The following is a 114,600-nucleotide window of genomic DNA, read 5'->3' as shown; positions in this document are numbered from 1 at the left end:
ACTTCCAGCGCGCCGCGTCGAGCGCCGCTGTACTCGCCAGGAGCTTGGCTGCGTAGTCCGTCGGAGACAGACCATAGAAGGCTGAGAGGTTGGGGTCCTTCGTGCAGCCCACGAACGCCTTCCGGTCGTTCGGGTACCACCTGTAGAGGAAGCCGTGGAGGAGGAAGGGAGCGTCGACGCACTCGGGGCAGTCCGCACCGATGGTGTCTTGCAGGCCCCAGGCTGCGACGGCCTCGGGCCACGACGCGACCGGGTTGGGACCTGGGAGGAAGAGCCCGGAATCCACTGCGAGGTAGGCCTTGGCGTCCGGCCAGAAGAGGCGAACCGTGTCGTAGTTGACCGTCGCCCCGAACCCACCTGCCGAGTAGCCGGCAACCACGAGCCTGGAGGGGGTGGGCCAGGTGGCGGCGATGCGCTCCAGGAAGGCGACCAGGTTGGAGTGGCCCCGGTGGTGGATCGTGTGGGACCCAGTCGAGAAGGCGTAGTCCGCGTCCCTGGCCCCTCCGTGTAGGTCTGCGGTGCAGTACGAGACCCAGACGACAGTAGCCGCCGGAAGCGGGTTTCGGGCGTCCCGGAAGAAGGGCGTCAGCCCGGCCTCGATCACCTGGAACTGCGTGGCTCCGTCCCGGAGCCCGCCGGCCCCGAGCGAAAGTTCACAGCTGGCGGCGTCTGTGCAGTAGTCACCCCCGGCCAGGTAGATGTGGAGCTCGCTCGACGTACCAGGAAGGACGGCGAACCCCGCCTGTGTTCCGTCTCCGCAGGTCGCGCCCGGAACGTCGATCCAGGTCCACTGGTCCACCGTGAGCCCCGTCAGCGGCGCTCCGAGCGTCGGTGGTGTCCGGGAGCGTGGCGCCAGTGCCGAACAGACGCTGGGAACTCCGTGGCACTCGAAGCCAAGATCCACCAGGCTCTGCGGGGAGCATCCGTCACCAGCGGTGACGTTCCCGTCATCGCAGACCTCCGGACCAACGAGGACCCCGTCGCCCGAGATCGGCGTGCAGGCCGTCCTGCCGCCGGTCGGGGTCGTGCAGTTCCAGCCTGGCTCCACCTTGAGAGCCGACGAGCAGCCGTCGCCGGATCTGACGTTTCCGTCGTCGCAGACCGCAACGCCGCCGTCAGAGTCTCCGCCGCCGCCACAGCCTGCGCCGAGGAGTGAGAAGGCAACCGGGACCAAGGTGGTGAGCAGGAGCTTCGTGACGGTGGGTCTCATGGTCCCCTCCCCACGGGAAGCGCGCCCGTGTTGATACAGTACGGCCAACAGCGGGCGTGGAGGGCGCGCCGATCGTGCCGGCGCACTTGGCCTTCCCGATCGACGGCTCCCGCCGGACCAGCGGCCATGGAACTGCCTCCTGCGAATCAGGATCGGCTTCCTATGTGGATCCGGCAAGCGCCCCGCTGTCACGGCCCGGCGAGGTCGACCCAGCATGGTGAACCGGCGCGGGTGCGCCAGTTGGTCACCCTCGAGCGTCGAGACCGTTTACGCAGGACTGGATGCGCCCCCCAAAGGCTAAGAACGAGGTGCCGCCTCTGGCGCCTCGTCCAGCTTCATCTGGTAGCGCTTCCTCAACAAGTAGCGGTGATCGGCCGGCCTCGCGCCTTGCGCTTTCTCTTCGCCACCACGATGCCCGCGTGCTGGGCCAGGTCCGCGTCCAGGGTGTGGAGCTGCTTGAACACGCTGCTGATGGAGCAGTCGCCGCGCTGCGCCAGTTCTCGCAGCGAGTGGCCCGACAGGCGACCCGCCAGGAGTTCCCGGTTGGCGTTGGCGAGCCGCGTGAGCCACGCACCGAGGTCGATGGCCGAGTCGAGGTACGGGGCCGGATCGCGGCTGGTGCGGTGTGAGAGGGCCAGGTGGACGGCGCGGTCTTCCTCGTTGGCGAAGTCGCCGTCCTCGTCGAGCAGGCCGTCGAGATGGAGCACCTCCGCCTTGCCGTCCACGTAGTTGCTCCGGTGCATCACGTCCCGCCGCGCCTGGCCGCCACGCGGAAGCTGCCGCCGGAGATCCTGGGCCCGGAGCCGAACAGCGTATACGACGAGCGCGTCGTCGAGCCGGATGCCTGCCTCCGCCTTCCGCCGGGCGAGGGCCCAGACCATGCCCAGCGCCTCGGCGAGCCGGTCGTCGGCGTCGAGGGGTGACAGCCGCCGCTGGATCGCGTCGAACGCGCCGTTGGTCATCAACCTCGTGAACTGCTCCTTCAGCGTCTCCGCCATGAGGGAACTCCGCCTTGGCCTCGGGCGGACGGAGTCCACGCGGGAGGGCGCGGGCATCCGCGCCGACCTGGGCGTGATGGGGGTGACCTGGACTACCGGGCCGGAGGGACCACCCCTCGGGCTCGACAGCCAGAGAGCCTTGGCACTCCTGAAGTACCTGGGCCTACGTCCTTATCCCCAAGAATCCCGGGCATTTGCCTTGGCTGTCGGCGGCCTGGGTCCCCAGCGGCCCGGTTCCTGGTGGAGCCCCAGAACTTTGGAGGCGGGGGCCGACCCACCCCCCTCGGTCGCCGAGGGCCGCCCCCACCGGCCGAGCTGCCTGGCAAGCGGGAGAGCTGGCCGACCAGAAGCAGGACTGCCAGGGCCGCTGGACCCCCTCGTGCGAGGCCCCGGCACGCTCCACCCACTCCCCCTTCGGTTGGCTGGAATCGTTTTCGCGGTAAGCCTCGCGATTAGCGAGGCTCGGCCCGGCCGACGACTCGGAGCTCGACCTGCCAGGTGACGGACGAACCCGGGCCCGTGGCGTCCTGGCCTGCCGTCAGGTCGCGAACGAGCTTGAGAGCCCGGGCGTGCTGTTCCAGCTCCCGGCCGAGCCGGGCGCGGTGCCGGTCGAGCCGACGGGCCTCCTCGCCGTCGCCGAAGAGGACCACCTCGGTGAGCCGCTCCCGCTCTCGTTCGAGGTCGGCCTTCAGGACCACGAGTCGCTCGACGATGGCCGCCTCCACGTTGCGGGCGGCCACCGCCACGGCGGCGAAGCCGTCGGCGGTGACCTCGATGAAGGCGTCGAGCACCAGGCCCTCCAGCGCCTTGGTGAGCGAGATGGTGACGCCATGGGTAGGTCGAGCTTTCCCGCCCGCTCCGCCACCACCTCCATGGCAGGCATGAGCCGGCGCACCGCGTCGGCGTCCACGGTGGGCGGCACCGACTCTGCCAAGGCCACAAGCCCCTGGACGGCGGCGAGCACCTCGGTGGCGTTGGCGACCGCCACCTGCGCGGCCGAGCCCTTCACCTGATCCTCCACGGAGCTCGCCACCAACCGCTCCTCGGCGCGGGCGAGTCGCCCTTGCCTGAAGTCCGTGTCGGCGAGCCGGGCCACCAGCTTCGCCTCGCCGGCGGTGGCCGGGCGGAGCGACTCGAACCAGGTGGCCAGGTTGGCCTCGTACATCGCCGGCGTCTCGCCCACCATGAGCGCGCCGTGGGCGGCGAAGCCGTGGACGATGCCGTTGGCGGCGCTGGCCACCTTGCCGAGGGCGGTGACCGGGCCGGCGGAGCGAGCGCCGTTCAGGCGGCTGGCAGCAGCCTGGGCGGGGGTGCGGGGAGGCGGGGCCGAGGGGTCCATTCCTTGATGGTCCGCTTCGCCGAGACCTGTGGGAACATTAATGATGTCGGATGCTTGTCCTGCCGAAGCCCCTCGGCCAGCTCGGTATGAACGCACATGTCCCGTTCATATCGAGCATTCCTCGGCTGGCGGTGGCGCGGTCGGCGCGGCGTCCGGCCTGGGCTACAATGCCGCCATGTCCTCGAGGCTCCAGCTCGACCGGGAGGCGGTCGCCGCGTTCTGCCGGCGGCACCACGTCCGGCGGCTGGCGCTCTTCGGCTCCGTGCTGCGGGACGACTTCACGCCGCAGAGCGACGTGGACGTCCTCGTCGAGTTCGAGCCCGGCCACGTCCCTGGCCTCGCCTTCTTCTCGATGGAGGCAGAGCTGTCGGCGCTCGTCGGCCGGAGGGTGGACCTCAACACCCCGGGCTTCCTGAGCCGCTACTTCCGCGACCAGGTGCTGGCCGAGGCCGAGACCCAGTATGTCGCGGCATGACGACTCCGTCCGGCTGCGCCACATGCTCGACGCCGCCGTGAAGGCGGTGGCGCTGACGGCCGGGAAGTCGAAGACGCAGGTGGCGGCCGACGAGATCGGCCAGCTCGCCCTGGCCCGCCTGCTGGAGATCGTGGGCGAAGCGGCGGGGAAGGTCTCCCCGGAGTACCGCGCCGCCCACCCCGAGCTGCCCTGGGCCGAGATGAGCGGCCTACGGAACCGGCTGGCGCACGCCTACTTCGACATCGACCTCGATGTGCTGCTCGACATCGTGGCGAAGGACCTGCCGCCCCTCATCCGGCAGGTCGAGGGTCTGCTGGGCGAGAAGCCCGCGTAGCCGTTCACACGGCCCGCCGCGCCTTGTCTGCGTAGGGGCGGAGCTTCTTGGGCGAGCAGGGCGGCGGCAGGCGGCCGCAGTCGAGCCAGCTCTGGATGGCCAGGTCCACGGCGGTGGTCTTCTTCATCTTCGCCATGAGGCCCACGGGGACCTTCACCTCCCCGGCGGCGGCGTCGAGGTCGAAGTGGTGCTTCACGAGGAGCCGCACGACAGCCGCCTCGCCCGGCGTGCAGCCGCGCCGGATGCGGCCGAGGTCGAGGAGGCGGTCTCGGCGACACGGACGAGACGCGGGCGGCGGGATCTTCTCGCCGCTGTCCAGGTGGTCGAGCTCGGCACGGAGGCGCGGAAGAGCGGCGGCGAGCACCTTTTCGGCGGCGACGAGGTCGCGCACCGGCGGCGGCGTGGCCGGCCCTGGGTTCGGCGGGGACGAGGGCCCGCTCGTGGAGCGCGCCGCCTCGATCCACGCCCTCAGCTTCGCCGCGTCCTCCGCTCGCTGCGCCTCACGGGCGAGGAGCTGCTCCCGGTAGCGTAGCTCCTCGATGAAGCCGAGCTCCCTGACCTCGGCCTCGGCCTGCGGCCGGTAGAGACCGCCGAGGTGCCAACGCTTCCGGTACGTGAACTTCTGGCGCTTGGCCGCGTGGGCGAGGCCGTGGGCACGAGGCGTCCCGATGCCGAGGTTCGAGATGGTGGCGTTCAGCTTGTCGCAGTCGATGTGGTGGATGACCTCGCCGTCCTTCTTCGGGCGGAGGTTGCCCTTGAAGAAGTTCCAGGTCGCGACGTGGAGGGGTTCGATGGGCCCGTCTGCGTCGAAGAGCCAGGGGTAGTTCTCGTCGTAGGGGACCTCGTCGCCAAAGCCGACGGAGATCCCGCCCGAGTGGACGGCGGCCTCGAAGAGGCGCGGCTCGATCTTGATGCCGTTGACGTCCACGTACTTCAGCCTCTTCTTCATCTTCATCTCCTCGCGCAAGAGAGCGCGTCAGCGGGGCGCTTCGAGGGGGCTCCCCGGGTTGGTGCCGGAGAGGACGTGGGCCGCGAAGCGGCCGAGTCCCCTGGTTCCAGATGCACCCGTGGGGAGCCCCCTACCTGTTGGTGGGGGTGCTCACCTCGCTCCGGGGGTTAGGACCAGTCCTCGTCGAGTGCGGGCACACGGGCTGGGACCACTCCGACCGAAGGTCCTGACGCTCTCCAGTCCGGTCGAGCCGGGGGGTTCCCGAGAGCGCCGTGGCGTGAGCCACCGAGGACCATGTTGCGCCCGGGGGTGGCCGATCTATGGTGACGCCCCGGGGGTGGGGATGGACGACGGCCTGGAGATCGAGCGGGTCCTCAAGCGGCTGCGGAGGCTCCGGCGCTTCTCCGGCGTGGAGCTTGAGGCATACCCGGAGGGCGCGGAGGAGGCCCTCTTCACGGCGCAGCTTCCCCTTCCCCAGGCGGTGGCCATCCTGGAGCGGCTCCGGCGGCTGCCGGAGGCGGCGTCTCGTCGCCCGGCCGACGACGAGATCGAGCGGGTGTTCCGCGAGGTGCTGGCCCCCGGCCTGCCGGCCGACCTCGACATCACCATCGAGATGGACGCCCTCTTCGGATACGCGCCGGGGGAAGACGTGGCCCCCACGGCGGTTGAGCTCCGCGTCCAGCTCCCCAAGCCGCGCCCCGCCCGGAGGGATGCTCGGCCTCCTTCGCGGCGGGCGTCCACGCGCCCCTCGCCACGGAGCGAGGCGGAGGTCCGTGAGGCCGAGCGCAAGAGAAGGGTGCGCGCCCGCTCGCAGAAGAGACGCGCCAAGGCCCGCGCCGAGCGGGAGGCGAAGACGGGCCGGCCGGTGAGAACGGGCAAGGTGGGTTACGTCACCCTGGCGTTCGACCAAGCGACCGGCCTGGAGGTCTGGGTACCGTCCACGCCCAGGGCCCGCACCGTCCTCCGTGCCGCCGACCGCGTCTGGAAGCGCGGCGTCGAAACCGGCGGGGCCTTGGCCCGCTACCTCAACGGCCGTGACGTGAAGCCGCTGGAGGGCGAGACCTTCAACCGCACCATGATGCCCCGGGTGATCGACGCGCTCGTCCGCTACCGGCGGTCCAAGGTCGTCCTGCGTCACCATGAATCGGCCAGGTGATCTGAGAAGCTGATCGGGCGTGACGGTGCCGGGCTGCGCGGGGAGGTCCCGCCCGCCGTCAGGCCCACCGGAGGATCGGCCGATGGCTCAGCAACACCAGCACCCACCCGTGACACCGGAAGTCCGCCCCGCCCCTCGGCACAAGGACCTGGGCGGCTTCATCACCGTGTTCGACCGGCTCCGGCCGCTGTCGGTGGCGGTTCGGACCCCGTTCGAGCTGTGGCGGGCCTCCCGGCCGCCCTGCCCGTCCGTCCTGCATCGGCCTCGACTGGCGCTCCCTCGGCCGCTGCGCCGCCACCGCGCCGTTCGCCAGCGCCGGCATCGTCGCCCTTGTGGTACCGCCCGGCGCGTCGCCGGTGATGACGCCGGCGGCGACGACCCTGCCCCACCAGCCTCACCCCACGTCAGCGCGGGGGCGCGACCGTGAAGCCGCATCTCACAGTGGCGCAGGTGTCCGCCGCCCTCGGCGTCCACCCGAGCGTCGCCTACCGAGAGATCCACGCCCACATGAAGTTCGTCGTGCTGGGCGTCCACTCCATCCGCGTCCCGCAGGAGTCGCTCGACGCCTACCTCAAGAGCAGGACCAAGGAGCCCTCATGTCCAGGAAGCGCAGCCGCGAGCGGCTCTACCAGAAGAAGGCCGGCGGCACGTACTACTGCTGGTTCTTCGCCCCCGATGACGGCCGGCGGGTCGTCCGCTGCACCAAGACCCGCGACCGCGAGCTCGCCCGCCTCTTCCTCGCCAAGGCCGAGCGGGACGCCTTCGAGGCCCACGCTACGGGTCGTCCAGCCCCGCACTCGGGCGCGGACCACTCCGTCGCCGACGCCCTCCAGCAGTACGTGACGCTCGGCGGCTCCGACCTCTCCGACGCCACCTGGAAGATGGTGGGCGTGAAGTCCGGCCAGCTCCTGCGGCTCCTCGGCGACCACGATGTCACTGCCCTCACCATCGACCACCTCCAGGGCTACATCGAGACCAGGCTCGGCGAGGGTGCGGCCCGCGAGACAATCCGCAAGGAGCTCTCGGTGCTCCGCCAGGTGCTGAAGCTCGCCCACGAGCGCGGCAAGCTGCGCCACGACCCGCGCCTCCTCTTCCCGCGCTTCCGGGTCCGGTACGTCCCCAGGGAGCGCCACCTCACGCCGTGGGAGGCCGAGGCTCTCTTCCAGCACCTCCCGGAGGATCGGCGGCTCTGGGTCCTCCTGGCCGTCCTCCTAGGCCCCCGCCTCTCGGAGGTGGAGCGGGCCGACTGGCGCGACGTGGACCTCGTCGGCGGCTGGTTCCGCGTGCGCGGCACCAAGACGCTGCTGGCCCACCGGCGCGTCCCCATCCCGGCCCCGCTGCGGCCGCACCTCGAAGCGGCGCAGCGCCCCTCGGGCCCCATCGTCGGCCGGTGGCGGAACTCCTGGCGGGATCTCGCCCGGGCCTGCCGCCGCGCCGGCATCGAGCGGGTATCGGCCAACGACCTGCGCCGCACCTTCGCGAGCTGGATGAAGCAGGGCGGCGAGGACTCCGCCGTGGTGGCCCGCCTCCTCGGCCACAGCTCCACCCGCATGGTGGACCTCGTCTACGGCAAGCTGAACGCCGAGAACTTCAAGACGGCGGTGGCGCGGCTGCCGGCGCTGGCCCTGCCGTCGGCGGGTAGCACATCGGTAGCAGAACCGGCCCCAGCCGAGAGAACGGCGAGAGCCAGGAGAACGTCGGAGCCGCCCACCGACGCCACCTCCGTGGAGCCAGAAAACGTTGAGGCCCCAGGGACTTTGCGGTCCGTGGGGCCTCGGTGTTCGAGCGATGTTGGAGTGCCTGGACCCGGAATCGAACCAGGGACACGGGGATTTTCAGTCCCCTGCTCTACCAGCTGAGCTATCCAGGCGTGCGGCTCCCCCCGGCTGGCGCCGAGGGGGGCCTGTTTTACGATCCGGCGCCCGGGGATGCAAACCCCAAATCGCTAGTCGCCGCCCATGCCGGCGGAGGGAGCCTCGGGGGGCCGGCCGGCCTGGCCGGCGGGCTCGTCCAGCGGCGGGGCCGGGAGCAGGGCGGCCGCGGGCCGGCGGAGGAGTCCGGGGTCGAGCCCAGCCAGGGTGGCCAGGCGCGGCGCGCGCGCCTGCGCCCTCAGCGCCCGGGTCTCGGCCTCCAGGCGCGCCATGTCGTCGGCGTGCCAGGCGTTCCCGGCGCAGGCCAGCGCGGTCACCCCGGCGTGCCGCTGGCGCTGCTCCTCCCAGTGGCGCACCCGCGCCTGCCCCACCAGCAGCCGCGCCTGCAGGTCGTCGAGCGACCCGCGCAGCGCGGCCTGCTGCGCCTCGCCCGTGGCCCTGGCCTTCGCCCTGCCGTCGCGCGTCGCCGAGAGGTGCACCCCGGTGGCCACCAGCGCCACCAGCGCCGCCGCCGCCAGCCCGCCCGCCACGGCCGGGGCCGCGACGGACCGCAGCGTGCGTCCGGCCTCGCCGCCGCCCGCAGCCGCTCCCGGCTCCATCGTCCCGGTCCCCTGGCCCATCGCCACCTCCCGCCACCGCCGCTGGCGAGTCGAGACCTGCGGAGGGGCGTGGCGTGGCGCATCACCCGGGTGGAGGCACCGCCCCGAGAAGCACCCAGCGTGACTGGGACCGAACGTTTACTTGTCACCGGGGCGCGGCACGCGCCGGTCGAGGCGAGCACGCCCGCGGGCGCGCTCAGCCCTTGCGCGGCACCGCGGTGAGCTTGGCCTTGCCGTCCTTGATGACCACCTTGAACTCCACGGCGCTGGCGTCGTGCTGCCTCATGATCTCGGGGATCTGCTTGGTGACGCTGCGCGAGACGGCGTCGTAGGTGAGCCGCGAGGTGTCCTCGTTGCAGCGCTTCTTGGCAGAGATGTAGGCGTCGTAGAGCTCGCGCAGCTGGGCCTCGCCGAGGCGGCCGGCCGCGGCGGGCGAGGGGGCCTGCGCGGCGGGTCGCGCCGGCGGGGAGGCCGAGGCCGGGGCCGCGGGCTTCACCGGTGGTGACACCCCCGGCCCGGCCGGGCGCGGGGCGCGGCGGGCGTGGGGTGACCGCGCCGCCGGGCAGCGCAGCTGCGGGCGCCGGGGGGGGCGGCGACGTCGGCCCGGCCTGGAGCCCCGCTCCGCTGGCGGCCGCCGGCGCGTCGCCGAAGTCGGAGAGGTCCACGTCCTCGCCGGCGTGCTGCTCGAGCCCGGTCGCGCCGGCCTTCGCCCTGGGCGCGCCCCGCGCCGCCTCGGCACCGGCCCGCCCGCGGGCGTGCAGCCTGGCCTTGAAGAGGTCGCGCCGGTAGGTGCCCTCCTCGCGCTCGCGCGCGCTGCGCAGCCAGAGCCGCTCGTAGGAGATGAAGCGGGCGTGCAGCGACTGCACCCGGAAGCGCAGGCCGGTGTTGCGCGTGAACTGCTCCTTGAGGCGCAGCACCCGCTTGCGCACCTCCTCGCGCCACTTGGCCGGCTCCCGGAGCTCCACGCCCAGGAAGTACATCTCGTACTTGGCCTTCAGCTCCTCGACCTCGGCCTCCAGGGCCGTGCAGGCCTCGACCAGCTCGTCGCCCGCGCTGCGGGCGCGCCCGGACGAGTCCTGGGGGGCCTTGGGATCGAGCGGCGGTGCTCTGGGCGGGGGGGCGGCCACCGGGCGAGTCTATCGGCCGGTCAGGGCTGGAGCAACGCGCCGGCCGGGCCGCGCCGGCCGCTCAGGTGGCCTCGGCGGCCAGGCGCGCCTGGCGCTTGCGCCAGCCGGTCGCGAACACGGCGGCGCCGGCGGCGAAGATCACGATCGAGGTCCACTGCCCGACGCCCAGCCCGAGCACCACGCCGCGCTCCACGTCGCCGCGGAAGGCCTCCACCACGGTGCGCAGCACCGCGTAGGCCATCAGCCAGGTGGCCAGCACCTCGCCGTGGAAGCGCTTGCGCGGCCGCACCCAGAGCACCAGCAGGAGGAACAGCCCCAGCTCGCCGAACGACTCGTAGAGCTGCGTCGGGTGCAGCGGCAGGGTGTGCAGGCGGTCGGCCGCCAGGAAGGCGGCCGGATCGGGGCGGCCGGCGAAGGTCTGGAAGGCCAGCGACTCGGGCGGGAACTCGGCCAGCCACGGCAGGTGGGCGTGCGCCACGTCGCCCCAGCAGCAGCCGGCCCCGAAGCAGCCGAGCCGCCCGAAGAAGTGGCCGATGGCCACGCTGGGGATGAGGGTGTCGGCGTGCGCCAGGAAGTCCATCCGGTGCTTGCGCAGGTAGAGCCAGGCCGCCGCCGCCGCCCCCAGGAAGCCGCCGTAGAAGACCAGCCCGCCCTCCCAGATGGCCAGCACCCGCGGGATGCGCCCGAGGGGCGTCGCCACCAGGAAGGTGCCGGCCTCGAAGTAGTCGCGCCAGTTGACCAGGATGAAGTAGACGCGGCTGCCCACCAGCGCCGCCACCAGGATCCAGAAGGAGAGGTCGGCGATCCGCTCGGGGTCCTGGCCGCGCCGCCTGGCCTCGCGCTGCGCCAGGCCGATGCCCACGATGAAGCCGGTGGCGATCAGCAGGCCGTAGGTGTGCAGCGGCAGGCGCAGCTCACGGTCGAGCAGGCCACCCCGCCAGAGCCCGAGCCCCGCCGCCACCAGGGCCGCGATGACCCAGGCGTCGTCCTTGAGGGCCTGCAGGAAGGAGACCGGGTGGCCGTCGGCCTTGGCCCGGCGCAGGTAGGCCAGGGCGCGGCCCACCACCAGCACCAGCACGGCCAGGCCCACCGCCGGCTTGGCCAGCCAGGCCGGGATGACGATCGAGAAGAGGACGGGGAGCATCGTGATCCTTCGGGGGAGAGAAGGCGCGGGGGCCCGGGTTCATTCCCGGGCGGCCGGGGCCTCCGGCTTCGGGCCGGGGAAGAGCAGCAGCAGCGCCACCCCCACCACGATCAGCGAGTCGGCCACGTTGAAGGTGGGCCAGGCGAGGTCCGGCCGGCGCCACCAGTGCCAGTCCACGAAGTCCACCACGTAGCCGCGGGCCAGCCGGTCGACGTAGTTGCCCCAGGCCCCGGAGAGCACCAGGGAGAGCGCCGCCTGCTGCAGCCGCTGCCCCGCCGGCAGGCGCTTCACGTAGAGCAGGATGAAGGCCGTGGCCGCCAGCACCACCGCCCCGAAGAAGAGGGTGCGGGTGCGCAGGTCCATGTCGCGGAGGAAGCCCCAGGCGGCCCCGGGGTTCTCCACGTAGCGCATGCGCCACATGGGCGCCCAGACCACGTGCGGGTCGGTGGCGTACCGCTCCAGGTGCTGCAGCGCGTAGAAGCCCTTCACCCGGTCGGTCAGCCCGGCGCCGGTCCGATCGAGCGCGGTGGTGAGCCGGTCCACCGCCAGGAACTTGCTGGCCTGGTCGGCCAGCAGGCCGGTCACCAGGATCACCACCAGCAGCCGCCACCTCGACATGCCGCCTCCGCTCACGCCAGCGCCGCCAGGCACTTGCCGCAGATGGTGGGGTGCTCGGCGCTGGCCCCCACGTCCTCGGCCTGCACCCAGCAGCGGGCGCACTTCTGGCCGGGCGCCAGCGACACCACCACGCCGGGCGGGCCGTCGGCCAGCACCACCTTGGAGACGATGAGCAGCGCCGGCAGCTCGGCCCGGTTGGCCTCCAGCAGGGCCCGCTGCTCGCCGCTGCTGGTGAGGGTCAGGCAGGCCTCCAGGCTCTTGCCGATGAGCTTCTGCTCGCGGGCCCGCTCCAGCGCCGGCCCCGCCGCCGCCCGCAGCTCGAAGAGGGCGCCGTAGCGCGCCTCCAGGGCGTCGGCGTCGGCCGGCCGCTCGCGGCGCGGCAGGCCGGCCAGGAACACCGACTCCTCCTCGCGGCCGGGCAGGTGGCCCCAGGCCTCGCTGGCGGTGAAGGAGATGACCGGGGCCAGCAGCACCATCAGGTCGTGCGCCACCGCCCAGAGCACCGTCTGGGCGCTGCGCCGCGCCTTCCCGTCCTGCCGGGCGGTGTAGAGCCGGTCCTTGACGATGTCGAAGTAGAGGGCCGACAGCTCCACCGAGCAGAGCTGGATGGTGGCGTGGTAGGCCACGTGGAACTCGTACTCCTCGTAGGCCCGGGTGACCTTCTCGGCCCAGGCGGCCAGCCGCCCCATGGCCCAGCGATCCAGCGGCTCGAGCTCGGCCAGCGGCACGGCGTGGCGCGCCGGGTCGAAGCCGTCCACCGCGCCCAGGGCGTAGCGGATGGTGTTGCGGATCTTGCGGTAGCCCTCCGCCAGGCCGGAGAGGATCTCGTCGCTGACCCGCACGTCGTCGCGGTAGTCGGAGGCGGCCACCCACAGCCGCAGCACGTCGGCGCCGTACTTCTTGATGACCTCCTCGGGCGCCACCGTGTTGCCCAGGCTCTTCGACATGGCCTTGCCCTGGCCGTCGAGCACGAAGCCGTGGGTCAGCACCGCCCGGTAGGGCGCCTGGCCGCGGATGGCCACGCCGGTGAGCAGCGAGGAGTGGAACCAGCCGCGGTGCTGGTCGGAGCCCTCCAGGTAGAGGTCCACCGGCGCGCCCATGCCCGGGTCGCGCTCGGCCACCGCCGCCCAGGAGACGCCCGAGTCCCACCAGACGTCCAGGATGTCCTGCTCGCGCCGGAAGGCGGCGCCGCCGCAGCCGGCGCAGGTGGCGCCCTGGGTGAAGTCGCCCGGCGGCCGCCGGTACCAGGCCTCGATGCCCTCCTGCTCGAAGGTGTCGGCCACCCGGTTCATCACCGCCGGCGACACCAGCGGCTCGGCGCAGCCCTGGCAGTAGAAGACCGGGATGGGCACGCCCCAGGTGCGCTGGCGCGACAGGCACCAGTCGGGGCGGTTCTCGATCATGTTGTGGATGCGGTCTCGCCCCCAGTGCGGGATCCACTGGACCTTGTCGATCTCGGCCAGCGCCTGCGCGCGCATGTCGAGGTGGTCCAGCGAGAGGAACCACTGGTCGGTGGCGCGGAACACCACCGGGTGGTGGCAGCGCCAGCAGTGCGGGTAGCTGTGCTCCAGCTTGGCGCCGGGGTCGGAGAGCAGGTGGCCGGAGGCGAACAGGTCGGCCACGATCTCCTTGTTGGCGTCGAAGATCTTCTTGCCGGCGTAGCGGCCGGCCGCCTCGGTGAAGACGCCGGCGCCGTCCACCGGGTTCAGGACCTCCAGCTTGTACTTCAGGCCCACCTGGTAGTCCTCGGCGCCGTGCCCCGGCGCGGTGTGGACCAGGCCGGTGCCGGCCTCCAGGGTGACGTGGTCGCCCAGGATCACCGGCGACCGCCGCCCCATGAACGGGTGCTGGTAGGAGAGCCCCTCCAGCTGCCTCCCCTCGAAGTAGGCCAGCACCCGCTCCGGGTGGCGCAGCGCCGCCACCGCCAGCACGCCGCCGCCGCCGGTGGCCGCCCCGTGGGCCGCCGGCGAGTGGGGCGCCGGCACGTCCTGGGTGGTCAGCTCGCCGGGCGCGCAGTCGGCCAGGAAGCCGGCCAGCAGGTCCTTGGCCACCACCACCACCGTGCCGGAGAGGTCGTAGGCCACGTAGGTGAGGTCCGGGTGGGCCGCCACCGCCAGGTTGGCCGGCAGGGTCCAGGGGGTGGTGGTCCAGATGACCAGCCGGGCCGCCCGGCCCGCCAGCCCGGCGTCGGGCAGCGGCGCCGTGAGGTCGAAGGCCACGTAGATGGAGGGCGAGACGTGGTTCTCGTACTCCACCTCCGCCTCGGCCAGCGCGGTCCGGTCGGTGATGCACCAGTAGACCGGCTTCTTGCCGCGGAAGAGGAAGCCGCGCTCGGCGGCGCGCGCCAGCGCCCGCACCGTGTCGGCCTCGTAGCCCTTGTTCATGGTGGCGTAGGGCGCGTCCCAGCGGCCGAAGACGCCCAGCCGGCGGAAGGCGTCGCGCTGCCGCTCGATCCACTTCTGCGCGTAGCTGCGGCAGGCGCCGATGACGGCCGGCCGGTCCATCTCGCGCTTCTTCGGCCCCAGCTCCTTGTCGACCTTCAGCTCGATGGGCAGGCCGTGGCAGTCCCAGCCGGGGACGTAGTCCGCCACCTCGCCCTTCAGGTTGCGGTACTTGACGATCACGTCCTTGAGGATCTTGTTGAGGGCGTGGCCGATGTGGATGTCCCCGTTGGCGTAGGGCGGCCCGTCGTGCAGCACGAACCGCTTGGCCCCCGGGCGGGCCGCGTTGCGGGCCACCACCCTGGCGAAGAGGCCGGACGCCTCCCAGCCGCGCAGGGTCTCCGGCTCCCGCTGCGCCAGGTTGGCCTTCATCGGGAAGTCGGTCTTCGGCAGCTGGATCGTGTCCTTGTAGTCCACGCTTGTCCCTCGGAAAGACAGCGGTTCTAGCAGCGGCGGCCCATCCGATCAACGAAGCGGGCCGCCCGCGCGCGGCGCGCAACGCCGCGTTGCCACCCGCCGGGCGCGGGGCTACCCTCGCCTTCCCCATGGCGAGCGCCAAGTCCCGGGCCGTGAAGCCCCCCGCGCGCCGCCGCCGCGCCGCCCCCACCCGGCTGGGCGTGGTGATCCTCTCGCGCAACGCCAAGCTCCACTCCACCCGGCGGCTGGTGGCGGCGGCCCGCGCCCAGGGCCACGCCCCGCGGGTGCTCGACACCCTGCGCTGCGACATGGTGCTGGGGCGCGACCGGCCGCGCCTCTTCTACCGCGGCGAGGAGCTGGAGCCGCGCCGGGTGCACGTGGCCATCCCGCGCATCGGCGCCTCCATCACCGGCTACGGGCTGTCGGTGGTGAACCAGCTCGACCTCATGGGCGTGCCGGTGCTGGCCGCCGCCACCCCCATCGCCCGCTCGCGGGACAAGCTGCGCGCCCTGCAGCTCCTGTCGCGCTTCGGCATCGACATCCCTCGCACCGCCATGTGCCGCTACCGCGACGAGGTGCCGGCGGCGGTGGAGATGATCGGCGGGCTGCCCTGCATCGTGAAGCTCATCCAGGGCACCCAGGGCGTGGGGGTGATGATCGCCTCCACCATGGCCGAGGTGGAGGGGCTGCTCGACACCCTCTGGACCCTGGGCCAGGAGATCATCCTGCAGGAGCTGGTGGCCGAGTCGCGCGGCAAGGACGTGCGGGCGCTGGTCATCGGCGACCGGGTGGTGGCCGCCATGCGCCGCACCGCCCGCGCCGGCGAGTTCCGCTCCAACATCCACCGCGGCGGGGAGGCCACCGCCCTCGACCTGCCGCGCGACTACGCCGAGGTGGCGGTCAAGGCGGCGCGGGTCATGGGGCTGGAGGTGGCCGGGGTGGACATGCTGGAGGCGCGCACCGGCCCCAAGATCATGGAGGTGAACAGCTCCCCGGGGTTCGAGGGGCTGGAGGCCGCCACCGGCCTCGACATCGCCTCGCTCTACGTGGGCCACGCGGTGGAGTTCGCCTTCGCCCGCACCAGCGGCCCGGCCGGCGGGCACCTGCTCTAGGCGGGCGGGGCGGCGCCTCGGCCGGGGCGTCCCGGGGCGCTGCGGCCCCCTGACGCGCCGCGACAATCCCTTGCGCTCCCGCCCTGAATGGCAGAGCCTCCCGGAGCGTCCCCGCTGGCAGAGGGTCCCCCCCTCGCGGAGGAGTCCACCCCATGAAGCGCACCCTGCTCGCCCTCATCCCCGCCGTCCTGCTGGCTGGCTGCTACGTCGGCCACGGCCCCTACGACCCGGTGGCGGTCGGCGCGCCGCCGCCGGCCCCGCTGCCGCCGCGGCCGGTCCAGATCTCCTACTGGGACCAGCACTTCATCCCCGAGGCCTTCGGCGGCGGGTGGTGCTACCTGCAGGGGCCGCACACCCACGAGTACGGGCCGGACCGCGAGGACTGGTACGAGCGCGACAACGGCTACCTCTACTACCGCGGGCCGTTCGAGTTCCTCTACGACACCGGCCACCCGCTGCCCGGCGGCGGCTGGTGCCCCTTCAGCGGGCCGCACCGGCACGACTACTACCCGCCGCGCAGCGGCGACTGGCACTGGCAGAGCGGCCGGGGCTGGCGCTACCGCGGCGACTACAACCCTGGCCGCCCGCCGCCGCCCGCCTACTGGCCGCGCCCGCTCCCCCCGCCGCCCCGGGTGGCGCCTCCCATCGCCCGCCCGCCGGACCGCCCGGCGCCTCCTGGCTGGAGCCCGGTCGCGCCGCCTCGCCCCGGCCCGGGCCCGGTGCGCCCCGAGCCGCCCCGTCCCAACCCGTGGCCGCCGCGCGACAACGACCGGGACGACGATCGCGACCGGGACCGGGGCCGCGACGACGGCCGCGGCTCCCCGGGCCGCTCCGGCGAGGCCCCCGGCCACGGCGCCCTGCCCCCCGGCCACGGCGGCACGCCCCCGGGCCAGGTCACGCCACCCCCCGGCCGCCCCGAGCCACCCCGGTTCGATCCCCCCCGCGGTGGGCCGGTGACGCCGCCGCCCGGCTTCCGGCAGCCAGGGCAGCCTCCAGCCGCCCCCCCGGTCGTCGCCCCGCCGCCCCCCTCGGCCCCGCCCAGGACGCCGCCGCCCGTCTTCCGCACGCCGGTCGACCGGGGCCGCGAGAAGGGCAAGGTCCCGGACCTCGAGAAGCCCAAGGACAAGGACAAGGACAGGAAGGGCGACAAGGAGAAGGACGACCAGGCCCCGCCGCCCAGGTCCGACCGCCCACGGCCGCCCTCGCCGCGCTGACCCACCCATGAACCCACTGCTCACCGCGGCCCTGCTGCTCCTCGGCGGGGCCGCCTTCGCGGTCTCCGCCTTCGTCCGCCTCGCCCCGCTCCTCGCCCTTCGGCGGGTGGACCGGGTCTCCGATCCGGAGGCACGGCTCGGCTCGCTCTTCCGCTTCGGCTTCGGCCAGCGGCGGCTGCTGGACCCGGAGGAGTGGGTCCCCGGCCTGCTCCACGTGGCGCTCTTCGCGGCCTTCGTGGTGCTCGGCGCGCGCACCGTCACGCTCTTCGGCATGGGCTTCGCCGAGGACTTCCACCTGCCCGGCCTGGCGCCCGGCTCGGCGCTCGGCGAGGCCTATGCGCTGGTGAAGGACGTGGTGGTCTACGGCGCCATCGTCGGCGCCGTCGGCTTCCTCTGGCGGCGGCTGGTGACCAGGCCGGACCGCGTCACCGCCTCCACCGAGGGCACGATCATCCTCGGCTTCATCCTGGGCCTGATGCTCAGCGAGCTGGCCTTCGAGCGCGCCGAGGCGCTCGGCGCCCTGGGGCTCTCCCCCGGCGGCGTGGAGTTCTTCCGCCAGGGCGGCTTCTGGCTGCACCTGGTGCTGATCCTGGTCTTCCTCAACGTGCTGCCGCACGGCAAGCACTTCCACATCGTCACCGCCCTGCCCAACGTCTTCTTCCGCCGCTCGCCCCCGCTGGCGCGGCTGGAGAAGCTCGACCTGGAGTCGGAGGGGGCCCGCTTCGGCAGCGCCACCGTGAAGGACCTCTCCTGGAAGGAGGGCTGGGACGTCTACAGCTGCACCGAGTGCGGCCGCTGCCAGACCCACTGCCCCACCTACGTGACCGGCAAGCCGCTCAGCCACAAGGAGGTCAACCGCACCCTGCGGCGCCACCTCGGCGAGGTGGGGCCGGACCTGGTGGCGCTGGTGCGGGCCCGGGATCCCGCGGCCCGGGAGGCGCTGGCCGCCACGCTGCCCCCGCTCTCCGAGGTGATCCCGCCCGAGACCTTCTGGGCCTGCACCACCTGCGGCTGGTGCGAGACCGCCTGCCCGGTGCTCATCGAGAACGTGCCCCGCCTCATCGACCTGCGCCGCCAGGCGGTGCAGGTGGACTCGGTCTTCCCGGACGAGGCGGCCCGCATCTTCAAGGGCATCGAGACCCAGGGGAACCCCTGGGGCATCGGCTCCAACAAGCGCACCGAGTGGTGCGAGGATCTCGACCTGCCCCGCGCCTCCTCCGGCGCGCCGTTCGAGTACCTGTTCTTCGTCGGCTGCGCCGGCGCCTTCGACGACCGGCAGAAGAAGGTCTCGCGCGCCATCGTCACCATCCTGCGCGCGGCCGGGGTCTCCTTCGCCATCCTGGGCGAGGAGGAGACCTGCACCGGCGACGCCGCCCGGCGGCTGGGCAACGAGTACCTGTTCCAGCTGCAGGCCGCCGCGCTCACCGAGACGCTCAACGGCCACGGGGTGAAGAAGATCCTGGTGCAGTGCCCCCACTGCCTCAACACCATCAAGAACGAGCTGCCCGACTTCGGCGGCCGCTTCGAGGTGGTGCACCACGCCGAGCTGATCGCCCGGCTGGTGGCCGACCGGCGGCTCACGCCCGGCCAGGCTGAGGGGCTCTCCGGCACCGCCGTCACCTTCCACGACCCCTGCTACCTGGCCCGCTGGAACGGCGTGGTCGAGCCGCCGCGCGCGGCGCTCCGGTCGGCCGGCATCACCCCGCTGGAGATGGAGCGCAGCGGCCGACAGGGCTTCTGCTGCGGCGCCGGCGGCGGGCGCATGTGGCTGGAGGAGACGCTCGGCACCCGCATCAACCGGAACCGGGTGGACGAGGCGGTGGCCACGCTCGGGGAGCAGGGCGGCGTCATCGCCACCGGCTGCCCCTTCTGCCTCACCATGATGAAGGACGGCATCGCCGACGCCGGCAAGGAGGAGACGGTGCGGGCCATGGACGTGGCCGAGCTGGTGGCGCTGGGGCTGCCGAAGGTCGAGGCGCCGCGGGGCTGAGGCGGCCGCACCTGCTCCTGGGAGCCCCCTCACCCCTGCCCTCTCCCCCAGCCTGCTGGGGGAGAGGGAGCAGACTTGTTGAGCCTCCACCCGGTGGAGGCTTCCTCCGGTAGAGCCTCCCTGGTTGAGCCTCCCTGGTTGAGCCTCCCTGGTTGAGCCTCCCTGGTTGAGCCTCCCTGGTTGAGCCTCCCTGGTTGAGCCTCCCTGGTTGAGCCTCCCTGGTTGAGCCTCCCTGGTTGAGCCTCCCTGGTTGAGCCTCCCTGGTTGAGCCTCCCTGGTTGAGTTTGAGCCTCCCTGGTTGAGCCTCCCTGGTTGAGCCCCCCCTGGTTGAGCCTCCCAAGTTTGAGCCTCCCTCTCCCCCTCCGGGGGAGAGGGTCGGGGTGAGGGGGCGCCCAGATTGAGCCCGCGCTCCTCCTCAGTTTGAGCCTCCCTCTCCCCCCTGGGGAGAGGGCCGGGGTGAGGGGGCGTGGGGCGGGCCGCTTCACGTTTCGACACCGCGCCGCAGCCCGCCCTTCAGGCGGCGTCCCTATCTCTCGGGCGTGCCGTTCCCACCCACCCGGAGATGATCATGAGCCCCTTCCTCGCAGGCGCCCTCGGCGCCCTGGCCCTCGTCGTGACCCTGGGCGTCGCCCGCCGCCTCGTCTGGTTCCGCCGCATCCGCCGCTGGCGCGCCGGCGGTCCCCTCCCCGTCCGTCACCTGGCGGCGCGACTGAAGCTCCGCCCCGATCAGGAGGGCGTGCTGACCACCCAGCTCGAGGCCCTCTGGGGCGAGGCCTCGCAGCTCAAGGCCGACGGCCGCGCCCTCCGCGAGGACCTGGCCGCGCTGCTCTCGGCCGAGTCGCTCGACGCCGCCCAGATCTCGGCCACCCTCGACGCCCGACTCGGCCGGCTCGACGCGCTGCGCGCCCGGCTGGCCGAGGGGCTGGCGAGGGTCCACGCCACGCTCGACGCCGAGCAGCGGACCCGCGTGGCGGCGCTGGTGCGGAGCGGGCCGGGGCTCCGCCGTCACGGACACGGGCGTTGCTAGCGTCCTTCGCGCCCTACCAGGGCGCCGGCCGGTAGTCCTTGTAGAAGTGGCCGGCCTGGTGCCGCCCGGTCTGGAACCCCTCCACGATGGGGGCCACGATGCGGGCGGCGCCGTCGATGATGTCGAGCGGCGGGCTGAAGGCGTTCTCCTCGGCCTTGCGCGCGGCGATGTGGGCCGGGTCCTCGTCGGTGACCCAGCCGGTGTCGACGGCGTTCAGGTAGATGCCGTCCTTGCGCAGGTCGGGCGCGCTGGTGCGGACCAGCATGTTGAGCGCCGCCTTGGCCATGTTGGTGTGCGGGTGCCGGTCGGTCTTGAGCGACCGGTAGAACTGCCCCTCCATGGCCGAGACCAGCACCACGTGGCGGGCCGCGTCCCCGCTGGTGGCGCTGCCGGGCGGCGGGGTGGCCGAGCGGGCCATCAGCGGCCGGAGGCGGGCCGTCATCACGAAGGGGGCGGTGGCGTTGACCAGCAGCACCTCCAGCAGCTCCAGCGTCGGCACCTGGTCGAGGGCCAGCCGCCAGGAGTTGGTGGTGCGCAGGTCCACCTGCTGCAGGTCCTGGTCGAGCACGCCCTTGGGGAAGATCTCCAGGTGCGCCGGGCCGGCGCCCGCCAGCAGCAGGTCGGCGTCGCTGGCCGCCTGCGTCAGCTGCGCCGAGCGGGTCAGGCCGGCCGCGCTGTGGCGCCCGGCGTGCTCGGCCTTGATGGCCTCGTCGCTGCGCAGGAGGTCGCGCACCCCGGCCGGCAGCTCGGACACCGGGCGGTGCTCGTCGTCGAGCAGGTGGCCGTAGAAGCCGGGCGGCCGGCGCACCGTCTGGCAGGCGTTGTGGACCTGGAAGTCGAGGCGCGGCAGGGTCTGGTCCAGCCAGTGGCACAGGTGCTCGACGCTGGGGGTGTGGCGCAGGTCCACCCCGTGCACGATGAGCCGGTCGCGCCAGGCCTCGAAGTCCGGCTCGGCGGCGTAGCGGACCGCCGCGTCGCGCGGGAAGCGGGTGCAGGCCACCACCGTGCACCCGGCCCGCAGCAGCAGCAGGGCGCCCTGGAAGCCGATCTTCACCCGGGCGCCGGTGACCAGCGCCACTCGGCCCCTGAGGTCCACCGTGGCGGTGCGGCGGCGCTCGTTCTCGTCGCCGCAGGCGGGGCAGAGCTGGTCGTAGAAGTGGTGGAGGCGGCGGTACTCGAGCTTGCAGACGTAGCAGCTGCGCGGCGTGGCCAGCTCCGGGCCGGCGGCCGCGCCGGGCTCGGCGGCGGCGGACGGGTCCGGCTCGGCGCCGGCGGCCACCCGCAGGCCGGCCGCGGCCACCCGCTCGCGCTCCAGCTGCTCGGCCTCCACCGAGCCGTGCAGCACCGGCCACCACTCGGAGGCGTCGGTGCCGCGCGGCGGCAGCACCGGGAAGGGCGGCCGGAAGACCGGCTCCTCGCGGAGCTTGCGGATCCCGGCGCTGCGCCGCAGCGCCTCGTCCCCCTGCTTCTTGGCCTCCTGCTTCTTGCGCAGGATGGCGCGCAGCAGCCGCTTGCGCGACTTGAGGTCCGGCCCGGCCAGCTCCCCGCCGGCGCGCAGCAGGGCCTTGCGGGTCTCGTCGCCCACCGAGGCCAGCAGCGCCGGCTCGGCCACCAGGGCCGACAGCACCCGCACGGCCGCCTCGATCTCGGCGGGTGAGGGCGCAGGCGCCGCGACCGGGGAGGCAGGGCGCGGCGTGTCGGAGGGTGAAGCGGAGGGCTGCTCGGTCTCGTCGGGGCTGGACACGGGGGCTTCTTTACCCGGAGCGCGCCGCGGCGGAAAGGGCCGGGGGTGGGCCAGGCCGCGCCTGGGGCGGCGCCGCGCCGCGGCCGGCCCGCCACGGGCGGGAGCTCCTCCTCGGCCGCTCAGGCCGGGCGGCCGGCCCCGGCGTGGGCGCCCGACTGGGGGAACGCCGCCGCGCAGGCCTCCAGCCGGCGCCGCACCTCGCCCTCCAGCAGGTCGAGGTCGTTGCCGCTGCGCGGATCGGCCCCCACGCAGGTGAGGATGGTGTCGTGGGGCGAGGTCCGGCGCGCCAGCGCCTCGTAGTCGATGCGGCGCGGCACCGGCTCTCCGTCGCGCCCCGGCTTGAAGGCCCCGAAGAGCCCCTCCGAGCCCGGCTCCAGCTCCTCCTTGAGCGCCAGCAGGCCGGCCAGCGCCGCCCGGAAGGGCGCGTGCTCCAGGTGGCGCCGCTCCACGCCGGCCCCGGTGAGCGCCGCCACCGCGCCCAGGGCGGCCCTGAGGAAGGGCACGTCGGTCACCACCAGGCCGTAGAGGTGCCAGCCCCCGCAGGCCTGCTCGCACAGGGCCGCCTCGTCCTCGCCGAGCCAGGCGTGGCTGGGGCAGAGGAAGGCCTCGCAGGTGAGCACGTCGTAGGCGCCGGCGGCCCTGAGGTCCGGCCCGCCGGTGGCCAGGGGGTGGGCCAGGCAGCCGATGCGCCCGCCGGCCTCGTCGAGGAAGCCGAGCAAGGGGCAGAGGCGCACCGAGGGGAAGAGCGGGGTCGGGCCGTCGGCCGAGAGCCTGGCCGCCGCGGCGCGGAAGGCCGCCTCCTCCCGCGGCACCCGCGCCAGCGCCCGGGTGCGCCGCCACAGCTCGGCCTCCACCGCCGGGCGCGAGTGGTCCTCGGCGTTGTAGAGGCCGCAGCAGGCGCCGCAGCTGGCGGCGGCGCGCTGGCAGAGCTTCACCGGCACGCCCTAGTGCTCCAGGCCCAGGGCGTTGCGGCAGCCGTGGCACAGCGCCGGCTGCTTGCGGTCCACCTCCACCAGCTCGCGCGAGAGGAACATGGCGCAGCGCTGGTCCTGGCAGTGGCCCAGGCCGAGCAGGTGGCCGGCCTCGTGGATGGCCTCCACCCGGGCCCGCGCCAGCAGCAGCGGCAGGTCGCGGGTGGCCAGCCGGGCGGTGGAGACCAGCGCGGCGCCGGCGTCACGGTCGGCGTCGCCCAGCACGAAGCTGGCGTCGGGCAGGAAGAGGTCCACGTCGGCCAGCCCCAGCACCGGCACCGGCTCGGCGCCCGGGCGCATGGCCGAGAGCCGCCGCAGGATGGCGGCGGTGTGGTACTGGCCGCGCGCCTCGTTGTAGGCGTACTGGGGGCGCTGCAGGGCCGGCCCGGCGTCGGCGTCGAGGTGCAGCGCCTGGTGCAGCGCCAGGCGCACCCCGGAGAGCAGCCGGCCGCCCACGTCGCCGAGCGCCACCAGCACCAGCCGGCGCGGGCGGCGCTGCGGCCGGACCTCGGCCCTCAGGTTGGCGGGCTTGTTGGAGGTGGTTGAGGCGGAAGGATTCGAACCTTCATAGGCGGAGCCAAAGTCCGCAGTCCTGCCATTGGACGACGCCTCAGCGGATTCGCGTCTGTACGGCATGCCCACGGGGAGCCTCGTACGTGCCTGGCGCTCCCCCGGCGCCATGTCTGAGCCTGGCGGACCCCTCCGCCCGCCACCAAGAACGCGCTACCAGCGTACCAGGGCGCTGGCCCAGGTGAAACCAGCCCCGAAGGCGCACAGCGCCACCAGGTCACCGCGCGCCACGCCGCGCGCCTCGAGCCCCTCGGCCAGGCAGAGCGGGATGGAGGCGGCGGTGGTGTTGCCGTACTTCTGGATGTTGTTGAAGACCTGGTCGTCGCGCAGCTCGAGCGAGCGCTGCACCATCTCGGCGATGCGCAGGTTGGCCTGGTGCGGCACCAGCAGCTTGATGTCGGCGGTGGTCAGGCCCTGCGTGGCCAGCGCCTCGCGCACCACCTCGGGCATGCGCACGATGGCGTTCTTGAAGACCTTCTGCCCCTCCATGCGCGGGTAGACCAGCCCCTCCTCGATCTGCTTCACCGAGACGCGCGGGTGGTAGATGGCGCCCGGCGCCGCGCCGGAGAGCTCCTGGGTGTAGCGCCCGTCGGCGTGCAGCCGCACCGTCAGGACGCCGCGCCCGGGGTCGTCGGTGGCCTCCAGGCAGGCCGCCCCGGCGCCGTCGCCGAAGATCACGGCGATGTCGCGGCCGCGGGTGCTGAGGTCCAGGCCGGTGGACTGCACCTCGGCGCCCACCAGCAGGACGCGGCGGTACTGGCCCGACTGGATCCAGGCGCTGGCCACCGAGAGGCCGTAGAGGAAGCCGGAGCAGGCGTTGCGCAGGTCGAGGGCCGGCACGCCGGGGATGCCCAGCCGGGCCTGCAGGTAGCAGCCGTCGCCCGGGAAGACGTGGTCGCCCTGGATGGAGGCGAAGACGATGGCCTCCACGTCGGAGGGCTGCCAGCCGGCCTTCTCCAGCGCCTGCCGCGCCGCCCGCTCGGCCAGCTCGGCCACCCCCTCCCCCTCCTTCACCCAGCGCCGCTCCTTGATCCCGGTGCGCTGCTGGATCCACTCGTCGGTGGTGTCCATCAGCCCGACCAGGTCCGCGTTGGTGACGACGCGCTCGGGGACGGCGGTGCCGATGGAGACGAAGGCGGCGCGGGTCATGGGCGGCTCCTGTCGGGAGGGTGGCGGGGTGCGATCGGTCAGATGTCCAGGTTCTGCACGTCGAGGGCGTGGCGCTCGATGAACTCGCGGCGCGGCTCCACCGCGTCGCCCATCAGCACGCTGAAGACCTCGTTGGCCTCGATGGCGTCGTCCACGCGGACCTGCAGCATGGTGCGGCGGGTCGGGTCCATGGTGGTCTCCCAGAGCTGCTCGGGGTTCATCTCGCCCAGCCCCTTGTAGCGCTGGATCGACTGGCCGGCCTGCGCCAGGCGCTTCAGCGCCTCCACCGCGGCGAAGACGTCGGCCACCTCCTCGTCGCCGTCCGGAGAGAGCAGGCGGTAGGGGCCGGACCCGATCTCGGCCAGCGTGCCGTGCAGCACGGTGAGCTCGCTCCACTCCGGGCCGGCCAGGTAGACGTGGTCCAGGCGGGTGTCGCGGGGCGCCCCGGACATGGTGGTCTGGAAGACCAGCGCGTCGCAGTCGTGCTCCACGTCGCGCTCGATCCTGGCCAGCCGCACGTCCAGCTCCGGGTGGGCCGCCCGGGCGCGCTGGTAGATCCGCTCGACCTGCTCCTTCACCGCGTCGTGGTGCTTGAGCAGCCCCAGGTCGAGGTCGCCCAGCTTGACGGCCGCGTCCACGATGCGGGCGTCGCGCCGCCGGTCCACCCGGGTGAGCAGGCCGCGGTAGGTGATGGCGTCGCGCGCCAGCTTGCGCAGGTCGTCGCCGCGCAGCTCCAGGTCGCCCGCCACCAGGGTGGCCTTCTCGGTGCCCAGGCCCAGGAGGTACTCGTCCATGGCCTCCTGGTCCTTCAGGTAGCTCTCCTTCTTGCCCTTGGCGATCCGGTAGAGCGGCGGCTGGGCGATGTAGAGGTAGCCCCGCTCCAGCAGCTGCGGCATCTGCCGGAAGAAGAAGGTGAGCAGGAGCGTGCGGATGTGGCTGCCGTCCACGTCGGCGTCCGTCATGATGACGATCTTGTGGTAGCGGGCCTTGTCGACGTCGAACTCCTCCGACCCGATCCCGGTGCCCAGGGCGGTGATCAGCGTGACGATGGCGTCCGACGAGAGCATCTTGTCGAAGCGGGCCTTCTCCACGTTGAGGATCTTGCCGCGCAGCGGGAGGATGGCCTGGACCCGCCGGTCGCGCCCCTGCTTGGCGGAGCCGCCGGCGGAGTCCCCCTCGACGATGAAGAGCTCCGACTCCGAGGGGTCCTTGGACTGGCAGTCGGCCAGCTTGCCCGGCAGCGAGGCCCCGTCGAGCGCCCCCTTGCGCCGCACCGTCTCGCGGGCCTTCTTGGCCGCCAGGCGGGCCCGGGTGGCCTCGGCCACCTTGGCGCAGATGCGCTTGGCCACCGGCGGGTGCTCCTCCAGGAAGGCGCCGAGCTTCTCGTTGAGCATCGACTCGACGATGGTCTTGGCCTCGCTGTTGGAGAGCTTGGTCTTGGTCTGCCCCTCGAAGCTGGCGCCCGGCAGGCGCATGGAGATGACCGCCGCCAGCCCCTCGCGCATGTCGTCGCCGCTGGGCAGCTCGTCCTTCAGGTCCTTGAAGAGGGCGTTCTTCTGGCCGTAGGCGTTGATGCTGCGGGTCAGCGCCGCCTTGAAGCCGATCAGGTGGGTGCCGCCCTCGTGGTTGTGGATGTTGTTGGCGAAGGCGAAGACCTTCTCGTCGTAGCCGTCGTTCCACTGCAGCGCGATCTCGACCACCGCGGTGCCGCGCTCCACCGGCACCTCGCCGCGCAGCGAGATGGGCGGGTTGAGCACCTCGCGCGCCTTGTTGAGGTAGGCCACGAACTCCTTGATGCCCTCCTTGAAGAGGAACTCGTGCTTCTTCCCGGAGGCCCGCTCGTCCTCGATGGTGATGCGCAGCCCGGCGTTGAGGAAGGCCAGCTCGCGCAGGCGCCCCGAGAGCGTCTCGAAGCTGAACTCCTTGACCTCGAAGATGGTGGCGTCCGGCTTGAAGGTCACCTTGGTGCCGCGCCGGAGCGTCTCCCCGACCAGCGTGACCTGGCCGGTCGGGTTGCCGCACTCGTAGCGCTGGGCGTGCACCTTGCCGTCGCGGTAGACCTCGACCTTGAGCCACTCGGAGAGCGCGTTGACGCAGGTGATGCCCACGCCGTGCAGGCCGCCCGAGACCTGGTAGGCGTTCGACTCGAACTTGCCGCCAGCGTGCAGCTTGGTCATCACCACGTCGAGCGTGTCCATCCCCGTGACGGTCGGGTGCGGGCCGACCGGGATGCCCGAGCCGTTGTCGAGCACCGTGATGGAGTTGTCGGCGTGGATGGTGAGGTTGATCTCGTTGCAGCGGCCGGCCATGGCCTCGTCGACCGAGTTGTCGACCACCTCGTAGACCAGGTGGTGCAGGCCGCGCTCCCCCACGTCGCCGATGTACATGTGGGGCCGCTTGCGGACGGCCTCGAGCCCTTCGAGCACCTTGATGGCGTCGGTGCCGTACTCGCTGCCGTCGTTGCCGGCGGTCTCGGTGTTGTTCTCGGCTGGTTCCAGGGGCGACCTCGTACGGTTTCTCCGAGAGGTTCCCGGAGCTTAGGCAACGTGTGGATATAGCAGAGGCAGGGTGTCCCAGCAACGGGGAATCCGGGACGCAAGGGCCTGGAACGGCTCAGGAAAGGAGCGGCGCGATGGCGCCCGCCTCGACCCGGAAGAAGCGGGTCTCGGCGCCGGCCGCCGGCTCGATGAGCCGCCGGTCGGTGGCGGTCAGGAACGCCTGCGCCGGCAGGCTCGCCACGTAGGCCAGGAGGAAGCCGTTCTTGGCCGGGTCGAGCTCGGAGGAGACGTCGTCGAGCAGCAGCAGCGGCGGCCGCGCCAGCACCAGGCGCAGGTTCTCGATCTCGGCGATGCGCAGCGACAGGACGTAGGCGCGCTGCTGCCCCTGGCTGCCGTAGGTCCGCGCCGCCCGGCCGCCGATGGCCAGCAGGACGTCGTCCATGTGTGGGCCGCAGGTGGTGTACCCGCGCTCCAGGTCGCGCGGCAGGCGGACCGCCAGGGCCTCGGCCAGCCGCCCCTGCAGCGCCGCCTCGTCGCCCTCCAGCGAGACCCCGCCGCTCGGCCGGTAGGCGATCTCGGCCAGCGGGGCGCCCGGTCCGGAGATCTCGGCGAAGGCCGCCGCCAGCCTGGGCTCGAGCTCCGTGAGGACGTCGCGGCGCCGGCGCAGCAGCCTGGCCCCGGCCCGCACCAGCGGCTCGCGGAAGCTCTCCTCGACCGGCCCGGCCCCACCCCGCAGCGCCGCGTTGCGGGCCCTGAGCGCCCGCACGTAGTCGCGGGCCTCGCCCAGCACCGCCGGCCAGCGGTTGAAGGCGGCGCGGTCGAGGAAGCGGCGGCGGCCGTCCGGTCCGCCCTTCACCAGCAGCAGGTCGTCGGGAGAGAAGCAGACCGCCGCCAGCCCGTCCAGGTAGCTGTCGAGCCGCTCCACCGCCTTGCCGTCCAGCGTGGCGCTGCGGGCCCCCGGCACCACCTCCACCGCCAGGGTGCGCTCGCCGCCGGCCCCCAGCACCTGCCCGGAGACCACCGCCCGGCCCTGCCCGAACCGCACCAGCTCACCCAGGCGCGAGGCGCGCAGCGGGCGCAGCGTGGCCAGCAGGTAGACCGCCTCCAGCAGGTTGGTCTTGCCCTGCCCGTTCTCGCCCAGCAGCACCGTCAGCCGCGGGGACGGCGAGAGGCTCACCTCGGCGAGGTTGCGGAAGTCCTGGAGGTGGAGCGCGCGGAGCCGCACCGGTGCTTCGGCGCCGCCCGCTCAGATGCGCATGGGCATCACGACGGCGGTGTAGCCGGCGTCTTCCGGCCCGGCGCCGCGGACCACGCCGGGCGAGAGGTCGTCGGCCAGCTCCAGCCGGAGGTCGTCGCTCTTCAGCACGGCGGCCACGTCGGTCAGGTAGCGGGCGTTGAAGCCGATCTTGAGCGGCTCGCCGGCGTACTCCACCGGCACGTCCTCCCTGGCGTCGCCCAGGTCCGGGTTGCTGGAGCGGACCGTCAGCACCCCGGGGGCCAGCTCGAGCTTGACCGGGTGCGACTTGTCGGCCGAGAGCACCGAGACGCGCCGCAGGGTCTCCAGCAGGCGCTGCCGGCCCACCGTGACGATCTTCTCACCCTGCTTCGGGATGACCTGCTTGTAGTCCGGGAACATCCCCTCGATGAGGCGCATCACCAGCACCACGCCGGGCCGGCGGTAGATGGCGCTGTTCTCCGCGAAGCCGAGGCGGGTCTCCTGCTGCTCCTGCCCGGGCTCGGCGCCTTCGCCGAGCAGCTTCCTCAGCTCGTGCAGCCCCTTGCGCGGCAGGATGACGCCCTTCTTGAGCGCGTAGTCGCCGGCCAGCGGCTTCTCGGCCAGGGCCAGGCGGTGGCCGTCGGTGGCCACCATGCGCAGCACCGCGCCCTGCGGCTCGAAGAAGACGCCGTTCAGGTTGTAGCGGGTCTCGTCGGTGGAGGCGGCGAAGCTGGTGCGCTCGATCTGCTCCAGCAGCTCGGCCGGGTTGACGTCCACGAAGGTGACCTTGTCGAACTTGGGCAGGGCCGGGAAGTCCTCGGAGGGCAGGCCCACGATGCGGAACTCGGAGGGGCCGCTCTTCACCTCCAGGTAGTTGTTGCCGGCCTTCTTGAGCGTCACCTGCTGCTCCGGCAGCGAGCGCACGATCTCGAAGAGCTGCTTGGCCGGCACGGCCACCGCGCCCTCCTTGGAGACCTCGCAGGCGTGCTCGGAGGAGACCGAGAGGTCGAGGTCGGTGGCCGACACGCCCAGGACGTTGCCCTTGCGGGCCTCGAGGAGGACATGGGAGAGGATCGGCATGGTGGACTTCTTCTCCACGATGCCCTGGGACCGGCCCAGCGCCCTGGCCAGCTCCTGTGCGCCGATCTTCAGTTCCATCAGGATCCCTCCTTCTTCTTTCTGATCATCTCAGTAGCAGGGGCCGTGGAGATGTGGAGAAGCGGTCCGGGGTCCCGGATCGACTCCGCTTTCCGGTCGGCACAACCACCCGGACAACTCCGGGTCGAGCTTGTGTAGCGTGCGGTGAAACTGGGTGTCAACGACGGTCCACCGGCGATCCCCGGCCCGATCCCGGCGCCCTCCACCGGTGATCCACGGGCTGTCCCGGGGGGCCCTAGGGCGTGAGCTTCTGGGTCAGCGACGCCACCGCGGCCTGCACGGCGGGCTCGGTGGCCAGCAGCTCCTCGATCCGCTCCTTGGCCGAGATGACGGTGGAGTGGTCCTTCTTGTTGAACTTCTCGGCGATGAGCTGGAACGTCTCCTTGGCCAGCTCGCGGCACAGGTACATGGCCACCTGGCGCGGCAGGGCGATCTTCTGCTCGCGCGAGGCGCTGGTCAGCTTGGCCACGGTGAGGCCGTAGTGGGCCGCCACCAGCTCCTGGATGCGCTCGATGGAGGGCTTGTAGCCGGGCGGCGGGATGACGTCGGAGAGCACGTCGCGGGCCAGCCGGACGCTGATGGGCTCGGCCTTGAGGGAGGCGAAGGCCGCCACCCGCATGAGCGCGCCGTGCAGCTCGCGGACGTTGGAGCGGATGTGGGTGGCCAGGAGCTGGGTGACCTCCTCCGGCAGGTCGATCTGCTCCAGCTCGGCCTTGCGCTTGACGATGGCGGCCCGGGTCTCGAACTCCGGCACGTCGATCTGGACGCGCATGCCCCACTCGAAGCGCGAGCAGAGCCGCTCCTCCAGCCCCTTCAGCTCCTTGGGGCTGCGGTCGCTGGAGAGGACGATCTGCACGTTCTGCTCGTAGAGGGTGTTGAAGGTGTGGAAGAACTCCTCGGCCGTCTTCTCCTTGCCGGCCAGGAACTGCACGTCGTCCACCAGCAGGGCGGCGCACTCGCGGTACTTCTTGCGGAACTCGTCGAGCGTGCCCTTGCGCAGGGCGTCCACGAAGTCGTTGGTGTAGCGCTCCGAGGAGACCACCGCGACGCGGCCGCCCGGGTTGGCGGCCAGGATGGCGTTGCCCACCGCGTGCAGGAGGTGGGTCTTGCCCAGGCCGGAGTCGCCGTGCAGGAAGAGCGGGTTCCAGGCGTGGCCCGGCTTCTGCGCCACCGCGTGGGCCGCCGCGTAGGCGAAGCGGTTGGACTCGCCGACCACGAAGGTCTCGAAGAGGTAGCGGGAGCTGGGGCGGGCGTCGCCGCGCCCCTCCACGGGCCCGGGCGGGGGCGCGGCGTGGTGCGGCGCGCTGGGGCCGCCGCCGCGGGGGCGGTCGTCCACCACGAAGACCACCCTGAGCGGCGCGCCCGCCACCTGGGGCAGGAACTCCTCGAACCAGGGCCGGTAGTTGTCGTCGACGAAGTCGCGGTGGAACTTGTCGGGGGCGGCCACCTGCAGGCGGCCGTCCTCCACCCCGGCCGGGCGCAAGGCCGCGAACCAGCGGTCGTAGAGCTCGGGGCGCAGGCGGGCCCTGAGGAAGGCCTCCACCCGGCCCCACGTCTCGTCCAGCGCGCTCGGTGCCACAGCGCCCTCCGGTGCGTACATCCTGAGTCCCTCGGTTGCCGTGGCCTGGAGCCCGAGCAAGGCGCCGCCCTGCTGCGGATCGGCCTGATCCGCTGCCGGGTCGGCACCTCGGGCTGCGAGGCATGTGTCGAAAGCGGTGCGGTGTTGCGGGCGGAACCTAGCCAGGGATCGCGTGCCGGATCAAGGGTGACGATGAGGTGCCGGCGAGGTGGGCGGAAGGCTTGCGGATTCACCGCGCGTGGCGGGACCTTGACAGGGCGCGCCCGATCGTGGAGGTTGCCGCGCCATGAAGCGCACCTACCAGCCCAAGAAGATCAAGCGGAACCGCACCCACGGCTTCCGGAAGCGTTCCTCGACCCCAGGCGGCCGCAACGTGCTGAAGCGGCGCCGTGCCAAGGGGCGCAAGCGGCTGACGCCGTCGGCGCCGATCAAGTAAGAGGCGGTGAAGCTGCCCAAGGCCGCGCGCCTGCGGCGCCGCCGCGAGTTCCTCGCGGTCCAGGAGCGCGGCACGCGGCTCTACGCGGGCGAGGTGCTGGTCCTGGTGAAGGGGCCTGGCGCCGGGCGGGCCCGGATCGGGATCACGGTGTCGTCGAAGGTCGCGAACGCCGTCGGCCGCAACCAGGTGAAGCGCTGGGTGCGCGAGGCGTTCCGGCGGCTGCAGCCGGAGCTCCCCCCCGTCGACCTGGTGGTGATCGCCCGCACGGGCGCCCCTGCCATGGGGCTGGCCGGCGTGGTGCGGGCCCTCGAGGCCGCCCGCGACCGGCTGCGCCGGGGGGCCGGGCCGTGATGGCCTGGCTGCTGGTGCGGCTGGTCCGCTTCTACCAGGTGTTCATCGGGCCAGGCCTGCCGAAGGCCTGCCGGTTCTATCCGAGCTGCTCCTGCTACGCGGTCGAGGCGCTGTCGCGCCACGGCGCGTTCAAGGGGAGCTGGCTCACCGTGCGGCGGCTCGGCCGCTGCCATCCTTTCCACCCCGGGGGCGTCGATCCGGTCCCCTGATCCACACGTGAGGTCGCACCGTGGGCCCTGAGAACCGCCGCATCCTGATCGCCACCCTCGCCTCGGTGGTCATCCTCGTCGCCTGGCAGTTCATCTTCCCGCCGGCGCCCCCGGCCCCGGTGTCACCCAAGGTGAACGTGGTGGCGCCCGCTGCCGCCCCGGCCGGGACCGGCCCCGGGGTGGTGGCGCCGGTGGCGCCGGCCCCGGTGCCGGACGCCCCCGAGGAGCTGGTGACCCTCACCGGCGAGCGCTTCTCGGTGGTGCTCACCTCGCACGGCGGCGCCATCGCGCGGCTGGCGCTGGCGGACCCGAAGTTCCAGCGCGACCAGGACGGCCAGACGGTGGCCATCGACCTGGTGCGCGCCGGGAAGGGGCTGCCGCTGCCGCTGGCGCTGGCCGCCTCGGCGGAGCTGGGCGGCGGCAGCGACCTGCTGGGGGATCCCAGCTCGCGCGCCGCCATGCGGGTGGTGGCGCGGGACGCCCGCAGCGTCACCTTCGAGGGGCGCGTCGGCACGGCCGCGGTGCGCAAGACCTTCCGGCTCACCGGCAAGCCCTACGAGCTGGCGCTCGAGCTGGCCGTCACCGGCGCGCCGGTGGCCGGCTCGGTGGCGGTGCTCTACAGCGGCTTCATGCCGCCCTCGACCTCGAGCGGCGGCATCTTCTCGGGTCCGCCGCTCGACTTCGTGCGGCCGGTCTGCCGCGCCGGCGACAAGACCGAGCGCTTCGACGTGGCCGGCGACGAGGTGGTCAAGGTGCTGCCGGGCGCCGCCGGGTGGGCCGGCATCGACCAGCACTACTTCACCGCGGCGCTCTTCCCGCAGCCGCAGCCCGGCTACGCCTGCACCTTCGTGAAGGGCGCCGAGAAGGGCGGCGGCGCGGTGGCCCTGGTGGTGCCGGTGGCGCCGGGGGGCACCAGCGCCGGCTTCCTGCTCTACGCCGGCCCCAAGCAGCTGGAGGGGCTCAAGGCCTACGGGCGCGGCTTCGAGACCGCCATCGACTACGGCGCGGTGGCCAACGCCTTCGCCTTCTTCGCCCAGATCCTGCTGGGGGTGATGCGCTGGTTCCAGGGCTTCGTCGGCAACTGGGGCGTGGCCATCATCCTCCTGACACTCACAGTGAAGTTGCTGCTCTACCCGCTGACCCTCAAGTCGATGCAGTCGATGGCCGGGATGCGCCGCCTGCAGCCCGAGATCGAGAAGCTCAAGGCCAAGCACGGCGACGACAAGCAGGCCTTCGCGCAGGCGCAGATGAAGCTCTTCGCCGACAACAAGGTCAGCATGACCGGCGGCTGCCTGCCCATGCTGCTGCAGATGCCGGTCTGGTTCGCGCTCTACGCCGCGCTGCAGACCTCGGTGGAGCTCTACCGCGAGCCCTTCCTGTGGATGAGCGACCTGACGGTGAAGGATCCCTGGTTCATCCTGCCGGTGGCCATGGGGGTGACCAGCTTCATCATGCAGAAGCTCTCGCCGCAGCCGGCCGACAACACCCAGGCCAAGATGATGCTCTACTTCTTCCCGGGCTTCTTCACGGTCATGATGCTCTTCGTGCCGTCGGGCCTGACGCTCTACATCTTCGTCAACAACCTGCTCTCCATCTTCCAGCAGCAGCTGGTGAACAAGATGATCGAGAAGCAGGCGCCCGTGAAGGCGTAGGGAGAGAGCCACCGCCCAGGGAGGCGCAGCATGCACGACGATCAGCGAGACCCGCCGCCGCCCCGCCACGCGCCCGAGAAGGTGGCGCGGGCGCGCGCCTTCTGCGAGGCGCTGCTGGTGAAGCTGGGGGGCGACGTGGCCGTGGAGGTGCGCGAGACGCCGGAGGCCATCGGGGTGGCGCTGACGCCGCGCGACGGCAACGGGCTGGAGCTCTCCTCGGCGCTGGTGGAGGCGGCCCAGACCCTGGTGAACCGGGTGGCCAACCCGCCGGCCGAGCCGCGCAAGTGGATCAACCTGGAGGTGGGCGGCTTCGGCGAGTCCGGCGATCCGGCGGTGCGCGCCATGGCCGAGCGGCTGGCGGCCACGGTGCGCCGCACCGGGCGGGCCGTGGCCATCGCGCCCATGAGCGCGCGCGAGCGGCGGCAGGTGCACCTGGCGCTGGTCGAGGTGGAGGGCGTGGCCAGCCGCAGCGACGGCGAGGGGCTCTTCCGCCAGCTGGTGGTGCTGCCGGACGCCGGCCCGAAGCCCACGCCGCGGGAGTGACGGTGGCCAAGCAGAAGACCATGGAGGAGCGGCTCTTCTCGGCGGCGGTGCTGCGGCGCTCCTTCGAGCTGCGCGGCGAGGAGTACGCCGAGGGCTTCCGCTTCGTCTACGAGGGCGTGCTGCGCGACCTGGGGATCCAGGACCAGGACGTGGTGGCCTTCCTGGGGTCGCACCGGGCCGAGGTCGAGACGGCGCTGGGCCGCAAGGGCTGAGCGGAGGTCGTCGGCGCCGGGCCCGCAGGTCCTGGCCGGTCGGTCGCGCCGGAGCGCCGCGGCGGGCGGCGGGCCGCCGGGGTGGCGCGGTGCCGGGTGCTGGAGGCGGCGCCCCGTGCCATCCTGTGCGGCGGGGCGGCGCGGCGGGACGAGGAGGCGGCATGGATCGGGCGTTCGACGAGGTGCTGCGCGCGGGCGTCGCGGCGCTGGCGCTGCCGGTGGACGAGGCCGGGCTGGCGCGGCTGGCCACCTTCGCCGACCGGCTCCTCACCTGGAACCGGAAGGTGAACCTGACCGCCATCACCGACCCGCGCGAGGTGGCCGAGAAGCACCTGCTCGACAGCCTGGTGCTGCTGCCGGCGCTGGCGGGGCGGGGCGCGCTGCTCGACGTGGGCAGCGGCGCGGGGCTGCCTGGCCTGGCGCTGGCCTGCGCCCGCCCGGAGCTGCAGGTGACCTGCTGCGACTCGGTGGGCAAGAAGGTGGCCTTCGTGAAGGCCACCGCGGCGGAGCTCCAGCTGCCGGTGCGCGGCCTGGCGGTGCGGGCCTCGGGCGACCCGGCCCGCGACGGGCTGCCCATCGGCCCGGCGGTGGTGAGCCGGGCGCTGGCGGATCCGGATCGCTGGGTGGTGCTGGGCGCGCCCTACGTGGCGCCGGGCGGGCTGCTGCTGGCCATGCTCGGCAAGGGGCTGGAGCGCTCGCACCTCGAGGCGCTGGGCGCGGCCCACGGGCTGGTGCTGCTCGGGGTGGACCAGTTCGAGCTGCCCTTCTCGCACGCCGCCCGCGCGGTGGTGCGCTGGCAGCGCCCCGAGGCCCCGGCGGCGCCGCGCGGCGGGTAGGGGCGGGAGGTCGGCGGCGCGGCAGGCGGATGTTCCACGTGGAACACCAGGCGGGCGCCGCGGGGCGGGGCGGTCCAGGTGGTCCAGCCGGTCCAAGCCGTCCAGGCGGCCCAAGCGGCCACGCCACGAGCACGCCCCCGGGTCCGGCCCGGCGCGCGTCAGCGGCCGGGTGGATGGGCCCCGGCGCGGAGCGAGCGGCGCGCCGCCCAGCCTCCTGCGGCACGGCCCCGCCCCTTCCCCGGCGAGGTCACCCCCCCCTGGCGGTCGTCGCCTGCCGACGCGGCCCCGCTCCTCCCCGGACACGCTGGGGCGCGCCGCCCCGCCCCGCGAGCGAGCACCGGGAGGTATCCCGCCCGGCCGCCCCGGACAGCGCCGGGCCGGAGCGTGGCGGCGCAGCGGGGCTCGACCTGGTCCAGGACCCCTGTTCCACGTGGAACACCCGGCGGATGTCGCGGGGCCAGGGCTGTCCAGGCGGCCCGAGCGGCCACCCCGCGAGCGAGCACCGGGAGGTATCCCGCCCGCCCGCCCCGGACAGCGCCGGGCCGGAGCGCGTCGGGGCAGCGGCCCGGACCGGTTCCGGACCCCTGTTCCACGTGGAACACTCCCGCGAGGCCCGGGCGCCCCCTGCCGCAGCCGTGACCCTACATGCCAGGCGGTGTCACCTCATCGGCGCCACGCCGGGCCGGCCCTGCCCCGGGCCGCAGGATCGGCCCCGCACGCCCCAGGCGCCCCCGGGAGCCCCGACGTTCCACGTGGAACTTGTCAGAGCGCTGAGGCACAGTCCGCCGCGCCGCACCCCCGCAGAACCACTGGAGGAGTCCCGCCTTGGCCAACGCCGCACCCCGGAGCCGCGCCCGCGCCCGCCCGGCCACCCCGCCCACCCGGGTCCTGACCATCGCCAACCAGAAGGGAGGCGTCGGCAAGACCACCACCGCCGTCAACCTGGCCGCCTCCCTGGCCGCCGCCGAGCGGCGCACCCTGCTGGTGGACCTCGACCCCCAGGGCAACGCCGGCTCCGCGCTCGGCATCCGGCGGGACGAGTCGGAGACCAGCATCTACGAGGTGCTGCTCGACGGCCGCCCGCTGGAGGAGGCGCTGCGCCAGACCGAGCTCAAGTTCCTGGACCTCGTGCCCGCCTCGCAGCACCTGGTCGGCGCCGAGATCGAGCTGGCGGTCCACGAGGACCGCGAGCGGCGCCTCCAGGCCGCCCTCGGCCCGGTGGCCGGCGCCTACGAGTTCGTCATCGTCGACTGCCCCCCCTCGCTCGGCCTGCTCACCCTGAACGGGCTGGTGGCCGCCCAGGGCGTCATGATCCCCCTGCAGTGCGAGTACTACGCGCTGGAGGGGCTGGCCGACGTGCTCAAGACCATCGAGCTGGTCAAGGCCTCCGCCAACCCCGAGCTGGTGGTGGACGGCATCGTCCTCACCATGTTCTCGCCCAACAACCTGGCCAACCAGGTGGCCGACGAGATCCGCAAGACCTTCGGCCGGCAGTGCTTCAAGACCGTCATCCCCCGCAACGTCCGGCTCTCCGAGGCCCCCAGCCACGGCAAGCCCATCCTGCTGTACGACGTCACCTCGAAGGGCTGCCAGAGCTACCTGGCCCTGGCCCGCGAGGTGGCCAGCCGCCTCGACAAGGGTGCCCGATGAGCCTCGCCGACAAGCGCCGCCCCGCCCTCGGGCGCGGCATGGCCGCCCTCCTCTCCAACGCCGCCCCGCCCCCCTCCACGCCGGGCGCCGCGGCCGGCCGCGGGCTGCTGCTGCTGCCGCTCGAGGCGGTGGAGCGCAACCCCGCCCAGCCCCGCAAGCGCTTCGACGAGGCCAGGCTCGAGGAGCTGGCCGCCTCCATCCGCGAGCACGGCGTGATGGAGCCCATCCTGGTGCGCCGCCAGGGCAGCCGCTACCGCATCCTGGCCGGCGAGCGCCGCTGGCGGGCCGCCCAGCGGGCCGGCCTGAAGGAGGTGCCGGCGCTGGTGCGGGAGGCCACCGACCGCCAGGCCTTCGAGCTGGCGCTGGTGGAGAACCTGCAGCGCGCCGACCTGAACGCCATCGAGGAGGCCGAGGCCTACGAGGTGCTGGCCTCCGACCACGGGCTCAACCAGGAGCAGATCGCCACCCGCGTCGGCAAGGACCGCTCCACCGTGGCCAACGCGCTGCGGCTCCTCAAGCTGCCCGCCGAGGTGCGCGACGCCGTGCGCGGCGGCCAGCTCGACATGGGCCACGCCCGCGCGCTGCTGGGCCTCTCCGGCGCCGAGGAGATGAAGCGGCTGGCCGCCCGCGCGGTGCGCGAGGGGCTCTCGGTGCGGGCCCTGGAGGGGCTGGTGCGGGCCCTCGGCAAGAAGCCCGCGAAGAAGGGCGGGCCGCCGGAGACCGCCTCCATCCGGGACCTGGCGGCGCGCCTGCAGCGCCGGCTCGGGGCGCGCTGCCGGGTGCACCAGAGGACCGCCACCACCGGGAAGCTGGAGATCGACTACACCTCGCTCGACGAGCTGGACGGCATCCTCGGCAAGATGGGCCTCTAGCCCGGGCGGGTGGCGCGGGGTGGACTCGCCCGCCCACCGGTGCTAGACCCGGCGGGTCGAGCGTGTCCGTCATACCGGGGACACCAGAGGAGCGACCACCACCATGGCGATTCTGAAGCGCGAAGACCTGCCGGCCTCCAGCGTCGGGGGCGGCAGCGACCTGAACGCCCTGCTGGGGCGCGGCTCCGAGTTCGAGGGGAAGCTCACCTTCGAGGGCACCGTCCGCATCGACGGCAAGTTCACCGGGTCGATCGTCTCCAACGACGTCCTGGTGGTCGGCGAGGGCGCCAAGATCTCCGCCGAGATCGCCTGCGGCACCATCATCGTCCACGGCGAGATCAACGGGAACATCAAGGCCAAGACCACCGTGGAGCTGCACCACCCGGCCAAGGTGCGCGGCAACATCGAGACGCCCGTGCTCATGATCGAGAAGGGCGTGATGTTCGAGGGGCAGACCAAGATGGAGGGGCTCGAGAAGCCGCCCGCCCGCCCCGTCGCCACGCCGGTCCCCATCAAGTAACGCGGCGCGTCATTCCTCGTCGGCGCCGGAGCCCCGGCCCTCCTGGAGGGTCCGGGGCTTCGTCGTCTCGCCACCCCGCGCCGCGCCGCGGCCGCTCAGGCGACCGGGGGAGGTCGCCCGCGGCCGCTCAGGTCACCTTCACGCTGATGGGGCGCGGCTTGGCCTCGGCCTTCTTCGGCAGCGTCACGGTCAGGACCCCGTTCTTCGCCTCCGCCTTGATCTTCTCGGCGTCCACGACGGCCGGCAGCGAGAAGGAGCGGGTGAACGACCCGTAGGACATCTCCACCCGGTGGTAGTTCTCCTTCTTCTCCTCCTTCTCCTTCCTCCGCTCACCCCGAAGGGTCAGCACCCCCTCCTCGAAGCGGATGTCCACGTCCTTGGGATCCACCCCGGCCAGCTCGAAGCGCAGGGTGAGCGCCTCCCCGTCCTCGTAGATGTCGCAGGCCGGGGTCCAGCCCATGGACTCCCCGCCACGCAGGCCGTGTCGATCGTCGAAGGTGCGGGCCACCTCCTCCTGCAGCCGCGCCAGGTCACGGAAGGGGTCGAATCTCGTCAGCATCGCCATGATTTTTAACCTCCTTTCGGCGATCCGAACGTAAGGCGGACGCAGGGCCTGTCAAACCGCGCCCAAGTCCCCGGACTCCGGAGGCAATCATCCTTGACCACTCGCTGCGGGACGTGCTACGTGGCGCGTCCCTTATGATCATGGGTTCCATCGCCCGCCGTTATGCCAAGGCCCTCTTCAGCCTGGCCGTGGAGAAGGGTCGCGTCGAGGCCTGGAGCGAGAGCCTCCTGGCCCTCGGGAAGGCCGTCGAGGCCGCCCCCGAGCTCCGCGACGTGCTCCAGAACCCGGCCTATTCCCGCGAGCAGCGTCGCGCCGTGGTCGAGCAGCTGGCCGGCGCCATGAAGCTCGACGCCGAGCCGTCCCAGCTCCTCTTCCTGCTGGGCGACCGCAACCGCCTGCCGGCCCTGCGCGACATCGTGGCCTCCTTCCGCGAGCTGGCGGACGGCGAGCTGGGCCGCCTGCGGGCCCGGGTCACCACCGCCGTGCCGCTCGACGACGCGGCCGCCGCCGCCATCGCCGAGAAGCTCTCGGCCTCCACCAAGAAGCAGGTCATCGTCGAGCGCGCCGTCGACCCCGCCATCCTCGGCGGCGTGGTGGCGCAGGTGGGGAGCCTCGTCTACGACGGGTCGCTCCGCGCCCAGCTCGAGGACCTCCGCAAGACCTTGAAGCAGTAGCCCTCCTCACCGGCCTGACCGGCTCCCCCGGAGATTGACCGCAATGGACATCCGCGCCGACGAGATCAGCCGCATCATCCGCGACCAGATCAAGGACTACGGCAAGAAGGTCGACGTCGCCGAGACCGGCACCGTGCTCAGCCAGGCCGACGGCGTGGCCCGCATCTACGGCCTCTCCGGCGCGGCCGCCGGCGAGCTGCTGGACTTCGGCAACGGCGTCTCCGGCCTGGTGCTGAACCTGGAGGACGACAACGTCGGCGCCGCCATCATGGGCGCCTACGAGCACATCCGCGAGGGCGACCCCGTCAAGCGCACCGGCAAGATCGCCGAGGTGCCGGTGGGCGAGGAGCTGCTGGGCCGGGTGGTCGACGGCCTGGGCAACCCCATCGACGGCCGCGGCCCGCTCAACGCCAAGCACACCCGCAAGATCGAGATCAAGGCGCCCGGCATCGTGCAGCGCAAGTCGGTGCACGAGCCGATGCAGACCGGCCTGAAGGCCATCGACGCCCTGGTGCCGATCGGCCGCGGCCAGCGCGAGCTCATCCTGGGCGATCGCCAGACCGGCAAGACCGCCGTGGCCATCGACACCATCATCAACAACAAGGGCCAGGGCCTGCACTGCTTCTACGTGGCCATCGGCCAGAAGCAGTCGACCGTGGCCCGGGTGGTCGAGACGCTGAAGAAGTACGGCGCCATGGAGTACACCACGGTGGTGGCGGCCAACGCCTCCGACCCGGCCCCGCTGCAGTACCTGGCGCCCTACACCGGCGTCACCATGGCCGAGTACTTCCGCGACAGCGGGCGCCACGCCCTCATCGTGTACGACGACCTCTCCAAGCAGGCCGTCGCCTACCGGCAGCTCTCCCTGCTGCTGCGCCGCCCGCCGGGCCGCGAGGCGTACCCGGGCGACGTCTTCTACCTCCACTCCCGCCTGCTGGAGCGCGCCGCCAAGCTCTCCGACAAGGAGGGCGGCGGGTCGCTCACCGCGCTCCCCATCATCGAGACCCAGGCCGGCGACGTCTCGGCGTACATCCCGACCAACGTCATCTCGATCACCGACGGCCAGATCTTCCTGGAGTCCAACCTCTTCTTCCAGGGCCAGCGGCCCGCCATCAACGTGGGCATCTCGGTGTCCCGCGTCGGCGGCTCGGCGCAGATCAAGGCCATGAAGCAGGTGGCCGGCTCCCTCAAGCTCGACCTGGCCCAGTACCGCGAGCTGGCCGCCTTCGCCCAGTTCGGCTCCGACCTCGACAAGTCGACCCAGGAGACCCTGGCCCGCGGCGCCCGCCTGGTGGAGGTGCTGAAGCAGGGCCAGTACGATCCCATGTCGGTGGAGAAGCAGGTCATCCAGATCTACGCCGCCACCATGAAGGACGAGAACGGCCAGAGCTGGATCCGCGCCGTGGCCGTCGACAAGGTGGGCAAGTACATGAAGGAGCTGCTGGCCTTCCTGGACGGGCGCCACCCCGAGATCGCCAAGTCCATCGCCGAGAAGAAGCAGCTCGACGACGCCGTCAAGAAGTCGCTGGACGGCGCCCTCAAGGAGTTCCGCGGGATCTTCCAGGCGTAAGGGGCGCACCCCCCCCGAGCGAGGACCCACGTGCCTTCCCTTCGCGACATCCGAACCCGGATCACCTCGGTCAAGTCGACCAGGCAGATCACCAAGGCCATGAAGATGGTGGCCGCGGCCAAGCTGCGCCGCGCCCAGGACGCCATCCTCCGGACCCGCCCCTACGCCCAGCTCCTCGACAAGGCGCTCGGCCGGGTGGCGGCCAGGGCCATCGCCGACGAGGCCACCGTGCACCCGCTGCTGGCGCCGCGCGCCCAGCGGGTCGCCGAGGTGGTGGTCATCACCTCCGACCGCGGCCTGGCCGGCGGCTTCAACTCCAACATCATCCGGCGCACCCAGCGCTTCCTCACCGAGAACGGCGAGGCCTTCGAGAAGGTCGAGCTGGCCACCGTCGGGCGCAAGGCCAAGGACTTCCTCCGGGCCCGCAAGCTCGAGGTCCGCAAGGACTTCGTGGGCGTGCACCAGGGGCTGACCTACCTGAAGGCCGAGGCCATCGCGCAGGAGTACGTGGCGCGCTACCTGGCCGGCGAGGTCGACGCCGTCTACCTCTGCTACAACGAGTTCAAGAGCGCCATCTCGCAGACCCCGGTGGTGTTCCAGCTGCTGCCCATCCAGCCGCCGGCCGCCGAGTCTTCCGCCGGGGTCGACTTCGTCTACGAGCCGTCGCGGGAGGGCCTGCTGCAGGACCTGCTGCCCCGCCACGTCGCCATGCAGGTGTGGCGTGCGCTCCTCGAGTCGGCCGCCTCCGAGCACGGCGCACGCATGAGCGCCATGGAGTCGGCCACCAAGAACGCCGAGGAGATGATCGCGGCGCTCACCCTTCAGTACAACCGCGCGCGCCAGGCCTACGTCACCAAGGAGCTCATGGAGATCGTTGGCGGCGCCGAGGCGCTCAAGTAGCCGCGAGAGAGGACAACATGACCACCGCGACGAACGTCCAGAACGGCAAGATCACCCAGGTCATCGGCCCCGTGGTCGACGTGGAGTTCCCACCGGGCGGGCTGCCGGAGATCTACACGGCCTGCACCGTCACCAACCCGGGCATCAACGACCGGGCCGACAACCTGACCATCGAGGTCTCCCAGCACCTGGGCGAGAACACGGCGCGCTGCATCGCCATGGACTCCACCGAGGGCCTGGTGCGCGGCATGGCGGTGCGCAACACCGGCGCCAACATCTGCATGCCGGTCGGCAAGGAGGTGCTCGGCCGCATCCTCAACGTGGTGGGCGAGCCGGTGGACGAGCGGGGCCCGGTCAAGGCCACCCGCAAGTTCCCCATCCACCGCCCGCCGCCGCTGCTGGTGGAGCAGAACCCCAAGATCGAGGCCTTCGAGACCGGCATCAAGGTCATCGACCTCCTCGCCCCGTACCTGCGCGGCGGCAAGATCGGCCTGTTCGGCGGCGCCGGCGTGGGCAAGACGGTGCTCCTGATGGAGCTCGTCAACAACGTCGCCAAGGAGCGCGGCGGCTTCTCGGTGTTCGCCGGCGTGGGGGAGCGCACCCGCGAGGGCAACGACCTCTATCACGAGATGATGGAGTCGGGCGTCATCAACAAGGACGACCTGGAGAAGAGCCAGTGCGTGCTGGTGTACGGGCAGATGAACGAGCCGCCCGGCGCCCGCGCCCGCGTCGCCCTCTCGGCCCTCGCCATCGCGGAGTACTTCCGCGACGAGGAGAACCGGGACATGTTGCTCTTCATCGACAACATCTTCCGCTTCACCCAGGCGGGCTCCGAGGTGTCGGCGCTCCTCGGCCGCATCCCCTCCGCCGTGGGCTACCAGCCCACCCTCTCCACCGAGATGGGCGAGCTGCAGGAGCGCATCACCTCCACGCAGAAGGGCGCCATCACCTCGGTGCAGGCCATCTACGTGCCGGCCGACGACCTGACCGACCCGGCCCCTGCCACCGCCTTCGCGCACCTCGACGCCACCACGGTGCTCAACCGCAAGCTCACCGAGATCGGCATCTACCCGGCCGTGGACCCGCTCGACTCGACCAGCCGCATCCTCGACCCGTTGGTGGTCGGCGAGGAGCACTACAAGGTGGCCCGCGCCGTCCAGGAGACGCTGCAGCGCTACAAGGACCTGCAGGACATCATCGCCATCCTCGGCATGGACGAGCTCTCCGAGGACGACAAGCTGACGGTGGCCCGCGCCCGCAAGATCCAGCGCTTCCTCTCGCAGCCCTTCACCGTCGCCCAGCAGTTCACCGGCAACCCCGGCAAGTACGTCAAGCTCCCCGACACCATCCGCGGCTTCAAGGAGATCGTCGAGGGCAAGCACGACGACCTCCCGGAGCAGGCGTTCTACATGGTCGGTGGCATCGAGGAGGCCGTGGAGAAGGCCAAGAAGCTGGCCGCGGGGTAACACATGGCGCTCACCCTCGACATCGTCACGCCGGAGCGGCGCGTCCTCTCGGTCGCGTGCGACGAGGTGCGCGCCCCCGGCGTCCAGGGCGGCTTCGGCATCCGCACCCGCCACACCCCGTTCATGAGCGCGCTCGAGCCGGGCAAGCTCACCTACGTGGAGGGCGGCCGCGAGCACCACTTCGCCGTGGGCGGCGGCTTCCTGCAGGTGGCCGACGACAAGGTCATCGTGCTGGCCGACACCGCCGAGGCGGCCTCGGACATCGACGTGGACCGCGCCGTCAAGGCGCTGGCCGACGCCCAGGAGAAGCTCAAGAAGCTGACCCAGGACGACCGGACCCACGCCGAGGAGATGGCCCGGGTGCGCCGCGCCGCGGCCCGCCTCGGGGTGGTCGGCAAGTAGCCGCGCCGCAGCGCCGGCCGGTCCGCGAGGGGAGGGCCCACGGCCGGGTTCTCCCCTCCGCACGTCCGGGACCTGCGCGGCCCGAACCGACCGGGCACCTCTCGCGATCACGCCGAGCGTCGCCTCGCCCTGGCGAGGCGACGTCGAGGGGCGCCCCTCGCCCTAGCTCCCCGGCGGCGCGCCCTGCCGCGCCGAGGCCCGCCGCGGCAGCCGCACCCGGAAGCAGGCCCCGTGGCCCAGCGTCGACTCCACGTGGATGTCGCCGCCCAGGCCGTGGATGATGCCGTAGGCCACCGAGAGCCCCAGCCCCATGCCCTGGCCGGCCGGCCGGGTGGAGAAGAACGGGTCGAAGATGCGCGGCAGGATCTCGGGGGCGATGCCCGGCCCGCTGTCCTGGATGGAGATCTCCACGCCCACGTTGAGCTGGCGGATGCGCACCTGCACCAGGCCGCCGGGGCCGGAGACCTGCACCGCGTTCTCCACCACCGGCACCAGCCCCTGGGTCAGGAGCCGCCCCACCGACTCCACCGGCGGGCCCGGCTCCAGGTCCATCTCGAGGCGCGGCATGGCGGGGTAGCGCGAGCGGGCCAGCAGGAAGGCCGACTCCACCGCCTCGGCCGGGTCGACCAGCTCCTCGGCGGGCGCGTCGGGCGAGGCGATGATGCGCAGGTCGCCGGCGATCCGCTCCAGCCGCCGGCTGCCGTCGGCCAGCTCGCCGGCCAGGTCGCGCACGTCGCCGAGCGCCTCCGCCAGCTCGGCCGAGGGGGGGCCGGCCGCCGGCGAGGCCAGCCGGGAGATCTCGGCCACGGCGCGCTCCAGCGCCCGCGCCCCCGCCTTGATGTAGGACAGCGGGTTGTTGATCTCGTGGGCCAGCCCGGCCGCCAGCGTGCCCACGCTGGCCAGCTTGCCGGCCCGCACCAGCGCCGACTGGGCCTGCCGCAGCGCCGCGTTGGTGGCCTCCAGCTCGCGGGTGCGGGCCTCCAGCGCCGTCATGGCGCGCCGCAGCCGGAGCAGCGACGCCACCCGGGCCCTGAGCTCGCGCTCGCGCAGCGGCTTGTAGAGGTAGTCGTCGGCGCCGGCCTCCAGCCCGAGGGCCCGCGAGGTGGCGTCGGCCAGGGTGGTGACCAGGATGAAGGGCACGTCGGCCAGGCCGGGGGTCTGGCGGATGCGCCGGCACAGCTCGCTGCCGGAGATGCCGGGCAGGATCAGGTCGGAGACGATGACGTCGGGCCGGAAGGCCGGGGCGCGGGCCAGGGCGTCCTCGCCCGTCTCCACCACCAGCACCTCGTGCCCCGGCTCGAGCAGCGAGCGGATGAGCGCCCGCATGGTGGCCGAGTCGTCGCAGACGAGGACGCGCGGAAGCGGCGCTGGCGGGGTCTCTGGCATCGGCTCCGGGCGGGGGTTCTCGAGCGCTGGGCCCGGCCCTCGACCATGCCCACGCCCGGTGGCGCTTTGCAAGCGCCGAGGGGCCCCCGGCGAGGGGCCAGAGACCCCCGAGAGCCTTGAGATTCTTGCGTTTCCCGGCTATGACCGACCCCTGCTGCGCGCCTGCCCGGAGCCCTCGCTCCGACCCCCGCGCCCGCACCCCGCACCGATGCCAGACGAGACCCTGCCGCCGCCCCCGACCGACGCGCCCCCGCCGCCCGTGCCCCCCGCGCCGCCGCCGCCCGGCGACCCGCACCGCGCCCAGGTCAACATCGAAGACGAGATGCGCAAGTCGTATCTCGACTACTCGATGTCGGTCATCATCGGCCGCGCCCTGCCCGACGTGCGCGACGGCCTGAAGCCGGTGCACCGCCGCATCCTCTACGCGATGCACACCGAGGGGCTGCACCACAACAAGCGCTACTCCAAGTGCGCCGGCGTGGTGGGCGAGGTGCTCAAGAAGTACCACCCGCACGGCGACGCCTCGGTCTACGACGCGCTGGTGCGCCTGGTGCAGGACTGGAACCTGCGCTACCCGCTCATCGACGGCCAGGGCAACTTCGGCTCGGTGGACGGGGACCCGGCCGCCGCCTACCGCTACACCGAGTCGCGCCTCGAGAAGCTGGCCGACTTCCTGCTCGCCGACATCGACAAGGAGACGGTGGAGTGGGGCCCCAACTTCGACGACACCACCGTCGAGCCGCTGGTCATGCCGACCAGGTTCCCCAACCTGCTGGTCAACGGCTCCTCCGGCATCGCCGTGGGCATGGCCACCAACATCCCGCCGCACAACATGTCGGAGGTCATCGACGCGGTGGTGCACCTGCTGCACGAGCCCAAGGCCACGGTGGCCGACCTGATGCGCTTCATCCCCGGGCCGGACTTCCCCACCGCGGGCATCATCCTGGGGCGCGACGGCATCAAGAAGGCCTACGAGGAGGGGCGCGGCAACATCCAGGTGCGCGCCCGCGCCACGGTCGAGGTCCACCCCAAGACCGAGCGCGAAGCCATCGTGGTCACGGAGATCCCGTACCAGGTCAACAAGGCCAAGCTGGTGGAGCACATCGCCGAGCTGGTGCGCGAGAAGCGGGTCGAGGGCATCAGCGACCTGCGCGACGAGTCCTCCCGCGAGGGCATGCGCATCGTCATCGAGCTGAAGCGCGACGCGCTGGCGCAGGTGGTCCTCAACAACCTCTACGCCCACACCGCCATGCAGTCCGGCTTCGGGGTGACGCTGCTGGCCATCGACGCCGGGCAGCCGCGCATCCTCACCCTGAAGGAGGTGCTGGAGCGGTTCGTGGCCCACCGGCGCGACGTGGTGACGCGGCGCACCCGCTACGAGCTGCGCCAGGCCCGGGCCCGCGAGCACATCCTGCTGGGCCTGCAGATCGCCCTCGACCACCTCGACGAGATCATCGAGCTGATCCGGGCGGCCGGCGACCGCGAGACGGCCCGCCTCGGCCTGATGGAGCGCTTCGCCCTCTCCGAGCTGCAGGCCCGCGCCATCCTGGAGATGCAGCTGCAGCGCCTGACCGGCCTGGAGCGGCAGAAGATCCTGGACGAGCTGGCCGAGGTGCAGGCCACCATCACCCGCCTCAAGGAGATCCTGGCCTCGGAGCAGGTGCTGCAGCAGGTGGTCATCGGCGAGCTGATGGAGGTGCGCCAGCTCTTCGGCGACGAGCGCCGCACCGAGATCCAGGGCGCCCAGGCCGACCTCGACACCGAGGACCTGATCGCCGAGGAGGAGATGGTGGTCACCGTCTCCCACGCCGGCTACGTCAAGCGGAACCCGGTCAGCCTGTACCGCGCCCAGCGGCGCGGCGGGCGCGGCCGGACCGGCGCCACCGCCCGCGACGAGGACTTCCTGGAGAGCCTCTTCGTGGCCTCCACCCACAGCTACCTGCTGGTCTTCTCCGACCGCGGCCGCGCCTACTGGCTCAAGGTCCACGAGATCCCGCAGGCCGGCCGCACCGCCCGGGGCAAGCCCATCGTCAACCTGGTGCAGCTGGCGCCGGGCGAGAAGGTGGCCGCCATCCTGCCGGTGCGCCGCCTGCCCGAGCCGCCCGGCCGCGGCGACGACGCGGCCGAGGCCGCCGACGCCGTCGAGCCGGCCGCTGCCGAGGGCGAGGGCGCCCCGGAGGCCCCCGAGGCCGGCGAGGCCGCCGAGCTGGAGGAGACCCCCGGCCTGGTGCACGTCTTCATGGCCACCCGGCGCGGCCTGGTGAAGAAGACCCGGCTGGACGCCTACGCGCGCCCCCGCGCCATGGGCATCATCGCGGTGGGCATCGAGGAGGGCGACGAGCTCATCGCCGCCCGGCTCAGCACCCCCGGCGACCACGTCCTGCTCTCCACGGCCCAGGGCATGGCCATCCGCTTCGAGGAGGCCAAGGTCCGGGCCACCGGGCGCGGCACCTACGGCGTGCGCGGCATCAACCTGGAGGAGGGCGACGAGGTGGTCTCGGCCGAGGTGCTGCCGGCGCCGCTGCCGGGCGCCCCGCTGCCCACCATCCTCACCGTCACCCGCAACGGCTACGGCAAGCGGACCGAGCTCGGCGAGTACCGGATCCAGAGCCGCGGCGGCAAGGGGCTCATCACCATCAAGACCTCCGAGCGCAACGGCCCGGTGGTGGCGGCGGCGCGGGTCCTCGAGTCGGAGGAGGTCATGCTGATCACCAACCGCGGCATGCTCATCCGCATGGCCGCCAGCGGCATCAGCGTCATCGGCCGCAACACCCAGGGCGTCCGCATGATCGCCCTCGAGTCGAGCGACGAGCAGGTGGTGGGCGTGGCGCCGGTGGCCGAGACCAGCCCGGAGGCCGAGGCGGCCGGGGTGGAGGAGGGCGGCGCCGAGGTGGCGGCGCCGGTGGAGACCGCGCCCGCCGACGAGGGCGGCAGCGAGGGGGAGGGGGAGGCGGGGGTGTGAGGCTGGCCCCCGCCCGCCGGCCCCGCGCCGCTGGCGGCGCCGCCACGGCGCGCCGACGCGCCCCGGCCCGGCGCCCCGGCGCCTGGTGGGCCGGCCTGCTGGCGGCCGCCCTGCTGCTCGGCGCCTGCAGCTCGCCCGAGTCCAGGCTGGAGGCGGCCGCGGCGCAGCGCCGCGCCGGCCAGCCCGGGCCGGCGCTGGCCGCCTACCAGGCGCTGCTGGGCAGCCTGGGCGAGGGGCCGCTGGCCGCCGCCGACGCCGCGGTGCGTCTCAAGGCGCTGCAGGCGGCCGGCGACCTCGCCTACCTGGAGCTGGGCGACTACGCCGGCGCCATCGCCTACTACCGCCGCATCATCTCGCTGGCGCCCGGCGGCCCCGAGGCGCTGGCCGCCCGCGGCGTCATCGGCGACATCTTCCGCGACCGCTTCCAGGACCGGCTGGCGGCCATCGCCCAGTGGGCCGACGTGGCGGCCAGCGACGCGCCGCAGGCGGCCGCCTACCAGCTCAAGGTGGCCCGCGAGTACCTGGAGCTGGGCAACACCACCCAGGCCCGGCTGGAGGCGCGGGCGCTGCGCGAGCGCTGGCCCGACTCGGCCGCGGCCGACGAGGCGCAGCTGCTCACCGGCCTCTCCTGGGCGCTGGAGCAGCGGCGCGAGGAGGCGCTGGGCGCCTTCCAGGCGCTGCTGGAGCGCCACCCCGCCCCCGAGCTGGCGGCCCGCGCCCTGGAGGGGCAGGCCCACCTCTACGCCCAGGGCGGCGCGCTCGACCGCGCGCTCGAGCTGTACGCCCTGGCGCTCCCCGTCCACCCCAACCCGGAGGCCATCCGCACCAACATCGAGGCGGTGCGGCGGCGGCGGGAGGCGGCCAGGACGGCCACCCCCGGCGACCGCGAACAGGCCTTCGACTTCGGCAAGCAGAAGCCCACCACCCGCGAGATCACGCCATGAAGACCGACCTCTCCGAGAAGCTGTTCCTGAAGGCGAACACCCTCTTCCCCGGCGGCGTCAACTCGCCGGTGCGCGCCTTCAAGGGCGTGGGCGGCACGCCGCGCTTCATCGCCCGCGGCCGCGGCAGCCACCTCACCGACGTCGACGGCAACGACTACGTCGACTACGTCCTCTCCTGGGGCCCGCTCATCGCCGGCCACTGCCACCCCGAGGTGATGCGCCAGGTCCAGGACGCCCTCAAGGAGGGCTCGTCCTTCGGCGCCCCCTGCCCGCGCGAGATCGTGCTCGGCGAGCTGGTGCGCGAGCGCGCCCCCTGGATCGAGAAGATGCGCTTCTGCTCCTCCGGCACCGAGGCCACCACCGCCGCCATCCGGGTGGCCCGCGGCTTCACCGGCCGCGACGACCTGGTGAAGTTCGACGGCTGCTACCACGGCGCCGGCGACCCCCTGCTGGTGAAGGCCGGCTCGGGCGTGGAGACCCTGGGCCTGCCCGACTCGCCGGGCGTGCCGGCCGACGTGGCCCGCCACACGCTGACCGCGCCCTACAACGACCTGCCGGCCCTCACCCGCCTCTTCGCCGAGCGGGGCAAGGACATCGCCGCCGTCATCATCGAGCCGGTGGTGGGCAACATGGGCGTCATCGTGCCGCGCCCCGGCTTCCTCGAGGGCATCCACGCCCTGTGCCGGCAGCACGGCGCCCTCTTCATCGTGGACGAGGTGATGACCGGCTTCCGGCTCGGCAGCGGCGGCGCCTGCGGCCTCTACGGCCTGCGCCCCGACCTGGTCTGCTTCGGCAAGGTCATCGGCGGCGGCCTGCCGGTGGGCGCCTTCGGCGGCCGCGCCGACGTGATGGACCGGGTGGCGCCGGCCGGGCCCATCTACCAGGCCGGCACCCTCTCCGGGAACCCGATGGCCATGGCGGCCGGCACCGCCACGCTGCGGCTCATGACCCCCGCCTCCTACGAGCTGCTGGAGGCCCGCGGCGCCGCGCTGGCGGCCGGGCTGCTGGAGGCGGCGGCCCAGGCCAAGGTGCCGGTGCAGCTCAACCGGGTGGGCTCGATGCTGACCGTCTTCTTCACCGAGACCCCGGTCTTCGACGCCGCCTCGGCCCGCCTGGCCTCGGCGAAGCGGTTCGGCGCCTTCTTCCACGCCATGCTGGAGGGCGGGGCCTACTTCCCGCCGTCCCAGTTCGAGGCCGCCTTCCTCTCCACGGCCCACACCGAGGGCGACCTCGACCAGACCCTGGCCGCCGCCCGGGTGGGCTTCGCGGCCGCGGCGAAGGTCCAGGCCTGACGCGGGGTTAGCCCCTCGGGGTGGGAGGCCCGCCCCGGGGGTGCGCGCCCGTTGACGGACCGTGTGCGCCTTGCTATACGGGCGTGCCCTGCGCCTCACCGAACCGTGCTTCTTCCCTGGTGATTTACCGGGTCCGGCGGCGCGGGGTCGAGAGGCAGGGCAGGGCATGGCCGACCCCGGCGATCGAGAGCGCCGGGAGCGGGACGAGGCAGGGCTCTCGAGCCTGGCGGCCGCCTACCGCAAGGCAGCGCCGTACACGGCGGCCTCGAGCAGCCTGGTGATCGCCGTCGGTGGCTTCACCTGGCTGGGCATCAAGGCCGACGAGTGGCTGGGCACGCGGCCCTGGCTGACGCTGGCCGGAGTCGCGGTGGGCATGACGGGTGGCTTCATCAGCTTCTTCAGGACGGTCCTCGGGAACGCCAAGAAACCGTGAAGTACCAAGTCGCCACCGCCGCCGCCGCCCTCCTCTTCGTGCTCGCCGCGACGCTGGTGGGCGCCCAGCGCACCGCCGCCGTCACCGGGGCCACCATCGCCGGCGCGACCGCGCTGGTCTCCATCTGGGCCATGGGCCGCGCCGCCCACGGCCCGGGCAACGCCACCCAGGGGATGCTGGCCGTCATGGCGGTGCTCTTCCTGGTGCGGCTGGTGCTGGTCGGGGTCGGCACCGTGCTGACGGGCCGCGCCGGCCTCGACGCCATCGCCTTCGTGGTCGCCTTCTTCGTGCCGTACTTCGCCTTCAGCGCCCTCGAGGGCGCCTTCGTCCACTCGCTGCGCCGGCAGGGGACCACCGCATGATCGCCTCCACCCTCGTCACCCTCGCGCTCCAGGCCCTGCTGGCCTCCTCCGACCCGGCCCACGCCGCGCCCCCGGCCCACGCGGTGGAGCAGGCGGCCGACCACGGCGCCGCCGCCACCATGGACCACGGCGCCCCCGCGGGCGAGCACGGCGCGCCCGCCGAGCACGGCGCCGCGGCCGGCGGCCACGGCGCGGTCCACGACGAGAGCCTGGGCGCGGTGATGATGCACCACGTCACCGACGGCTACGTCATCGAGTACCCGGGCCTCTGCGAGAAGGAGGGCGCCGGCGGCTTCCACTGGAACTGCGAGTGGAACCTGCGCCGCACCTTCGGCACCGTCACCGAGGTGGACGCGGCCGGCCACGAGCACGCGGTGTCCGGCCCGTTCGTCTTCGGCGGCCTCGACATGACGCCCAGCAAGCACGTCATCATGATGTGGCTGGCCACGGCGCTGCTCTTGCTGGTGGTCTTCTCGGCGCTGCGCAAGAAGGCCATGGTGCCCTCCGGGCTCTACAGCTTCGTCGAGGTGCTGGTGAAGTTCGTCCGCAACGACCTGGCGGTGGCCAACATCGGCAAGGAGAACGCCGATCGCTTCCTGCCCTACCTGCTGACGGCCTTCTTCTTCATCCTCTTCGTCAACCTCTTCGGCCTGCTGCCCTACTCCGGCACCGCCACCGCCAACATCAACGTGACGGTCTGCCTGGCGCTCTTCACCTTCCTCATCACCCAGTACGCCGCCATCAGCGGCATGGGGCTGGGCGGCTACCTGGCCCACCTGACCGGCGGCGTGCCCAAGTCGCTCTGGCCGCTCTGGTTCATCATGATCCCGGTGGAGATCCTGGGGCTCTTCACCAAGCCCTTCGCCCTCACCGTCCGACTCTTCGCCAACATGGTGGCCGGCCACTTCGTCATCCTGGCGCTGCTCGGCCTGATCTTCGCCATCTCGGTCTGGGTCTTCCCCGTCTCGGTGGCGCTGGCGCTGGCCATCTTCATGCTGGAGCTCTTCGTGGCCTTCGTGCAGGCCTACATCTTCACCATGCTCTCCTCGCTCTTCATCGGCGCCGCCTTCGCGCACGCCGGCCACGGCGACGAGCACGGCGAGGACCACGGCCACGGCCACGCCGAGGCGCACCACTAGCCTTCCCGCTTCACTGACGTGGCCCGGGGTGTTCCCGGGCCATGGGTCGTCGAGCGCAGCACGCGCCACGGGTCACGGCGGACCGTCCTTCACCGCCGCTGCTGCAGCACCAAGGAGTGACACCATGAACCAGTTCTCGCTCGGGTACTTCGCCGCCGGCATCGGCGCCGGCCTCGCCGTCATCGGCGCCGGCCTCGGCATCGGCAAGCTCGCCGCCGCCGCCATGGAGGGCTCGGCCCGCCAGCCCACCGCCGCCGGCGACATCCGCACCTCGATGATCATCGCCGCCGCCCTCATCGAAGGCGCCACGCTGTTCGCCATCGTGGTCACGCTGCTCCTCGCCATCGCCAAGTAGTCCGGCCCTCCGGCCAACACCGGCCGGACCCGGAAGGAGCCGTCATGGCCCTCAACGCTCTCCCCGCCCCGGTGCTGGCCGCCGGTGCGCTCACCGACATCAACCCGGGGCTCACGCTCTGGGCCGCCATCACCTTCCTGGTGCTGCTGGTGGTGCTCTCCAAGTTCGCTTGGGGCCCCATCGTCAAGATGCTCGACGCCCGGGAGAAGTCCATCCACGAGGCGATCGAGTCGGCCAAGAAGGAGCGCGGCGAGGCGGAGAAGCTGCTCGCCGCCCAGAAGGAGTCGCTGGCCAAGGCCACCCGCGAGGCGGCCGAGCTGGCCCGCCGCAGCCAGGAGGAGGTCGCGGCGTTCCGCCGGGACCTCACCGCCAAGGCCGAGAAGCAGGCCGCCGAGCTGGTGGCCGACGCCCGCAAGCAGATCATCGAGGAGAAGACCAAGGCCATCGGCGAGCTGAAGGTGATGGTGGCGGACCTCGCCATCGACGCCGCCGGCAAGCTGGTCAAGGCCAGCCTGGACGAGAAGGCCCAGCGCCAGCTGGTGGCCGACTACCTCGCGCAGCTCCCGGCCGGCCGCGCCTAGGCGGCAGGTCGAACCCGTTTCGCCGGCCCCGGCGCGCCCTCCCGAAGGGCCGCCGGGGCCGTTTTCATTGAGTCGCCCGCCGCTGCGGCGGGCGCGCACGAGGGAACACCATGGCGCTCGGCATCGGCATCGTCGGCCTCCCCAACGTCGGCAAGTCCACCCTGTTCAACGCCCTGCTCGGCACGGCGCAGGCGGCGGCGGCCAACTACCCGTTCTGCACCATCGAGCCCAACCTGGGCGTGGTGCCGGTGCCCGACCAGCGGCTGGCGGACCTCTCGGCGCTCTTCGGGCCGGAGAAGACCACCCCCACCACGCTGGAGTTCATCGACATCGCCGGCCTGGTGGCCGGCGCCTCCAAGGGCGAGGGGCTGGGCAACCAGTTCCTGGCCACCATCCGCGAGGTGGACGCCATCGCCCACGTGCTGCGCTGCTTCGTGGACCCGGACGTGATCCACGTGGCCGGCCAGGTCGACCCGCGCAGCGACCGCGACGTGGTCGAGACCGAGCTGATGCTCAAGGACCTCGAGACGGTCGACAAGCGGCGCGAGCGGACGGTGAAGAACACCAAGACCGCCGGCAAGGTGGGCGAGCTGGCCAAGGCCGAGGTGGCCCTGCTCGACGTGCTCAAGGCCGGCCTGAACGCCGGCACGCCGGTGCGCCGCCAGCGGCTGACGGACGAGGGCAAGGCGCTGGCCCGCGAGCTGGCGCTGCTCACCTCCAAGCCGGTGCTCTACATCGCCAACGTGGACGACACCGAGCTGGCGCCGGACGACCCGCACGTGGCCCTGGTGAAGGCGCTGGCCGACGAGGAGGGCGCGCCCATGGTGGTCATCTGCGGCAAGGTGGAGGCCGAGCTGGTCGAGCTGCCGCCCGCCGAGCGCGAGGAGTTCCTGAAGAGCATGGGGATGGCGGAGCCCGGCCTGAACCGGCTGGTGCGGGCCGGCTACGACCTCCTCAACCTCATCACCTACTTCACCTCCGGCGGCGACGAGTGCCGCGCCTGGACGGTGCACCGCGGCGACACCGCGCCCAAGGCCGCCGGCGTCATCCACACCGACTTCGAGAAGGGCTTCATCAAGGCCGAGGTCATCCGGGTGGAGGACCTGCTGGAGCTCAAGACCGACGCGGCCTGCCGGGAGAAGGGCAAGCTGCGCATCGAGGGCAAGGAGTACGTGGTGCAGGACGGCGACGTCATGCACTTCCGCTTCAACGTCTGACGCTCCCCCTCACCCCGGCCCTCTCCCCCAGCGAGCTGGGGGAGAGGGAGCAGAGCGTGCTGAGCCTCCCCCGTTGAGCCCCCTCTCCCCTCCGGGGAGAGGGCAGGGGTGAGAGGCACCTGCGTCCACCCGCGGTTGAGTCTCCCTCTCCCCTCCGGGGAGAGGGCAGGGGTGAGGGGTACCCGCGTCCGCCCGCGGTTGAGTCTCCCTCTCCCCTCCGGGGAGAGGGCAGGGGTGAGGGGTACCTGCGTCCACCCGCGGTTGAGTCTCCCTCTCCCCTCCGGGGAGAGGGCAGGGGTGAGGGGTGCCTGCGTCCACCCGCGGTTGAGTCTCCCTCTCCCCTCCGGGGAGAGGGCCGGGGTGAGGGGCTGTGCCCCGGTCCACCGCGGGCCAGGCAGGCCCCGGAAGACGAACGCCCCGGTGACCAGGGCGGTCGCCGGGCGTTCCAGGTGGCAGCCGCGGAAGGGCGGCCGCGGTGCGGCGGTGCGGCCTGGACCTTGGAGGCGGCCACGGCCTTCTCGGCCGGGGTGACCGCCTTGGTCAGCGCGCCGACGGCGGCGCCGGCGACGGCGCCCATGACGGCGAAGAGGGAGGCGATGCCGGTGACGCCGAGGACCATGCCGAAGACGATGAGGGCGCGGACCAGGAAGGTGGCCTGGACCGGGGTGCCGACGATGCCGCCGGCGAGGAGCAGGCCGGCGTAGCCGCCGTAGAGGATGGAGGGCAGGAGGGCCAGGGCCAGGAAGGCCGCCAGGCCGATGCCGGCGCCGACGAGGGCGAAGGTCTTGTTCTGGGGCTTCGAGTTCGTGGTCGTCATGGCGTTCTCCAGTTCAGGTTGAGGTGTGGGGCCGCGTCGCGCTGCCACCTGACTCCTCCCAAGTGCACCTGCCTTGCCAACCCGGCGCCCACCTGATTCCGGGGGGTTGCGCAACCGGCTGTCGGGATCCCCCGACGCCGCGCCGCGCCGGGGGGACGACCTTCGGTCAGGCCCCGCGGCGCGCCCGCACCCGGGCGATGCGCGCGGCCAGCCGGAGCGCGGCCACCATGCTGGCGGCGCTGGCCTTCCCGGTGCCGGCCAAGGAGTAGGCCACCCCGTGGTCGGGGCTGGTCCGCACGATGGGCAGCCCGAGCGTCACGTTCACCGCGGCGTCGCCCATCACCGAGTCGAGCAGCTTCACCGGGATGAGCCCCTGGTCGTGGTAGAGCGCCACCACCGCGTCGAACTCCCCGAGCGCGGCCCGGAAGAAGACCGAGTCGGCGGGGAAGGGGCCGGCCGCCGGGGTGCGGCCCCGCCGCGCCAGGGCCAGCGCCGGCTGGCAGAGCCGGGCCTCCTCGTCGCCCACCGTCCCGGACTCGCCGGCGTGCGGGTTCCAGGCCGCCAGGGCGATGCGCGGCCTGGCCACGCCGAGGTCCTGCACCAGCGCCCGGTGCGTCACCGCGATGGTCTCGGCGATGAGCGCCGGCGTGAGCGCGGCGCGCACCGACGAGAGCGGCAGGTGGTTGGTCACCAGCGCCACCTTGAGCCGCTGGCCCGCCAGCATCATCACCGAGCGCCCGCCGCCGCCGCGCGCCTCCAGCCACTCGGTGTGGCCCACGAAGCCGGGCAGGGCCAGGGCCACCTGGGCCTTGGAGACCGGGGCGGTGCAGAGCGCCGCCGCCGCGCCGTTCTGCACCAGGTCGTAGGCCGCGGTGAGGAAGGCCAGCTGGGCGGCGCCCCCCAGCGGCGCCGGCCGCCCCGGCGCCAGCGCCCGCGCCGCCAGCCGGGTCACCGCCACGAAGGCCCCGCCGCGCGGCAGCCGCTCGCCCGGCTCCAGCACCGGCAGCCCGAGCCGCCCGAAGCCGCGCTCCAGCAGCCCGGGGTCGCCGCACAGCAGCGGCGTCACCTCGCGGCCGAGCTCGCGCAGCGCGGCCGCGGTCACCTCCGGCCCGATGCCGGAGGGGTCACCCAGCGAGATGGCGATGCGTGCGCTCACGGGAGGTCTCCGCGGGCGCCACGGCGCCCGCCACGGGGGAGGGGTCCGGCCAGGGCGGCGCCGGGTGGGCGCGCCGGCGCGGGGTCGCCCTAGTCCTTCAGCTCGGGCAGCCGGAGGTCGATGACCGCGTCGCGCTTCAGCTCGGCCACGTACTGGTCGCGGTAGGAGGCGGTCTGCTCCTGCACCAGCAGGTCGCGGATCTCGTCCTTGGCCTCCTCGAAGGCCTTGCCGCCGGCGCGGCGCCGCTCCACCAGCTGGAAGAGGTGCAGCCCGGGCCCGGCCCGCACCGGCCGGGAGACCTCGCCGTCGGCCAGCGGCAGGTACACGTCCTCCAGGTCCTTCTGCACGTCGCCGCGCTTCAGCCAGCCCAGGTCGCCGGAGTCGCCCGGCGCGCCGCCGGCGTCCTTCGCCACCGCGGCGAAGGCCTCGCCGGCCACCAGCCGCCGGCGCAGCGCCTCGCCCAGCGCCTGGGCGGCCTGCTGCGCCGCCGGCGCGGCCCCCTCCGCCAGCGGCAGGAAGAGGTGGCGCACGTGCACCTCCTCGGCGCCGCCGAAGGCGGTGGGGCGGGTCTGGTAGTAGTTCTTCAGGTCCTCGTCCGAGACCTTCACCCGGCTGCGCACCTTGTAGTTGAGCACCTGCATCGACTCGAGCTCGCGCCGCACCTGGGCCTTGAACCCCTTGCGGTCGAGCCCCTGGCCGGCCAGCGCCAGGTCGAGCTGGGCGTCGTCGAAGCCGTTGCGCTTCTTGATGTCCTCCACCGCGGCGTCCACCTGACCGTCGGACACCTCCAGCTGCAGCGTCACCGCCTGCTCGCGGAAGAGCCGCTCGGCCACCACCAGCTCCCAGGCGCGGCGCAGCAGGCGCTGCACCGCCTGGTCGCGCTCCGGCCCGGGCGGCAGCTGGTCGGCGCGCAGCCACTCGCCGCCGGCCCGCTCCTGCAGCTCGCGCAGCGTGACCACCTCGCCGTTCACGGTGGCGGCCACCCGGTTGAGGACCAGGCGCGGCCCGGGCGGCGCCACCTCCGGCTCCCGCACCGGCGGGGGCGCCGGGGCCACGGGCGCCGGGGCCTTGCCGGCCCGGGGGGCCTTCTCGCTCCGGTGGGTCGGGTCGGGCTTCTGGCCCCGGGGGGCCGGCACGGCGGCGAGGGCGAGGACGAGGAGGGCGTGGATCACGGGGTCACCGCGGCGAGGGCCGCCTGGTCGATCTGGATGGTGGCGCGGGCGCGCAGCGTGGCGAGGTACTCCTCCTGCGCCCGGGCCCGCTTGTCGCGCAGCAGCCGCTCGGCGATCCCGGCGCGCGCCTGCTCCAGGGCGCGCCGCGAGGCCGGCTTCTTCTCCACGACCTTGAAGAGGTGGAAGCCGTAGGGCGACGGCGTCACCTCGGAGAGCGTGTTCAGCGGCAGGGTGAAGCAGACCTCGAAGACCTCGGGGAAGCCGGCGCGGTGCTCGATCCAGCCCAGGTCGCCGCCGTTCTTCCCCTCCGGGGCGATGGAGGCCCGCCGCGCCACCTCGGCGAAGGCGGCCGGGTCGCGGCGCAGCTGCTCGCGCACCCGCGCGGCCTCGTCGCGGCTGGCCACCACCACCTGGAGCACCCGCACCTTCTCGGCCTCCTGGAACTCGGCGGCGTGGTCGGCGTACCAGCGGTCCACCTCGGCGTCCTCCACCCGGACCCGCGGGAAGACCTCCTCGTGGAAGAGCCGCTCGACGGTGAGCTGGTCCTTGAGCCGGGCCTTCAGCTCGCCCTGGCTGAGGCGCTCCTGGGCCAGCATGTCGTCGAAGTGCGTGCCCGGGTACTCGTTGCGGATGCGCAGGAAGGCCCGCTCCACCTGGTCCTGGCCGACCACCACCGAGCGGGCCCGGGCCTGCTGCAGCAGCAGGGCCCGGTCCACCAGGTCGTCGAGGACGCGGCGCCGCAGGACGTCGCCTGGCCCCTCGCCCTCGCCGCCGGCCTGCGTCTGCCGGAGCTCGCGGGCCAGGGTGGCGGGGGCCACCGGCTCGCCGTTCACCAGCGCCACCGGCGTGGGGCCGGCCGGGGCCGCCGGCGCGCTCCCCCCGCAGCGGCCGCAGGCGGCGGCCGAGAGGGCGAGCGCGAGGAGGGCGGCCCGGCCAGCCACCGGCTACTTGTGGGCCGGGGCCGGGGGCCGCGCGGCCTCGGGCATGGCGTTGGCGGCGCCGGCGGGCATGCCGGGCATGCCGGGCGCGCCCGGGGGGGGGGCGGCGGAGACGGTCACCTTCTCCAGCTCGGCGTCGCTGACCACCACCTTGGCCTCCTCCTTCAGCTTCTTGACCAGCTCGTCGAACTCCTTGGTCTTCTTCTCGCGCTGCAGCTTGGAGCCGATCTGGGCCTTGACCACGTCGAAGGGCCGGTTGACCTCCTCCTGCACGCCGGTGGCCTTCACCACGAAGAAGCCCTGCGGGGTGCCGATCACGCCGGAGAGCTCGCCCGGCTTGAGCGCGAAGGCCGCCTCGGCCAGCGGCGCGCCGTAGGCCTTCTCCAGCTCGTCCTTGGTCTTGAAGTTCAGGTCGCCGGAGACCGCCTTGGTGGCGGCGTCGTCCGAGTACTGGGTGACGGCGGCGGCGAAGGCCAGGCTGTTGGTCTTCTCGGCGGCCTTCACCTGCGCCAGGGCCTTCTTGGCCAGCGCCTCCTTCTTGGCGCGGTCGGGCGCGCCGGCGGGGGCGGTCAGGACGATGGCGGCCAGGCGCACCTTCTTGGCCTTCTGGAACTCGTCCTTGTGGTCGTCGTAGTACTTCTGCAGCTCGGCGTCCGGCAGGGCGGCGGCGCCCGACTGGTCGGCGAAGTTCTTCTGGACCAGCTTCTGCACCATGATCTTGCGCAGCGTCAGCTGCACGTCCGGATCCTTGTCGAGGCCCTGCTTGGTGGCCTCCTTGGCCAGCACCTCGAAGCGGATCAGGTTGTCGAGGAACTCCTTCTTCCGCTCCAGGGTCGAGTAGCGGGCGCGGATGAAGGGCGACTGCTCGTCGAGGCGGGCCTTGAACTCCTCGGCCGTGATGGTGATGCCGTTGCCGGTGGCGACGGCCGGGCCGGACTTCTTGGGCCCGGCGGCCTTCTCGGAGCCGCAGGCGGCGAGCACGGCGACGAGGACGACGGGGAGGACGCGGCGGAGCATGCGGGGGACTCCTTGGACTGTTGGGAGCGGCAGGAACCTGTGGAGGTTGGTCCGGTGACAACGCGCGAGCCGGGGAAGGTGTTCCCCCCATGGGGGGCGCGCGGCGCTGCCCCGAGGGGCCGAAAAAGACCACGGAACGACGGCCGGATCAAGGATCGGCGCGCCCCGCCGGGCGGCGCCGGGAGGGCCTCGCCGAGCCCCAGGTCAGTCGGGCCTGGCGCAGCGGGCCAGGCCCCCGAGGAGCTGGCGCGCCGCGGCCAGCAGGGCCTTGCCGTCCATGGCCTCGGCGGCCGGGGAGGAGAGGGGCGCCAGGGCCGGGCGGGGCGGGGCGGCCAGCTTGCGCCCGGTGGGGCCGCGGGTCGGGCGGGCGGGCGGGCGGGCCGCCGTCGCCGGCCCCGCGGCCGCGGGGTCCGGGCCGAAGCGGGCCACCAGCTTCATGTCCGGGGTGAGCCGGAGGGCGCCGCCGGAGGCCTGCACGTGCTTGGCGAGGAGGAACGGGTCCAGCGCCGCCCCCTCGCCCAGGGTGAGCACGATGCGCCCCGGCCCGCTCTCCAGGGCACGGATGCGCAGGCCCGCAGGCGCACCTTCACCTTCATGACCTCCCCGAGCGCGTCCACCTCGTCCGGCGGGTCGCCGCAGCGGTCCACGATCTCGGCGCGGATCTCCTCCAGCTCCTCGTCGGTGGAGGCCTGCGCGTAGCGCTTGTAGAAGTAGAGCCGCTGGTGCACGTCGGGCATGTACGGGTCGGGGATGAAGGCCGCCACCGGCAGCGCCACGTCGGGGTCGACCTCGTCCTTGGGGGGCTCGCCCTTCAGCTCGCGCACCGCCTCGTCGAGCAGCTGCGCGTAGAGGTCGAAGCCCACCGCCTCGATCTGGCCCGACTGGTCCTTGCCGAGCAGGTTGCCGGCGCCGCGGATCTCCAGGTCGTGCGAGGCGATCTGGAAGCCGGCCCCCAGCTCGGTGAACTTCTGCAGCACCTCGAGCCGCTTGCGGGCGTCCTTGGTGACCGGGCGGCGCGCCGGCACCAGCAGGTAGGCGTAGGCCCGCTCGCGGCTGCGGCCCACCCGGCCGCGGATCTGGTAGAGCTGCGACAGCCCGAAGTGGTCGGCCCGGTTGACGATGATGGTGTTGGCGCTGGGGATGTCGAGGCCGCTCTCGATGATGGTGGAGGCCAGCAGCACGTCCAGCTGCTTCTCGACGAAGGCCGCCATCACCTCCTCCAGCTTGCCCTCGCCCATCTGCCCGTGCGCCACCCCGATGCGCGCCGCGGGCACCAGCTCGGCCAGGAACTTCTGCATCGAGCCGATGGAGCGCACCCGGTTGTGCACGAAGAAGACCTGGCCGCCGCGCTTCAGCTCGTTCTCGATGGCCTCCTGGATGGCGGCCGGGTCGAACTTCATGACGAAGGTGCGGATGGCGCGCCGGTCCTCCGGCGGGGTGGCGATGATGGAGAGGTCCCGCGCCCCGGCCAGGCTCATGTGCAGGGTGCGCGGGATGGGCGTGGCGGTCAGGGTGAGCACGTCCACCAGCTTGCGCAGCTTCTTGAGCCGCTCCTTGTGCGCCACCCCGAAGCGCTGCTCCTCGTCCACCACCACCAGGCCCAGGTCGGCGAAGGAGACGTCGGCCCCCAGCAGCCGGTGGGTGCCGATCAGCACGTCCACCTGGCCCAGCGCCGCCGCCTTGAGGATGCGGCGGGACTCCTCGGCGGTCTTCATGCTGGAGACCGCCTCGATGCGCACCGGGTAGCCCTTGAAGCGCTCGCGGAAGGAGCGCTCGTGCTGGGCCGCCAGGATGGTGGTGGGCACCAGCACCGCCACCTGCCGCTTGCCCAGCACCGCCAGCATGGCGGCCCGCATGGCCACCTCGGTCTTGCCGTACCCCACGTCGCCGCACACCAGCCGGTCCATGGGGCCGCGGCCGCCGCCCGCCTTGCGCAGGTCCCGGAGGACGTCGTCGATGGCCTTCTGCTGGTCGGGCGTCTCCTCGTAGGGGAACTCGGCCTCGAACTCGCGGTAGGTCTGGTCCGGCTCGGCGTAGGCGTGGCCCGGGTGGGCGGCCCGGGCGGCGTAGACGTCGAGCAGCTCGGCCGCCATCTTGAGCAGCTGCTCCTTGACCCGCGCCTTGCGCAGCGCGAACGACTGCCCGCCCAGCCGGTCCAGCCGCACCGCGTCGGGCGAGGCGCCGGTGAACTTCTGCACCTGGCGCAGCTTCCCCACCGGCAGGTAGAGCCGGTCGGCGCCGTCGTAGGCCAGCACCAGGAAGTCGCCCTCGACCCCCCGGATCTGCATCTTGGTGAGCCCGCAGTAGCGCGCGATGCCGTGCTCCACGTGCACCACCAGGTCGCCCTCGTTCAGCTCGCGGAAGCCGGCCGCGAAGGCGTGCTCCTCCCGGGTGGCGCGGGCCTTCTTGCGCACCTTGCGGCCGAAGATCTCCTCGTCGGAGAGCAGCACCAGGCCGCCCTCGCCGTCCACGAAGCCGCCCGAGATCTCGCCGGGCACCAGGTGGGCGTGCACCGCGGGGTCGTAGAGCGGGCGCGGGTCGCCGAGCGGGCCGGGGTGGGGGCGGGCGGCCTGGCGGCGGTCCTCCAGGAGGCGGCGCAGGCGGTCGGCCGAGGAGGGCGTGCTCACCGCGATGACGGTGGTCAGCCCGCGCTGGCGCCAGTCCTCCAGCCGCCGGGTCAGCGGGGCCAGCGCCCCCTCCTCGCCGTGGGCCGCCTGGATCTCGCCGCGCAGGTCGGCGGTCTCGCCCAGGGAGGTGCGGATGGGGTCGCCGGTGCCCAGGAACACCAGGTGGCGGCGCACCAGCGGCCGCGCCGCGAGCGCCGCCAGCGCCTCGCCGGCCGGGAGGAAGTGGGCCTCAGGCGGCAGCGTCAGCTCCTCGCGCTTCAGCGCCGCCGCGTGCTCGCGCGCCAGCGCCTCCCACAGGTCGGCCAGCGCCTCCTCCACGCCGGTGGCGTCGTCCACGTAGGCGGCCGTGCCGGGCGGCAGGAAGTCGAGCAGGGTGTCCAGCCCGGCCGGGTGGAAGCCGGGCAGCAGCGCCTCCTGGCCGAAGAAGGGCTGCGCCGCGTCGATGGCGTCGAGCACCTCGCGCACCCGCGAGGTGGGCCGGTTGACCCGCTCGGCGGCGGCCCGCACCGCCTCCTTGGCGGCCGCCTTGCCGGCCTCGGTGAAGAGCGCCTCCCGCGCCGGGCAGGTCAGCACCTCCACCGCCCCCTCGCCGCTGCGCTGCGAGACCGGGTCGAAGGGGCGGCAGGACTCCACCTCGTCGCCGAAGAACTCCAGGCGGGCCGGCCTGGCCTCGGCCGGGCTCCACAGGTCGAGCACGCCGCCGCGCACCGCGAAGGTGCCCGGGTCCTCCACCAGCGGCACCCGGGCGTAGCCCAGCGACACCAGCCGCAGCGCCAGCGCCTCGCGGTCCACCGTGAGGCCGGCCGCCAGCAGGTCCGAGCCGGCCTCGAAGACGGCGCGCGGCGCCACCCGGCGGGCCAGCCCGCGGGCCGAGACCACCACCGCCAGCACCTCGCCCGGCGAGGCGTGCAGCCTGGCCAGGGCCGAGAGCCGCTCCATCTCCACGCCGCGGTCGGGCGAGAGGTCGTCGTAGGGCAGCACCGCGTCGGCCGGCACCCGCAGCACCGCCGCCTCGCCGACGAAGAAGGCCAGGTCGCGCGCCAGCGCGTCGGCCCGCTCCTCGTCGGTGGCCACCGCCAGGACGCAGCGGGCCCGGGCCGGCCCGGGGGCCAGCAGGTCCTGCACCAGGCGGCCCCGGGCCGCGCCGGGAAGCCCGGTCACCTCGGCGAGGCGCGAGGCCTCGAGGGCGCGACGGACCCGGGCGCGGGCGCCGGCCGGGGCGGGCTCTGGGGGTGCGGTCGGGAGGGACATCGGGCGGCCGTCGCGAGGGGCCTATAGCACGCCGCCCCCTGGCCCGCCGCGCCCCCCGGGGCCGGTCAGCCCGGCGGCGGGGTCAGGGCCGGCGGCGGCGTCAGCGCCGTGGCGAGCGGCTGCCGGCGCGGCAGGCGCACGGTGAACTCGGCCCCCTGGCCCGGGGTGCTGGCCACCTTGAGCGTGCCGTGCAGCGCCTCCACCACCCGCCGCGTGATGGTGAGGCCCAGCCCGGTGCCGCGCCCCGGCCCCTTGGTGGTGAAGAAGGGGGTGAAGAGGCGGCTCATGGCCTCCGGCGCGATGCCCGGGCCGTTGTCGCGCACCCGCAGCACCAGCTCGTCGGCGCCGCCGCGGCCGACCAGGTGCACCGTGCCGGCGCCGTCGGCCACCGCCTCGATGGCGTTCTGCACCAGGTTGGTCACCACCTGGCCCAGCTCCTCCGGCACGCACTCCAGGGTGCCGTCGCCGGTCAGGTCCATGGTCACCTGCACGTCGCGCCCGGTGGCGGGCAGCACCACCGCCACCGCCGTCCGCACCATCTCCCAGGCGTCCGGGGTGGAGAGCTCGCGGCGGTAGCCGGCCCGACCGTAGCGGCCCATCAGCTCCACCGTGCCGGCCATGCGCTTCAGGCCGGCGTCGGCCACGCCCAGCAGCTCCTTGACCCGGGCCCCCAGCTTGGCCAGCTGCTGGAGCTCGGCCCCGGGCAGCGCGCCGGCGGCGGCCTGGTCGGAGAGGGTCAGCACCCGCGCCGTGTCCAGCTGCACGCGGGCCAGGGCGTTCTTGACGTAGTTGAGCGGGTTGTTCAGCTCGTGGGCCAGGCCGGCCGCCACCAGCTCGAGCGAGTCCATGCGCTGCGTCAGCACCAGGTCGGCCGCCTCCTCCTTGGCCTGCACCAGGCGGCGGGCGCTGGTGAGCAGCTCGCGGGGCGAGAACGGCTTGGTCAGGTAGACGCTGACGCCGGTCTCCAGGCCCCGCACCCGGTCGTCCAGCTCGCCGCGGGCCGAGAGCATGATGATGGGGATGTGGCGGGTGCGCGGCTGCTCGCGCAGCCGCCGGGTCATGGCCAGGCCGTCCAGGCCCGGCATCATCAGGTCGGTCACCACCAGGTCGGGCAGCTCCCGCTCGATCAGCTCCAGGCCCCGCACGCCGTCCGGCGCCGTCAGCACCTTGAACTGCCGCCGCAGGGTCATGTGGATGAACTGGGTGATCTGCGGGCTGTCCTCCACCACCGCCACCGAGTGGGGCCGGGAGCCCTCGTCCACGTCGCGCTCAACCACCCGCCGCTCGGCGGCCTCCTCGATGTCCAGCAGCCGGAAGTCGCGGCGGGCCGAGAGCTGCACCACCCAGTCGGGCCCGGAGTCGCCCTCGCCCTCGCCGGCCGGTGCCGGGTCCGCCAGGGCGGCGGCCGCCAGGTGCCCGGCGCCGCGCCGCAGCCGCACCGTCAGCAGCGCCCCATGGCGGCCGTCGCTGTGGGCCTCGATGGTGCCGCCGTGCAGCAGCACGATCTCCTTGGCCAGGGCCAGGCCGATGCCGGCCCCGCCGTGCTGGCGGGTGCCCGCCATGTCCACCTGGTAGAAGCGCTCGAAGAGGCGCCCGGCCGTGGCGGGCGGGAAGCCCGGGCCGTCGTCCTCCACCTGCACCTCCACCCCGGCCGCGTCGGCGGAGAGCCGCACCACCACGTGGCCGCCGGGCGGGGTGAACTTGACGGCGTTGGAGAGCAGGTTGACGAAGACCCGCTCCAGCCGCTCCAGGTCGCACCAGACCGCGGCGGGCGGCCCGGCGACCGCCGGCTCGAAGGTGAGCGAGATGCCCTTGCGCCGGGCCAGCACCTGGGTCTCCTCGGTGAGCCCCCGCAGGTAGGCGGTCAGGTCGTGCTCGGCCACCTCCAGGCGCAGCCGGCTCTCCTCCAGCCGCGACAGGTCCAGCAGGTCGTTGACCAGCTTGAGGAGCTTGAGCGCGCTGCGGAACATGGTGAGGAAGGAGCTGCGCTGGGCCTCGGTGAACTGGCCCATCTCGCCCTGCATGAGCAGCTCGAGCGGGGTCAGCACCATGGCCAGCGGCGTGCGCAGCTCGTGGGTCATGTTGGCGAAGAAGCGCGACTTGAACTGGTCGAGCTGCTGCAGCTCGACGTGGGCCCGCTCCAGGTTGGCGGTGGCCTGCTCCAGGCGCACCCGCTGGGCGTGCTGTTCGCGCTGGGTGCGGAAGAGCAGCGACTGGCCCACGCCGGCGATGAGGGCCAGCGCCGAGAGGAAGGCCAGGTTGGAGAGGGCCACAGCCGGGTCGCCGATGGTCCCGGCGCCCACGTTCACCAGCACGAAGGTGACCACGATGGAGGCGTGGGTGACGGCCACCGCCCGCACCGGCCAGACGAAGAGCAGCCCGGCCCCGGTGATGGCCAGCGAGATGCCGGCGTAGTAGGGGGAGGCCAGGCCCCCGGCGTAGGTGGTCATCACCGCGATGCCGGCCGAGGCCAGCCAGGCGTAGCCGGTCGTCACCGACAGGCCCCAGCGATCCCAGGAGGCGCTGCGGGTGAAGGGGAAGAGCGCCAGCGTCACCCCGAAGACCACCAGGCGGGTGGCCCACAGCCAGGCCAGCGCCGCCGGGGGCAGCAGGGCCAGGTCCAGCAGCCCGAAGGCCGGGTAGAGCACCGCCACGATGGCCAGCGCGATCCGCAGGCCGCGCCGGTTGCGCTCGATGAGCCAGCGGCGCCAGCGGCGGCGCAGCTCGGGCGGGTCGTCCACCATGCCCCGGCTACTCGGGGATCAGCTCGAAGAACGGGTTGGCCCCGCTGGCCTCCTCCAGGATGCGGGCCTGGGCGGTGGGCGCGGCGCGCCAGCCGATCTCCAGCAGGTCCTCGCGGGTCCGGTAGATGAGGTTCCAGTCGAGGTGCCACTCCATCACCCAGCGGATGGGGTGGTCCACCATGTTGGCCACCAGCAGCTGGCCGCCCGGCCTGGTGGCGGCGGCCAGGCGCCGCACCAGCACCGTGGCGGTGGCGCGCTGGAAGTAGTCGAGCAGGCCGCAGGAGTAGACCAGGTCGAACTGCCCGAAGTCGGCGAACAGGTCCTCGTCGCGCAGCAGCCGCTTCACCGAGTCGTGCAGGAAGGTGCAGCGCACCTGCTCGGGGAAGCGGGCCACGGCGGTGGAGCGCAGGCGCCGCCAGGCGTGGGCCAGGGCGTGCCGGTCCTGCTCGAACAGCACCACCTCCACCGGGACCGGCAGGTCCTCCATGGCCTCGAACAGCTCGAAGAGCTCCTGGGCCGGGCCGGCCGCGATGGAGAGCACGCGCACCGGCTCCTTCGAGCCGGCCCGCCGCGCCAGCAGCGCCGCCAGCTGCGCCTTGACCACGTCCTTGCGGCAGCGCACCGCCGCCGGCGCGCGGGTGCTCAGGAAGGCCAGGCCCACGGCGCGGGCGAAGAGGTTCGGCCCCTCGAACTGCCGCTCGTAGATGAAGTTCATCAGCTCGTAGTCGCCCGGGTAGCCGAACGGCTTGTGCAGGGCCCGCTGGCACGACAGGGCCTGCAGCAGGTGGTCGTGCAGGTGGCGCAGCGACCACTCGCGGGCGGCGGCGTTGGCCAGGCCCCCCGGGATCTGGCGCAGGGCCGCGTCCACCTGCTCGGTCTGGTCCACCACGTCGGCCACGAACCCGGCGCGCAGCCGCGAGACCAGCGCGGCGCGGGCCGGGTTGGCCGGTCCGTTGAGGACGTGCCAGGGCAGCTCGGCCTCGAAGGCCGTCAGCTCGCGCCGCGCGTCCTCCAGGTACAGCCCCAGCTCGGAGACCAGCGACTTGAACTTCTCGTGCCCGGCCAGGCGCCAGGGCCGGCGCTCCAGGGGCCCGCCGGCGCCCGCCGGGGCCCAGGCGCGCACGGCGCGCAGCTGGTGGATCTCGTCGACGTCGAGCAGGAAGTCCACGAAGGAGAGCCCCACCACGGTGAGGCCGTCCTTCTGCCGGACCGAGCCGACGTGGGCCTCGCCGGTGAAGGCCGCGTGGTCGTCGAAGCGGAGCGCCGCCGGCAGGCGCTGGCCCGGCGAGACCGGCAGGTCGGCGGGCCAGGCCACGGCCACGCCGTTCTGCGACACGTCCACCAGGGCGCACTCCCGCCGCGCCCCGGCCACGGTCACCGTCACGGCGGCCGTGAGGGGCGCCAGGTCCTCCGCGCTGAACCGCTGCGGGCGGAAGAAGACCCCGCGCCCGACGGCGCCGTCCAGCTCCTCGTAGCGCCGCACCCGCGGGGGCGCCGCGCCGGGGCCCGCCGCGACGGCCTGCGCGGCTGGCGAGCCAGCCGCGGCCGGCACCAGGAACGGCGCCTCGAAGTCCACCACCCCGGTCCCGGGGTCACCCAGCTCGTGCAGGCCCATGCGGTCTCTCCTCGTCGACTGGGGGCCCCTCGACGGGCCCGTTGCTCGGCAACACCACCTCGAAGCGCGCCCCGCCCCGCTGGCCGGACCCGACGGCGATCCGGCCGCCGTGGGTCTCGGCGATCAGGCGGGCCATGTAGAGCCCCATGCCAAGCCCCTGCTCGCCGCGGCCGGTGGCGAAGGGCTGGAAGAGCCTGGCCCGCAGGGCCTCGGGCACGCCGGGGCCGTCGTCCTCCACGGCCAGCAGGAGCCCGCCCTCCGGCAGCGCCTCGGCGCTGATGCGCACCTCGCCGCCGTCCTCGGAGGCCTGCAGGGCGTTGCGGACCAGGTTGACCAGCACCTGGATCAGCTTCTGGCCGTCGGCCCGGAGCAGCGGCAGGCCCGGGGCCACCCTGGGCACCACCCGGCGCATCCGGTAGCTCAGGTCCAGCCGGCAGATGGCCACCGAGGTCTCCACCAGCTGGGCTGGCTCCACCAGTCCCGCCACCAGCTCGAGCGACCCGCTGCGCGAGAAGTCGCGCAGCGTCTGCAGGGTGCGCAGCAGGCTGTCCACGTGGGCCAGCCCCAGCGCCAGGAAGGACCGCAGGTCCGGGTCGACGTCGAGGGCCTGCAGCTCGGCCTCGGCGGAGCGCAGCCCGGTCATGACGTTCTTCAGGTCGTGGGCGATGCCCGAGGCGAGCCGCCCCAGGGTGCCGACCCGCTCCAGGTGCAGGAGCTGCTGCTGCTGGTCCTGCAGCGTCCGCAGGGAGGCCTTCAGCTCCTCGCCGCGCGCCGCCAGCAGCTGCACCAGCTGCGCGATGGTGCGCCCCTGGGCCACCAGGGCGCTGGCCTGCTCCACCGCCTGGATGACGTCGTCGGACTCCCACGGCTTGCGCAGGAAGCGGAAGGCGTGGGCCCGGTTGATGGCCGACTCCAGGGCCTGCATGTCGGCGAAGCCGGTGATGACGATGCCCGCCAGGTCCGGGCGCAGCTCGCGCAGCGCCGCCAGCAGCTCCACGCCGCTCATGCCCGGCATGCGCTGGTCGGTCACCACCACGTCGAGCGGCACCGCCGCGGCGATGCGCAAGGCCTCGGCGCCGGAGGTGGCCTGGTGCACGGTCCAGCGCTCCTCCAGCAGGTCCTTGAGCACCCGCAGGTTGAGCGGCTCGTCGTCCACCAGCAGCACGCCGCCGGTCAACTGCGAACCGACGCCGAAGCGCTCCACGAGCGTGGCGAGTTGCTGGCGGGAGATCATGGACTGCGAGACTCCGGGGGAGGCGGTGAAGGGAGTCTAGACTGACCCCTCGATAAGAAAAACTTTCGGACAACCCGTCCGTGACACAGGGGACACCAAAGCCATTGGCCTTTTCGGGGCATACGGGGGGTGGGGCTCGCCGTGTCCCGCGGTGACGGGGGGGAGCGGCCTTCGAATCCGGGGACACCCCGCTTCCTTGATCCCTTCGGGGCGGATGACTAGACTCCCCTGGTCTCCGCCGCCCTCCTCCGGATCCCAAGTGCGCAACCTCTCGAATCGGCTCGGCAACTTCTCGCTCGTGGCCACGCTGGCGCTGGCCGCCTGCGGCGGCTCGGCCGACCCGCGCCTGCCGCTGCGCGACGACGCCACCCCGGCGCTCGGCACGCTGGCCGCCGCGCAGGGCTTCGGCGCCGGGCTGATCCGCACCGGCGATCTCGGCGGGGCGCGCGCCGCCTACGAGGCGGAGCTGGCCGGCGATCCCGATCGGCTGTCGGCCCTCAACGACCTGGCGGTCAGCTACTTCCTCGACGGCCACCTGGACGCCGCGCGCCGCCTGCTCGACGAGGTGGTGGCCAGCGGCGGGCCGCGCGAGCAGCAGGCGGCGCTCCTCAACCTCGGCGAGCTGTGCGCCGTGGAGGGGCACGCCGAGGCCGCCCAGGCCTACCTGGAGAGCGCCCGCGGCGTGGACGCCACGCGCCCGGAGCCGGCCTACGCGCTGGCGCTGCTGGCCGACGCCCGCGGCGACGCCGCCGGGGCCCGCGCCCTGCTGCGCGAGGCGGTGCGGCTCGACGACGGCTCGGCGCGGGCCGCGCTGGTCTTCGCCTTCGTGGAGGAGCGGCGCCACCTGGAGGCCATGCTGCTCGACCTGGCCGGCGACCGCGCCGGGGCCGAGCTGCGGTGGCGCGAGCTGGCCGCCGGCCGCTTCCCCTCGCTGGCCACGGCCGCCGCCCGCCGCCTCGGCGAGCCCTGACGGCCCGCGGGAGCGCGACCATGGCGGCCCAGGGCGAGCTGGACCGGCGAGCGCGCGAGGTCCTGAAGGCCCTGGTCCAGGACTACATCCACACCGGCGAGCCGGTGGCGTCGCAGCCGCTGCTGGCCCGCCACGGGCTGGAGTGCTCGCCCGCCACGGTGCGCGCCGTCATGGCCGACCTCGAGGCGCTCGGGCTGCTGGAGAAGCCGCACGCCTCCTCGGGGCGCATCCCCACCGCCCAGGCCTACCGGCTCTACGTCGACACCCTCCTCAAGGTGCGCCCGCCCACCAGCGCCGACCGGGACCGCATCACCTCGCTGACCGCCGACGCGCCCGACGTGTCGCGCCTGCTCGAGGGCACCGCGGACCTGCTCCACTCGCTGTCGCACCACGCCGCGGTGGTCACCACGCCGCCGCCCAAGGTGGACCCCATCCGCCAGGTGGACTTCGTGCGGCTGCGGGAGAACCGGGTGCTGGCGGTCTTCGTCTCCCAGGCCGGCATCGTCACCAACAAGCTGGTGCAGCTCGACCAGCCCTTCGACGCCTCCGAGCTGGAGCGCGCCGCCGCCTACCTGAACGAGCGGATCGCGGCCGCCTCCGAGGCGGCCACCAGCCTGGCCACGCTGCGCGAGCGGATCCTGGAGGACATGCGGGCCGACCACACCGCCCTGCACGGCCTGATGCAGAAGGCGCTCTCGCTGGCCGAGCTGGCGCTGGCCGCGCCCCCGGCCGAGGGGCGGGTGCTGGTGGACGGCGAGGCCTCCTTCCTCGACGCGCCCGAGTTCGCCGACGTGCAGAAGGCCCGCGCCCTCCTCAAGACCTTCGCCGAGAAGGACCGCATCCTCAGGGTGCTCGACCGGGTGCTGCTCTCGCAGGAGGTGCAGATCTTCATCGGCGCCGAGAGCGAGTTCGCCACCGTGCCGGACGTCTCGGTGGTGGCCGCCCCCTACGGCCGGGCCGGCCGGGTGCTGGGCACGCTGGCGGTGGTGGGCCCCACCCGCATGAACTACGCCCGGGTCATCCCGCTGGTGGACCTGACCGCGCGCGAGCTCTCCCGGGCGATCGGCCGCCACGGGGACGGCTGACACGCCCCGGGTGGGCGCCCGCCCGCGGGCCCCCGCCGCACCGCGTCGCTTGTCGGCCCGCCGACCGGTGTGCGACAATCCAAATTCCTCCCTGACCCCGGGGGTATGTCGGGGCCGGGGTCCAAGAACACATCTCGCGAAACGACTCCATGGGCGACAGCCAGGACAAGGGAAACTTCCGGGCGGACATCCCGGACGACGCCATCGCGGCCGCGCTCCGCTCGGTGGAGCGCGGCGGCCGCGCCGTCGGCGACCAGCCGGCCGGCGACCCCGGCGACCCCGGCGACCCGGTCGAGGTGGAGGTCGGGCCCGGCGACGACCCGGCGTCCGGGCCGGCCGACGACCTCGAGTCGCTCCGGGCCCAGCTCGAGCTCTCGCAGGCGCTGTCGCGCGAGGGCCAGAAGAAGCTGGCCGACGTGCACGACCGCTGGGTGCGCGCGGTGGCCGACCTCGAGAACTACAAGAAGCGGGCGGCCCGCGAGCGGGACGAGGTGCAGAAGTTCGGCGCCGAGAAGCTGCTCAAGGATCTGCTCCCGGTGATGGACAACCTGGACCGCGCCCTGGCGGCGGCGGCCCCCGACGACCCGCTGGTGGCCGGGGTCAAGCTGGTGCGCTCCAGCTTCGAGCAGGCGCTGTCGCGCCACGGGGTCAAGGCCTTCAGCGCCATGGGCCAGCCCTTCGACCCGGCCCGGCACGAGGCCCTCATGCAGGTGCCGAGCCCCGGGGTGGCGCCCGGCATGGTGGTGCTGGAGCACGCGCGCGGGTTCACGCTGAACGAGCGGCTGGTCCGGCCCGCCCTGGTGGGCGTCTCGGTGGCCGCGCCGCAGGCGCCGGGGGGCGGCGGCGCGTCGTAGCGCCGGCCGGGCAGGGGAGCCATGGGCAAGGTCATCGGCATCGATCTGGGCACCACCAACAGCTGCGTCTCCGTCATGGAGGGCGGCGAGTCGGTGGTCATCCCCAACAGCGAGGGCTCGCGCACCACGCCCTCCATGGTGGCCTTCACGGAGGGCGGGGAGCGGCTGGTCGGGCAGATCGCCAAGCGCCAGGCCATCACCAACCCGGAGTCCACCATCTACGTGGTGAAGCGGCTCATCGGCCGCAAGTTCGAGGACGCCGAGGTCAAGCGCTCCACCGGGCTGGTGGCCTACCGCATCGTGCCGGCCGACAACGGCGACGCCTGGGTCGAGATCGAGGGCAAGAAGTACAGCCCGTCCGAGGTCTCGGCCATGATCCTGGCCAAGATGAAGCAGACCGCCGAGGACTACCTCGGCGAGCCGGTCACCGAGGCCATCGTCACCTGCCCGGCCTACTTCAACGACGCCCAGCGCCAGGCCACCAAGGACGCCGGCCGCATCGCCGGCCTGAACGTCCTGCGCATCATCAACGAGCCCACCGCGGCGGCCCTGGCCTACGGCATCGACAAGCAGCGGTCCGGCACGTCCGAGCGGGTGGCGGTCTACGACCTGGGCGGCGGCACCTTCGACATCACCATCCTGGAGCTCAACTCCGGGGTCTTCGAGGTCAAGGCCACCAACGGCGACACCTTCCTGGGCGGCGAGGACTTCGACCAGCGGCTCATCGACTGGCTGGCCAAGCGCTTCAAGGAGCAGACCGGCCTGGACCTGAAGCGCGACCGCATGGCGCTGCAGCGGCTCAAGGAGGCGGCCGAGCGGGCCAAGCACGAGCTCTCCTCCGCCGGCGAGACCGAGGTCAACCTCCCCTTCATCACCGCCGACGCCACCGGCCCCAAGCACCTGGCCGAGACCATCGACCGGGCCACGCTGGAGGAGCTGGTCGGCGACCTGGTGGAGAAGACCATCGAGCCCTGCAAGATCGCCCTGCGCGACGCCGGGCTGACCGCCCAGCAGCTCGACACCATCATCCTGGTGGGCGGCATGACCCGCATGCCCAAGGTGCAGGAGGTGGTGAAGCGCTTCTTCGGGCGCGAGCCGCACAAGGGCGTCAACCCGGACGAGGTGGTGGCGGTGGGCGCCGCCATCCAGGGCGGCGTCATGAAGGGCGAGGTCAAGGACGTCCTGCTGCTCGACGTCACCCCGCTCTCCCTGGGCGTGGAGACCGCCGGCGGGGTCTTCACCCGCATCATCGAGAAGAACACCACCGTGCCCTGCAAGAAGTCGCAGGTCTTCTCCACCGCGGTGGACAACCAGCCGCTGGTGTCGGTGCACGTGCTGCAGGGCGAGCGCGACATGGCGGCCGACGACAAGACGCTGGGCCGCTTCGAGCTGGTCGGCATCCCGCCCGCCCCCCGCGGCGTGCCGCAGATCGAGGTCACCTTCGACATCGACGCCAACGGCATCGTGCACGTCTCGGCCCGCGACCTGGGCACCGGCAAGGTGCAGAACATCCGCATCACCGCCTCCTCCGGCCTCACCGAGGCCGAGATCACGCGGATGGTGCGGGACGCCGAGTCCAACAAGGTGGACGACAAGAAGAAGAAGGAGGTCGCCGACCTGAAGAACAACGCCGAGGGGCTCATCTACACCACCGAGAAGAGCCTGGAGGAGTACGCCAGCGCCCTCAAGCAGGAGGACCAGGACGAGATCCGGGCCGACCTGGAGGCGCTCAAGGCCGTGCTGGGCGTGGGCGACCCGCCCGCCATCAAGGAGGCGCTGGCCCGCCTGGAGGGCAGCGCCTACCGCATCGCCGACGCCATCTACGCGCAGCAGGGCGGGGCGACGTAGCCGGGCGCCGCGGCCGCTCCCCGCGGCCCACCCCCCGCTTGCCAGCCCCCGCTTCGTCCTTACCTTCCCGCCCGGCCGCTCCCGGTCCCACGCCTCGAGGCTGATCCCCCTTGCACAAGCGCGACTACTACGAGGTGCTGGGCGTGGCCCGCGACGCCGACGCGGCGGCGCTCAAGGCCGCCTACCGCAAGGCGGCCCACCTGCACCACCCGGACAAGAACCAGGGCGACAAGGCCTCCGAGGAGAAGTTCAAGGAGGCCACCGAGGCCTACGCGGTCCTCTCCGACGAGGCCAAGCGGGCCCGCTACGACCAGTTCGGCTTCGCCGGCGGCGGCGGCGCGGGCGACGACCCCTTCGGCTTCGGCCGCGGCGGCGGGGCCAGCATCAACGACATCTTCGGCGAGATCTTCGGCGAGATGTTCGGGGGCGGGGCCGGCGCCGGCCGGCGGCAGCGCCAGCGCACCCGGGGCAACGACTTCCGCTACCACCTCGAGCTGACCCTGGAGGAGGCCGCCTTCGGCGTCGAGAAGGTGCTCGACATCCCCAAGGCCCACCGCTGCGAGCCCTGCGCCGGCTCCGGCGCCAAGCCCGGCACCTCGCCGCGCACCTGCCCCACCTGCAGCGGCTCCGGCGAGCTCCGGCTCACCCAGGGCTTCTTCTCCATCGCCCGCACCTGCCACCAGTGCCAGGGCTCCGGCCGCGTCATCGTGGACAAGTGCCCGGCCTGCGCCGGCGCCGGCGCGGTGCGCGAGGTGACGCGGGTCTCGGTGAAGATCCCGCCGGGCGTGGACACCGGCACCCGGGTGCGCTCCAGCGGCGACGGCGAGCCGCCCCCGGCGGCCGGCGGCCAGCCCGGCGACCTGTACGTGGTCATCCAGGTGAAGGAGCACGGCCTCTTCCAGCGCCAGGGGACCGAGATCGTCTGCGAGGTGCCCATCTCCTTCGTGCAGGCGGCGCTGGGCGGCACCATCGACGTGCCCACCCTGGACGGCCCGGTCAAGCACAAGCTGCCGGCCGCCACCCAGACCGGCGCCACCTTCAAGCTGAAGGGCAAGGGCGTGCCGGTGCTGCAGGGCAGCGGCCGCGGCGACCAGCACGTGGTGGTGGTGGTGGAGACGCCCACCCACCTGACGCGCGAGCAGAAGGCGCTGCTGGAGAAGTTCGAGGAGCTCTCCGGCGGGGAGACCCATCCGCGCGCCAGGAGCTTCTGGGACAAGGCCGCCGACCTCTGGCGGGACCCGAAGAAGAAGCGGTAGAACCACGAGGCCGATGCCCGCCCCCCTGACCGACCGAAGCGCCGCCCGCTGGCTGGCGCGCGCCGCCCTCGTCGCGCTGGTCACCTCCTGCGCCCCGGCCCGGGTGGTGGTGCGCGGCCAGGAGCTGCCGGTGGCCGAGGCCGAGGGGCTGGTGCGGGTGGACCTCTCCGCCGAGCGGGCCGCGCTCGACGGCCTGCCCCCGGCCGAGCGGGCCGCCAGGCTGGAGGCCTTCGCGGCCCGCTACCCGGGCGTGCCGGCCGCGGCCGAGGCCCAGCACGAGGCGGCCCGCGCCTGGCGCGCCGCCGGCGACGTGCCCCGCTCCGCCGCCGCGCTGGGCCGGCTGCTGGTGGACCACCCGCTCTACCCCGAGGCCACCCAGGCCAAGTACGAGCTGGCCCTCACCGACCTGGAGCTGGGGAGGGCCCGCGACGGCCTGGCCACCCTGGGCTCGCTCTACGGGCGCCTGCCCGAGGTGGAGCGCGCCGCGGCGGCCCGCGCCACCGCCGAGGCGGCCGAGGCGGCCCGCGCCTGGCCCGAGGCGGTGCGCTGGTGGGGCGAGGCGGCCCTGCGCTCCACCGCCGGCCCGGCCCGCGAGGCGGCCCTGGCGCGGGTCGAGCAGGTGGTGGACGCCCGGCTCGACGGGCTGGCCGTGGCGCGGCTCCTCGAGTCGCTCCCGCAGGACTCGCCGGCCCTGCCCACCGTGGCCATGAAGCGCTGCCGCATCCTGGTGCACGTGCGCGACTGGGCCGGCGCCGAGGCGGCGGCGCGCGACCTGCTCTCCCGCTGGCCCACCTCGCCGTGGGCCGCCGACGCCCAGGCGGCGCTGGACCGGCTGGCCCGGCTGACCGCCGTGCGGCCCGACGTGGTGGGCGTGGCGGTGCCCCTCTCCGGGCCGTTCAAGCGCTGGGGCGAGGTCATCCTGCAGGGCATCGGGCTGGCGCTGGGCGAGGGCGCCGGGGTCCGGCTGGCCATCCGCGACACCCGCGGCGAGCCGGACGGCGCGGCCAGCGCCATCGAGCAGCTGGCGCTGGAGGAGGGGGCCATCGTGGTCATCGGCGGGGTGGCCAACGCCGAGGCCGAGCGGGCCGCCGCCACCGCCGAGGAGCTGGGGGTGCCGCTCCTGTCGCTCTCCAAGCTGGAGGGCGTGACCGAGGCCGGCCCCTTCGTCTTCCAGCACATGCTCACCGCCGGCGCCCAGGCCCGCGCCCTGGCCGACCTCTTCATGGGCAAGCGCGGGCTGAAGCGCTTCGCCGTGATGTACCCGCAGGTGGCCTACGGGGTGGAGCTGGCCGGCGCCTTCTGGGACGAGGTGGAGGCGCGCGGCGGCGAGGTGCGGGCCGCCGAGAGCTACCCCATCGACCGGACCACCTTCACCCCGCTGGTGAAGGAGATGGTGGGCAAGCGCTGGCTCGACGAGCGCACCGACTTCGTGGAGGGGGCCCGCGAGGTGGCGGCGCGCGAGCCCGACCCGTTCCGCCGCCGCAAGGCGCTGGAGAAGCTGCGCGACGGCCTGGCCCCGGTGGTGGACTTCGACGCGGTGCTCATCGCCGACTTCGCCCGCAACGTGAAGCTCATCACGCCGGCGCTGGCGGTGGAGGACGTGCTCACCACCACCTGCCTGCCCGACGAGGTGCGGCGGGTGGAGAAGACCACCGGCCGCAGGGACCTCCGGGCGGTGCAGCTCCTGGGCGGCAACGGCTGGGGCTCCGACCCCTCGCTCTTCGACCTGGCCCCCGGCGGCGCCGGGCGCCACGTGCGCTGCGCCGTCTTCGTGGACGGCTTCTTCGCCGGCTCGACGCGCCCCGAGACCCGCCGCTTCGCCGACGCCTACCAGCGCAAGTACGGCGCGGCCCCCTCCATCCTGGAGGCCTCCGCCTACGACGCGGTCAAGCTGGCCCGCGCCGTCATCGAGGGCGGCCAGGCCCGCACCCGCGCCGCCCTGCGCGACGGGCTGGCCGGGGTCAAGGGCTTCAAGGGCGCCACCGGCGACCTGACGGTGGGTCCGACCCGGGTGGTGGAGAAGGAGCTGTTCTTCCTGACCCTCGACCGCGACGGCCTGCGCGAGCTCACCCGGGCCGAGCTGGCCTCGCCCGGCGCGGGCGGCGGCGAGCGCTGAGCCGGAGCGGCGCCCCCGTGCCCCCGCCGTCCCCGACCGCCCGCTGGCGCGCCGCCCTCGGCCGCTCACCCTGGGTGAATGTGGCGCTGCTGCTGGCCACCGCCGTGACCACCCTGCTGGCCGGCCACGACCTGGCCGCCCCGCCCGGCCAGCCGGTCACCGCCGCGCTGGTGCTGCGCCACGGCTGGCCCTACTCGGCGGCGCTGCTCGGCATCCTGGGGGCCCACGAGCTGGGCCACTACGCCCTGGCCCGCTGGCACCGGGTGGACACCACGCTCCCCTACTTCCTGCCGGTGCCCTTCGGCGTGGGCACCTTCGGGGCGGTGATGCGGATGCGCTCGCTGCCGCCCTCGCGCCGCGCCACCCTCGACATCGGGGTGGCCGGCCCGCTGGCCGGCTTCGCGGTGGCCCTGCCGCTGCTGCTGTGGGGCCTGGCCCACAGCACCGTGGTGGAGGCCGGCGGCCTGCCCCGGGCCGGCCTCGACTCGCCCTGGCTCCTGCTCACCGCCTGGTGGGACGGCCGGCTCGAGGCGGCCGCCGAGGCCGGCTCGGTCCAGTTCATGGGCGACAGCCTGGTCACCTGGGCCGCGCAGCGGCTCACCTGGGGGGCGCTGCCGGCCGGGCAGGACCTGGTGCTCCACCCGGTGGCCTTCGCCGCCTGGCTGGGCATGCTGGTGACCGCGCTCAACCTGGTGCCGCTCGGCCAGCTCGACGGCGGCCACCTCACCTACGCCTGGCTCGGCCAGCGCGGCGCGCGGGCCCTGTCGCGGCTGGTGTCGGCGGCGCTGCTCGCCTGCGGGCTGTTCCTGTCCTGGAACTGGCTCTTCTGGTGGGCGCTCACCCGCGTGGCGGTGGGCACCGGCCACCCGCCCTCCTGGGACGAGCGGCCGCTCGATCCGGCCCGCACCGCCCTGGCGCTCTGCGGGCTCGTGCTCTTCGCCCTGACCTTCGTGCCCGTGCCCTTCGCGTTCTAGGATCCGCTCCCCATGCCGGACACCACCGCCCCGAACCCCGCCCCCGAGGTCCCGGGCGCCGCCGATCCCGCCACCGGCTCCGAGCCCGCCGCCTGGGCCGAGGTGGTGGCCCGCTGGGACGAGCCCGCGGCGCACCGCGCCTACCTGGGCCGCTTCCCCGATCTCGACGGCCTGGCCACCGCCGGCCGCCGCTACCGCGACGTGCTGGCGGCGCGGCCGCAGGACGCGGTGGCCCAGGCCATGAAGGCCGAGGTGCTCAAGCGCGCCACCGTGGTGGGCCTGGCCTCGCTGCCGCGCACCCCGCCGCCGGCCCTGGCCGGGGGCCGCTGGCGCCGCGTCGCGGTGCTGGCCCTGGCCGCCTGGCTGGCCTCGGCCGTCGCCTGGCTGGTCTACCAGCTGCTCTCCGGCAAGGCCCCGTGAGCCAGGGCCCCGCCGCCATCGACGCCCTGCTGGGCCCGGGCGGCGCCCTGGCCCGCGCCCTGCCGGGCTACGAGCACCGCGCCGACCAGCTGGCCCTGGCCCACGCGGTGGCGCGGGCCCTCGACGACCGGCGCTACCTGGTGGCGGAGGCCGGCACCGGCACCGGCAAGACGCTGGCCTACCTGGTGCCGGCGGCGCTGTGCGGCCGGCGGGTGGTCATCTCCACCGCCACCAAGGCGCTGCAGGAGCAGATCTGGTGGAAGGACCTGCCGCTGCTCCGGGAGCGCTGCGGCCTGCACTTCGAGGCGGCCTACCTCAAGGGCCGCTCCAACTACCTGTGCCTGGAGCGGGCCGCCGAGTTCGCCCGCGCCCCCACCTTCGCGGTGCGCGAGGAGGCGGCCTTCTGGCCGCAGCTCAAGGCCTGGGCCGAGGTGACCGAGACCGGCGACCGGGCCGAGCTGGACCTGCCCGAGCAGCTGGCAGCCTGGAAGGACCTCTCCGCCACCAGCGACACCTGCCTGGGGCGCGAGTGCCCGGCCTACGAGGAGTGCTTCGTCACCCGGGCCCGCGCCCGGGCGGCCGCCTCGCAGGTGCTGCTGGTGAACCACCACCTCTTCTTCGCCGACCTGGCCATGCGCACCGGGCGGGCCGGCGTGGAGGTGCTGCCCGACTACGACGTGGTCATCTTCGACGAGGCCCACGCGCTCGAGGAGGTGGCCACCGAGTACTTCGGGCTGCAGGTCTCCTCCTGGCGGGTGGAGGAGCTGGCGCGGGACGCGCAGCGGGTGGTGGCCGACCGGCCGGACCTGGCCGCCATGCTCAAGGAGCTGACCGGCGAGCTGCGCAAGTCGGGCGAGCGCTTCTTCGCCGGCGTGGGCGAGCAGCTGCGGGGGGCCGGCGGCGGGCGCTTCGGCGGCGGGGCCGGAGGGCGCGGACCGGCCCGGCCGGCGCGCCGCGCCCGCGGCGGCGGGGCCGGGGCCGGGTCGGGCGAGGGCGCGCCGGGGCTCTTCGAGGCGGGGGGCGAGGCGGCCTCGGCCCGGCGGCCCGGCGGCGAGGAGGAGCCGGCCCGCGCCCCGCTCAGCGAGGCCATGCTGGCGCCGCTGGGCGTCGAGCGGGACCGGCTCGACGCCGCCCTGCAGCAGGTGCGCGACACCCTGGCCGACGCCGACGCCCCGGCGCTGGCGCAGGTGGCCCGGCGGGCCGCCGAGCTGCGCATCGAGCTGCAGGCGGTCACGGCGCTCCGCGAGCCCACCCGGGTCTACTTCGGCGAGACCCGCGGGCGCGGCGTCTTCCTCCGGGCCGCGCCCATCGACGTGGCCGGCGAGCTCAACGAGCGGCTCTACGCCCGCACCGACACGGCGGTCTTCACCAGCGCCACCCTGGCGGCCGGCGGGCGCTTCGACTTCTTCCGGCGCCAGGTCGGGCTGGGGCCCGACCTCGAGGTGGAGGAGGCGGTCTTCCCGGGGCCGTTCGACTACCAGCGCCAGGCCGCGCTGGTGGTGCCGGACGGCCTGCCGGAGCCGAGCGACCCGGGCTTCGTGGCGGCGGCGGCCGCGGCGGTGGAGGCGCTCACCGAGGTGACCGGCGGGCGGGCCTTCGTGCTCTGCACCTCCAACCGCAACATGGCGGCCCTGCACGCCGCCTCCTCGCACCTGCCCTACCAGCGGCTGCTGCAGGGGGAGCGCCCCAAGCAGCGGCTGCTGGAGCTGTTCCGCGCCGAGCCCTCGGTGCTCTTCGCCACCGCCAGCTTCTGGGAGGGGGTGGACGTGCCGGGCCAGGCGCTCTCGCTGGTGATCATCGACCGGCTCCCGTTCGCGCCGCCCGGCGACCCCATCATGGCGGCCCGCCTGGCCGCCGCCGAGGCCGAGGGGCGCCAGGGCTTCGGCGAGCTGCAGGTGCCGGCCGCGGCGCTGGCGCTGCGCCAGGGCTTCGGCCGGCTCATCCGCACCGCCACCGACCGCGGCCTGGTGGCGGTGCTCGACCGGCGCCTCCTCACCAAGGGCTACGGCCGCGCCTTCCTGGCCTCGCTGCCCCGCTGCCCGCTGCTGCGCTCCCTGGAGGAGGCGCGGGCCTGGTGGGCCGCGGGGGCCTGAGGTCCCGGCGCGGGCCTACGAGTCCAGCGGCAGCCCACCCACCGAGACGCCCAGCAGCTCGGGCTCCTCCTCGTCGTCGCCCAGCCGGCTGCGGGTGTCCAGGTCCACCGCCGGCAGCCGCACCGTGAAGGTCGAGCCCACCCCCAGCTCGCTGGCCACCTCGATGGCGCCGCCGTGGGACAGCACGATCTTGCGCGCCAGGTTGAGCCCCAGCCCGGTGCCCTCGCCCGGCGCCTTGGTGGTGAAGAAGGGCTCGAAGAGCCGCTTCATGTGCGCCTGCGCGATCCCCTTGCCGGTGTCGGCCACCTGCACCACCGCCTGCGGCCCGTCGCGCAGGAGCTCGATGGAGATGCGGTTCGGCCGGCCCGGCTCGCGCGCCTGCACGGCGTTCACCACCAGGTTGAGCAGCACGTCCACCAGCTCGCCGCGGTGGCCCGAGACCCACACCGGCCCCTGCAGGTCCACCCGCGCCGAGGCGTGCTTCAGGTCCGAGGCCGCGGTGCGCACCACCAGCTGCACCAGCTCCCCCAGCTCCACCAGCGCGGCCGGCTCGCCGGCCTGGTCGCGCCGCGCCAGCGAGCGCAGGTTGTTGACGATCTGCCGGATGCGCTCCATGCCCGTCAGGCTCTCGGTGATGGCCTTCTGCGCCTCGCGCCGGGCGAAGGCCAGCTCGCCGCGCGCCGTGCCGGCCAGCAGCCGCCCCGGGGAGGCGCCCGCCTGCGCCGCCTCGCCGGGCTCCGGGCCCTCGCCCAGGGCCGCCTCGAAGGTGGCCACGTAGCGCCGCAGCTCGGTCAGGTTGGAGGTGACGAAGGCGGTCGGGTTGTTGATCTCGTGGGCCACGCCGGAGGCCAGCACCCCCACCGCCGCCAGCTTGTCGGCCTGCACCAGCCGGGCGTAGAGGCGCCGCTGCTCGCCCACGTCGCGCGCCACCTGCACCACCCGGTCGCCCAGCCGGGTGGAGGTGACCTCGAAGAGCGTGTCGAAGACCGGGTCCTCGATCTCCACGATGCCGTCGCCCGGCAGCGTCCACCAGCGGTCCGGGTGGCCGGCCAGCAGGTCGGAGACGCGCCGCCCGGCCAGCTCGTGCGGCCGGGCCCCCAGCACCTTGGCGAAGGCCCGGTTGACGCGCAGCACCCGCCCCTCCCGGTCGGTCACGAAGACCAGCTCGTTGATGGAGTCGAAGGTGGCCTCCCACTCGGCCCGGGCCCGCTCCAGCCCCTCCGAGGCGGTGCGCAGGCGCTGCGAGGCCCAGTCGCGGCTGGAGTGCAGGTAGCCGGCGATCAGCGCCACGGTGACGATGATGCCGGTGTCCCAGGCCCAGCGGGCCACCACCCGCTGGTCGATGCGGGCCGGGTCGAAGCCCATGCCCACGGCGTCGGCCACCATCAGGGCCGCCACCGCCCACATCCCCACCACCGCCACCTCGCCGGTGCGCGGCAGCACCACCGCGGCGCCCACCACGCCCACCAGCACGCCGTAGCGCACCGCGCTGTCCGGCTCGCCGTGCAGCACCATCACCACCACCGGCACCGCCACCACCAGCGCCGACTCGAAGCGCGTCCAGCGCACCATGGCCCGCAGGTCCACCTTGCGCGCCAGCAGCCAGGCGTAGACGGCGTTGGCCAGCAGCAGCACCGCGCCGATGTAGAGCGAGGTCCAGGGGGCGCGGCGGTGGGTCAGGAGGTCGTTGGCGAGGTCCACCGCCACGAAGACCGGCACGATCAGCCAGCGCAGGCGCAGCAGCCAGTGCAGCCGCTCGGCGATCTCCGCCTCCGGCAGGTCGTCGGCTGGCTGCTGGACCGGGCGGTCCATCGGCGCTCCTCGCTCCGAGTTCACGTGCCGCCAGCGGCGGCGGCCCCCCGGCCGGGTTGGACTCTAGTCCACTCCTGGGGCCCATCCAAGGACCGGGCCCCCAGGGTGGGCCTCCCTCGCACCAGCCAGGAAGGTGGATCGCGCGGGGAAGGCATGGCTACACTGCGCGCCAGAACGGTCCCCATGGTCCAGATCAACAACGATGCGCGCGAGATCGCGGTCAAGGTCGTCTATTACGGCCCCGCTCTGAGCGGCAAGACGACGAACCTCCAGGCGCTCTACCAGAAGATCGAGCCGACGGTGCGCGGGCGCCTCATGACCCTCGACACCAAGGACGATCGCACCCTGTTCTTCGACATGATGCCCGTCTTCTTCAGGACGGCGGCGGGCGTCAAGGTCAAGCTCAAGCTCTACACGGTGCCCGGGCAGGTGATCCACGAGTCGACCCGGCGCATCGTGCTGCAGGGCACCGACGCCATCGCCTTCGTGGCCGACAGCCGGCGCTCCGAGGCCGCCTCCACGCTGGCCTACTGGAACAACATGCTGCGCAACCTGGAGGCCAACGGGCTCGACCCCAAGACGCTGCCCCTGGTCATCCAGCTCAACAAGCGCGACCTGCCCGACGCCCGCGGCGAGGACGACCTGGGCGACCTGCGCACCTCCCTGAAGCCGCCGGTGGTGCCGGCCGTGGCCATCCGCGGCGAGGGCGTGGTGGAGACCCTCTGGACCCTGCTGTCGCTCTGCTACCGCTCGCTCGACGGCAGCCTGGGGCTGGCCAGCCGCTGGCACGTCACCGAGGAGGAGTTCCTGGCGCGCATCTTCGATCACGTCGACAAGCGGGGCACCCGCTTCGCCCAGGAGGCCCAGGGGAGATGAGCCTGGCGCCCTCCTTCCTGCAGCAGCGCCTGGCGCTCGGGGACCTGCTCGACCTGCGGGCCTTCTCCGACGTCTGCCAGTCGTTCGCCGAGCTCTACCGCGTGGGGCTCAAGGTCTTCGACGAGGCCGGCAACAAGCTGGTGGACGTCCGCATCGGCAACGCCGACTTCTGCGGCTACATCTGGACCAAGGCCAGCGGGCGCGAGCAGTGCGTCGCCACGGTGGGCCGGGTCAAGAGCGATCCCATCCCCGAGGTGGCCGCGGCCACCACGCTCCCCTGCTTCTCGGGGTGCCGCTACGTGGTGCAGCCGGTGCTCTACGAGGGCGACGCGCTCGGCCGGGTGGTCTTCGGGCCCTTCGTGCCCGAGGAGCTGGCCGCGCTGCCCGACACCCTGACCTCCATCTCGCCCGACTTCGACGTGGCCCTGGCCACCGGCTACGTGCAGAAGATCCGGCGCGTGCCGCAGGGCACCGCCGAGAAGATCCTGAAGCACTTCATGGATCTGGTGGACGTGATGGTCTTCACGGGCCACAAGAACCTCATCGCGGCCAAGCTGCACATCGAGGCCGTGCAGGAGAGCTACCGCGAGCTGCAGGAGAAGAACCGGCAGCTGGAGGAGAGCTTCGCCAAGCTCAAGGAGCTGGACCGCCTCAAGTCCAACTTCCTGGCCACCATGAGCCACGAGCTGCGCACCCCGCTCACCAGCGTCATCGGCTACTCCGAGATGATGCTGGAGGGGCTGGGCGGCCCGCTCACCGCCGAGCAGCGCGAGTACCTCGGCATCATCATGGAGAAGGGCGAGAACCTGCTGCAGCTCATCACCTCCATCCTCGACATCTCCAAGATCGAGGCGGGCCGGGTGCGGCTGGTGCTCTCCGAGGTGGACGTGCCGCAGCTCCTCAAGGACGCGGTGGCCACCGTGCTGCCGCTGGCCCGCAAGAAGAGCCTCAAGGTGGCCTGCGAGCCGGGCGGCGTGCCGCGCCTGCAGGGCGACCGCGAGAAGCTGCGCCAGTGCCTGGTGAACCTCTGCTCCAACGCCGTCAAGTTCACCCAGGCCGGCGGCACCCTGGTGGTCTCGGCCGAGCCGCTGCCGGGCGACCGGGTGGCGCTCAAGGTGACCGACACCGGCATCGGCATCTCCGAGGAGCACCTGCCGCGCCTCTTCGACGTCTTCTACCAGGTGGACGGCTCCACCACCCGCGAGTACGGCGGGGCCGGCCTGGGCCTGGCCATCGTCAAGAGCTTCGCCGAGGCGCACGGCGGCGAGATCACCGTGACCTCCCGCCCCGGGGCCGGCTCCACCTTCGCGCTGGTGCTGCCCATCCGGCCGCGCCTCGAGCCGTCGGTCACGCCCATCATGCCCGCCGCGCCGGTGGGCTAGGGACCACCCGCAGCGTGGGCCGGGCACGTCCACCGCCGCAGGGCGAGTTCGACCTCATCGCCGCCTTCACCCGCGCCCTGCCGCTCGCCGGCGAGGGGGTGCTGCTCGGGCCGGGCGACGACGCCGCCCTGCTGGCGGCGCCGCCCGGCGAGGAGCTGGTGGCCACGGTGGACGCGGTGGAGGAGGGGGTCCACTTCGACGCCCGCTTCACCCCGGGTGACATCGGCTGGAAGGCCCTGGCGGTCAACCTCTCCGACCTGGCCGCCATGGGCGCCCGGCCGCTCTGGGCGCTGGTGGCGCTGGGGGTGCCGCGCGGCACCCGCCCGGCCCGCCTGGCCGGGGTGGCGCGCGGCCTGGGCGCCTGCGCCCGCCGCTTCGGCGTCGTGGTGGTGGGCGGCAACGTCACCCGCGCCGCCGGCCTCTCGCTCACCGTCACGGTGGTGGGCGCGGCGCCGGCCGGCCGGGCGCTGCGGCGCGCCGGCGCCAGGGCGGGCGACGCGGTGCTGGTGTCCGGCAGCCTGGGCGAGGCGTCGCTGGGGCTGGAGCCCGGCGCCGCGCCGGCGCTGCGGCGCCGCCAGCGCCGCCCGGTGCCGCGCCTCGGGCTGGGCCGCGCCCTGGCCCCCTTCGCCAGCGCCGCCATCGACGTCTCCGACGGCCTGGTCCAGGACCTGGGCCACCTCTGCCAGGCCTCCGGGGTGGGGGCCTCGCTCCGGCTGGCCGAGCTGCCGCTCTCGGCCGCCTACCGCCGCGCCACCGCCGGCCGCCCCGATCCCTGGGCGGCGGCCCTCTCCGGCGGCGAGGACTACGAGCTGTGCCTCACCGTGCCGGTGCGCCGGGTGCCGGCGGCGCTGGCCGCGGCCCGCGCCGAGGGGACCCCGCTCGCGGTGATCGGCACCGTCACCCGCGCCCGCGGCGTGCAGGTGGCCCGCCCCGGCGGCGGCCACCACCCGGTGACCCGCGGCCACGACCACCTGGCGGCGGTGCGGCGGCTGGTCCGGCGCTGAGGACCGTCCGTCCGCCCCTCGCCCTCGTCTTTGACATCGCGCCGGGACGGCCTAGGATCGAACGGCCCGATTTTCCAGGGGCTTCCTGCTCCGACCGAGGTGACCGTGGCGCGATCCCGTGACGACCGACTGTCCACCCGCCCGTCGGCGCGCTGGCAGGACGCGCCGCACCTGGTGGCGGTGCGCGGCCGCGCCGCCGAGACCCCGCTGCGCCCGCCGCCCGAGGCCGCCGGCCTGACCGCCTCGCTGCAGGTCAAGCTGCTGGTGAGCTACCTGGTGGTGGGCCTGGTGCTGGTCTTCGCCTTCCCCTTCACCAACCGGCTCCTGCCCGAGGCCCCCTGGGCCGCCGGCGCGCTGGTGCTGCTCCTCACCCTGGTGCTGGGCCAGATCCTCACGGTGGGCATCGTCCGCACCGCCCGCGTCGGCCGCCTCAAGGAGTCGGCGGTGGAGATCAGCCGCGGCGACCTCTCGCGCACCGTCCTCTCCGAGGGGACCCGCACCTTCCAGGACGAGATCGACGAGCTGACCGGCGCCATCCGCACCATGCAGGAGAACCTGCGCGACCTGGTCTCCCGCATCCAGCGCACCGCCCAGTCGGTGGCCGACAGCGCCAACGACCTGCAGGCCTCCGCCGAGGAGGTCAACGCCTCCACCGACGAGGTGGCCTCCTCCATGGAGAAGATCGCCGAGGGCGCCGGCCAGCAGTCCGAGCTGGTGGAGCGCACCTCCAAGGTCATCGGCGAGATCGCCGCCTCCATCGAGCGCACCGCCAAGAGCGCCGAGGAGGCCGCCCGCGCCTCGGCCGAGACCTCGGCCTCGGCCGCCGGCGGCGGCGAGGCGGCCCGGCTGGCCGGCGAGAAGGTCAAGAAGGTCTTCGCCCGCATCGAGGCCGCCTCCGAGCAGGTCTTCGCCTTCGGCGAGCGCACCAAGGAGATCTCCAAGATCGTCGAGGTCATCACCTCGGTGGCCAACCAGACCAACCTGCTGGCGCTGAACGCCACCATCGAGGCGGCCCGCGCCGGCGAGTACGGCCGCGGCTTCGCGGTGGTGGCCGAGGAGGTGCGCAAGCTGGCCGAGAGCTCGGGCCGCTCCGCCGAGCAGATCTCCGACCTGGCCTCCGACATCTCCGGCCGCGCCGCCAAGGTGGTCGAGACCATGAAGGAGTCGGTCTCCGAGCTGGGCGAGGGGCGCGAGGACCTGAACGCCATCATCCGCACCCTGGCCGGCATCGCCCAGAACGTCCGCACCGGCGCCGACAAGGTGGAGGTCATCTCGGGGGCGGCCCGCGACCAGCTCAAGGGCTCGGCCGACATGGTCACCGCCATGGACCACATCTCCGAGGTGGCCAGCTCCAACGCCGGGGCCACCGAGCAGGTGCGCAAGGTGATCGCCGAGCAGACCGCCGCCGTGGCGCAGATGGCCAGCGCCGCCCAGGAGCTCACCAACCTCTCGGTCGAGCTGCAGACCGTGGTCTCGCGCTTCCGGCTCGGCTAGGGGAGGGCGGGGGCCCGGTGGCAGACCGACACGTCCTCTTCCGGGTGGCGCGCGAGCGCTACGCGCTGCCGCTCGAGGCGGTGCGCGAGGTGGTGCTGCCGCAGCCGCCCTTCGCGCTGGTGCCGCGCTCCGGCGGGGCGGTGCGCGGCGTGATGAACCTGCGCGGCCGGGTGGTGGCGGTGGTGGACCTGGCCGAGCTCATGGGGCTCGAGCCCAGGGCGCTCATGGCCGGGGCGGGGCAGGTGGTCATCCTGGAGCGCGACAAGCGCGCCCTCGGCCTGCTCATCGGCGGGGTGCTCGGGGTGGAGGCGCTGCCCAGCTGCGAGCCGGCGCCGCCGCCGGGGGCCGCCGGCCCGGGCAGCGCGCCGCCGGACGGCCGGCCGGCCGGCGCCGCGCCACCCCTGGACCCGCGCTCGAGCGTGGTCCGCGGGGTGGCCACCGCCTCCATGGGCGCCGTCACCCTCCTCGACCCCGCCGCCCTGGCGGCGGCCGCGGCGGCCATCTTCGGGGTCCGGTGAGCACATCGGCCCACCTGGCGCCCGCGCCGCACCGCGCGGCGGCGGCGGCGCCGGGCCGAGGGCGGCGCCTGGCCGCAGGACACTTCACCTTGTCGGTCGCGCGGGAGCGGTGTTACCGTCCCGGCGCGAGGAGAGAGGCCTGACCATGGCGAAGCGAGTCCTGATCGTCGACGACGCGATCTTCATGCGGAACATGATCAAGGACATCTTCGCCGGCTCGGGCTTCGAGGTGGTCGGAGAGGCCGCCAACGGGCTGGAGGCGGTGGAGAAGTACAAGGAGCTCAAGCCCGACCTCACCACCATGGACATCGTGATGCCCTTCAAGAGCGGCATCGAGGCCACCCGCGAGATCATCAAGCACGACGGGCGGGCGGTGGTGGTGATGTGCAGCGCGCTGGGCCAGGAGTCGCTGGTGATGGAGGCCATCGAGGCCGGGGCCAGCGACTTCATCGTCAAGCCGTTCAAGTCCGAGGACGTCCTCTCGGTGGTCAAGAAGGTCCTGGGCGACGCCTAGGCTGGGGCGGCCCACGTGCCCCTCGACCTCTCCCGCTACCTCTCGCTGTTCGTCGCCGAGGCCGGCGACCACCTCGACGGCTTCTCGCGCGGCCTGGTGGCGCTGGAGCAGCTGGTGCGCGACGGCGCGCCGCCCCACCAGGTGAAGCCGCAGGTGGACGCGCTCTTCCGCCACGCCCACAGCGTGAAGGGGATGAGCGCCTCGATGCAGCTCGGCGGGGTGGCCGGCCTGGCCCACCGCGCCGAGGACCTGGTGGACCTCTACCGGGCCGAGCCGTCGCGGGTGGAGGCGGCCGGCATCGACCTCCTGCTGGCCGCCGGCGACGCCCTGGCCGAGCTGGTGGACCTGGCCTCGCGCGGCGAGCCGGCCGAGCCCGACCTGGCGCTGGTGGTGCGCCTCTCCGACGCGGTCCGCCGGGTCAAGGACGGCCGCGACCTGGCCACCGGGGAGCTCACCGTTCGATCCGGCGCGGAGCCCACCGTTCGCGCCGATCCTCCTTCTCCCGTTCGTGCCGAGCGCAGCGCCGGCACCGCCGGCGCGGAGTCGAGGCACGCCCCACCGGGAGGGGCGCCCCTCGACTCCCCGAGCGGCGCCGGGCCCGTGGTGATCGAGGCCGAGCAGCCGGCCGAGACCGAGACCGCGACCCCGTACTCGACCCCGACCCCGACCGCGACCCCGACCCCGCGACCCCCCACCGACCCCCCCGCCCCCCGACCCCCGACCCCGACCCCGGCGTCCACCGAGACACCAGCTCCGGTCCCGCCGCCTCCCGCCCCCGACCCCGCCGGCCTGGCGGGCGCCAGCCCCAGGCGCCGGGTCCTCGTCGAGGTGGAGGTGGCCGCGGCCTGCCCGGTGCCGGCGGTGCGCGCCTTCCTGGTGGTGAAGAAGCTCGGCGCCCTGGGCCTGGTGGCCCGCACCGCCCCCAGCGTGGACGAGCTCAAGGCCGGCCGCCTGCCCGGCCGCCGGCTCTCGGTGCACCTCGACACCAGCGAGCCCCTCGACCGGCTCACCCGCGCCCTGGCGCAGATCTCCGACCTGGGCCACGTGGCGCTGCGCGAGGCCGACGAGGCCCCGGCCCCGCCGGTGGCCCCGCCCGCCGCCACCTCGCCCACCGGCGCCCCTCCGGCCGAGCCCAGCCGCACCGTACGGGTCCGCACCGAGATCCTGGACGGCTTCGTGGACGCGGTGGGCGAGCTGCTCCTGGCCACCGCCCGCATCCGCGAGGTGGGACGCGCCCTGCCGGAGGTGCACCGCCCGCCGCTCGACGAGGGGGTGGACCGCCTCCACGCCATCGTCAAGGACCTGCACGACAAGGTGATGGCGGTGCGCATGACCCCCCTGGCCACCGTCACCGAGCGGCTGCCGCGGGCGGCGCGCGACGTGGCCCGCCGGCTCGGCCGCCAGGTCGAGGTGGAGATCCGCGGCGCCGAGATCGAGCTCGACCGCGCCATCCTGGAGGAGCTGGCCGATCCGCTGCTGCACGTGCTGCGCAACGCGGTGGACCACGGCATCGAGGCGCCCCACCTGCGCCTGCTGGCCGGCAAGCCGGCCACCGGCCACATCACCGTGACGGCCCGGCGCGACCGCGACCGGGTGGTGCTGGAGATCGCCGACGACGGCAAGGGCATGTCGGCGGGCCGGCTGCGCGAGGCGGCGGTGGCCCGCGGCGCCCTGGGCGCGGCCCAGGCGGCCGCCCTCACCGACAAGGAGGCCCTGCTGCTGGCCTGCCTGCCGGGGGTCTCCACCGCCGAGCAGGTCACCGACGTCTCCGGCCGCGGCGTGGGGCTCGACGCGGTCAAGCGCACCGTGGAGGCGGTGGGCGGCACCGTCGAGCTGGAGAGCGCGCCCGGCGTCGGCACCCGCCTGGTGCTGCGCCTGCCGCTCACGGTGGCGGTGCAGCCGGTGCTGCTGGTGGGCGTGGGCGACGAGATCCTCGGGCTGCCCATCTCCAAGGTCCACGGCGCGGCCCACGTGGCCTTCGCCTCGCTCGACCGCAGCCGCGGCGCCCCCATCCTCCCCTACGACGGCGAGCTGGTGCCGGTGCACGACCTGGCGGCGCTGCTCGGCTTCCCCTCGGACGGGCGGGACGACCGCGCGGTGGTGGTGGCCGAGGGGGCCGACGGCCGCATCGGCCTGGTGGTGGACGCCCTGCTCGGCCAGCAGGAGGCGGTCCTCAAGCCCCTCGGGTCGCCGCTCAGCGGGGTGGCCGGCCTGTCCGCCGTCACCGTGCTCGGCACCGGGCGGCCGGTCTTCATCCTCGACGTCCCCCGGCTGCTGGCCGCGTGAGCCGGCCGGTCTTCACCCCGCGCCAGCTGGACGCGCTGCAGGAGCTCACCTCCATCGGCTGCGGGGCCGCCCTCACCGCCCTGGCCAAGCTGGCCAGGCTGCGGCTCGACATGGACGTGCCGGAGGCCTGGGTGGGCGCCGGCGCCGGCGCCATCGCCGGCTTCCTCGGCGCCATGGGGAGCGAGCTGGTCTGCGCCGGCGTCAAGCTGGAGGGGCCGCTCACCGGCGACCTCCTGCTGGCGCTGCCCGAGGCCGACGCCGAGGCCCTGGTCATGGCGCTGGGCACGCCGGTCGAGGCCGGCCGCTTCGGGCCGCTGGCCGAGAGCGCCATCATGGAGTCGGGCAACATCGTGGGCTCGGCCTTCGTGTCGGCGGTGGCCAAGGTGGTGGGCGAGACCCTGCTCCTCTCGGTGCCGTCCTTCGCCCGCGGCTCCGGCAAGGCCTGCGTCGATCGGCTGGTGGCCCACGCCGGCTCGGTGGCCCTGGCCACCCGCTTCACCTCGCCCGCCCGGCCGAAGCTGGAGGGGCTCATCCTGGTGATGCCCGAGCCGGCCCGCATCACCCGGCTGCTGGCGCACCTCGACCTGCGCTGAGGCATCCGCCCACGGACGAGCAGGCCCTCCGCCGGCCGGTCGCTGGCGTGCAGGTCCCCGATCGGCCCCCTCACCCCGGCCCTCTCCCCCAGCCAGCTGGGGGAGAGGGAGCGCAGAGGCGTGGACGCTCCCAGAGCCAGCGCAGGATGAGCGCGGGCCCATTGTCGGTGCACCCTCTCCCCCGCAGCGGCGGGGGAGAGGGCCGGGGTGAGGGGGCACCCGCGACCATCACGGACAAGCCTCCCTCTCCCCCCCGGGGGAGAGGGCCGGGTGAGGGGGCACCTGCGACCATCACGGACAAGCCTCCCTCTCCCCCCCGGGGGAGAGGGCGGGGGTGAGGGGGCTCGGGCGAGCGGGCCGGCGCGGCTGGCAGGATGCTCACCTGGGTTCAGCGGAAGCTGAGCCCGTGCGTCGCCGCCTGCATGTTCGGTGAAAGGTGAACACGTGCGTCAGCGCCCCAACTGGTCGGTGCACCCTCTCCCCCGCAGCGGCGGGGGAGAGGGCCGGGGTGAGGGGGCTCGGGCGAGGAGCCCGGCGCGGCTGGCAGGGCGCTCACCCGCCAGGTGAGCCACCGATCTCCGGGTCCTTCCCGCCTCGTCGCGCCACGGCGCTCCAGATCGCCTCGGCCACCACCGCCGGCTCGAGGAGGGCCTCCACGTCGGTGAACCGCAGCACCTCGATCCCCTCCGAGCCCAGCCATGCGTCGCGCGCCGCGTCGCGGGCCTGGTGCGCCTCCTCGAAGTGCTGGCCACCATCGAGCTCGACCGCCAGGTGGGCCTCCCGACAGAAGAAGTCGAGCGTGTACGGCCCCAGGGTGTGCTGGCGCCGGAACTTGGCGCCCAGCCGCCGCGCCCGCAGCATCGACCAGACCGAGGCCTCGGCGTCGGTCTGCGCCCGCCGCAGTCCGCGCCTGAACTCCAGGGGTGTCTTCCGGCGGACCGGCATCCCACCAGCATGGATCCCGGGTCCGACGCTCGGCACGCCATCCAGCCTGGACCCGCCCGGCGACCCTGTCGGCGAGCCGAGGCGCTCCTGCCCCCTCACCCCGGCCCTCTCCCCCAGCTCGCTGGGGGAGAGGGAGCGCAGAGGAATGAACGCTCCCAGAGCCAGCGCAGGACGGGCACCAACGAGAGCGCCTGCGGGGCCAGCGCAGGCTGAGCACGGGCCCGAGTGGCCGACGTGGTCGGTGCACCCTCTCCTTCGAAGCGCCGTGGGAGCCGGGCGCCGTGTGGCCCCCTCACCCCGGCCCTCTCCCCCAGCGAGCTGGGGGAGAGGGAGCGCAGAGGAATGAACGCTCCCAGAGCCAGCGCAGGACGGGCGCCGGCGGGAGCGCCCGTGGGCTCAGCGCAGGACGGACACTGGCGAGAGCGCCCGCGGGCTCAGCGAAGGATGAGCACCTGGGTCAGCGCCGGACGCAGGTCGGTGCACCCTCTCCCCCGCAGCGGCGGGGGAGAGGGCCGGGGTGAGGGGGCTGACGGGCGCCCGCCCCGCCACCTCCGGCCGGGCTCCGCGCCCCGCCGGTTGAATCCCGGGCCTGGCCCGCGGCGGCCTGCTACGCTCGCTCACCACCATGGACGAGAAGGCCCTGCGCTCGCTGCTCTCCAGGCTCCGGCGGGGTGACACCACCCTGGACGCGGCCGTGGCCGCGCTCAAGGGCGCCCCCTTCGAGCGGCTGGGCGACCTGGCCACCGTGGACACCCACCGGGCCCTGCGCACCGGCCTGCCCGAGGTGGTGCTGGCCGAGCGCAAGACCGCCGCCCAGGTGGCCGCCATCGCCAGGCGCATCGCCGCCCACGGGCCGCTCCTGGTCACCCGGCTCTCCAGGGAGAAGGCCGGCCCGGCCCGCCGGGCGGTCAAGGGCTCCATCTACGACCCGGTCTCGCGCACCCTCCGGCGCGGCCGCATGGAGGTGCCGGCCAGGGGGCCGGTGGCCATCTGCTCGGCCGGCACCAGCGACCTGCCGGTGTGCGAGGAGGCGGCCGTCACCCTGGAGGTCATGGGGGTGGAGGTGCTCAGGGTCTACGACGTGGGGGTGGCCGGGCTGCACCGCCTCCTGGCGCGCCGCGGCGAGCTCGACCGGGCCCGGGCGGTCATCGCGGTGGCCGGCATGGAGGGGGCGCTGCCCAGCGTGGTGGGCGGGCTGGTGGGGCGGCCGGTCATCGGCGTCCCCACCTCGGTGGGCTACGGCGCCAACCTGGGCGGCCTGGCGCCGCTCCTCACCATGCTCAACTCCTGCGCGCCCAACGTCACCGTGGTCAACGTGGACAACGGCTTCGGCGCGGCCTTCGTGGCCGGGCTCATCGCCCGGGGCTGACCATGGCCGCCGCCACGCCCCCCTCGCTCCTGGTCCTCGAGCCCATCGGCGGCATCGCCGGCGACATGTTCCTGGCCGCGGCGCTCGACGCCGGCGTGGACCGGGCCGCGCTCGAGGCGGCCCTGGCCACCCTCGGCCTGCCCGGCTGGCGGCTCGAGGTGACCCGCCGCAGCGTCTCCGGCATCTCGGCCACCCACGTGGAGGTGGTGGTCACCGGCGAGCAGCCCGGGTCCCGCCGGCGCTCGCAGATCCTCGACCTCATCCAGCGCTCCGGCCTCTCGCCGCGCGCCCGCGCCACCGCCTGCGCCCTCTTCGAGCGGGTCGGCCGCGCCGAGGCCACGGTGCACGGCGTGCCGCTGGAGGAGGTCCACTTCCACGAGGTGGGCGCGGTGGACTCGGTGGTGGACCTGTGCGGCGCCGTGGTGGTGCTGGAGCTGCTGGGCTGGCCGCGGGTGGTGTCGGCGCCGCCCGAGCTCGGCCGCGGCCTCACCCGCACCGCCCACGGCCCCATGCCGGTGCCGCCGCCGGCCGTGCTGGAGCTGCTCACCGGGGTGCCCATCCGCCCCGGCGGCCCGCCCGGCGAAGCCGTCACGCCCACCGGCGCGGCGCTGCTGGCCCACTTCGCCGCGGTGGGGCCGCTGCCGGCCCACGTCCCGCTGCGGGTGGGCTACGGGGCCGGCACCGTCACCTGGCCGGATCGCCCCAACCTGCTCCGGCTCACCCTGGCCGAGCCGGCCGCGCTGGCCGCCGCCTCGCCGGGCGCCGGCCCCGCCGAGGACCCCGAGGGCCTCTACGTGGTGGAGACCACCCTCGACGACTGCCCCGGCCAGCTGGTGGCGCGGGCCATGGAGGTGCTGCTGGAGCTGGGGGCCCTCGACGCCTGGGCCGCGCCCATCACCATGAAGAAGGGGCGCCCCGGCGTGCTGCTCTCCGCCCTCTGCGACGGCGCCCACCGGGCCGCCGCGGCGCGCGCGCTGCTCACCGAGACCACCACCCTGGGCGTCCGCTGGCACCGGGTGGAGCGCCAGGTGGCCGGGCGCGAGTGGCACGAGGTGGAGACCGGGCACGGCCCGGTGCGGGTCAAGGTGGCCCTGCTCGACGGCCGCGAGGTGGGGGCTCACCCGGAGTACGAGGACTGCCTGGCCCGCGCCCGCGCCGCCGGGGTGCCGGTGAGGGAGGTCCAGGCCGCCGCGCTGGCCGCCTGGCGCGCCCGGGCCGGTCGCGCACCTGCTACCATCCCGCCGGGGAGCGCGACGTGACCAGCAGCCGAGCCACACCACCGGGCGCCGCCGCGCCGCCGCCCGCGCGGCCCGCCGCCACCGTCCCCGCCGAGGAGCCGCCCGCCTCGGCCGCCCTCTTCCTCGGGCCACTCCTCGACCTCTCGCACGACCTGGCCTGGGCCCGCACCGAGCCCGAGGTGTGCGCCGCGGTGGCCAGCGCGCTGGAGGGGCTGTTCCCCGGCCGCCGCCACGCGGTGCGGCTGCTCGATCCGCGCACCCTGGCCCTCACCGCCATCCGGGCCAAGGGGCCGCTGCGCCAGCCCGACCTGCCCGCGCTGGTGCTGGGGCGCGACACGGCCCGCCAGGCCGGCCTCTCACCCGAGGCGCTCCAGGCGGCCGGCGTCACCATCGCGGCGGCCGACGCCCCGCTCTTCGAGGGCAGCGGCACGGTCACCGTGGCGCCGCTGGCCGTGGCCGGCGCGCTGCACGGCCTCGTCAACCTGGAGTACGAGCCGGACGGCGACCAGGTGCCGGCGGCCGACGAGGTGATGCTGCGCCAGCTGGCCAACCTGGCCGCGCTGGGGGCCCGCAACCTGCGCTCCATGGAGGAGCTGGCCTCGCTCAAGACCTACCTGGAGGACCTCATCGAGCACGCCAACGCGCTCATCGCCGTGGTGGGGCGCGACCGGCGGGTCACCGTCTGGAACGGCGGGCTGACCCGGCTCACCGGGGTGCCGCGCGGCGAGGCGCGGGGGCGCGAGCTCACGGACTTCGCCGTGGCCGACGAGCGGGCGGCCCTGGCCGCGCTGCTCGACCGCTCGCTGGCCGGCGAGGCGGTGGACGGCTTCGAGACGCGGCTCACCGCCCCCGGCGGCGAGGCCCGGGTGGCCTTCAACACCGCCCCGGTGCGCACCGCCGCCGGCGTCGTCGAGGCGGTGGTGGCCATCGGCCAGGACCTGACGCGCCTGAGGAACCTGGAGGCCGCCGCCGAGCAGGCCGAGAAGATGGCCGGCCTGGGGCGGCTGGCCGCCGGCATCGTGCACGAGCTCAACAACCCGCTGGTGGCGGTCACCATGTACGCCGAGGCGCTCTACGAGAAGTGGGCCTTCTCCTCCGGCGCCACCGCCGACCTGGAGAAGATCAAGGCCATCAAGGACGCCGGCCAGCGCATCCAGAAGCTGACCCGCGACCTGACCGCCTACGCCCGCGGCGGCTCGTCGAGGCCGGAGCCGCTGGACCTGGCGCCGCTGCTCGACCAGGCGGCGCGCATGTGCAAGCCGGCCCTCAAGGAGGCCAGCGCCGAGGTGGAGCGGGCCTTCGCCGAGGTGCCGCAGGTGGACGCCTCCAAGGCGGCCCTGGTGCAGGCCTTCGTGAACCTGATCACCAACGCCAGCCAGGCCCTGGCGCCCGGCGGCGGCCACGTGCGGCTGGGGCTCACGGTCGCCGGTGGGCGGGTGCTGGCGTCGGTGCGGGACGACGGCGCCGGCATGGCGCCCGACGTGCTGGCGCGCGCCTTCGAGCCCTTCTTCACCACCCGGCCCGGGCGCGGCATCGGCCTGGGGCTGGCCACCGCGCGCGGCATCGTGGAGCGCTACGGGGGCACCATCGCCATCGAGAGCGCCGCCGGCCAGGGGGCCACCGTGACGGTGAGCCTGCCGGCGCGGGCCGTGGACGGGCCGCCCCGTCCGTAGGCCCGCCGGTCCGGAGTCGAGGGGCGCCCAGCGGGCCCCGCGCCCTACTTCTCCACGCTCAGGACCGCGTACCCCGCGAACGACGGCAGGATGGTGGACACCGAGTAGCCGCTCGGGTTCAGCCGGATCGACACCTCGCCCCCGTCGGCCGGCTGGAAGCGGGCCTTGCGGGCCGCGCCCACCAGGTGCATCCCCAGGAACAGCGTGTTCCCCTGCGAGCGCTCCGGCCCCAGCGTGGCCAGGTGCACGTCCAGCGACTCGCCCTGCCGCCAGACCCGCACCGCCAGCTTGGCCCGCCCGGTCACGCCCACGGCGCGCCGTCCCTTGCCGAGCAGCGCCGCCAGCGCTTTCTCCAGCAGCCCGTCGTCCAGCCGGGGCTCGTCGCCGCGCGGCGAGACCAGCGCCGGCAGCTCGGCCACCGTGCCGCCGCCGGCCTTCACGCCGCCCGGCTTGCCCGCCGGCAGGAAGCTGCCCGGCCCATGGCCCGCCCCGTCCACCTCGCTGGGCGCGCCGAAGGTGAGCACCCCGCCGCCGTTCTCCAGCCGCCGCGACAGCGCCCGCGCCTCGTGGCCGCCCAGGCCGGCCGCGTCGGCCAGCACGATCACCGCGCTCGGCGGCGCGTCGGAGAGCCGCAAGACCACCGGGGCCTGCACGTGGTGGGCGGCCAGCGCCTCGGCCGCCAGCTCCACGGCGCGGCGGTGGCGGCCGCCGCTCCACAGGTCGGCCTCGGCCGAGTAGAGCAGGGCGCACTCCGCCAGCGGCTCGGCGGCGCCCGGGGCGCGCCCGGCCTCGGCCACCTGCCGCACCACCCGGCGCACCCGGGCCAGCTGCAGCCCCACCTCCGGGCCGCCCTCCAGGCCGGCCAGCCCCACGCCGAAGGGCGCGCCCAGCGAGGCCAGCCGCAGCAGCTGGGCCGGCGGGGTGCCGGACGGGGCGGTCACTGCCACCGGCCGGCGCCCCATGGCGGCCCGCAGGAGCGCGAACAGCCCCAGCCCCTGGGTGGCCGCGTCGCCGGTCGGGAAGACCGCCGCATCCAGGTGGCGCGCCGCCGCCAGCTGGGCCGGCCCCACCGCCTCGAACCAGGCGGACACGGAGAAGGGGCGGCCGGCGGCGCGGGCGGCGTCGTTGGCGGCGCGGGCGTGCGACGCCACCGCCCGCTCCAGCGACTCGTGGCGGAAGCGCCAGAAGTCGCGGCCGAAGGGCAGGGCGGAGAAGCCCAGCGCGCCCGGGGCGCTGGCCACCGCCTCGCGCGCCAGCTTCAGGTAGTCGAGCGGCTGGAACTGGTCGCCGTACTCGCGCGAGAGGCGGCGCCCGAACTCGCGCTGGCAGTCGGGGCAGAAGCCGGCGCCCAGCAGCCCCTGCGCCAGCGAGGCGTCGGGCCGGTCGAGCGAGACGCCGGCGAACCCGGCCAGCAGCGCGGCCCGGGCCGCCTCGGCCACGCGGACGCGGTGGCGCTCCGAGGTGAGGCAGGCGCGCGCCGGCCCGCCCAGGCCGGAGGGCGTGCCGTCGGCGGCGCGGCAGGCCTCGGCCTCCGAGGCGGCGCGCCCCACCGGCAGCTCCGCCAGCGCGGTGGTCAGCAGCGCCGCCGGCAGCGGGTCGGCGGTGGAGACCACCAGCGGACCGGCCACCTGGGTGGCGGCCACCCGCGCCACCTCCTCCGGCAGGGCGCCCACGGTGAGGCGGTAGGGGGCGTAGGCGGCGCGCAAGGGCATCGGGCGTGGGAGGGTACACCAGCCGTTCCGGCCCCGTGTAGGGCCGCCGAGACCGGCACCGGTGGTCCGCATCCACCCGCGTCCCGCGGTGTAGGTACAGGTCGTCCAACCTCTCGTTGACGCGCAGGAAATTCCCGTGCTACCTCTACGCCAGGGCTCCACGACAGCGCGCGGGGGAGGCGTCACACACGCGCGCGGCGGGGCCCTCTTCGGAGGCCACTCGAGATGGGCGAACTCTTCGGCTCGCTGGCGAAGGCGTATCACGACGGCGGCCCGGGGATGCACTTCATCCTCATCTGCCTGGTCTTCACCCTGGCGGTCCTCATCGACCGGGTGGTGGTCCTGTACTTCAAGGCCAACATCGACAAGGAGGCCTTCCTCCGGGGGCTGAAGCCGCACGTCTACGCGGGCGACCTCGACAAGGCCATCGCCTTCTGCGCCTCGCAGAAGAAGACCCCGCTGGTCTCGGTCATCAAGGCCGGCCTCATCAACGTGCCCAAGGGCGAGGAGGACGTGCAGGCCGCCATGGACGAGGCCACCCTGCGCGAGTCGCCCAAGATCGAGCGGCGCACCGGCTACCTGGCCATGCTCGGCAACGTGGCGACCCTGCTCGGCCTGCTCGGCACCATCATCGGCTTGATCCACGCCTTCGGGGCGGTGGCCAACGCCAACCCGGCCGACAAGGCCAGCATCCTGGCCTCCTCCATCTCCGAGGCCATGAACTGCACCGCCTTCGGCCTGCTCACCGGCATCATCGCGCTGGTGATGTACTCGGTGCTGCAGGGGCGCACCCAGACCATGGTGGACGAGATCAACGAGAGCTCGGTCTCGGTGCTCAACCTGATCGTGGCCAACCGCGAGAAGATGCGGATGCCGGCCACCCTGGCGGCGGCCGAGGAGTAGCGGCCCAGGGTGCCGCGCGGCCTCTGCGCCGGCGCGGCGGTGGAGCGGCGGGCGAGGTCGAGGTCGAGGAAGGAGGCAGGCCATGGGCGGCGGCGCGATGCCCGAACAGGGCGGCGGGCACGGCGGCAGGAAGCGGAAGGCCCTGGACGCGACCATCAACGTCGTGCCGGCCATCGATCTGCTCTCCTGCTGCATCGCCTTCCTGCTCTTCACCGCGGTCTGGACCCAGATCTCCCGCCTGCAGGTGCAGCAGCTCGGCACCGGCGCGCCGGTGGAGCTCACCACCCCGGAGCAGCAGCAGAAGGCGCTGGCGCTCACCCTGGCGGTGGGCGAGCGCGGCATGGCCCTGGTGGTGGGCGACGCCACCTTCGAGATCCCCAGCCTGGGGCGCACCACCGACGGCGTGGTCACCCAGGACCTCAAGTCCCTGGCCACCCGCCTCAAGGCGGTCAAGGGCGAGTACCCCGACCAGGCCTCCGTCATCGTCACCGCCGAGGACACCGTGCCCTACGGCGACCTGGTGCACGTCATCGACGCCTGCCTGGCCGCCGGCCTGCTGCAGGTCTCGGTCTCGGGGGTCTAGCGCATGGCCATCGTCCAGCCCGGCAAGCGTCCCGCCAAGCGCTTCCTGCGCTCCAGGGTGCTGGGCGGCAAGATGAGCCACGGGCGCAAGGCCACCAACGCCGAGCTGAACGTGGTGCCCATGGTCGACATGATGACCATGCTGGTGATCTTCCTGCTGCAGCAGTTCAGCGCCACCGGCGAGGTGCTGTACATGCAGAAGGACATCCGCCTGCCGGACGCCCGCCACGGCCAGCTCATCGAGCCGGCCCCCACCGTGGCCATCTCCGCCGACCAGGTGGTGGTCACCGGGCAGAAGGTGGCCGACGTGGCCGACCTGGATCGCGACCCCGGCTACCTGGACATCCCGGCGCTGGAGGAGCGGCTGCGCGAGGAGAAGAAGCGCTGGGAGTTCATCCACCAGAACGACCCCAGCCAGAAGTGGGAGGGGCTGGTGAACATCCAGGCCGACCAGAAGGTGCCGTTCCGCATCGTCAAGCGGGTCATGTACTCCTGCGGCGTGGCCGGGTACTTCAACCTGAACTTCGCCGCCCTCGACGTCGGCTCCGGCTCGGCCGCCGCCACGCCGGGCGAGTAGGTCACCTCCACCCAGCGAGCTGGGTGTTCGAGGAGATCATCCAGCCCCCTCACCCCGGCCCTCTCCCCCAGCCAGCTGGGGGAGAGGGAGAGCAGACCAGGGCTCCTCGTTCTGTTCGCACTCCCGACTGACCAAGGGCAGACCTTGTCTTTGCCAGGCGGCCCGCTTCGTCAGCCCCCTCTCCCCTCCGGGGCAGGGCGGGCGCATCTCAAGTGATCGACCTTCCTGAGGTGAGGACGTGGGCGAGGTAGTCCGTGTTCCACCCGGCCTTCTTGCGGCTGGCGGCCACGCCTCGCTTGCGGGTGGGATCCTGCTTCACCAGGGTAAACGCCATGCGGGCGACGATGGCGAGGTTCTCGGCCGACCTGGCGTTGCGCACGGTACGGGTGTCGTCATCGAAGGCGACGTCCAGGAGCCAGTGCAGCCCGTTCTCGATGTCCCAGTGCGCGCGGATGGCCTTCGCAATCCGCTCCACCTCGGGAGGTAGCGACGAGACGTAGTAGTGGACTTCGCTCTGGGTCTCGCCGTCGAGCAGCTCGCGCTTCCGCTCAATGCGCACGGCCGTCCGCAGGCCCGCCCACTCGCCGTTCTTGTTCGTCTTCCACGGCCAGTCGCCTGGCTCGAGCACGCTGACGATTCGGCTCTCTTTGCGCCCGTGGCCTTCCTCGACCCGGCCCTGGGTCCGGATGCCTGCGGTGGGGGTAGCCTCCGCGAACGCCTTCACGACGTGGTCATAGAAGCGTCCTCGATTGCCCTTCACGGCGAGGACGTAGTCGGCCTTGTTCTCGATGATGGCCCTCGTCACCGGAGCCGTGCAGCTGTTGGCATCCGTGGTGATGATCGCTCCCTCCAGATCGAGCAATGCCAGCAAGTCCGGGATCGCCCCCATCTCGCCTGAGGCTCCGTCGACAGCCTGCTGTGCAAGCAGCAGCTTCTGGGAGGTCGCCCATACGTGCACGAGATGAAGCTGGGTCGCCTTGCCAGCCTTGTGGACGAGCCCACGCAACGTCTTGCCGTCGATCGCCACCACTTCGCCGGACAGGTCTCGCGCGAGCGCCGACACGAACCTCGTGAAGCGCTCCTGGAAGGCAGCCGGGTCGAGCTTCTCGAACACGCGCCGGAACGTGTCGGCTGATGGAATCCCGCTCGGCATGTCGAGGAAGGTCTCGAGCCACCGCCGCCGGGCCTCGCAGAAGTCGACCAGTTCGTCCCAGCCCTCCGCTCCGCAGAGGGTCCCGCAGAGCGCCATCACCAGGACGTTGACGAGGGAGTGCCGCTTGGTTCGGTCGATGCGTCTTCCAGCCCGCCGAACGTCTCAACGATGTGCTCGAACACCCGGGGAGGCTTGCCTGAGGACATCCCCGGAATCGATCACGTGCCGGCACCCTTGTCGATCAACCCCGCCAAGGGATCGATCTCTATGGGGTTTAGATGCGCCCGCCCTGCCTCCGGGGAGAGGGCAGGGGTGAGGGGGACGCCCGCATGTTGAGCCCCCTCTCCCCTCCGGGGAGAGGGCAGGGGTGAGGGGGACGCCCGCATGTTGAGTCCCCCTCTCCCCTCCGGGGAGAGGGCAGGGGTGAGGGGACCACGTGCCCGCGGTCCAGCTGGGGAGCCACCAGAACCTGCCTGATCCGCCCCCCGTCGGCCGCGGACTAGACAAGTCGCTTTCTGCCCTAGTAGATTCCGCACCCCGCATGACCTTCGGCCGGCGCCTCATGGCGTATCAGGCCTGTTTTTCGTAGGGATTCTCGATTTCCTGGAGAGGGAACTGTCCACGCCATGAACCTGTCTTCGCTCATCACGTCGCTCGTCGTCGCCTCCGGCGGCGAGGCCAACCTGAAGCTCCCGGATCTCGGCGCGGAGCGCTTCCTGGGCGGGGCCATCAGCGGCTCGTACCTGCTGGCCATCGGCCTGCTGGTCTCGGCCGCCGGCCTGGTCTTCGGCCTCTCCATCTCGACCCGGCTCAAGAACCTGCCGGTGCACCGGTCGATGCTCGAGATCTCCGAGCTGATCTACGAGACGGCCAAGACGTACCTGATGACGCAGTTCAAGTTCATCGCCATCCTCTGGGCCTTCATCGCCGTCATCATCGTCTTCTACTTCGGCGTGCTCTCCGAGGGCTTCGGCCCCGCCAAGGTGGCCATCATCCTGGCCTTCTCGGTGGTGGGCATCCTCGGCTCGTCCGGCGTGGCCTGGTTCGGCATCCGGGTGAACACCTACGCCAACAGCCGCACCGCCTTCGCCTCCCTGCGCGGCAAGCCCTTCCCCACCTACGCCATCCCGCTGCAGGCCGGCATGTCGATCGGCACGATGCTCATCAGCGTCGAGCTGCTGATCATGCTCTTCATCCTGCTCTTCATGGGCGACATCGCCGGCCCGTGCTTCATCGGCTTCGCCATCGGCGAGTCGTTGGGCGCCTCGGCGCTGCGCATCGCCGGCGGCATCTTCACCAAGATCGCCGACATCGGCTCCGATCTCATGAAGATCGTCTTCAAGATCAAGGAGGACGACGCCCGCAACCCCGGCGTGATCGCCGACTGCACCGGTGACAACGCCGGCGACTCGGTCGGCCCCTCGGCCGACGGCTTCGAGACCTACGGCGTCACCGGCGTCGCGCTCATCTCCTTCATCCTGCTGGCGGTCGCCCCGGCCACCATCCAGACCCAGCTGCTGGTCTGGATCTTCGCCATGCGCATCATGATGGTCATCGCCTCCATCGCCTCCTACTGGCTCAACGAGGCCTACGCCAAGTCGCGCTGGGGCAACGCCGACCACATGGACTTCGAGGCCCCGCTCACCAACCTGGTGTGGCTGACCTCCGTCGTCTCGGTGGTGCTGACCTTCCTGGTCTCCTGGCTGCTCATCCCCGAGCTCAACGGCGACACCACCCTGTGGTGGAAGCTCTCGGCCATCATCACCTGCGGCACGCTGGCCGGCGCCATCATCCCCGAGATGGTCAAGGTCTTCACCTCCACCAACTCGCGCCACGTGCGCGAGGTGGTCAAGGCCTCCGAGGAGGGCGGCGCCTCCCTGAACGTGCTGGCGGGCCTCACCGCCGGCAACTTCTCCGCCTTCTGGCTCGGCCTGGTCATGGCCGTGCTCATGGGCATCGCCTACCTGGTCTCCAAGACCACCGGCTTCAACGCCATCATGGCCGCCCCGGCCGTCTTCGCCTTCGGCCTGGTGGCCTTCGGCTTCCTCGGCATGGGCCCGGTCACCATCGCGGTGGACTCCTACGGCCCGGTCACCGACAACGCGCAGTCGGTCTACGAGCTCTCCCTCATCGAGAACATCAAGGGCATCAAGGCCGAGGTCCAGAAGGACTACGGCTTCGAGCCCAACTTCGAGAAGGGCAAGGAGTTCCTCGAGGAGAACGACGGCGCCGGCAACACCTTCAAGGCCACCGCCAAGCCGGTGCTCATCGGCACCGCCGTGGTGGGCGCCACCACCATGATCTTCTCGATCATCGTCACCATCGCCAACATGAACGCCGGCGGGCACGGCGGCGAGGGCCCGCTCGACATCGTCAAGCTGCAGGCGCTGCTCGACGGCGTGGCCGGCCACTTCTCCATCCTCGAGCCCATGTTCCTGCTCGGCCTGCTGCTGGGCGGCTCGGTCATCTACTGGTTCTCCGGCGCCTCCACCCAGGCGGTCTCCACCGGCGCCTACCGGGCGGTGGAGTTCATCAAGAAGAACATGAAGCTCGACAGCGGGGCCGAGCGGGCCTCGGTGGAGGACTCGAAGAAGGTGGTCGAGATCTGCACCGTGTACGCGCAGAAGGGCATGTGGAACATCTTCATGGTGGTGTTCTTCGCCACCCTGGCCTTCGCCTTCCTCGACGAGTACTTCTTCATCGGCTACCTCATCTCCATCGCCTTCTTCGGCCTCTTCCAGGCGCTCTTCATGGCCAACGCCGGCGGCGCCTGGGACAACGCCAAGAAGATCGTGGAGACCGAGCTGAAGGCCAAGGGCACGCCGCTGCACGACGCCTGCGTGGTCGGCGACACCGTCGGCGACCCCTTCAAGGACACCTCCTCGGTGGCCATGAACCCGGTCATCAAGTTCACCACCCTCTTCGGCCTGCTGGCCGTGGAGCTGGCGCTGCAGATGACCGCCGGCGGCCAGGGCGCGCTCCGCATCGCCCTGTCGTTCGTCTTCCTGGCCGTGGCCCTGGTGTTCGTCTACCGGTCGTTCTACGGGATGCGCATCGAGTCGAACGTCAAGGGCAGCTGACGTGACCGCGGAGCGCACCGCTCCGCACGATCCGAGGGCGGCGCTCGCCGAGGCCTGCGCCGCCCTCAAGGTCTTCCCGTTGCCGGGGGTGGTGCTGCTGCCGGGCGCCCCGGCGCCGTTCCACCTCTTCGAGCCCCGCTACCGCGCCCTGGGCGCCGCCGTGCTGGCGGGCGACCGGGTGCTGGCGGTGCCCACCCTGGTGGACCCCGAGGAGGCCATGCAGGAGCGCCCCGCGCTCAGGCCCGTGGCCGGGGCCGGCCTGGTGGTGGCCGAGCAGGTCAACCAGGACGGCACCATCGATCTGGTGGTGCAGGGCGCCACCCGGGTGCGGCTGCTGGAGGAGCTGCACCGCGGCCACCCCTACCGCGAGTTCCGCGCCGAGCTGCTGCACGACGTCTACCCGGCCTCGGGCGCCGGCCCGCTGCAGGGCGACGTGGAGGCCCTGGGCCAGCTGGTCTACGAGCTGGCCGGCCTCCTGCCGCCGGAGTCCGGCGCCGGACAGCTGGCCGCGGCGGTGGCCCGCATGCGCGTGCCCGGGGCCATGGCCGACCTGGTGGCCGCCGCCGCCATCAGCGAGCCGGCCGCCCGCTACCAGGTGCTGGAGACGCTGGACGTCGGGAAGCGCCTGGCGCTGGTGAAGGAGGAGATCGCCGGCGTGATCCTGCTGCTGTCGAGAGGCAAGACGCCGAGCGCGTGAGCGCGCGGCACCTCAGCGCGCGGCGGTGATGCGCCGCCAGAGCGCCGTGGCCGCGGCAGGGAGCCTGGGGAGCATGGCCTCGACGTTCGCCGCGAGGTCCGGGTGCCCCGCGACGGCCAGGAGCTGCTCCACGTCCCAGGCGTCCTGGGGGCCGCCGGCGAAGAGCTTCAGCAGGACGAGGTCCGCCGGGGTCACCACGGGGATGGCGGCCGCGCCCACGGTCAAGCTCCTGGCCCGCGACAGCTGCTCCCCCTGCCAGGCGTGGCGCCCCACCACCACGTCCACGCTGCGCGTCCCGGCCCTGGCCAGGCGGACCACGCCGGCCAGCGGGTCGTCGTGGTCGCCGAGGTGGGTCTCGACGGCGGCGCCGGCCGCGGCCAGCTCCGCCCAGAAGGCCGCCTGGAGCACCGCCTGGTCGGTCACGAGCAGGTCGAGGTCGAAGGTCGAGCGGCTCACCCCGTGGACCGCGAGCGCGCCAGCGCCGATGAGCGCGTGGCGCACGCCGCGGCCCGAGAGGTGGCGGGAGACCTCCTCGAGGAGCGCCTCCATCAGCGCTCCGCGCAGCGGGAGGGGCGCCTGCCCACGGCGCGCTGGCGCTGCAGGGCGCTGCGCGCCGCCTCGAGGTCGAGCCCGTGGGCCGCCGCGTACAGCGCCGCGTCCGAGTCGCCGAGCCGCAGGGCCCGCTCCAGCCGCTCACCCGGCGTGAGCTTCAGGTCCGCGGACGCGGTCTCCCTGCGCAGGTCGGCGGCGATGCGGCTCACGGCGCGACGATAGCCGGGGGAGGGCACGGCCTCAAGCCGGCTGCCTCCGCCCGATCCCGTAGTAGGTGAACCCGGCCGCCCGGGCCTTGGCCGCGTCCCAGACGTTGCGCCCGTCGAAGAGCACCGGCGTGCGCATCAGCGACCTGAGGCGCGCCCAGTCCGGCTGGCGGAACTCGTTCCACTCGGTGACCAGGAAGAGCGCGTCGGCGCCCGCCGCCGCGGCGTAGGGCTCCTCCACCAGCTCCACCGTGCCGTGCAGCATGCGGGCCGCCACCTCGCGCGCCACCGGGTCGTGCGCCTTCACCTTGGCGCCCGCGCCCACCAGGCCGGAGATGATGTTGAGCGACGACGCCTCGCGCATGTCGTCGGTCTTGGGCTTGAACGCCAGGCCCCAGACGCCGCACTGCTTGCCGGCCAGCGATCCGCCGAAGTGCTTGAGCGCCTTCTCCACCAGCGAGCGCTTCTGCCGCTCGTTGACCCGCTCCACCGCGCGCAGCAGGTCGAAGTCGAGCCCGATGAAGCGGGCGGTGGTCATCAGGGCCCGGACGTCCTTGGGGAAGCAGCTCCCCCCGAACCCGGCCCCGGCGTGCAGGAACGGGTGCCCGATGCGCCGGTCCGAGCCCATGCCCCGCCGCACCGCGTCCACGTCCGCCCCCAGCCGGTCGCACAGGGTGGCGATCTCGTTCATGAAGGAGATGCGGGTGGCCAGCATGGCGTTGGCGGCGTACTTGGTGAGCTCGGCCGAGCGCAGGTCCATGAAGAGCACCGGCTGCTCGGCGCGGGTGAAGGGCGCGTACAGGTCGGCCATCACGCCCCGGGCCCGCTCGCCCTCCACGCCCACCACCACCCGGTCCGGGCGCATGAAGTCGTCGATGGCGGCACCCTCCTTGAGGAACTCCGGGTTGGAGACCACGTCGAAGGGCACGGTGGTGGCGCGCGCCAGCACCTCGCGCACCTTGTCGGCGCTGCCCACCGGCACGGTGGACTTGTTCACCACCACGCAGTAGCCGGTGAGCGCCTGGCCGATGGAGGCGGCGGCGCCGAGCACGTAGGTGAGGTCGGCCTCGCCGGTCTCGCCCGGGGGCGTGCCCACCGCGATGAAGGCCACCTCGGCGCCGGGCACCGCCTCGGCGTAGTCGGTGGTGAAGGAGAGCCGCCCCTCCTTCACGTTGCGCTTCACCAGCTCCTCCAGGCCCGGCTCGTAGATGGGGATGCCCCCGCCCTTGAGCAGCGCCACCTTGGCCTGGTCCAGGTCCACGCAGGTGACGGTGTGGCCCGTCTCGGCGAAGCAGGTGCCGGTGACGAGGCCCACGTAGCCGGTGCCGATGACCGCGATCTTCATGAGGAATCCTCGGGGAAAATGGCGGGTCGCAGGCTAGCACGGGCACTCGCCGCCCGTTCGGCACGAGCGCAGGGGCGCGCGGCGCCCCCGAGTCGAGGAGCCACCCACGGCCGCAGGGCGTACCTCGACTCCGCGCCGGCCGGGCCGGCGCTCCGCTCGGTACGAACGGGAGGGGGCCCCTGGGCGCGCCTCGAACTCCGCGCCCTGCTCCTACCCCAGCAGCCACGCCAGCGTGGCCGCCAGCGAGCCGCCCACGGCCACCGCGGCCAGCACCAGGCCGGTGGTGCGGAAGCGCGCCTCCCTGGAGGCCCGGATGTCGCGGTCCTCCAGTGGCCGGCCCGGCGCCACCCGCCCGGGCCTGGGCGTGCGCGCCTCGTAGGCCGCCAGCGCCCCCACGGTCCAGCCGCGGTGGTGGCAGGCCTGGCAGGCGTAGCGGGCCTCGCCCGTCACGGCCGAGTACAGCCGCTTCCAGATGGTCTTGTGGCGGGCGCGGCGGACGTTGGTCGAGCCGCAGCGCGCGCAGGTGGCCTGTTCCACCCGGACAAGATAGGTGCGACTGGACAAAGATGTAACACCAACGACCCGACTGGTACGCAGCGTCGAGTGGCCCCGAGTCAGCCCGACCCCATCAAGGCGCGACCAGCAGCCTGGCCGCCTGCTCGGTGCCCCGCAGGTGGCGCAGCCGCTCGGGATCGCGCGCCGCGTCAATCACCTGCTCCAGCGCCGCCCGCTCCACCGCGCCCAGGTGCGGCTTCAGGGCCTCCGCCTCCGCCGCCACCTCGGGGAAGAACCAGGCCGTCAGCTCGCAGGCCCCGTGCAGCGCCCGCGACAGCCCCAGCGCCTCGGCCCGGGTCCGCACGTAGGCCAGGTCCGCCCCGCAGCGCAGGAGCTCGCGGAAGTCCAGGTAGCGCACCAGCGGCGCCCACAGCCCCTGCAGCGCCAGGTCGCCGGTGGCGCACAGCAACGCCTCCTCGCGCGAGGGGCGGAAGGCCAGCGGCCCGAAGGCCCGGTAGGACGCGGCGCGGGCGTAGAGCGCCTCGTCCTCCACCGCCCCCGGCCAGAGCCCCTCCTGCAGCGCCAGCTCCAGGTGGCCGTCGGAGAAGACCGCCACCCGCCCGTCGTGCTCGGTCCGCTCCAGCGTCAGGCCGCCCGCCACCGCCGCCGCGAAGGCCGCGCCGTCGCGGCCGCGCACCGCCAGGCGCAGGTCGCTCACCGGACGCCAGGCCATGTGCGGGTAGAGCCAGTCCACGTAGGCCGCGCCGTCCAGCAGCACCACCGGCACGTCCGGCGCGTCCTTCAGCACGTTGCGCAGGGTCACCAGCCTGAGCACGTTGTCGTTCACCGTGCCCTGGAAGATGGCCAGCAGCGACTCGCGGAAGGCGTCCGGCAGGCCGATGGCCAGCCGGGTGTGCTCGATGTGGTAGCTGGCCTGCGCCGCCAGGCCGTGGGCGATGAGCACCCGCCCCAGCGCGTCGAGGTCGCAGGGCGGCAGCTCCTTCGGCGGGTCGAAGGCGGCCAGGGCGCGGATGGCGGGGAGGAGGTCGGACACGTGGGCCTCCGGTTCTAGGCGCCACCCACCGGCGGCGCCACGCCCGTGGGCCGCAGCACCGCGATGAGCGACAGCGCCTCGAACGGCAGCGCCCGGTCCACCAGCCGGAAGAGCGGCGTCAGCAGGTTGAGCGCCATGATCTGGAAGAGCCCGAAGTCGCGCCGCTTGAGCAGCCTGCCGTTGAGCCACCAGGCCGGCCGGCCCACCCGGTTGAACTCCAGCAGCTCCGCCACCTCGAACCCCGCCGCCGCGGCCAGCGCCGCCAGCGTGGCCTTGGTGTAGCGCCGCTTGTGCCCCAGCACCTCGTCGAGCGTGCCGAACACCTCCGGCCCCTGCGGCACCAGCACGATGGCGCGGCCGCCGGCGGCCAGGACCGCCCGGATGTTCACCAGCGCCCCCACGTCGTCGTCCACGTGCTCCACCACGTTGAGGCACACCACCGTGTCGAAGCCGCCCTCGCGCCGGGGGAAGCTGTCGCCGCGGGTCACGTCGGTGAGCGCCACGTCCAGGTAGGGCCGGTCGGCGGTGAGGCTGCGCAGGCTGGAGAGGTAGAGCGGGTTGATGTCCGAGGCCACGTACTGGTCGCGCGGGATGAGCCGGCGCGTCAGGTTGCCGGTGCCCGAGCCGATCTCCAGCACGCTGCGGCCGCAGAAGGGGCGGATGGTGTCGGCCATCCAGGCGTTGAAGCGCGGGGCCCGCGCCAGCCGGCCCAGGATCTGCGAGCCGTACGCATCCTCCCGGTAGACGTGGTCCGACCACCAGAAGCGCAGGATGGCGCCGATGGCCTTCACGCCGTCGCGCCAGCCGATCTTCTTGCCCTCCTGGTAGGTGCGCCCCGAGTAGGAGATGGGCACCTCGAAGAGGCGCGCCTCGCGCTTGGCCAGCTTGATGGTCAGCTCCGGCTCCAGCCGGAAGTCGCTGGACACCAGCGGGATCGACCGGAGCAGCTCGGTGCGGACGGCCTTGTAGCAGGTCTCCATGTCGGTGAGGTTCACGTTGGTGACCCAGTTGGTCATGAACGTGAGCAGCCGGTTGCCCAGCTCGTGGCGGAACAGCAGGGCCCGCCGCGCCTCGCCGCCGGCGAAGCGCGAGCCGAAGACCGCGTCGGCCCCCTCGTCCTCGAACACCGGGAGGAAGCGCAGCAGGTCCCGGGGGTGGTACTCGAGATCGGCGTCGTGGATCACCGTGACGTCGCAGCTGGCCTGGCGCAGGGCGGTCTGCACCGCCGCGCCCTTGCCGCCGTTCACCGGGTGGCGCAGGAAGGTCCACTCGATGCGTGGGCCGGCCCCCGACCGCTCGCCCGGTGTGGCCCCCGGCTCCTGCGCCGGTGCGGGGCGCGCCGCCATCTTCGCCTCCCACTCCTTCAGCACCGCGGCGGTGCGGTCGGTGGAGCAGTCGTCCACCACCACCACCTGCACCCGCGACAGGCGCGGCGAGGTCTCCAGCACCAGCAGCCGCTCCAGCGAGGCCGCCACCAGGTGCTGCTCGTTGTAGACGGGGACCAGGACGGTGAGGGAGATCATCCTGGCTTGGGTTCTACCATCTCATGCGCGCGGCGGAGCAGATGAGGGCGGGATCCATCAGGCCTCCAGGTCCTTGAAGGTGTCCTCCTCTCCGTATGGGAATGGGATGGGTCCCTTCGCCAGGCCGGCACACCGCGGCTTGGGGTGATCCATGTACTGCTCCAGCACCAGCGAGAGCTGCTGGCGCACGAACTCGGCGCGGGAGATGCCGCGGTCCTTGGCGGCGCGGCTGAGCGCCTTGTTCATGACCGGGTCGAGCGCTAGCGCGGCGGCCTTCTTCCGGGAGAGTGCCATGGAAGAAATATGACCAGCCGCGCGGCCGGGTTCAAGGGTTGGCATAGCTCCCAGGCACTGCAGCATGCGCGGGCCGCTCGCGCGCTGAAGGTGGCCGGGAGCTCCAGCTCCGGCAGCCGCGCGAAGAGCCGGGACCTGGTGGTGGACAGGTAGAGGAAGTCGACGAGCGCCTTCTCGGGTGTGGCCAGCCTGACGCCGGTGCGGGGATCCAGCACCGCGCCGCCGAACAGCGCCGGAGCGACCTGGTGGACGCTGTACGGACCGACCTTGGTGCGGAGGCGGGCGCTGCGCCCCAGCGACACGAGGTACGTCGCGGCGGGGATCTGATCGATCATCCCGTGCAGGTAGAGGGCGCTCTGCAGGGAGACGTAGCTCGGGTGGGGCATCGTGACGTAGTCCGCCAGCGTGAGCGCGTCCGGGGACTCGCGCAGCGCCCAGAGCCCCTTGCGAACGGGCGTCACCAGGCCCGCCGCGGCGAGCCGGCGCAGGGCCTGGCTGGCGGCCGTCACCGTCAGGCCGAGCGCGACCGCGGCGTCGGCCGTGGTCACGGCCGGGACGCGGAGGGACCGGAGCCGGCCGAGCGCGACCGTGGCCCTCATCGCGCTGGCTCCCGGAGGCGGCTCGACGCCACGTCCAGGTACTCGACGACCTTCAGCTGGATGGCGTCCCAGGACTCGGAGGAGCCGAGCGTGTCCCGGTGGTCCGGGTGCAGGTACGACACCACCTGGCTCACGTAGTCGGCGTGAGAGAGGGTCAGGGCCCGCTCCAAAGCCGCCGTGATGTCGGCGCGGACCCCGGTGAGCGGCTCCGTCTTGCCTCCCGTCCTGGGGATGAGCACGGCCCCCAGGTCGAAGACGTCCCGCGCCTGGACCTCCCGGCGATCGGCCAGGGCCTCGACCTTCTGCCGCAGCGCAGCCGCGAGCGGATAGTGCGGCGCGAGGAAGGTCATCGACTGGTGCTCCGCCAGGACGCTCGGAGAGACCACCTCCAGCACGGCCTCGTCGGAGGCGGCCCGGCGGGAGAACTCGATCTTCGTCGGCAGCGGCACCGCGCTCCCCTCCACGGTCAGGGAGACCTTCCAGCGCTGGGTGGTCTCCGTCTGCTTGGGAGCCGAGACGGCGCCCACCTGGATCCCACGGTTCCGCAGGGCCAGGGTGAGCGCCGGCCCGGCCAGGAGCCTGGCGACCTTGTCCTTCAGGACATGGACCGGGACTCGCTCGCCGATGTCGAAGTCGATGTCCTCGGAGTAGCGGAGGCTCTCGAAGAAGAACCGGAGGTTGCATCCGCCCTTGATGGCGAAGGCGCCCTTGTCGGGCCCCGAGAGCAGCAGCCTCGCGACCTGCAGGTGGAAGTGCTCGACGGCCTGGAGCTTCGAGACCATACGGATGGTCATGACGCAGTCATGCCGTAAAAGTCAAGACAGCGTAATGTAATGAGCGGCCTGGAACTCGTCTCCAGTTGCCCGTGCTGGGGGCCGCACCTCCCCGCGCCAGGCCAGCCGCGACCTCGGGCGAGCGCCCTTCCTGGTCCGCCAGGGGAAGACGAGGGCGGCGCGCTACCGGCTGGGTGGGTGAGCGCCCCGCCCCGGCGCCTCCCGCCTCCCTACCACTTCCGGCCCAGCAGCCCGATCAGCCCGGCGATGACCGAGCCGAGCACCACCGCCAGCACCACCGCGCCCGAGACGCGGAAGCGGCGGTCGCGGCGGGAGCGGTGGTCGCGGCGCTCCAGCCGGCGGCCCTCCGCCACCGGCAGCTCCTGCCGCCGCGCCTCCTGCTCCTCCGGGTGCTCGCTGTGCGGCAGGCGGCCGTAGGTCCAGCCGCGGTGCTGGCACTCCCCGCAGGCGTAGCGGCGCAGCGGCGTGTGCTTCTTCAGGAGCTGCTGCCAGCCCGCCCGCATGCGGGCGCGACGGATGCGGGTCGAGCCGCAGACCGAGCAAGCTGGTGATCCCATGAGTCCGGATCATAGCAGGGCCGGCCGCGGCCGGGTTCGCGTACAGTGGACGGAACGTCGCATCCCGGGAGGGCCGTGTTCACCGTACTCCTCGTCTGTGCCGGGGCCGCCCTGCTGGCGGCCCTGCTCGCGCCGCCGGTGCGCGACCTGGCCCGCGCCTACGGCCTGCTCGACCAGCCGGACCCGGCCCGCAAGCTCCACACCCGGGCCGTGCCCCGGCTGGGCGGCGTGGCCCTGCTGGCCGCCTTCCACGCCGCGCTGGGGGCCTGGCTCCTCCTGGCGCCGGCCGCGCCCGGCGCGGTGGACGGCCTGGGCGGTCTCCTGCTCGGCGGCGCCCTGGTGGCCGGCCTCGGGCTCTACGACGACCTGCGCTGGGCCGGCGCGCCCCTCAAGCTCACCGTGCAGGTGGCGGCGGCGCTGGTGGCCTGGCAGGCCGGCTGGCGCCTGGAGGCGGTGGCGCTGCCCTTCCTGGGGCCGCTGGCGCTCGGCCCGCTCGCCCTGCCGGCCACGGTGCTCTGGCTCACCCTGGTGACCAACGCCCTCAACCTGCTCGACGGGCTCGACGGCCTGGCCGCCGGGCAGGCGGTGCTGGCGGCGGCGGCGCTGGGCGCGGTGGCCTGGCTGAACGGGGAGGGCGGCCTGGTGGTGCTGCTGGCCGCGCTGCTCGGCGCCACCGCCGGGGTGCTGCCCTGGAACCGCCACCCCGCCTCCCTCTTCCTGGGCGACTCAGGCTCCATGGGGCTGGGCTTCCTGCTCGGCGCCGCCTCGCTCCGGGCGGCGGCGGTGGCGCCCGGCCAGGTGGCGCTGCTGGTGCCGGTGGTGGCCCTCTCGCTGCCGCTCGGCGACACCCTCTTCGCCTTCGTGCGCCGCGCGCTGGCCTGGAAGAACCCGCTCAAGGGCGACCAGGGCCACCTGCACCACCGCCTGCTCGCGGCCGGGGTGGGCCACGCCGCGGCGGTGCGGCGGCTTCACCTGGTGGGGCTGCTGCTGGCCGTGGCCGCGGTGGCGCTGGCCGCGCTCCAGGCCCGGTAGCGCTCCACCAGCGCCGCCTCCAGCGCCGCCGGCGGGTAGTCGCGCAGCACCCGGGCCCGCGCCGCCGCGCCGTGGCGCGCCGCCAGCGCCGGGTCCGTGAGGTAGCGGCGCAGCGCCGCCGCCAGCGCCGCCTCGTCGCCCGCCGGCACCAGGGTGCCGGTCTCGCCGTCCACCACCGCGTCCACGATGCCGGTCACGCGCGAGGCCACCACCGGCAGCCCCATGGCCCCGGCCTCGGCCGTCACCAGCCCGAACCCCTCGCGGAACGACGGCAGCGCCACCACGTCCATGGCGGCGAAGAGCGGCGGGGTGTCCTCGTCCTGCCCGGTGAGGTGCACCCGCGGGTCGGCGCGCAGCCCGGCCAGCACCTCGGGCGGCACCGGGTCGCCGTCCTCCACCGGCCCCACCAGCACCCAGTGCAGGTCGGGCAGCGCCTGGCGCAGGCCGAGCCAGGCCCGCCACAGCTCCGGGATGCCCTTGTCGCGCACCACCCGCCCCACGAAGCCCAGCACCCGCGCCTCCGGCGGGATCCCCAGGCGCGCCCGGGCCGCGCGCCGCGCCGCCGGCGGGGCCGGCACGAAGCGGTGGGCCGCCTCCACGCCGCTCACGCTGCCCAGGTGGAGCACCGTGACCTTGGCCGCCGGCGCCAGCCCGCGCGCCACCAGCGCCTCCGCCAGCGAGCCGCTCACCGCCAGCACCTGGGTGGCCAGGCCGCAGGCCACCCGCTCGGCGGCCGCCAGCACCAGCCGGAGCGGCCCGCGCGCCGTCTCGTAGCGCAGCCCGTGGCAGTGGTAGACGCGCACCGGCACCCGGAGCAGCCAGGCCGCCAGCATGCCGAACAGCCCGGCCTTGGGCGTGCTGGCGTGCACCAGCTCCGGCCGCAGCCGCTTGAGGAGCGCCAGCAGCTCCAGCAGCGCCCGCAGGTCGGCCAGCGGCCGGATCTCGCGCTCCAGCGCCACCGGGTGGGCCGGCGCCCCCACCTGCGCCGCGAAGGGGGCCAGCTCCGGGCCGGGCCCGGAGACCAGCCGCACGTCCCAGCCCGCCGCGCGCAGGGCCGGCACGTGCCCGGTCATGAACCACCTGAAGAACAGGGGCGAGGTGGCCATCAGGACGGCGCGG

General features: G+C 73.6%; 99 protein-coding genes, 2 tRNA genes and 2 pseudogenes (1 of these 103 only partly in view). 59 read left to right on the top strand and 44 right to left on the bottom strand.

Features of this window, described 5'->3' with window-relative positions; all coding sequences use genetic code 11:
• The 3 genes from IPO09_00515 to IPO09_00505 form a co-directional block, all read right to left on the bottom strand.
• Positions 1-1,210, bottom strand: partial view of a DUF4215 domain-containing protein gene (locus IPO09_00515; GenBank protein MBK9515834.1) — the 5' portion only. The gene continues 113 nt to the left of window position 1, outside the view; 1,210 of the gene's 1,323 nt are visible here — the first part of the coding sequence; the start codon lies at positions 1,208-1,210; its stop codon lies beyond the left edge, outside the window.
• A 353-nt stretch (positions 1,211-1,563) separates the two neighbouring features.
• Positions 1,564-2,208: a hypothetical protein gene (locus tag IPO09_00510; protein MBK9515833.1), complete on the bottom strand. Its 645-nt coding sequence runs from the start codon at positions 2,206-2,208 to the stop codon at positions 1,564-1,566.
• Between the two features lie 452 nt (positions 2,209-2,660).
• A complete protein-coding gene (locus IPO09_00505; GenBank protein MBK9515832.1) occupies positions 2,661-2,999 on the bottom strand; it encodes a hypothetical protein in 339 nt (112 codons plus the stop codon).
• 723 nt (positions 3,000-3,722) lie between these two features.
• Between IPO09_00505 and IPO09_00500 the strand changes: the two genes are divergently transcribed.
• Complete coding sequence (locus tag IPO09_00500; protein MBK9515831.1) at positions 3,723-4,022, top strand: nucleotidyltransferase family protein; 300 nt, start codon at positions 3,723-3,725, stop codon at positions 4,020-4,022.
• Positions 4,009-4,356 (top strand): DUF86 domain-containing protein, encoded by a 348-nt coding sequence (locus IPO09_00495; protein ID MBK9515830.1) that lies wholly within the window; start codon positions 4,009-4,011, stop codon positions 4,354-4,356. Before IPO09_00500 ends, IPO09_00495 begins: the two co-directional genes overlap by 14 nt.
• Positions 4,357-4,360: 4 nt before the next feature.
• Here IPO09_00495 and IPO09_00490 read toward each other — a convergent pair whose 3' ends face one another.
• Positions 4,361-5,305, bottom strand: coding sequence for an HNH endonuclease (locus tag IPO09_00490; GenBank protein ID MBK9515829.1), 945 nt, complete (start codon positions 5,303-5,305; stop codon positions 4,361-4,363).
• Between the two features lie 343 nt (positions 5,306-5,648).
• Here IPO09_00490 and IPO09_00485 point away from each other — a divergent pair, with 343 nt between their 5' ends.
• The gene (locus IPO09_00485; GenBank protein MBK9515828.1) at positions 5,649-6,461 is read left to right on the top strand and encodes a hypothetical protein; all 813 of its coding nucleotides are present in this window, start codon (positions 5,649-5,651) and stop codon (positions 6,459-6,461) included.
• Between the two features lie 596 nt (positions 6,462-7,057).
• A pseudogene (locus IPO09_00480) lies at positions 7,058-8,041 on the top strand (site-specific integrase).
• Positions 8,042-8,258: 217 nt separating this feature from the next.
• Here the strand turns inward: IPO09_00480 and IPO09_00475 are convergent.
• The 6 genes from IPO09_00475 to ileS all read right to left on the bottom strand — a co-directional run bounded on the left by IPO09_00475 (position 8,259) and on the right by ileS (position 14,678).
• A tRNA-Phe gene (locus IPO09_00475) sits at positions 8,259-8,331 on the bottom strand.
• Positions 8,332-8,406: 75 nt separating this feature from the next.
• A complete protein-coding gene (locus tag IPO09_00470) occupies positions 8,407-8,931 on the bottom strand; it encodes a hypothetical protein (protein MBK9515827.1) in 525 nt (174 codons plus the stop codon).
• 196 nt (positions 8,932-9,127) lie between these two features.
• A complete protein-coding gene (locus tag IPO09_00465; protein ID MBK9515826.1) occupies positions 9,128-9,427 on the bottom strand; it encodes a hypothetical protein in 300 nt (99 codons plus the stop codon).
• A 692-nt stretch (positions 9,428-10,119) separates the two neighbouring features.
• Positions 10,120-10,986 (bottom strand): prolipoprotein diacylglyceryl transferase, encoded by an 867-nt coding sequence (gene lgt / locus IPO09_00460; GenBank protein ID MBK9515825.1) that lies wholly within the window; start codon positions 10,984-10,986, stop codon positions 10,120-10,122.
• 255 nt (positions 10,987-11,241) lie between these two features.
• Positions 11,242-11,820 (bottom strand): signal peptidase II, encoded by a 579-nt coding sequence (gene lspA / locus IPO09_00455; protein MBK9515824.1) that lies wholly within the window; start codon positions 11,818-11,820, stop codon positions 11,242-11,244.
• A gap of 11 nt (positions 11,821-11,831) precedes the next feature.
• Positions 11,832-14,678, bottom strand: a complete 2,847-nt coding sequence (ileS, locus tag IPO09_00450) for an isoleucine--tRNA ligase (protein ID MBK9515823.1) — start codon at positions 14,676-14,678, stop codon at positions 11,832-11,834.
• 128 nt (positions 14,679-14,806) lie between these two features.
• On the opposite strand from ileS, the gene IPO09_00445 reads away from it, so the two are divergent.
• The 4 genes from IPO09_00445 (at position 14,807) to IPO09_00430 (ending at position 20,021) form a co-directional block, all read left to right on the top strand.
• Positions 14,807-15,790 carry a RimK family alpha-L-glutamate ligase gene (locus tag IPO09_00445; GenBank protein ID MBK9515822.1) on the top strand — a complete coding sequence of 328 codons (984 nt, stop codon included), beginning with the start codon at positions 14,807-14,809 and terminating at the stop codon, positions 15,788-15,790.
• 152 nt (positions 15,791-15,942) lie between these two features.
• Positions 15,943-17,004 (top strand): hypothetical protein, encoded by a 1,062-nt coding sequence (locus IPO09_00440; protein MBK9515821.1) that lies wholly within the window; start codon positions 15,943-15,945, stop codon positions 17,002-17,004.
• 7 nt (positions 17,005-17,011) lie between these two features.
• The gene (locus IPO09_00435; protein ID MBK9515820.1) at positions 17,012-18,994 is read left to right on the top strand and encodes a (Fe-S)-binding protein; all 1,983 of its coding nucleotides are present in this window, start codon (positions 17,012-17,014) and stop codon (positions 18,992-18,994) included.
• A 568-nt stretch (positions 18,995-19,562) separates the two neighbouring features.
• Positions 19,563-20,021: a periplasmic heavy metal sensor gene (locus tag IPO09_00430; protein MBK9515819.1), complete on the top strand. Its 459-nt coding sequence runs from the start codon at positions 19,563-19,565 to the stop codon at positions 20,019-20,021.
• Between the two features lie 13 nt (positions 20,022-20,034).
• Here the strand turns inward: IPO09_00430 and IPO09_00425 are convergent, their stop codons facing one another.
• The 9 genes from IPO09_00425 to dnaA all read right to left on the bottom strand — a co-directional run bounded on the left by IPO09_00425 (position 20,035) and on the right by dnaA (position 30,927).
• Positions 20,035-21,765 (bottom strand): SDR family oxidoreductase, encoded by a 1,731-nt coding sequence (locus tag IPO09_00425; GenBank protein ID MBK9515818.1) that lies wholly within the window; start codon positions 21,763-21,765, stop codon positions 20,035-20,037.
• 119 nt (positions 21,766-21,884) lie between these two features.
• Positions 21,885-22,700, bottom strand: a complete 816-nt coding sequence (locus tag IPO09_00420; GenBank protein ID MBK9515817.1) for a hypothetical protein — start codon at positions 22,698-22,700, stop codon at positions 21,885-21,887.
• A gap of 9 nt (positions 22,701-22,709) precedes the next feature.
• Complete coding sequence (locus tag IPO09_00415) at positions 22,710-23,207, bottom strand: peptidase M54 (GenBank protein MBK9515816.1); 498 nt, start codon at positions 23,205-23,207, stop codon at positions 22,710-22,712.
• 68 nt (positions 23,208-23,275) lie between these two features.
• A tRNA-Gln gene (locus tag IPO09_00410) sits at positions 23,276-23,349 on the bottom strand.
• Positions 23,350-23,459: 110 nt separating this feature from the next.
• Positions 23,460-24,455: a ketoacyl-ACP synthase III gene (locus tag IPO09_00405; protein ID MBK9515815.1), complete on the bottom strand. Its 996-nt coding sequence runs from the start codon at positions 24,453-24,455 to the stop codon at positions 23,460-23,462.
• Positions 24,456-24,493: 38 nt separating this feature from the next.
• The gene (gene gyrB, locus IPO09_00400; GenBank protein ID MBK9515814.1) at positions 24,494-26,953 is read right to left on the bottom strand and encodes a DNA topoisomerase (ATP-hydrolyzing) subunit B; all 2,460 of its coding nucleotides are present in this window, start codon (positions 26,951-26,953) and stop codon (positions 24,494-24,496) included.
• A 115-nt stretch (positions 26,954-27,068) separates the two neighbouring features.
• Entirely contained in the window at positions 27,069-28,178 is a 1,110-nt protein-coding gene (locus IPO09_00395; GenBank protein ID MBK9515813.1) for a DNA replication/repair protein RecF, read from the bottom strand.
• 21 nt (positions 28,179-28,199) lie between these two features.
• Positions 28,200-29,327 carry a DNA polymerase III subunit beta gene (locus tag IPO09_00390; GenBank protein ID MBK9515812.1) on the bottom strand — a complete coding sequence of 376 codons (1,128 nt, stop codon included), beginning with the start codon at positions 29,325-29,327 and terminating at the stop codon, positions 28,200-28,202.
• A 235-nt stretch (positions 29,328-29,562) separates the two neighbouring features.
• Positions 29,563-30,927 (bottom strand): chromosomal replication initiator protein DnaA, encoded by a 1,365-nt coding sequence (gene dnaA / locus IPO09_00385; GenBank protein MBK9515811.1) that lies wholly within the window; start codon positions 30,925-30,927, stop codon positions 29,563-29,565.
• 265 nt (positions 30,928-31,192) lie between these two features.
• On the opposite strand from dnaA, the gene rpmH reads away from it, so the two are divergent.
• The 10 genes from rpmH (at position 31,193) to IPO09_00335 (ending at position 38,187) form a co-directional block, all read left to right on the top strand.
• Positions 31,193-31,342: a 50S ribosomal protein L34 gene (gene rpmH, locus IPO09_00380; GenBank protein ID MBK9515810.1), complete on the top strand. Its 150-nt coding sequence runs from the start codon at positions 31,193-31,195 to the stop codon at positions 31,340-31,342.
• Positions 31,343-31,348: 6 nt separating this feature from the next.
• On the top strand, positions 31,349-31,693 hold the full coding sequence (rnpA, locus tag IPO09_00375; GenBank protein MBK9515809.1) for a ribonuclease P protein component: 345 nt from the start codon (positions 31,349-31,351) through the stop codon (positions 31,691-31,693).
• A complete protein-coding gene (gene yidD, locus IPO09_00370) occupies positions 31,690-31,902 on the top strand; it encodes a membrane protein insertion efficiency factor YidD (protein MBK9515808.1) in 213 nt (70 codons plus the stop codon). The genes rnpA and yidD overlap by 4 nt, the downstream gene beginning before the upstream one ends.
• A 20-nt stretch (positions 31,903-31,922) precedes the next feature.
• Complete coding sequence (gene yidC / locus IPO09_00365) at positions 31,923-33,554, top strand: membrane protein insertase YidC (GenBank protein MBK9515807.1); 1,632 nt, start codon at positions 31,923-31,925, stop codon at positions 33,552-33,554.
• Between the two features lie 30 nt (positions 33,555-33,584).
• A complete protein-coding gene (locus IPO09_00360) occupies positions 33,585-34,097 on the top strand; it encodes a single-stranded DNA-binding protein (protein MBK9515806.1) in 513 nt (170 codons plus the stop codon).
• A gap of 2 nt (positions 34,098-34,099) precedes the next feature.
• The gene (locus tag IPO09_00355) at positions 34,100-34,309 is read left to right on the top strand and encodes a hypothetical protein (protein ID MBK9515805.1); all 210 of its coding nucleotides are present in this window, start codon (positions 34,100-34,102) and stop codon (positions 34,307-34,309) included.
• Between the two features lie 161 nt (positions 34,310-34,470).
• A complete protein-coding gene (gene rsmG / locus IPO09_00350; protein MBK9515804.1) occupies positions 34,471-35,145 on the top strand; it encodes a 16S rRNA (guanine(527)-N(7))-methyltransferase RsmG in 675 nt (224 codons plus the stop codon).
• 825 nt (positions 35,146-35,970) lie between these two features.
• Positions 35,971-36,795 carry a ParA family protein gene (locus tag IPO09_00345; GenBank protein MBK9515803.1) on the top strand — a complete coding sequence of 275 codons (825 nt, stop codon included), beginning with the start codon at positions 35,971-35,973 and terminating at the stop codon, positions 36,793-36,795.
• Positions 36,792-37,667 (top strand): ParB/RepB/Spo0J family partition protein, encoded by an 876-nt coding sequence (locus IPO09_00340; protein MBK9515802.1) that lies wholly within the window; start codon positions 36,792-36,794, stop codon positions 37,665-37,667. The genes IPO09_00345 and IPO09_00340 overlap by 4 nt, the downstream gene beginning before the upstream one ends.
• A 103-nt stretch (positions 37,668-37,770) precedes the next feature.
• Entirely contained in the window at positions 37,771-38,187 is a 417-nt protein-coding gene (locus IPO09_00335; protein ID MBK9515801.1) for a polymer-forming cytoskeletal protein, read from the top strand.
• 127 nt (positions 38,188-38,314) lie between these two features.
• Here IPO09_00335 and IPO09_00330 read toward each other — a convergent pair whose 3' ends face one another.
• A complete protein-coding gene (locus tag IPO09_00330; protein ID MBK9515800.1) occupies positions 38,315-38,752 on the bottom strand; it encodes an Hsp20/alpha crystallin family protein in 438 nt (145 codons plus the stop codon).
• 134 nt (positions 38,753-38,886) lie between these two features.
• Between IPO09_00330 and atpH the strand changes: the two genes are divergently transcribed.
• The 5 genes from atpH to IPO09_00305 are packed head-to-tail and all read left to right on the top strand — an operon-like array spanning position 38,887 to position 43,764.
• Positions 38,887-39,426, top strand: a complete 540-nt coding sequence (gene atpH, locus IPO09_00325; protein ID MBK9515799.1) for an ATP synthase F1 subunit delta — start codon at positions 38,887-38,889, stop codon at positions 39,424-39,426.
• 43 nt (positions 39,427-39,469) lie between these two features.
• Positions 39,470-40,996: a F0F1 ATP synthase subunit alpha gene (locus IPO09_00320; protein ID MBK9515798.1), complete on the top strand. Its 1,527-nt coding sequence runs from the start codon at positions 39,470-39,472 to the stop codon at positions 40,994-40,996.
• Positions 40,997-41,026: 30 nt separating this feature from the next.
• Positions 41,027-41,896 carry an ATP synthase F1 subunit gamma gene (atpG, locus tag IPO09_00315; protein ID MBK9515797.1) on the top strand — a complete coding sequence of 290 codons (870 nt, stop codon included), beginning with the start codon at positions 41,027-41,029 and terminating at the stop codon, positions 41,894-41,896.
• A 17-nt stretch (positions 41,897-41,913) separates the two neighbouring features.
• A complete protein-coding gene (atpD, locus tag IPO09_00310) occupies positions 41,914-43,362 on the top strand; it encodes a F0F1 ATP synthase subunit beta (GenBank protein ID MBK9515796.1) in 1,449 nt (482 codons plus the stop codon).
• Between the two features lie 3 nt (positions 43,363-43,365).
• Positions 43,366-43,764, top strand: coding sequence for a F0F1 ATP synthase subunit epsilon (locus IPO09_00305; GenBank protein ID MBK9515795.1), 399 nt, complete (start codon positions 43,366-43,368; stop codon positions 43,762-43,764).
• A gap of 162 nt (positions 43,765-43,926) precedes the next feature.
• Here IPO09_00305 and IPO09_00300 read toward each other — a convergent pair whose 3' ends face one another.
• Positions 43,927-45,150, bottom strand: coding sequence for a response regulator (locus tag IPO09_00300; GenBank protein MBK9515794.1), 1,224 nt, complete (start codon positions 45,148-45,150; stop codon positions 43,927-43,929).
• A 208-nt stretch (positions 45,151-45,358) separates the two neighbouring features.
• Between IPO09_00300 and gyrA the strand changes: the two genes are divergently transcribed.
• The 10 genes from gyrA (at position 45,359) to IPO09_00250 (ending at position 55,348) form a co-directional block, all read left to right on the top strand.
• A complete protein-coding gene (gene gyrA, locus IPO09_00295; protein ID MBK9515793.1) occupies positions 45,359-48,112 on the top strand; it encodes a DNA gyrase subunit A in 2,754 nt (917 codons plus the stop codon).
• 95 nt (positions 48,113-48,207) lie between these two features.
• The gene (locus tag IPO09_00290; protein MBK9515792.1) at positions 48,208-49,056 is read left to right on the top strand and encodes a tetratricopeptide repeat protein; all 849 of its coding nucleotides are present in this window, start codon (positions 48,208-48,210) and stop codon (positions 49,054-49,056) included.
• Positions 49,053-50,348: a glutamate-1-semialdehyde 2,1-aminomutase gene (gene hemL / locus IPO09_00285; protein MBK9515791.1), complete on the top strand. Its 1,296-nt coding sequence runs from the start codon at positions 49,053-49,055 to the stop codon at positions 50,346-50,348. The genes IPO09_00290 and hemL overlap by 4 nt, the downstream gene beginning before the upstream one ends.
• A gap of 166 nt (positions 50,349-50,514) precedes the next feature.
• Positions 50,515-50,781, top strand: coding sequence for an AtpZ/AtpI family protein (locus IPO09_00280; GenBank protein ID MBK9515790.1), 267 nt, complete (start codon positions 50,515-50,517; stop codon positions 50,779-50,781).
• Complete coding sequence (locus IPO09_00275; protein MBK9515789.1) at positions 50,778-51,143, top strand: hypothetical protein; 366 nt, start codon at positions 50,778-50,780, stop codon at positions 51,141-51,143. Before IPO09_00280 ends, IPO09_00275 begins: the two co-directional genes overlap by 4 nt.
• Entirely contained in the window at positions 51,140-52,282 is a 1,143-nt protein-coding gene (gene atpB / locus IPO09_00270; protein ID MBK9515788.1) for a F0F1 ATP synthase subunit A, read from the top strand. The genes IPO09_00275 and atpB overlap by 4 nt, the downstream gene beginning before the upstream one ends.
• A 124-nt stretch (positions 52,283-52,406) precedes the next feature.
• A complete protein-coding gene (gene atpE, locus IPO09_00265; GenBank protein MBK9515787.1) occupies positions 52,407-52,637 on the top strand; it encodes an ATP synthase F0 subunit C in 231 nt (76 codons plus the stop codon).
• 44 nt (positions 52,638-52,681) lie between these two features.
• The gene (atpF, locus tag IPO09_00260) at positions 52,682-53,218 is read left to right on the top strand and encodes a F0F1 ATP synthase subunit B (GenBank protein MBK9515786.1); all 537 of its coding nucleotides are present in this window, start codon (positions 52,682-52,684) and stop codon (positions 53,216-53,218) included.
• A 110-nt stretch (positions 53,219-53,328) separates the two neighbouring features.
• Positions 53,329-54,435 carry a redox-regulated ATPase YchF gene (gene ychF, locus IPO09_00255; GenBank protein MBK9515785.1) on the top strand — a complete coding sequence of 369 codons (1,107 nt, stop codon included), beginning with the start codon at positions 53,329-53,331 and terminating at the stop codon, positions 54,433-54,435.
• Positions 54,436-54,910: 475 nt separating this feature from the next.
• Complete coding sequence (locus tag IPO09_00250) at positions 54,911-55,348, top strand: hypothetical protein (protein ID MBK9515784.1); 438 nt, start codon at positions 54,911-54,913, stop codon at positions 55,346-55,348.
• Positions 55,349-55,418: 70 nt separating this feature from the next.
• Here IPO09_00250 and pdxA read toward each other — a convergent pair whose 3' ends face one another.
• The 8 genes and pseudogenes from pdxA to IPO09_00210 form a co-directional block, all read right to left on the bottom strand.
• Entirely contained in the window at positions 55,419-56,408 is a 990-nt protein-coding gene (pdxA, locus tag IPO09_00245) for a 4-hydroxythreonine-4-phosphate dehydrogenase PdxA (protein ID MBK9515783.1), read from the bottom strand.
• Positions 56,409-56,497: 89 nt separating this feature from the next.
• Entirely contained in the window at positions 56,498-57,463 is a 966-nt protein-coding gene (locus tag IPO09_00240) for a peptidyl-prolyl cis-trans isomerase (protein MBK9515782.1), read from the bottom strand.
• Positions 57,464-57,576: 113 nt separating this feature from the next.
• Entirely contained in the window at positions 57,577-58,521 is a 945-nt protein-coding gene (locus tag IPO09_00235; GenBank protein ID MBK9515781.1) for a peptidyl-prolyl cis-trans isomerase, read from the bottom strand.
• Positions 58,522-58,524: 3 nt separating this feature from the next.
• The gene (locus tag IPO09_00230) at positions 58,525-59,535 is read right to left on the bottom strand and encodes a peptidyl-prolyl cis-trans isomerase (protein ID MBK9515780.1); all 1,011 of its coding nucleotides are present in this window, start codon (positions 59,533-59,535) and stop codon (positions 58,525-58,527) included.
• Positions 59,536-59,739: 204 nt separating this feature from the next.
• Positions 59,740-63,413, bottom strand: a pseudogene (mfd, locus tag IPO09_00225) (transcription-repair coupling factor).
• 65 nt (positions 63,414-63,478) lie between these two features.
• Positions 63,479-66,157 carry a response regulator gene (locus tag IPO09_00220; protein ID MBK9515779.1) on the bottom strand — a complete coding sequence of 893 codons (2,679 nt, stop codon included), beginning with the start codon at positions 66,155-66,157 and terminating at the stop codon, positions 63,479-63,481.
• 7 nt (positions 66,158-66,164) lie between these two features.
• Entirely contained in the window at positions 66,165-67,772 is a 1,608-nt protein-coding gene (locus tag IPO09_00215) for a class I SAM-dependent methyltransferase family protein (protein ID MBK9515778.1), read from the bottom strand.
• Positions 67,750-69,006, bottom strand: coding sequence for a hybrid sensor histidine kinase/response regulator (locus IPO09_00210; GenBank protein ID MBK9515777.1), 1,257 nt, complete (start codon positions 69,004-69,006; stop codon positions 67,750-67,752). The genes IPO09_00215 and IPO09_00210 overlap by 23 nt, the downstream gene beginning before the upstream one ends.
• A gap of 214 nt (positions 69,007-69,220) precedes the next feature.
• Here IPO09_00210 and IPO09_00205 point away from each other — a divergent pair, with 214 nt between their 5' ends.
• The 9 genes from IPO09_00205 to IPO09_00165 all read left to right on the top strand — a co-directional run bounded on the left by IPO09_00205 (position 69,221) and on the right by IPO09_00165 (position 80,622).
• Complete coding sequence (locus IPO09_00205) at positions 69,221-69,976, top strand: tetratricopeptide repeat protein (GenBank protein MBK9515776.1); 756 nt, start codon at positions 69,221-69,223, stop codon at positions 69,974-69,976.
• A gap of 20 nt (positions 69,977-69,996) precedes the next feature.
• Positions 69,997-71,061, top strand: coding sequence for a heat-inducible transcription repressor HrcA (gene hrcA, locus IPO09_00200; protein MBK9515775.1), 1,065 nt, complete (start codon positions 69,997-69,999; stop codon positions 71,059-71,061).
• 149 nt (positions 71,062-71,210) lie between these two features.
• Positions 71,211-71,915 (top strand): nucleotide exchange factor GrpE, encoded by a 705-nt coding sequence (locus IPO09_00195; GenBank protein ID MBK9515774.1) that lies wholly within the window; start codon positions 71,211-71,213, stop codon positions 71,913-71,915.
• A gap of 21 nt (positions 71,916-71,936) precedes the next feature.
• Positions 71,937-73,763, top strand: a complete 1,827-nt coding sequence (dnaK, locus tag IPO09_00190) for a molecular chaperone DnaK (GenBank protein ID MBK9515773.1) — start codon at positions 71,937-71,939, stop codon at positions 73,761-73,763.
• 110 nt (positions 73,764-73,873) lie between these two features.
• The gene (gene dnaJ, locus IPO09_00185; protein MBK9515772.1) at positions 73,874-75,019 is read left to right on the top strand and encodes a molecular chaperone DnaJ; all 1,146 of its coding nucleotides are present in this window, start codon (positions 73,874-73,876) and stop codon (positions 75,017-75,019) included.
• A 13-nt stretch (positions 75,020-75,032) separates the two neighbouring features.
• Positions 75,033-77,135, top strand: a complete 2,103-nt coding sequence (locus IPO09_00180; GenBank protein ID MBK9515771.1) for a penicillin-binding protein activator — start codon at positions 75,033-75,035, stop codon at positions 77,133-77,135.
• A 74-nt stretch (positions 77,136-77,209) separates the two neighbouring features.
• Entirely contained in the window at positions 77,210-78,109 is a 900-nt protein-coding gene (locus IPO09_00175) for a site-2 protease family protein (GenBank protein ID MBK9515770.1), read from the top strand.
• 12 nt (positions 78,110-78,121) lie between these two features.
• Complete coding sequence (locus IPO09_00170; protein MBK9515769.1) at positions 78,122-78,529, top strand: hypothetical protein; 408 nt, start codon at positions 78,122-78,124, stop codon at positions 78,527-78,529.
• A gap of 95 nt (positions 78,530-78,624) precedes the next feature.
• Complete coding sequence (locus IPO09_00165) at positions 78,625-80,622, top strand: ATP-dependent DNA helicase (protein MBK9515768.1); 1,998 nt, start codon at positions 78,625-78,627, stop codon at positions 80,620-80,622.
• A gap of 15 nt (positions 80,623-80,637) precedes the next feature.
• Here the strand turns inward: IPO09_00165 and IPO09_00160 are convergent, their stop codons facing one another.
• The gene (locus tag IPO09_00160; GenBank protein MBK9515767.1) at positions 80,638-82,434 is read right to left on the bottom strand and encodes a PAS domain S-box protein; all 1,797 of its coding nucleotides are present in this window, start codon (positions 82,432-82,434) and stop codon (positions 80,638-80,640) included.
• 183 nt (positions 82,435-82,617) lie between these two features.
• Between IPO09_00160 and IPO09_00155 the strand changes: the two genes are divergently transcribed.
• From IPO09_00155 to IPO09_00120, 8 genes are all read left to right on the top strand, one after another.
• The gene (locus tag IPO09_00155) at positions 82,618-83,310 is read left to right on the top strand and encodes an MglA protein (GenBank protein MBK9515766.1); all 693 of its coding nucleotides are present in this window, start codon (positions 82,618-82,620) and stop codon (positions 83,308-83,310) included.
• Positions 83,307-84,692: a PocR ligand-binding domain-containing protein gene (locus tag IPO09_00150; protein MBK9515765.1), complete on the top strand. Its 1,386-nt coding sequence runs from the start codon at positions 83,307-83,309 to the stop codon at positions 84,690-84,692. The genes IPO09_00155 and IPO09_00150 overlap by 4 nt, the downstream gene beginning before the upstream one ends.
• 14 nt (positions 84,693-84,706) lie before the next feature.
• Positions 84,707-85,696 (top strand): thiamine-phosphate kinase, encoded by a 990-nt coding sequence (gene thiL / locus IPO09_00145; protein ID MBK9515764.1) that lies wholly within the window; start codon positions 84,707-84,709, stop codon positions 85,694-85,696.
• Positions 85,697-85,801: 105 nt separating this feature from the next.
• A complete protein-coding gene (locus IPO09_00140; protein MBK9515763.1) occupies positions 85,802-87,190 on the top strand; it encodes a methyl-accepting chemotaxis protein in 1,389 nt (462 codons plus the stop codon).
• A 17-nt stretch (positions 87,191-87,207) separates the two neighbouring features.
• The gene (locus tag IPO09_00135; GenBank protein MBK9515762.1) at positions 87,208-87,708 is read left to right on the top strand and encodes a chemotaxis protein CheW; all 501 of its coding nucleotides are present in this window, start codon (positions 87,208-87,210) and stop codon (positions 87,706-87,708) included.
• Between the two features lie 145 nt (positions 87,709-87,853).
• On the top strand, positions 87,854-88,222 hold the full coding sequence (locus IPO09_00130) for a response regulator (GenBank protein ID MBK9515761.1): 369 nt from the start codon (positions 87,854-87,856) through the stop codon (positions 88,220-88,222).
• Between the two features lie 15 nt (positions 88,223-88,237).
• Entirely contained in the window at positions 88,238-90,508 is a 2,271-nt protein-coding gene (locus IPO09_00125; protein MBK9515760.1) for a chemotaxis protein CheA, read from the top strand.
• Positions 90,505-91,101 carry a chemotaxis protein CheC gene (locus IPO09_00120; GenBank protein MBK9515759.1) on the top strand — a complete coding sequence of 199 codons (597 nt, stop codon included), beginning with the start codon at positions 90,505-90,507 and terminating at the stop codon, positions 91,099-91,101. The genes IPO09_00125 and IPO09_00120 overlap by 4 nt, the downstream gene beginning before the upstream one ends.
• A gap of 552 nt (positions 91,102-91,653) precedes the next feature.
• On the opposite strand, the gene IPO09_00115 is transcribed toward IPO09_00120, so the two are convergent.
• The gene (locus tag IPO09_00115) at positions 91,654-92,046 is read right to left on the bottom strand and encodes a DUF559 domain-containing protein (protein ID MBK9515758.1); all 393 of its coding nucleotides are present in this window, start codon (positions 92,044-92,046) and stop codon (positions 91,654-91,656) included.
• Between the two features lie 625 nt (positions 92,047-92,671).
• Between IPO09_00115 and larB the strand changes: the two genes are divergently transcribed.
• Genes larB through IPO09_00100 form a run of 3 tightly spaced genes read left to right on the top strand, consistent with a single transcriptional unit; the run spans position 92,672 to position 96,326 of the window.
• Entirely contained in the window at positions 92,672-93,415 is a 744-nt protein-coding gene (gene larB, locus IPO09_00110) for a nickel pincer cofactor biosynthesis protein LarB (GenBank protein ID MBK9515757.1), read from the top strand.
• Positions 93,416-93,417: 2 nt separating this feature from the next.
• Entirely contained in the window at positions 93,418-94,674 is a 1,257-nt protein-coding gene (larC, locus tag IPO09_00105) for a nickel pincer cofactor biosynthesis protein LarC (protein ID MBK9515756.1), read from the top strand.
• Complete coding sequence (locus IPO09_00100; protein MBK9515755.1) at positions 94,671-96,326, top strand: PAS domain-containing protein; 1,656 nt, start codon at positions 94,671-94,673, stop codon at positions 96,324-96,326. The genes larC and IPO09_00100 overlap by 4 nt, the downstream gene beginning before the upstream one ends.
• Before the next feature lie 44 nt (positions 96,327-96,370).
• Here IPO09_00100 and IPO09_00095 read toward each other — a convergent pair whose 3' ends face one another.
• Complete coding sequence (locus IPO09_00095; protein ID MBK9515754.1) at positions 96,371-98,038, bottom strand: hypothetical protein; 1,668 nt, start codon at positions 98,036-98,038, stop codon at positions 96,371-96,373.
• 225 nt (positions 98,039-98,263) lie between these two features.
• Here IPO09_00095 and IPO09_00090 point away from each other — a divergent pair, with 225 nt between their 5' ends.
• From IPO09_00090 to IPO09_00080, 3 genes are all read left to right on the top strand, one after another.
• The gene (locus IPO09_00090; GenBank protein MBK9515753.1) at positions 98,264-98,941 is read left to right on the top strand and encodes a MotA/TolQ/ExbB proton channel family protein; all 678 of its coding nucleotides are present in this window, start codon (positions 98,264-98,266) and stop codon (positions 98,939-98,941) included.
• An 82-nt stretch (positions 98,942-99,023) separates the two neighbouring features.
• Positions 99,024-99,524 carry a biopolymer transporter ExbD gene (locus IPO09_00085; GenBank protein ID MBK9515752.1) on the top strand — a complete coding sequence of 167 codons (501 nt, stop codon included), beginning with the start codon at positions 99,024-99,026 and terminating at the stop codon, positions 99,522-99,524.
• A 3-nt stretch (positions 99,525-99,527) separates the two neighbouring features.
• On the top strand, positions 99,528-100,100 hold the full coding sequence (locus tag IPO09_00080; GenBank protein ID MBK9515751.1) for a biopolymer transporter ExbD: 573 nt from the start codon (positions 99,528-99,530) through the stop codon (positions 100,098-100,100).
• 208 nt (positions 100,101-100,308) lie between these two features.
• Here the strand turns inward: IPO09_00080 and IPO09_00075 are convergent, their stop codons facing one another.
• A complete protein-coding gene (locus IPO09_00075; GenBank protein ID MBK9515750.1) occupies positions 100,309-101,349 on the bottom strand; it encodes an ISAs1 family transposase in 1,041 nt (346 codons plus the stop codon).
• Positions 101,350-101,879: 530 nt separating this feature from the next.
• Between IPO09_00075 and IPO09_00070 the strand changes: the two genes are divergently transcribed.
• Together IPO09_00070 and IPO09_00065 are read left to right on the top strand one after the other, a co-directional pair.
• Positions 101,880-104,333, top strand: a complete 2,454-nt coding sequence (locus IPO09_00070; protein ID MBK9515749.1) for a sodium-translocating pyrophosphatase — start codon at positions 101,880-101,882, stop codon at positions 104,331-104,333.
• Position 104,334: 1 nt separating this feature from the next.
• Positions 104,335-105,030: an LON peptidase substrate-binding domain-containing protein gene (locus IPO09_00065; protein MBK9515748.1), complete on the top strand. Its 696-nt coding sequence runs from the start codon at positions 104,335-104,337 to the stop codon at positions 105,028-105,030.
• Positions 105,031-105,042: 12 nt separating this feature from the next.
• Here IPO09_00065 and IPO09_00060 read toward each other — a convergent pair whose 3' ends face one another.
• The 10 genes from IPO09_00060 to IPO09_00015 form a co-directional block, all read right to left on the bottom strand.
• Entirely contained in the window at positions 105,043-105,579 is a 537-nt protein-coding gene (locus IPO09_00060) for a hypothetical protein (protein MBK9515747.1), read from the bottom strand.
• A complete protein-coding gene (locus IPO09_00055) occupies positions 105,579-105,791 on the bottom strand; it encodes a hypothetical protein (protein ID MBK9515746.1) in 213 nt (70 codons plus the stop codon). Before IPO09_00055 ends, IPO09_00060 begins: the two co-directional genes overlap by 1 nt.
• A gap of 31 nt (positions 105,792-105,822) precedes the next feature.
• Entirely contained in the window at positions 105,823-107,133 is a 1,311-nt protein-coding gene (locus IPO09_00050) for a UDP-glucose/GDP-mannose dehydrogenase family protein (GenBank protein MBK9515745.1), read from the bottom strand.
• Positions 107,134-107,343: 210 nt separating this feature from the next.
• Positions 107,344-107,670, bottom strand: a complete 327-nt coding sequence (locus IPO09_00045; protein MBK9515744.1) for a hypothetical protein — start codon at positions 107,668-107,670, stop codon at positions 107,344-107,346.
• 91 nt (positions 107,671-107,761) lie between these two features.
• Complete coding sequence (locus tag IPO09_00040) at positions 107,762-108,682, bottom strand: nucleotidyltransferase family protein (GenBank protein ID MBK9515743.1); 921 nt, start codon at positions 108,680-108,682, stop codon at positions 107,762-107,764.
• Positions 108,683-108,696: 14 nt separating this feature from the next.
• Positions 108,697-110,205 (bottom strand): glycosyltransferase, encoded by a 1,509-nt coding sequence (locus tag IPO09_00035; protein ID MBK9515742.1) that lies wholly within the window; start codon positions 110,203-110,205, stop codon positions 108,697-108,699.
• A 57-nt stretch (positions 110,206-110,262) separates the two neighbouring features.
• Positions 110,263-110,499 carry a hypothetical protein gene (locus IPO09_00030; GenBank protein ID MBK9515741.1) on the bottom strand — a complete coding sequence of 79 codons (237 nt, stop codon included), beginning with the start codon at positions 110,497-110,499 and terminating at the stop codon, positions 110,263-110,265.
• Entirely contained in the window at positions 110,466-111,098 is a 633-nt protein-coding gene (locus IPO09_00025) for a type IV toxin-antitoxin system AbiEi family antitoxin domain-containing protein (GenBank protein MBK9515740.1), read from the bottom strand. Before IPO09_00025 ends, IPO09_00030 begins: the two co-directional genes overlap by 34 nt.
• Positions 111,095-111,892, bottom strand: a complete 798-nt coding sequence (locus IPO09_00020) for a nucleotidyl transferase AbiEii/AbiGii toxin family protein (GenBank protein MBK9515739.1) — start codon at positions 111,890-111,892, stop codon at positions 111,095-111,097. Before IPO09_00020 ends, IPO09_00025 begins: the two co-directional genes overlap by 4 nt.
• A gap of 209 nt (positions 111,893-112,101) precedes the next feature.
• Positions 112,102-112,449 (bottom strand): hypothetical protein, encoded by a 348-nt coding sequence (locus tag IPO09_00015; protein MBK9515738.1) that lies wholly within the window; start codon positions 112,447-112,449, stop codon positions 112,102-112,104.
• Positions 112,450-112,524: 75 nt separating this feature from the next.
• On the opposite strand from IPO09_00015, the gene IPO09_00010 reads away from it, so the two are divergent.
• Positions 112,525-113,481 carry an undecaprenyl/decaprenyl-phosphate alpha-N-acetylglucosaminyl 1-phosphate transferase gene (locus tag IPO09_00010; protein ID MBK9515737.1) on the top strand — a complete coding sequence of 319 codons (957 nt, stop codon included), beginning with the start codon at positions 112,525-112,527 and terminating at the stop codon, positions 113,479-113,481.
• Here IPO09_00010 and IPO09_00005 read toward each other — a convergent pair.
• Positions 113,418-114,587: a glycosyltransferase gene (locus tag IPO09_00005; protein MBK9515736.1), complete on the bottom strand. Its 1,170-nt coding sequence runs from the start codon at positions 114,585-114,587 to the stop codon at positions 113,418-113,420. The two genes, IPO09_00010 and IPO09_00005, sit on opposite strands and share 64 nt — an antisense overlap.
• Between the last annotated feature and the right edge of the window lie 13 nt (positions 114,588-114,600).

It is taken from the genome of Anaeromyxobacter sp. (assembly GCA_016718565.1).
GTDB lineage: Bacteria > Myxococcota > Myxococcia > Myxococcales > Anaeromyxobacteraceae > JADKCZ01.
Note: the sequence above shows the minus strand (reverse complement) of the source record. Positions and strands in the feature narration are given on the sequence as shown.

Coding starts and splice junctions, on each gene's coding strand:
- IPO09_00085 (MBK9515752.1), top strand. CDS start 99,024: ATGGGCGGCGGCGCGATGCCCGAACAGGGCGGCGGGCACGGCGGCAGG.
- IPO09_00050 (MBK9515745.1), bottom strand. CDS start 107,133: ATGAAGATCGCGGTCATCGGCACCGGCTACGTGGGCCTCGTCACCGGC.
- IPO09_00340 (MBK9515802.1), top strand. CDS start 36,792: ATGAGCCTCGCCGACAAGCGCCGCCCCGCCCTCGGGCGCGGCATGGCC.
- IPO09_00170 (MBK9515769.1), top strand. CDS start 78,122: ATGCCGGACACCACCGCCCCGAACCCCGCCCCCGAGGTCCCGGGCGCC.
- IPO09_00485 (MBK9515828.1), top strand. CDS start 5,649: ATGGACGACGGCCTGGAGATCGAGCGGGTCCTCAAGCGGCTGCGGAGG.
- larC (MBK9515756.1), top strand. CDS start 93,418: ATGGCCGCCGCCACGCCCCCCTCGCTCCTGGTCCTCGAGCCCATCGGC.
- IPO09_00300 (MBK9515794.1), bottom strand. CDS start 45,150: ATGCCAGAGACCCCGCCAGCGCCGCTTCCGCGCGTCCTCGTCTGCGAC.
- gyrA (MBK9515793.1), top strand. CDS start 45,359: ATGCCAGACGAGACCCTGCCGCCGCCCCCGACCGACGCGCCCCCGCCG.
- IPO09_00510 (MBK9515833.1), bottom strand. CDS start 2,208: ATGGCGGAGACGCTGAAGGAGCAGTTCACGAGGTTGATGACCAACGGC.
- IPO09_00215 (MBK9515778.1), bottom strand. CDS start 67,772: ATGGGCCTGCACGAGCTGGGTGACCCCGGGACCGGGGTGGTGGACTTC.
- IPO09_00080 (MBK9515751.1), top strand. CDS start 99,528: ATGGCCATCGTCCAGCCCGGCAAGCGTCCCGCCAAGCGCTTCCTGCGC.
- dnaA (MBK9515811.1), bottom strand. CDS start 30,927: ATGTACGCACCGGAGGGCGCTGTGGCACCGAGCGCGCTGGACGAGACG.
- IPO09_00075 (MBK9515750.1), bottom strand. CDS start 101,349: ATGGCGCTCTGCGGGACCCTCTGCGGAGCGGAGGGCTGGGACGAACTG.
- rpmH (MBK9515810.1), top strand. CDS start 31,193: ATGAAGCGCACCTACCAGCCCAAGAAGATCAAGCGGAACCGCACCCAC.
- IPO09_00430 (MBK9515819.1), top strand. CDS start 19,563: ATGAGCCCCTTCCTCGCAGGCGCCCTCGGCGCCCTGGCCCTCGTCGTG.
- atpH (MBK9515799.1), top strand. CDS start 38,887: ATGATCATGGGTTCCATCGCCCGCCGTTATGCCAAGGCCCTCTTCAGC.
- larB (MBK9515757.1), top strand. CDS start 92,672: ATGGACGAGAAGGCCCTGCGCTCGCTGCTCTCCAGGCTCCGGCGGGGT.
- dnaK (MBK9515773.1), top strand. CDS start 71,937: ATGGGCAAGGTCATCGGCATCGATCTGGGCACCACCAACAGCTGCGTC.
- IPO09_00070 (MBK9515749.1), top strand. CDS start 101,880: ATGAACCTGTCTTCGCTCATCACGTCGCTCGTCGTCGCCTCCGGCGGC.
- IPO09_00330 (MBK9515800.1), bottom strand. CDS start 38,752: ATGGCGATGCTGACGAGATTCGACCCCTTCCGTGACCTGGCGCGGCTG.
- IPO09_00335 (MBK9515801.1), top strand. CDS start 37,771: ATGGCGATTCTGAAGCGCGAAGACCTGCCGGCCTCCAGCGTCGGGGGC.
- IPO09_00155 (MBK9515766.1), top strand. CDS start 82,618: ATGGTCCAGATCAACAACGATGCGCGCGAGATCGCGGTCAAGGTCGTC.
- IPO09_00490 (MBK9515829.1), bottom strand. CDS start 5,305: ATGAAGAAGAGGCTGAAGTACGTGGACGTCAACGGCATCAAGATCGAG.
- IPO09_00030 (MBK9515741.1), bottom strand. CDS start 110,499: ATGGCACTCTCCCGGAAGAAGGCCGCCGCGCTAGCGCTCGACCCGGTC.
- IPO09_00305 (MBK9515795.1), top strand. CDS start 43,366: ATGGCGCTCACCCTCGACATCGTCACGCCGGAGCGGCGCGTCCTCTCG.
- IPO09_00015 (MBK9515738.1), bottom strand. CDS start 112,449: ATGGGATCACCAGCTTGCTCGGTCTGCGGCTCGACCCGCATCCGTCGC.
- IPO09_00280 (MBK9515790.1), top strand. CDS start 50,515: ATGGCCGACCCCGGCGATCGAGAGCGCCGGGAGCGGGACGAGGCAGGG.
- IPO09_00360 (MBK9515806.1), top strand. CDS start 33,585: ATGCACGACGATCAGCGAGACCCGCCGCCGCCCCGCCACGCGCCCGAG.
- IPO09_00405 (MBK9515815.1), bottom strand. CDS start 24,455: ATGACCCGCGCCGCCTTCGTCTCCATCGGCACCGCCGTCCCCGAGCGC.
- IPO09_00150 (MBK9515765.1), top strand. CDS start 83,307: ATGAGCCTGGCGCCCTCCTTCCTGCAGCAGCGCCTGGCGCTCGGGGAC.
- atpE (MBK9515787.1), top strand. CDS start 52,407: ATGAACCAGTTCTCGCTCGGGTACTTCGCCGCCGGCATCGGCGCCGGC.
- IPO09_00025 (MBK9515740.1), bottom strand. CDS start 111,098: ATGAGGGCCACGGTCGCGCTCGGCCGGCTCCGGTCCCTCCGCGTCCCG.
- rsmG (MBK9515804.1), top strand. CDS start 34,471: ATGGATCGGGCGTTCGACGAGGTGCTGCGCGCGGGCGTCGCGGCGCTG.
- IPO09_00160 (MBK9515767.1), bottom strand. CDS start 82,434: ATGGACCGCCCGGTCCAGCAGCCAGCCGACGACCTGCCGGAGGCGGAG.
- IPO09_00115 (MBK9515758.1), bottom strand. CDS start 92,046: ATGCCGGTCCGCCGGAAGACACCCCTGGAGTTCAGGCGCGGACTGCGG.
- IPO09_00435 (MBK9515820.1), top strand. CDS start 17,012: ATGAACCCACTGCTCACCGCGGCCCTGCTGCTCCTCGGCGGGGCCGCC.
- IPO09_00090 (MBK9515753.1), top strand. CDS start 98,264: ATGGGCGAACTCTTCGGCTCGCTGGCGAAGGCGTATCACGACGGCGGC.
- IPO09_00195 (MBK9515774.1), top strand. CDS start 71,211: ATGGGCGACAGCCAGGACAAGGGAAACTTCCGGGCGGACATCCCGGAC.
- IPO09_00130 (MBK9515761.1), top strand. CDS start 87,854: ATGGCGAAGCGAGTCCTGATCGTCGACGACGCGATCTTCATGCGGAAC.
- IPO09_00500 (MBK9515831.1), top strand. CDS start 3,723: ATGTCCTCGAGGCTCCAGCTCGACCGGGAGGCGGTCGCCGCGTTCTGC.
- IPO09_00230 (MBK9515780.1), bottom strand. CDS start 59,535: ATGCTCCGCCGCGTCCTCCCCGTCGTCCTCGTCGCCGTGCTCGCCGCC.
- hrcA (MBK9515775.1), top strand. CDS start 69,997: ATGGCGGCCCAGGGCGAGCTGGACCGGCGAGCGCGCGAGGTCCTGAAG.
- IPO09_00220 (MBK9515779.1), bottom strand. CDS start 66,157: ATGGTGGACGACCCGCCCGAGCTGCGCCGCCGCTGGCGCCGCTGGCTC.
- IPO09_00445 (MBK9515822.1), top strand. CDS start 14,807: ATGGCGAGCGCCAAGTCCCGGGCCGTGAAGCCCCCCGCGCGCCGCCGC.
- IPO09_00060 (MBK9515747.1), bottom strand. CDS start 105,579: ATGGAGGCGCTCCTCGAGGAGGTCTCCCGCCACCTCTCGGGCCGCGGC.
- hemL (MBK9515791.1), top strand. CDS start 49,053: ATGAAGACCGACCTCTCCGAGAAGCTGTTCCTGAAGGCGAACACCCTC.
- IPO09_00320 (MBK9515798.1), top strand. CDS start 39,470: ATGGACATCCGCGCCGACGAGATCAGCCGCATCATCCGCGACCAGATC.
- IPO09_00035 (MBK9515742.1), bottom strand. CDS start 110,205: ATGATCTCCCTCACCGTCCTGGTCCCCGTCTACAACGAGCAGCACCTG.
- IPO09_00005 (MBK9515736.1), bottom strand. CDS start 114,587: ATGGCCACCTCGCCCCTGTTCTTCAGGTGGTTCATGACCGGGCACGTG.
- IPO09_00205 (MBK9515776.1), top strand. CDS start 69,221: ATGACTAGACTCCCCTGGTCTCCGCCGCCCTCCTCCGGATCCCAAGTG.
- IPO09_00470 (MBK9515827.1), bottom strand. CDS start 8,931: ATGGAGCCGGGAGCGGCTGCGGGCGGCGGCGAGGCCGGACGCACGCTG.
- IPO09_00180 (MBK9515771.1), top strand. CDS start 75,033: ATGCCCGCCCCCCTGACCGACCGAAGCGCCGCCCGCTGGCTGGCGCGC.
- atpF (MBK9515786.1), top strand. CDS start 52,682: ATGGCCCTCAACGCTCTCCCCGCCCCGGTGCTGGCCGCCGGTGCGCTC.
- IPO09_00495 (MBK9515830.1), top strand. CDS start 4,009: ATGTCGCGGCATGACGACTCCGTCCGGCTGCGCCACATGCTCGACGCC.
- IPO09_00095 (MBK9515754.1), bottom strand. CDS start 98,038: ATGCCCTTGCGCGCCGCCTACGCCCCCTACCGCCTCACCGTGGGCGCC.
- IPO09_00390 (MBK9515812.1), bottom strand. CDS start 29,327: ATGGAACTGAAGATCGGCGCACAGGAGCTGGCCAGGGCGCTGGGCCGG.
- atpB (MBK9515788.1), top strand. CDS start 51,140: ATGATCGCCTCCACCCTCGTCACCCTCGCGCTCCAGGCCCTGCTGGCC.
- IPO09_00440 (MBK9515821.1), top strand. CDS start 15,943: ATGAAGCGCACCCTGCTCGCCCTCATCCCCGCCGTCCTGCTGGCTGGC.
- lspA (MBK9515824.1), bottom strand. CDS start 11,820: ATGTCGAGGTGGCGGCTGCTGGTGGTGATCCTGGTGACCGGCCTGCTG.
- IPO09_00210 (MBK9515777.1), bottom strand. CDS start 69,006: ATGATCTCCCGCCAGCAACTCGCCACGCTCGTGGAGCGCTTCGGCGTC.
- ychF (MBK9515785.1), top strand. CDS start 53,329: ATGGCGCTCGGCATCGGCATCGTCGGCCTCCCCAACGTCGGCAAGTCC.
- atpD (MBK9515796.1), top strand. CDS start 41,914: ATGACCACCGCGACGAACGTCCAGAACGGCAAGATCACCCAGGTCATC.
- IPO09_00020 (MBK9515739.1), bottom strand. CDS start 111,892: ATGACCATCCGTATGGTCTCGAAGCTCCAGGCCGTCGAGCACTTCCAC.